Source organism: Acinetobacter wanghuae (assembly GCF_009557235.1).
In the GTDB taxonomy this organism is placed as follows: Bacteria; Pseudomonadota; Gammaproteobacteria; order Pseudomonadales; family Moraxellaceae; genus Acinetobacter; species Acinetobacter wanghuae.
In genome coordinates this window covers 2,190,045-2,305,387 of sequence record NZ_CP045650.1, presented here as the reverse complement: position 1 = coordinate 2,305,387, position 115,343 = coordinate 2,190,045, and the positions used below count along the sequence as shown (strand labels likewise).

The following is a 115,343-nucleotide window of genomic DNA, read 5'->3' as shown; positions in this document are numbered from 1 at the left end:
TCACGTATTTGTTGTTGTTGTTCAGGCGTTAATGTGGCGATGGCGCGCATCGCACCTTTGCTTGGGCGTTTGTAATCGATATTGATGGATTTAATCAAAACAATTGCAGAATCAGGCACATTCATTGCGGTGACAAATCCTGTGGCTGTTTCTGCAAGCAATGCCATTGCACAAGCATGCAGTTGACCAATATGGTTTTGCATGGCTTTGTGATTGGCAATGGTGATTTCAACTTCAGACGCCGTCACATTAATGTAACGAATCTTGGCTGAGCCGACCATCGGGACAACGCGACCAAAGGTTTTACTCAAGACTGTACTTCGAATGCCCTGAGGCAATTTTGAAGTGGCTTTTACCAGTTTGGAAAGTTTATTGGTCTGCGTCATAATCCCTTCTTTAAGATCCTCAATGATCTTAATCTTTAAAGTTATTGAACTGTAAAGGCACGCCAAATTGTTGTTCTTTTAAGAACGCCATAATTTGTTGCAACGTATCGCGCTTTTTGTCAGTCACGCGAATTTTATCCCCTTGAATAGAAGATTGCGCTTTAATGCCGCTTTCTTTAATGGCTTTATTAATTTTTTTCGCGGTATCTGAGTCAAGACCATCTTTCAGTTTGATGATTTGAATCACGTTTTTACCAGAAGCCGTCATTTTTTGTGGATCAAGCGCTTGAATATCGACTTTACGTTTAAAGAAATGATTTTCAAGCATGCTATAGACTTGTTCACACTGGAAATCACTTTCAGTCGAAATTTTAATTTCTTTATTTTTTTCGTTTAACTCGATAGAAACGTCTTGGCCGCGGAAGTCAAAGCGGGTCGCAATCTCTTTTTGCGTGTTTTGAACCGCATGGTTCACTTCAAAAACTTCTAATTCAGAAACAATATCAAAAGAAGGCATGGTTTAGACCTTTACAAATGGAAAGAATATCTGAGATGCTAGGGATGTTTTCTTCATTTGCCAAGTGTTGTTTACATCAAAGGAGTGCACAATGATCCGTAAACAAGAAATTACAACATTTGAGTTCCCAGAAAATGCAATTATCTGGGATGTTCGTGATTCTAGTGCTTATGCTGAAGCACACGTGAAAGGGGCAGTCAATCAGCCCATTAGCGGTCTTTCTGCAGACAGCCTAACTCAGGTGTCAACGGATCAACCCATTTACATTTTATGTGGTGGTGGAAGCAAAGCGCCTCGCGCAGCTGAATTATTAGAGGGTTATGACAGCTCACGCGAATATGTCATTTTGATGGGTGGCACACGTGCTGCACGTGATGCAGGCTTAGCACTTGAACAAGGTGCGTAAGTTAGATTTAAAAAAGCGCCGTAAGGCGCTTTTTTATGGACTAATTATTTTAGACCGCATCGCTTAATCGAGCTAAAGTTGGTCTGAATTTGCTATTCAAAACATTTTTCTTAATCTGTCTTTTTTGAAGGAATAGGACCTTTAAAATAAGGTTTTCTCACACGTACTTTTTTTTGAAAACGTGTGGCACGTAATTTTTTGACCAAGCTCGATGGAAGTGGACACGCTTCACCGAGCATCTGAGCCGCTAAAACTTCAGCACACAGTGGCGCAAACAAAAAACCTTTCGAGCCAAGACCCGCAAAACTATACATTTCTTCATCAGCTTTCATTTGACCCAAAATAGGAAAATAATCCTGACTTAAAGCACGCAGCGATGCTCGACCTTGCCATTCATCAATCGGGGCTAAACCTTCTGCATATTCAGGAAACGCATTGTGGATCAGTGTGTAGTTATGCACATGATCTTCTTCACGTGTTTCGGTATTTTCACTATTCGGGTAAAACGATGCACCCATGATTAGATGCTCAGCATCCAATTGCATCGCATAACCCGCATAGCTATACGCCATATTGGGATCTAATGGATGATGTTGATTATTGAGCCAACTGACTTGTCCGCGCGTGGGTTTAAGAATCGGATAATTTTCAAAAAATTGGGCTGTATCTTTGGCGGTACACATCACGACATGATCAAATTCACCAAGCAGTACGTCATCTTCAAATAGCTGAACTTGATCCTGTTGTATGACCTGAGTAATTTTAGCTTGCTGATAAGTAATATTTTCATGTGCTAAAACCTCCTCACAGAAGACATGAGGCAAGATAGCACCGCCTTGTAACAAGTTTAAACTTGAGTATTCAGTCTTCAGGTTTTGTTGCTCAGCAGGCTGTGTTTTGAATACGCCTTGTGGATAATCATCGGCTAAAGCGAGCAGCTGTTCAGGATCTTTAAGTGCCAATTGATTGATTTGAATGGGGCGAAAGGCTTTAAATTTTGCATAGTGCAGCAGTGCGTATTGCCAAGCCAATGCAATGAGATGCTCACTGGTTTGCTCAATTGGACACAGTTTTGGATTCAGCAAAGCCAAGGGATTGCCAGACCCACCTGCAAGTGGCGCTGTTTGATCGTAAATGGTCACCGAATGCCCACGCTGAGCAAATGCCCACGCACTGCTTAAACCTGCGATTCCTGCGCCAATCACAGCGATTTTTCGTGCTTTCAGTATTGGTTTTCGGTTTGCTACAGCATTTTGTGGCGTGCTCGTGTCAGTGTTGTTATTTTCATGCTCTGTTTCAGTATTCCAAATCGCTTTAAGCATTTGAGATTTACTGCCAAAGCCACGTGGAAGTGAAATATGAATACCGTGCTGCTGTAGTCCACGTTTTAAAACACCAGCCACACTAAATGATGAAAATGTTGTGCCAATGTCGGACAAGCGAACGACCTGACTGAGGACATTGTCTGCCCAAAGATCAGGATTGCAGGAGGGCGCAAAACCATCTAAGAACCATGCATTGACAGCTGCTGTTTTTTCAACATTGGGCAAAATCTCTTGTGCATCACCTAACCATAAATCAATACTAAAACGTTCTTCAGGGAAAGTCAGACGATGCACGCCTGCAAGCGGCAGCGGGTATTGCGATATCAACAGCTCACTAAAGACAGAAAGCTCAGGCCATGCTTTTAATGCACGAGTTAAATCTTGCTTGCTGAGTGGGAATTTCTCCACAGAAATGACATGTAAATGACTCTGATTATCCGCTCGAACCTGTTGCCATAACTGCCATAAAGCCAAGATGTTTAAGCCTGTTCCAAAGCCAGTTTCGCCCACGCAAAAGTATTCAAACGGTTTTAAACTGGCAAGACGTTCACTTAAATCATTGCCATTTAAAAACACATGACGCGTTTCTAATAAACCATTGTCTTTGGAAAAATACACATCACCAAATTGCTTGGATACAGGCACATCAATGCCGTCAATCAACTGCCAATCAAGATCGGCATTTTGAATTGCATGAGACACAACAGGAACAACCTTAAGAACATCGGGAAGGGGAATAGGTTACCACTGACGACGACGTTTGGTATAAACGTAGCTGGCAATTAAAAAACCAAGTAATACACCGACTGCAATCGTAGCAGCGCCGTAGAGAAACATCTGTGCACTGCGTTCACTTTGCAAAACTTGGACTTGCACACCTAAACTGTCATTTTTGAGCTGCAATTCTTGGTTTTGTGACAAAGCCTCTAAGTTGGCTTTTTCAAGTTGTTGTAAGCGTGTGGCTTGATCTTTGACCAAGGCTTTTACTTTCGCATCTTGCAAGGCTTTATTTTTAGCAATTTGTTCCGCTGTTAAGGGCTTATCACTTGCAACGGCAATTTGTCCGTTTGTTGCAGCAACAGGCATGACACCTGATGGTGTTGTTGCTTGAGGTTTTTGGACTGCAACTGCAGGTTGAATACTGGCAGTAGGAGGCGCGTGCTGTGACGTTGCTGCTTCATTGGGTGAGGTGACTTCAACAGCCCAAGCCGCTTGGCTTGATACAATCAGACTGAGAAGACTAGCAAAAACAACACGCATGAGAATTATCCTTTAGGAAATGCTTTATTGAAGGGTTTCACATCAATGTGTGAATACACACCTTCTTTGAGGAAAGGCTCATCTGCCAACCACGCATCAAGTGCTTCACGGCTATCAAAATCAACAATAATCGTGCTGCCATAAAAACCCGCTTTTGGATTGCTTGGGTCTTTTGGCATCGCACCTGCGACAATGAGGCGACCTTCCGCATTTAGCTGCTCTAAACGTGCTAAATGTTGGGGACGAATTGCAAGGCGTTTTTCGACAGTACCTGCTTGATCGGTACAAGTAACGACAAATAATGGCATGGAAGCTCTCAATCGCTGTGTAATTGAATTTATTCAGAAGATTTAAAGTATTTACGCAATACAATAAACTGCACAATGATAAATGAAAACATCACAATCATGTCACCAAATGCGGTGAATTCACCCCAATATTTGCCATCCATCCATAGATAAGCAAAGAAGCAGTGTAAAAATGACATCACCATAAACATAATGGCCCATGCGACATTCAATTTCATCCAACCTTTTTCAGTCAAATTGAAGACTGGACCAAATAAACGCTGAATCAGTGGTTTTCTGTCTTTACTAAACCAAGGCGACAATAAGAATGCACCGGCAAAGACTAAATTGAGGAGTACCGCTTTTAAACGAATGTAAAAATCATCAGAAAGCATTAAGGTGATGCCACCAAAAATGACCGTCATAAACAACACAATCCATTGTTGTTTATCTAAACGGAATTTTTGAATAACAAACAGAGCGCCATAAACAACTAACATGGAAATAATTAGACCTGTGGTTGCCACAAGAATATTATTGTTGTCTACACCACCGGCAGAACCGATCAGTTGTAGCAATGGATGATTGGTATCTTTAGCATCTACAGTTTTATATAAATAAAAGAAAATAATGAGTGGCACAAAGTCTAAAAGTGCTTTCATGTTAGAGTATCTAATTCTGATCAAATAAATGTCATAGTATAGAGATGCACGGCGTAGATTTACATACACATAGCAATATTTCTGATGGAACTTTAACACCGCAGCAATTGGTCGAAGCGGCAGTGGAAAAGTGCGTGCATACTTTGGCATTAACAGACCATGATACGATGGATGGTCTGAAAATTGCACAAGAAGCTGCGCAAAATCATAAGATTAAGATCATTCCTGGGGTTGAGATTTCGAGCCAATGGTCAAGACCTGCCACCAAAAAATCTTATGGTGTGCATATTGTGGCGTTAAATATGCAAAATTTAGCGCCTATAGAAAAAGCATTAGAACAACAAAAAAGAATTCGTGCTGAGCGTTCTAAACAGATTTGTGATTTGCTTGAGCCTTTAATTGGACAAGATATCTATCCTGATGTGTTAGCAAAAGTCGATCAAATGCCTGATCGTATTACCCGTTCACATATTGCTAAAACATTGGTCGAAAAAGGCATTGTGGCAAGACCACAACAAGCGTTTGATAAATATATTAAAGAAGGCAAAAAGGCGTATGTGAAGTTTGATGGTCTTAGCCTTGAAGACACCATCCGAATCATTCACGAAAGTGGCGGTTTCGCCGTATTGGCACATCCAACTCGTTATGATTTATCGGCAACCAATGTTCGTTACCTGATTGAGATTTTTGCAAAATTTGGCGGTGATGCAGTAGAACTACCACCTGCCATTGAGCCTGCCTCAACCCGTCAAATGGTGGATCGCATGATTGCCGAACATGGTTTGAAAGTGTCGGTCGGGAGTGATTTTCATGGTGATTATATGCCGTGGATTCGACTTGGTAATATCCCAAGTTTAAAAGAAGGGCAAGTCGGTATTTGGGAGAGTTTCTAACTTTACTTTTGAAATCAGTTGAATTTATTTTTATGATTTTCGTATGAAAGCCTGAATGCAGCCATGGCATTCAGGTTGTTAATTCTGCCTTATAACAAGTTATGATCTTGTGCTTGAATTGGCGGTGGAGTTGGTTTACCTAAGGTTGAAAGCAATTCGATCTCGATGGTTCGAACCATCGAATCAAGTGGTAAATCATTACTTTGCTTACCAAAAGGCTCTTCAATTTCAGAACTTAAAGCATCTAAACCCAAAAACGTATAGGCCAAAATACCGACCAAGAGCGGGGTGGCTAAACCTAAGGTTGAGCCCAAGCTAAAAGGCAGCATAAAGCAGAAGAAATACACGGTACGATTCAGTAGAACAGAATAAGCAAATGGCAAAGGAGTCGTTGCAATGCGGTCACAACCCGTTTGCACTACACTCAGTTCCGCTACATGCTGATTCATCTGCGTATAAATAATATCTGAAATTTCACCTTCTTTTAGGGCTTGCATCAGCTCCCATTGAATAAGACTCAAGGTATATTGTGGTGCATTCGCTTGTTGATACAACTGGCTAATCGCTTGTGAGGTTAAACCACTGGTTTCCACCAGTTCAGTTGGATTAGCCGTTTGATGACGTAAACGATCACGTAATACATTGGCAAATACAATCACATGTTGAATCACACGTTGACGTCGACCTTGGCTGAGCATACGACAATCACGGTCAAAATGGCGCGAATTGGCAATCAAAATGCCCCACATCTTGCGTGCTTCCCACCAACGGTCATAGCAGGCTGAGTTTTTAAAGCCCAAGAAAATAGACAGCACAACGCCAATCAGCGTGAAACCCACTAAGGGTAATTCAGGGAAATGAAAATAGTCGGTATAGGACAAGCCACCAATGATGGTTGAGAGCAACATCACCACGCCTAAAGGCGGTAAAACCTTAGGCAAAATGGTACCGCGCCATGAAAACAGCAGTTTAAATACATTGGGTTGGTCACGAACGATCATTGATTCTAATCATCATTATTTTCTCACGATCTTCTTGCCTTCACGGGGCTTTGTCAAGGCGTATTCATACTCAAACCTCCACTTTGATGAGTTGATGCTCAGTAAATGAAAAATTATGCTCATGGGCAATAATACAGTGATCAATTAAGCGAATTTCAACCAACTGGCAGGCAGCTTGAATGTGTTGTGTGAGCTGAAGATCGGCTTGAGAGGGTTCAGCTTTCGCAAAAGGATGATTATGCGCAATGACAATGGACGTGGCATGCTGAGCAATGGCATAGCGTAGTAACTGATTGATTGAAATATCACAATGATTGACTGAGCCATAAAACAATTTTTTAAAACTGATTTTTCTTAAATGGGCATCTAAACACAGGACAGCAAACACCTCTTGGGTTTCGCCTAACAGCTCAAAACGTAAATAATCTATTAAGCGCTGGGAATGATTCAATTCAATAACATCTTGTTTTAAATGTTCGGAAATATAACGCCGTCCCAGTTCTTTCACTGCCATGAGTTGGGTATATTTACTCAACCCCATGCCATGAAATTGCCGTAAATCTTCACTTGAAGCATCAAGTAATCTACTTAAATGTCCAAAATGTTGGATTAAAAGACGTGCCAGTTCGACCGCAGAATGTTTTTGTGAGCCTGAACGTAAAAAGATTGCCAATAATTCAGCATCAGAAAGACTTTCTGCACCGTATTGGATGAGGCGTTCGCGTGGCCGTTCTTGTTCCGGCCAATTTTTGATAGAAAAATGCATAGTTATTAGACTTATTTATTATAAATTATGGGGTTTACCACAAGTTGGATGCTTGGGGATGCGATTATTTAATGCTATTGTGAGCGCCACTGCAACAGAAAGGTGACCTGTTCGTGAGCTTCGATCTCAGCGTTATTCCTCATAAAAATATTATTTTAGCCGTAACGGGTGGTATTGCTGCGTATAAAAGTGCAATTCTCGTTCGTCGCTTAAAAGACGCCGGTTTTAATGTGCGTGTGGTCATGACGGATGGTGCTAAAGCCTTTATCACGCCACTGACATTTCAAGCACTTTCAGGCAATCCTGTACACACCGATTTGCTCAATCCCGAAGCTGAAGCAGGCATGGGACATATTGAATTGGCACGTTGGGCTGATTTAGTGTTGGTCGCACCTGCAAGTTGCGATACTTTGGCAAAATTTGCGGCAGGGCTCGCAGATGATTTGCTCAGTACCTTGTACTTGGCAACCAAAGCACCGGTATGGGTGGCACCTGCCATGAATCAACAAATGTGGGCAGCCAAAGCGACTCAACGCAATCTTGCGACATTGATTGAAGATGGTGTACACGTCATTATGCCCGATGCAGGTTCACAAGCCTGTGGTGATGTCGGTTTAGGACGTATGCCTGAACCTGAAGATATCGCACGTCAAGTCACCGAATATTTCCATAAAGCACAACGCGCGATTGCGGAAAAGTTTGGTTTACTCGCGGGTAAAAAAGTCACGATTACTGCGGGTCCAACCCGTGAAGCGATTGATCCTGTGCGATATATTTCCAATCATAGTACGGGTAAAATGGGCTTCTCCTTGGCAGCAGCTTGTTATGCGGTAGGCGCAGAAGTGACCTTAATTGCAGGACCTGTCAGTCTCGATACGCCCAATGGGGTAAAACGTAAAAATGTGGCCTCAGCGATGCAAATGCTCGATGAAAGCATGAAAAAACTCGATGATGGCTGTGATATTTTTATCGCCACTGCTGCTGTAGCCGATTATCGTGTAGCACAAGTGGCTGAGCATAAAATTAAAAAAGCAGGGGATGAGCTCAATGTCGCATTGATCAAAAATCCGGATATTGTGGCGACCATTGCACAGCAAGAAAAGCGTCCATTTATGGTCGGATTTGCAGCAGAGACGCAGAATATTGAAGCTTATGCCGCAGGCAAGTTAGTGGCTAAAAAACTTGATATGATCGCCTGCAATGATGTATCACGTGCCGATATTGGCTTTGCTTCGGATGAAAATGCCATGACCGTGTTCTTTGCTGAGCAATATCAGCTCGATCAACGTGATTTGGAAAAAGCATCAAAGCAAGAAATTGCGCAGCAATTGGTAGAAGCCATTCATGATGCTTTAACCCATGTTGTTCAAAGCGAAGATGATTTCTAATAGCTAGCTTGTTAAAAAGCCCTGAATAATCGGGGCTTTTTTATGTGCGTTTTACCATAAGATTAAAATTGATGACTGTGAGATTCATCGAAATATCATGATGATGACTGTTTTATCGACAGAAAAGTATTTAAAATAAAAAGGCATAATAAAAATAGGTATTCAGTGGCGAATTATATTTGCGCTGATTTAAGGGGGGGGAGACATGATGTATAAAGGTGTTTTATTGCTCTGTATGTTGCTGAGCACCGCATGTAGTTATTTTGTCTCCATTGAGGAATTGGCACAGCATGTTGAACTTCAAATGCAGCGTGAATTTAATGCCAATACTGAGTATAAGAAATATCATTTAATTGTCGAAGATGTCCAAATTACAGAACGAAAAGGCAATGAATTTAAGGCGATTTCCAAACTTAAATATCAGGGTCAACCTTTTGTAATTGATGTAAATATTCAAAAATCCAAAACGGGGTTTAGCTGGCATATTGCGGAAGAAGCGTTTACTTTTATTGATGAAATCGAAATTGAAAAGTATCGCCAACAGCTTGATCGAGAGCTTGAACAAATTATATTGTCTTTAGAGCAAGATGACTTGTCTGCAAAAGCAAGTGTACAACAAGAGAATGTTGCAACTGGTGCGATGGCGCAAGGATCTATAGCTCAACAAGAACAAAAGATGCCAAAGCCAAATTATGATGAAAAACCTTATCCCGTTGGCAACATCAATGCTTACACTCAATAAATAAGATTCGTAAAAAAAGCACCGAATTCGGTGCTTTTTGATTTAAATGTTATTGCGCTTGATTGTCACGAAGATAATCTTCTGTACGTCTCATGGCTTCTTGTATGTTGATTAGCGCATTTTCAACATCTTTTAAGGTTTTGGCATTGCCGCCACTTAACGCTTGACGCCATTTGCGTGCGCCCGGCAAGTTTTGGAATAAACCTAAAATATGACGTGTGATAATTGAAAGTGGCGCACCTTCAGCAACGCGCTGTGCAATATACGGCATCATCTGCTGCATAATGTCAAAGCGATCTGGTGCTTCTAAGTTCCATAGCTGACCGATTTCAGCCAACAAGTAAGGGTTGTGATACGCCTCGCGACCAATCATCACACCATCGACATGTTTTAAATGTTCAAGTGTTTCGGCATAAGTTTTCACACCACCATTGATTTCAATCAACAGTTCAGGGCGATCTTGTTTTAAACGATAAACATCTTCATAACGCAGTGGCGGCACATCACGGTTTTCTTTCGGTGATAAACCTTTTAGCAAGGCAATACGTGCATGCACAATAAAATTATTGCAGCCAGTTTTTGCCACAGTATCAACAAAGTTCAGCATTTCTTCATAAGACTGCATATCATCAATGCCGATACGGTGTTTGACCGTCACCGGAATATCCACCGCGTTTTGCATCTCGCCAATACATTCAGCGACTAATTCAGGCTCTGCCATTAAGCAGGCACCGATTTTATTATTTTGTACGCGATCGCTCGGGCAGCCGACATTGAGATTAACTTCGTTATAGCCCCAATCTTGTGCCATTTTCGTACAAGTCGCTAAATCTTGCGGATTTGAACCACCGAGCTGCAACACAATTGGATGTTCCTCGCCATTGAAGTCTAAATGACGTTTGGCATCGCCATGAATAATGGCACCTGTGGTGACCATTTCGGTATACATAATAACATTTGGATTAAATAAACGGGCGAAATAACGATAATCCTTTGTGGTCCAATCCATCATCGGAGCAACACTAATTCGCGGTTGAAGTTTATGTTCAATGGAATTCAGATCAGTCATTCAAAGTCACGCCTTATGAAGATGGGAGGACAAAAACACAGCACGATATAAAAGTATCGGTCGGTCCGTAAAATTAGGGCGCAATATTAGCATAAAAAATCCAACTCGGATTTTTAGCGCTGCACTGAATGTAGTGCTGCATGATGTTGCCTAGGATCGTGCAATTCAAATCATCAAATTGATAGCAGTTGTAGACAGGCTTTGTGGAAAAGTAAATTTTTAAAATTGAACGCGCTATTCATTGAAGTGCTCTGTTTTACTGCTATAAATAGATTGAAGAATAAACATAAATAACGATGAGGGAGATACGATTGCAACTTTTAGAAGAAATTTTTAAGGAGCAAAAACCTCAATATTCAGCTGATCTAAAGCTGCGTATACAGCGTGCATTCAGTTGGTTTAACAAAGCCAATAGCCTTGATCAGGATCTTGATCTGCAGTTTTTAAGTTTTTGGATTTGCTTGAATGCGCTATATCAGCAAGAAGCAGAACAAACAGATAATGCTCAGTGTTTAAATGCTTTTTTAACCGCCATTGTGATCAAAGATCAATATCGGAAAATTGAGACATTTATTTCAGGACAATATCGGCAGTGCGTTATATCACTGTTAGAAAATAAGTATTTAACCCAAAGCTATTGGGATTACCAAAATAAAATCATTCCTTTAGAGGTGTGTCAGCAGCAATTACAGCAAGATCAATCGAATATTCGAGCTGCTTTTGAACAGCAGAATATAACTCAGATTTTACAGTCATTATTTGCACGTTTTTATATGCTCAATAAGCAAATCATCAATGGCGGCTCAAGCTACCAAAGTGATATGAATCGAAAGCCACTTAATGAAAGTTGTACTTTGCTGAATCGATTGTTGCCTATTTTTATGCTGATTGTATTGGAAAATACCGACATCATCCGTTTTCCTAAACCGTATTATCCCATGCAGCAATTTAGTTAAGCGGAAGTAGAAGGGCTTTGTTTGGCATGAACGTATTGATCGACCAGATTGAATAAAGCAGCAGTTAAAGCCAATGCTAGCCCAAAGTAACAGGTGTAATGCCAACCGCCTAAATGCCATGCATAGACACCTAAGGCAGAACCGCAAGCCCCGCCAATAAAATATAGCGTCATGTAAATAGAATTAATTCGTGATTTAGCATTCGGTCGCAGGCGGAAAATTACATTTTGATTGCAACTGTGGGTCATGGCTAAACCTAAATTAATCAGACCATAACCGCTGACATAACTGAATAATGACACGCTACCAAAATACAGTAATAGCCAACTTCCCGCTAAGATGGAACACCCAATCCAAGAGAGTAATTTGATATAGCCACGATCTGCCCATTTGCCAATGAATTGGGTAGAGAGCGCGCCAAACACGCCTACTAAAGTAACCAGTCCGACCCAAACATCTGACAGTTCAAAGGGTTTTTGAGTCAGTAGTAATGCAATGGTAGAAAACAGCATACTCATGGCAGCAAAGGCACACGCGCCAATCATTGAGCGCAGTACCAAGCGTGGCTCTTGTTGTAGGAGTTGTGCCATGGATTGGAAAATTGCGGCATAGGTGATTTTGAATTTCGGCATGGCTGGCAATTTACCTTTTAGATAAACGCTCAGCGTCAACATTGATATGCCACTTAAGATATAGATGAGTTTCCAATGGAATAAATCGGACAATAAACCTGCAATACTGGTAGACAGTAAAATGCCGACCAATAAGCCGCTCATGAGAAAACCGACGACTTCACCAGTTTTTTCAGGTTTAACCGCCATGGCTGCAAGCGGAATGAGTACCTGAGCCGCCACTGAAAATAGTCCTGCAATAATTGTCCCTAACCATAGCATTTGAATATTGACGGCAAGTGCACAGACAAACAGTCCAACAGCAGCCCCCATCATCAAAAAAGGAATTAATTTCGTTTTATTGAGCATGTCGCCTAAAGGCACAATAAACAATAAGCCGAGTGCATAGGACACTTGCGCAAAGGTCACCGTTAATGCCACTTGTGATTCAGGCACTTGATAATAGTACTGAATACTTGAGATTAAAGGTTGGCAATAATAGTTTGCCCCAGCGCATAAACCGCAGGTCACTGCCATCAACCACAACAAGGGTTTGTTATGACTAATATCAAGGGGAGTCGGCATGGAGATAACCTTATTGAACGCGATTTATTCAGCTTAAGCTGCGAACTATAGGACAAAAATAGTCAGGATTAAAGTAAAGATATTTTGCATTTCAAAGCAAACTGGAGAATAAAACATTTATATTTCACCCTTGAACTGAGGTCATCAACTTAAAGCCTAAAGACTATTCTCTAAAGCGGAAATGTATAGATAAAATCCGACTATTTAAAAAACATGAACTAAAATGGTGCAAAAGTGGTCAGCAAAATCTTGCTTGAACATTTCATTGCTGAATATCAAAAATATTTATTCATGTTTTTTTAAGCAGTAGAAAGTACATAAAAGCAATACATCTTCCACGTATTCTTATCGGGTATGTCAACTCGATTATTGAGAGGAAAATATGAAAGATATGTGCAGACTGCAATTTTATTCAGCAGAAGCTGCGTAAAAGTTAAGACTAAAAATGTATCGCCAAAGAGCGGTCTATATTGTCATTCAGGTCAAGATGAAAATTTACCCGTGATAAAAACCTTTATTCTCGAGTAAAACCAAAAGGTCTAGCTTTGAAATGAGCGGCTAATTTTTCAGTCCAAAATGTCAGAAAGATCAATGTAACAAAATAAGTATAAAGATAAGCAAAATAAGGCAGCTGAATTGTCTTGGATTTTAGAAAAATCTAATGGTGTATTTCAATCTAATCTAAAATTTGCCTTTTTAGAAAGAGATAGATGTGCGCCATTACAGCATTCTTTTTATGAATCATCAGTTCAATATATGGTCATTTATTAAATAAATATTGGGTAGTATTTTAAAAAAGTTTATTTAGAATCCAAAAATTCAACAAAAAACATCCTGAGGGGACGCATCGTTTTTAAGCGATGTTGACTTAAGAATAATTAGCTTGAGGAACGCTCATGCAGATCGGAATTCCAACCGAAACTGTTGTCGGTGAAAATCGCGTCGCTGCGACGCCTGAGACAGTAAAGAAATTGATCAGCGCAGGTCATACTGTGGTTATCGAACGCGGTGCAGGGGTAAAAGCTGCCTATATCGATAGTGCTTATGAACAAGTTGGCGCCAACATTACGGATGATGCCTATACTGGTAGTCAGTTAATTTTGAAAGTTCGCGCACCGCAAGGTTCTGAAATTCAAAAATTAAGCCCAAACTCGACTATTGTGGCAATGTTTGATCCATACCGTAATACTGAACTTGACCAATTCGCGGCACAGAATGTGTCTGCATTTGCACTCGAGCTTTTGCCACGTACGCTATCACGTGCGCAAAACATGGACGTCTTGTCTTCTCAGGCCAACTTAGCAGGCTATAAATCTGTATTGTTGGCGGCAGCAGAATATCAACGTATGTTCCCAATGCTGATGACTGCGGCAGGAACCGTAAAACCTGCACGTGTTGTGATTATGGGTGTCGGTGTTGCGGGCTTACAAGCGATTGCAACCGCAAAACGTTTAGGTGCCATTGTTGAAGCGACCGACTTACGTCCAACTGCGAAAGATCAGGTGGAATCGTTGGGCGGGAAATGGTTAGACGTACCAATGTCTGCCGAAGAACAACAAAAAGCCGCAGATGCTGCAAAGAATGGCTATGGCTGGATGCCGGGTGAAGAATATATCCGTGACCAAGCTGCCATTGTGGATAAAGCCGTATCGAATGCCGATATCGTGATTACCACAGCACTATTGCCGGGTCGTAATGCACCACGTTTAATCCGTTCTGAAACAGTTGCCAAAATGAAACCCGGTTCAGTCATTTTAGATATGGCGGTGGAGTCGGGCGGTAACGTAGAAGGTTCGAAATGCGGTGAAACCGTGGTGACCGATAACGGTGTGAAAATCCTCGGTATTCCTAATATCCCTTCGACCGTTTCGACAGAAGCATCTGCACTTTATGCACGTAATGTTTTCAATTTTGTTGAAACCTTGTTTGATGCAGATAAAAACTTTGTCCTGAATCAAGAAGAAGAAATTCAAAAAGCATTACTCATCACACACGGCGGCCAAGTGCTGTTGAAACGTGGTTAAGGAGAACTGTCATGGTTGAAACGATTACGATTTTTGTTCTTGCCATCTTCGTAGGTTACTACGTGGTTTGGGGGGTAACGCCTGCTTTGCATACGCCGTTGATGGCAGTGACCAACGCATTATCATCGATCATTATTGTCGGTGCGATGATTCAAACCGTGGGTCTGCCACTTGTTGGTGTTGAAGGCAATGTTGATTTCCAAACCATTAATGTGGTGAGTGTACTGGGTGCCATTGCAGTGTTCTTGGCAAGTATTAATATTTTTGGTGGCTTTGCAGTAACTGCACGTATGCTAGAAATGTTTAAACCGAAGCAAAAGAAAAAAGAGGGTTAAGCCATGGATTTCATTCGTGAATATGCAAATTGGTTCTACCTGATTGGTGCCATTCTTTTTATTTTAACGCTTCGTGGTTTGTCTGGTCCGAAAACGGCAATTGCGGGTAATCGTTACGGTATGATCGCCATGGCGATTGCTGTCTTAACCACCTTCTTTGTGGCAGACAGCCCTGTAGTTTGGATGATTGTCGGCGCAATGGTACTTGGTGCGATAGTCGGTATTGCGCGTGCACGTACGGTTCCAATGACACAAATGCCTGAAACGGTTGCACTCATGCACTCGCTTGTGGGTTTGGCTGCGGTCTTAATTGCGGTCGCTGCGATCATTCATAACAATAAACTTGCAGAGTTGGGTCCCGATTTACTTGCAGCAAATGGTGTGAATTTCCATGAAATGAGCAAAGTTCATCTGTTTGAATTGTTCGTCGGCTGTTTCGTGGGTGCAATTACCTTTACTGCATCTGTGTTTGCTTACGGTAAATTGGCAGCAAAGAAATGGGCAAAAACGATTTCGGGTGCATGGGTTAAACCTGTACAAGCCATCATTTTCCTTGCAATGCTTGGCTTCGGTATTCAATTCTTCTTAACCGGTGATATGACTGCATTCTGGGCAATGACAGGTCTTGCACTTGTATTTGGTTGGGTCTGGATTGCACCTGTCGGTGGCGGTGATATGCCGGTTGTGGTATCGCTTCTGAACTCATTCTCAGGTTGGGCAGCAGCAGGTATTGGTTTCACATTAGAAAACAACATGTTGATTGTTGCAGGCTCGCTTGTAGGTTCATCGGGTGCAATTTTGTCTTATATTATGTGTAAAGCAATGAACCGCTCGATCATTAATGTGTTGTTTGGTGGTGCAATGGGCGGTGCAGCTGTTGCAGCAGCAGATGCAGGCGATAAAGCACCACGTAACCATCGTTCAGGTTCTGCCGATGATGCAGGCTTCTTGATGTCAAATGCGGATAGCGTGGTGATTGTGCCGGGTTATGGTATGGCGCAAGGTCGTGCACAAAATGCAGTAAAAGAGTTAGCTAACTTACTGAAAGAGCAGGGCGTAACGGTTCGTTTTGCGATTCACCCTGTGGCAGGTCGTATGCCGGGTCATATGAACGTCTTGCTTGCTGAAGCCGATGTCCCTTATGAAGACATTCTAGAGATGGATGAGATTAACTCTGACTTCCCTGCAACAGATGTGGTACTGGTGATTGGTGCGAATGACGTGGTGAACCCTGCGGCAAAAGATGATCCATCATCTCCAATTTATGGTATGCCGATTTTGGAAGCACATAAAGCACGTACCATTATGGTGATCAAGCGTTCAATGGCAACCGGTTATGCGGGTCTAGACAATGACTTGTTCTATAACGACAAGACCATGATGATCTTTGGTGATGCGAAGAAAGTCGTTGAGGATATGACCAAAGCCATTAATGGTTCAGGTCACTAATTGAAGTCTCGTTCAACCTTTCTTTTAAAAGAAAGGTTAGAGTGACTTAATAAAAAAACCACCTTCGGGTGGTTTTTTTATATCTACTTTTATGTCTCAAAAGAGTTCACTTCTTTGTCAAAATCCTCCATAAAATGCACTTTTGATTCAGCGTGAGTTGCTTTGGTGCACGATCTAAACATAGATTGAATGAGGTTGTTCAAAGCAGCAAGAATTTGCACAAAATACGACATTTCTCGAAGAATCACTTGTGGCATTCTTCTTGCTATCCCTTGCTTTAGATACAGGGGTATTCTATGAAAATAAATAAAGTATTTTGGCTATTGTTGGGTCTAATAAGTTTGCCTGCATATGCAGCAGAACAAGCCGATGTGATTAAAAATATACAAGAAATTCGTGTTTCAATCGACAGTGTTTGGGTGGTGATGGGCGGCATTTTAGTTTTCTTTATGCAGGCGGGTTTTGCACTGGTTGAAAGTGGCTCTGTGCGCAGTAAGAATACCGTGAATGTTTTAATGAAAAATTATATGGATGCTTGTCTTGGTGGCTTAGTCTTTTGGTTGGTGGGCTTTGGTCTCATGTTTGGGGTGAATCATAGCGGTTGGCTCGGCATGTCGCATTTTGCACCCGATCAATTAGCCAGTTGGGACTGGAATTTACTATTTTTCCAAATGATGTTTGCCGCAACAGCTACTACGATTGCGAGTGGAGCAATGGCTGAGCGAATTCATTTCGTTGCCTATGTGGTGAGTGCTGCTTTCGTGAGTGGTTTGATTTATCCCGTATTTGGCAGTTGGGCATGGGGCAGCTTGTTTGAAGGTGAAGGTTGGCTCAAAGCGATGGGCTTTATCGATTTTGCTGGCTCAACGGTGGTGCACTCTATGGGGGGCTGGGTGGCACTTGCCGGTATTATTGTCTTAGGTCCACGCTTAGGACGTTTCGGTCGTCATGGTCAAATACACGCGTTGCCAGGGCATAGTTTGCCGCTCGTGGCATTAGGTGGCTTTATTTTATGGTTAGCTTGGTTTGGTTTTAACGCCGCATCGACAGTTAATGCTGATGTCAGTATTGGTCGAATTGCACTGAATACTCACTTGGCAGCCTGTGCAGCAGCCGTGACTTATATGTTATATGCCTTAGTGCGCCGTAAAGCGATTCTCATTAAAACAACCATTAACGCATCATTAGGTGGTTTGGTCGGCATTACGGCTGGCTGTGCCACTATGAATCCAGTCTATGCCATTTTAACAGGCTCAATCGCAGGGTTAATGGTCAGTGTCTTACCACGAATGCTTGAGAAATGCCGTGTTGATGATGTGGTCGATGCAGTGACTGTTCATGGTTTTTGCGGTGCATGGGGCACGATCGCAGCCGGTATTTTCTTTGAAAGTAATATGTTTAATAGCTCAATCGTTGCTGTTCAAGCCATCGGTGTCGCAGCAGGTTTTGCTTGGGGCTTTGGTGTGGCATTTATTGTGTTTAAGGTGTTACATCTCATACTCGGTGGCCTACGTGTGAGTGCGCAGCATGAACAACGCGGCTTGGATTATACCGAACATGCGGAATTATCTTATCCTGAATTTCAGCGTGATATTACTTTCGATACCGATGAGATTAACAAGCGCCATTGATGTGAGGAGATACCGATGAATGCTGAAGTATTCAATGTGGCGCAGCGCCGTCAAGCAATTCAACGTGGATTAAAACAGTATTTTCAAGGCTCAAGTTTGGAGCGCGTCCTGAATTATTGGGAGCAGGAATATAGCGAAAAACCGGCTTTTGTATTGAATCGTTTTTTAAATGAAATTTGTACCACCGAGGATTTAAAACAGCATCGTAAAGACATGCTCAAACAGGTGATTCATGAGCTGAGTCATCTAGAAAAAGTAGAATTACTGAAAACCGATGAAGATAAAACCTTTGTCGATTCGGATGATTTATATAAAGCTTATGATGATTTTGTGAATCATGTTTTAAATCGTGTGCAAGTCAATGATTTAGATGAATTTACCACGGTGCTTAAGCAACAGTTGCATCGGGATCAACTCTCCAATGCATTACTCAAGCCTTATGACAATACTGCACAAGCATTGATGCAAAGTTTGCCGATGAGTCAAGCCGCAAAAGGTATTACAGCCTTGTATACGGTGTGTTGTGAATTTTATGGTCCACAAAAAAGTGATCATATCTATGCACAAGGCAAGACAGATATGAAACTCAATTATCCTGATCTTGATTTACAGCAATTGCTTTAGCTCTAGGTAGATTTTAGGCATAAAAAAGCGACCCAATCGGTCGCTTTTTTTAATATTCGGTTTTACGCTACAGTATCTGTAGGATTACGCCATAAGCTTTCTAGGTCATAGAATTTACGCGCAGTTGGGAGCATGCAGTGAACAACCACATAACCTAAGTCGATTAAGATCCACTCAGCATCACGTTCACCTTCAATACCAATCGGGCGGAAGCCAGCTTTACGTGCTTCTTCAGCAACGTTATTCGCCAATGATTTGATATGACGAGTTGATGTACCGCTTGCAATGACCATCGCATCAGCAACATTACTGATGGTAGTGACATCGATTTCAACAATTTCTTTTGCTTTTACATCTTCAAGAGCGCTGTGTACGACTTTTAAACAATCTTTTACAGCTTGAGCATGTGAATTCATAGTTTGATCGTGAGAATTAGAAGCGCTGGGCGATGGTTCTAAATTCATGGGGGGTATAATTTCCTAACAATTATGCATGATCTAATATAGCGGTTTTGTCGGTGAAATTCAAATCAAGCCGATATGCGTATTAGTTTCCTTGTGGGAAATAACGATTTTTCCATGCGAAGGATTCGTTGGAATGATTGCTAGGCTTGTATTCAGCGGCAATAAAGCCTGCATAATTACTTTGTGCAAGCCATGTAAAGATATCATTATAATTGATTGCTGCGGTGTTGGGTTCGTGGCGTCCCGGACAGTCGGCAAATTGAATATGACCAATCATTTGAATATTTTCTTGCAGTGCAGCTAAAATATCTTCGCCCATCATGGCCATGTGATAACAATCATATTGCATTTTTAAGGCAGGATGATTGACAGCTTCAAGCATTTCTTGGGCTTGTGCCACATTTTGAATTAAAAAGCGTGGCATATCCTTGCCATTAATCATCTCGAACACGGGCTGAATGTCATAGTCTGCCAACATGGAGCATGCCATTTTCAAATTGCTCGACAAGGTTTCAAGACAAGGCAATAAGTCACTATCGAGCGGTTGTTTTCCTGCCAGAATATTGATGCTCGGTACATTTAAAGCCGAGGCATATTCTATCGCTTGTTGCATGGTCTGATGAAAAGCAATTTCTTGCCCGGGAATACCCGCAATTCCATTGCCGCCTTGCATTAAATCACCTGCAGGAACATTAATCAGACATAAGCTTAAGTCATGTACACGTAATTCATGACGGATTTGATCAATATTGAGTTCATAGGGAAATTGAATTTCCACATGATCAAAGCCATGAGATCGAGCCAAAGCAAAACGCTCAATCAACGGCACTTCGGTAAAAATCATCGACAAATTAACAGCAAGTTTGTGCATGAAGATATCCTTAAAAGAGCGCTTTACTTTTGAACCTGTTGAATGACAGTCGATAAATCTGCTTCAGCATGACCTAACTGTTGATGCGCATTCAGTTGCGATAAGGCTTTTTCTGCAACCGGAATATCGAGCTTTAATGCTGTTGCCAGTTGCAGCGCATTGTTTAAATCTTTTGCTAAGGTTTGCACTTTCCATTGCACCGGTTTAAAAGTGTGAGTGGCCATGCGTGGTGCTAAGATCTGAAATGGTTTCGAGTCGGCAAAGCCACCGGCTAATGCAGGTGCAAGTAAAGTGGTGTCGACACCTGCCAAATCTGCCAGTGCTACTGCTTCAGCAATTAAAGTACTGTTGGCAGCAACGATGAGTTGATTGCAAATTTTAGTGGCTTGACCTGTACCTGTTTCACCCATGCGGGTGACACGTTGTGAAAGCACCTGATAAATCGGGGTCAATGCCTGAATAGTCGTTGCATCGCCGCCTGCAAATACAACCAATGTGCCATCTTCAGCGCCATTCGTGCCACCCGAAACAGGGGAGTCAATCCAAATAGCCTCTTTTGCTTGAGTACGACGGGCTAATTCTTGAGTTTTCTCAACTGAAAGACTCGAGAAATCGACAATCACTTGATCCGCACGAATACCATTTTCAATTTGAGTAAATACGTGCTCTACGGCATGGTCATCAGCTAAACAGCTTAAGATCAGGTCATAGTCAGCAATACGATCGAGATTAACGAGCGTCGCGCCTTGTTGAATGAGGGATTCGCATGCAGTTGCAGTTCGATTCCATACGCTGACTTGAAAACCGGCATTGAGCAAACGTGTGGTCATACGATTGCCCATTAACCCCATACCTAAAAAAGCGATTTTGCTACTCTGATCAAATTGCATGGCTTGACTCAAGTGATACCTAAAATTGAAAGAAATTATTTATATTGGCGTGGTAAAAATTGTACATCAGGATTTTTATCCTTTTTGCGTGCCAATTGACTATTCTTACCAAGTAACAGTTTAAGCTGCCAAATTTTTTCCATACGTAAGGATTTATTTGGACGATGTTCCATCGCGTCTAACACAAATTTAGATGCCATCAGGGCATCGGGTGAACGTTGCAGCATTTCTTCTGCTAAGGCTTGTGCTTTGACCAAAGGCTGTTCATCCACATGGGTCATCAATCCAATGTTATTCGCATAAGTTGCATCAAAAATACGTGCAGTCAGTGTCAGCTCTTTTGCCAAATCTAAACCAATTAAGCCTTTGAGAGAACGGCTTAGCCCCATGTCTGGTACTAAGCCCCAACGACTTTCCATAATCGACATTTGGGTCGTGGGATGAGCAATACGAATATCTGCGGCTAAAGCCAATTGCATGCCGGCACCAAAACAGTAGCCTTCAATGGCTGCAATGACAGGAACAGGCAATTCTTGCCAAATTAAAAAGGCTTTTTGGAAAAGACTTTGCCCCGGACGAATCAGCTCCCAAGCGGCAAATACTCGATTTTTAGGATTGTTTAAGTCGGCTAAATCAATACCGGCACTAAAAACCTGTGCTTCGCCCGTCAAAATGACACAACGAATGCTTTTATCTTTTTTAATCTGATTGGCAATTTTGACCAATTCGCGCAGTAAAGCAAAGCTCATCGCATTACGTTTATCCGGACGATTCAGTGTAACCGTGGCAATACCATTATTTTTATCAAAGCGTACCAATGACATGTGAAAACCCTTCATTTTTATTGCACTGAGCATAGCATGTGCCTAACGGATATTGCATGACAGCCAAGTCACACAGCGCTGTTGTAACCTTTGCAAGTTTTTAGCTATTTTGTTTATTCAAAATCTGCTGCGCTGCCTGTATTACTTGATCAATCACGCTTCGCAGTTCATCTAAACGTTTTACCACTTCAGCAATGAACACATCATCCGCTTTACGACGTTCTTTACGTAAGGTTGAAACGAATTGTTCAAAGCCACCGCTTACTTTTTGCAAAGTGGGTACACCGACATAGCGTGTCGCGCCATAAAGTCGATGTAGTACATGCTCAAGTTGTGGGAAATCTTCAAGTTCAACCAATTGCTGCATTTCGCTGAGTTCGTTGTCAAAACTGTCACAGAGCATACGCAGCAAATCAACCGCTAAATCTTCTTTATTGGCAGCCAGTTGTAAACTCTGTTGCCAATCTAAAATATTGGGATCTAAAGCATCAACAATATTGGCACGATCAAGCACCGGCATTTTTTTAAAGCTTTCGGTAGTCCAATCCGTCAGAATCTGAATAATCTGTTCCATCTGAATTGGTTTGGTCACGTAATCATCCATCCCGACTTGGAGTAACTTTTGTTTTTCATCAGAGAGGGCATGTGCCGTTAAGGCAATAATCGGTAAACGTTTCTGATTGTCGAAGGTTGATTCAAGTGAGCGTAATGCACGTGTGGTATCAATGCCAGACATCACAGGCATTTGAATATCCATAAAGACTAAATCAAATGCAGGCTGAGACTGTTCATAACGATGTTGAATGATCTCGATCGCTTCTTGACCACTGGTGGCTTTGGTGGTTTTAACATTGAGCTCCGCCAAAAGCGCTTCAAGTACAATCAGGTTTGGTAAATGATCATCCACCGCTAAAATATGTAAGCCCTGACCATTAAATTCTTCATGGACTTCCGCTTCATAAATCGGCTGATTACGTAACAGTTGAATCAAGGCACGACGGCTGAGCGGTTGATGCAATGCTAATGCACCATGCTTGCTGAGCATGTCTGGATCAATCGACATTTGGTAACCGTAAACGGCAATATTGCCATGATAACGACTACGAATTTCGGTCAGTAAGGCTTCAGTATCCCCACTGTGATCGACAATCAGCCATGTATTCTCAGTATTTTTTAGATGATTAAGACGACTGAATAAATCTAGAATAGAAGCGGTTTCAGTATGCTGAACCTGATAATTTTCTAAATAATGACGTAAAACATTTGCCGTTGCAGGATGTGCTAAATTCGATACCACGGTTAAGTCATTAAAGTTTGGATGTTCAATGAGCTGTTCATCATCCACATCAAACTGAGCGGTGAACCAGAAAGTTGAGCCTTTTTCAGTCGGTGCACGTTCTTGGTTGTCTTCAAAGCCAATTTGACCATGCATCAGGCTGACCAATTGCTTAGAAATGGCTAAGCCCAAACCTGTACCACCAAATTGACGTGTGACAGAAGTATCGCCTTGCGAGAAAGATTCAAAGAGTTTTTTACGATCTGTACCACTTAAACCAATGCCGCTGTCTTGCACACTAAAATGCAGTAAACACTTGCCAATATCATCATGTTCCATGCGTGCCCGTACGATGATTTCACCATCAGGCGTGAATTTAATCGCATTCGAAATCAAATTGGTCAGAATTTGTTTAAAGCGTAAAGCATCGCCAATCACACATTTAGGAATGCTATCGGCATAATAAAATGCCATATCAATATGCTTTTGTGCTGCGAGTGGCGACAGCATGTCCATCACGTCAAAAATGGCTTCTTCGAGATCAAAAGCGGCGGTTTCGAGCTCTAACTTACCAGCATCAATTTTTGAAAAATCCAGTACATCATTAATCAGTGCCAGCAAATGTGCAGATGATTTACGAATGGTTTGTAGATATAAACTTTGCTCATTACTCAGGTTGCCTTGACGCAAGAGCAGATGAATAAAGCCATCAATGCTATTTAAAGGTGTGCGTAATTCATGAGAAATATTGGCAAGGAAAACGGACTTGGCTTGGTTGGCTGAAATCGCTTGGTCACGTGCTTGACGATAAGTAATGTTCTGCACTTCAAGTGTATCTAAGGTTCGTCTTAAATCGTCTTCTGTCTGTTCAGTATGTTCGCGTAATTCTAAAAAACTAAAATGTAAGCGTTTCACCACATTGGCAATATCGCGTTGTAGTAAGCGCAGTTCACCCGTACTGTTAATGACCATATGCTGATCGAGCGTGTCGGCATTTAAACGTTGCAACTGCATGCGAATTTCATACATCGGTGCAATCCAACGACGTGAATAGAAATTCAAACACAGCAGCAGTAACAGTAAGGTTAATAAACCAGTCGCGACCAATACAATGAGCACGCGATAACGTGCAATCTCTAACGGTTGGTTGTCGAGTTCAATGGCAAGCCAGCCAGGATTTTGGGTGTTTTCGTTGATCCGAATCGCATAGATATGATTGTTGTGATACAAAATAGGACCCACAAAATTGGCTTGGGTCGTCAATGCTGGCCACGGTGCTTGATCTTGAAAGCCAATACTTAAGCGGCTTTTGCCTTTAACATCTAAAATGCCGGCACGCAGTAAATGTTTTTCATTGAGCATATTTTGCATGGCAATACGTGCTTGATCATATTGCCATGGGTAATTTTCCACGATTTGTAAGGCAGATTCAGAAGTACTTTGAAAGCGGGTCAGGATCGCAATCGCCATTTGTTTTTGTTGGGCACGCGCGGCATTTGATGTTTCTGACATCACCAGTATTGCACCCACGCACGCCAAAATCGTAATCGGCACAAAAATAAGTGCAATCAACTGTCCGTAGGCATGATTTAAGTGTAGACGGTTAAACAGCTTTTTGTTGATATTTGACATGATTCAAGCAGCATTTTCTTATGCGTTGCATATTAGCACGCTTTAAATCATCAGTTAAAATTTCATCAATGATTTTCACACATGGGCAAAGATCAGCCACTCCTGCTGTCATACTTATAGTCCAATTCTTGTCAGCCATAAAAATCATTGATGCTTTTGACTGCTATAGTGAAAAGATAAAAAAGATGAATAGTACGTTGTCGTTTTTGAGACTGAGCTAAAGACAGCCGCTATTTCATGGGTTTTAAGAAAAAGCTGGCGCAAATGAGTGCAGTAAAGGGCATTTTTTCATACAATAGCCGCACCTCGATATAGGTGCGAATAATGAGTAATACCAACCCTGATTTTGAACAAGACGAATTTTTATTAGACCACTTTGTTGGCAAAACGCCACTGGTGCGTTTACAGCGTCTCGCAAGTCACACTCAAGCAACAGTTTTAGCAAAACTAGAAGGCAACAACCCTGCAGGTTCAGTGAAAGATCGTCCTGCTTACAACATGATTATGCAAGCGGAAAAGCGCGGGCAGATCAAACAGGGTGACACCTTAATTGAGGCGACAAGCGGAAATACAGGGATTGCATTGGCGATGGTTGCAGCCATGCGCGGCTATAAAATGAAATTGATTATGCCTGCGAGCTCAAGCCAAGAACGTAAAGATGCGATGCGTGCTTATGGTGCTGAATTAATTGAATCTGAAAACATGGAACAAGCGCGCGATATGGCGCAGCAAATGGAAAAAGATGGTATTGGTTTAGTGCTGAATCAGTTTGGTAATCCTGACAATGTTCAAGCACATTATTTGACGACTGGTCCAGAAATTTGGGAACAAACAGGTGGGAAAATCACTCATTTTGTGAGTTCAATGGGCACAACCGGTACGATTATGGGGATTTCAAAATACCTCAAAGAGAAAAACCCAAATATTCAAATTGTCGGTTTACAACCTTCTGAAGGTTCAAACATTGCGGGTATCCGTCGTTGGCCAAAAGAATATTTACCGACGATTTTTGATGCGTCACGTGTCGATCAGATCATGGATATTCCACAAATTGAAGCGGAGAAAACTGCACGTCGTCTTGCACGTCAAGAAGGCATCAGCGCAGGGACATCTTCTGGTGGTGCAGTCTGGGCTTCCATTCAGCTTGCAGAACAACACCCAGATGCTGTCATTGTGTGTATTGTATGTGACCGTGGTGATCGTTACTTGTCTACAGGTTTATTCTCTGTAGAAGATCCTGAATAACCCTTTGAGATAATCTTTATGCGCTTGCCTGTTTTAACCTTCGATATTGAAACACAAACCGATTTAAAATCAGGCGCGCATTTATTCGGTCTTGATTTACCGGATGAGTCGCTGGATCATGCGCTGACCAAATTACGCCGTCAGGAATCAGGTTCAGAGTTCCAACGCTTGCCGCTACATGAAATTGTTTGTATTTCAGGCATGTGGATTGATGAACAAGGTATGAAACTGTTTTCATTTAGTCGAGAACAGCATTCTGAGGCTGACATTTTAAAGAAATTTTTATCGATCTTTGATAAGCGGCATCCTACTTTAGTCAGTTGGAATGGCTCACAATTTGATTTACCCGTCATTTTATATCGTGCCATGTATCATGGCTTATCTGCGCCAAGTTTGTTCGATCAGGGCGAAATTGACACGCAAAAGCGCTATAATAATTACCAGAATCGTTACCACAATCGTCATGTCGATTTAATGGATGCCATGTCCATGTTTAATGGACGTAATTTCCAAAAGTTGGATGATATTGCACATTTGTTGGGCTTCCCCGGCAAACGTGGTGATGGTGGCTATCATGTCCCTGAATATGTCAAACATGGCGAATGGTCGAAATTGACTCGCTATTGTGAAGGGGACGTATTAAATACGTGGCTGATCTATTTACGTTGGTGTTTGCTCAAAGGGCAATTATTAGCTGTTGATCATCAACATTTGATACAGAGCACGATTCAATATTTACAGACTCAACCGCAACATGCGGAATTTTTAGCAGTATGGCGCGCAACATCGCAGCAGACTGACTTTACCCATTTTGATTTTCCCACTCCCACAGATTAGGTTTTCATGAAACATCGAGCACATGCACGTCCAAAGCAGCAGCAACAACCCGAGTATATTTTTCAGGTTGAGTCACTCTCGCATGAAGGACGTGGCATTGCTCACTATGGTTCACATCCTGATCATCCTGTTGAAAAACACGGCAAAAAAGTCTTTATTCGTTATGCCTTACCGGGTGAAACCGTGCGTGCGCGTATTACCAATGTGGTCAAACGCCTAGAAGAAGCCGATAGCTTAGAACTTTTAAGTGAAGCATCTGAAATGCGTGTGAAACCGCTATGCCCGCATTATGGGGTGTGCGGTGGTTGTAGCATGCAACACATCGATGCGGATGCACAAATTGAACTTAAACAAAATGTATTGAAATCTCATTTAGAGCATTTTGCTGGAATTCAGCCTGAAACATGGCTAACACCACTGCGTTCACAACGTGAGGACTATCGTCGTAAAGCTCGGATCGGTGTGCGTTATTTGCCACATAAAGACAAACTTGTCGTTGGTTTCCGCGAGAGTCAATCCAATAAATTAACGTCTATTGATCGTTGCATGATTTTGGATGAGCAGTTTGGCTCAGTTACACGTCTTAAACAATTGATCCAAAGTCTAAATGGTCAGGCGGACATTGGTCATATAGAATTGGCGATGGGTGATCAAGAAATCGCATTATTGGTTCGTGAAACTGCGGAATTATCGGTGGAAGATGTCAACCGGTTACGAGACTTTACGTTAAATAAGGGATGGCAGCTGTATATTCAGGCGGCTGGAAAAGAGAATTTATCTCGTATTGATCATCCTGAACACGCCTCACGACTGCATTATCGTTTAGACGATTTTGATGTCGATTTTGGTTTTAATCCGCTTGATTTTACCCAAGTAAATTCAACGATTAATCCTCAAATGGTGCGTTTGGCATGTGATTTGCTACAGCTACAAGCAGGGGAGCGTGTTTTAGATCTATTTTGTGGATTAGGAAACTTCTCATTGCCTTTGGCGCGCTCAGTTGGTGCAACAGGTCAAGTGGTTGCAGTCGAAGGTAGCGAAGAAATGGTGCAACGCGGCATTGAAAATGCCAAAAACAATGCGATTGCCCATATTTCATTCCACGCCCAAGACTTAACGCAAGATTTTTCGCAACATGCTTGGGCAAATCAAGGTTTTGATGCGATTTTGATTGATCCTCCGCGCTCTGGTGCAGAAGAAATTATGCAATATTTGCCCAAATTTGGTGCAAAAAGAATCGTTTATGTATCATGTAATCCTGCAACGCTTGCAAGAGATGCAGGGCTATTGGTACAACAAGGTTATCGTCTAACTCAAGCGGGTGTGATGGATATGTTTACGCATACTGCACACGTCGAGTCGATTGTCCTGTTCGAAAAAGAAAATCAAATAAACGATTAAAGTAATGATGTATTTAAAAGTAGGAGAAAGGTATGGTCACAGTACGTGAGCAATTGCCTGGGCGACTCACTGAGTTGTCACAGGAGACGACTGTAGAACATGCCGCACAAGCTCATCAAGATCTGACCGAATGGTTAGATCGTGTTCGTGGCATATTAGATAACGCACCTTTAAAGCAACTCGAAGAAGTTGCCCATTTGACCTTGCAACGGGAGCTTGAGTCAACAGTTGACCATCGTTCCAATACCTTCTATACCGGTATTGAAATGGCGGATATTTTGGCACATCTGCATGTTGATGAAGATACTTTATCTGCCGCGATGCTATATCGTTCGGTGCGTGAAGGTGTCATGCCGCTGAGCGAAGTCCTACAAAAATTTGGCGAGAATGTTCATAGCTTGGTGAAAGGCACCTTGGCCATGGGTAAACTTTCCGAGCTGATTGAAAAAAACAAACGCCTCGAAGACCATTTTAATAATAACCAACGTGAGCATTTGTCAGGCATTTATAAAATGCTGATTTCGGTCACCGAAGATGTCCGCGTTGTCTTGATTAAACTGGCTGAACGTACCTATACACTACGTGAACTAACCTCATCATCACGTGAACGTCAGGAACGTGTGGCGCGTGAAATCTTAACCATTTACTCACCACTGGCACATCGTCTCGGTATTGCACAGCTGAAGTGGGAACTAGAAGATTTAGCTTTCCGTTATTTAGCACCTGATCGTTATAAAGAAATTGCTTCATTACTGAATGAAAAGCGCCTTGAACGTGAGCAATATATTCAGTTCGTGATTGAGAAACTGCGTGGTGAATTGGCGGAACACGGCATTGATGCTGAAATAAACGGGCGTGTGAAACACATTTATTCGATTTATCGAAAAATGAAAAGCAAGGACTTGAGCTTCGATCAGCTCTATGACATTCGTGCTTTACGTGTATTGGTTAAAGGCGTGCCCGAGTGTTACCACACCCTAGGCATCGTGCATCAGATTTGGCGTCATATTCCGCATCAGTTTGATGATTACATTACCAATCCGAAAGCCAATGGTTATCGTTCATTGCATACCGCGGTGATTGCAGAAAATAAATCACTTGAAGTACAAATTCGTACCTATAGCATGCATAACGAAGCAGAGCTTGGGGTATGTTCACACTTTAATTATAAGGAAGGTTCAAAAACCACGGATCATTCCTTTAATCATCGTTTGCATTCGCTTCGGGCTGTGCTTGAGCATTATCAAGAACGTAATGATGCCAACACACATAAAGCCGAAGAAGATACAGAAGGCTATGAACAAGTCCCTGACTTTGAAAGCTTTGAAAAAATTTATGTGTTTAGTCGTGATGGTGATATTAAAGAATTACCACGTGGTTCGACCGTACTTGATTTTGCTTATCATGTGCATACCGAAGTCGGCAATAAATGCTATGCCGCGCGTGTCAATCAACGCTATGTACCACTGACGTATACCCTTAAAACGGGTGAACAAGTTGAAATTTTAACCAAGAAAGACCGTGAACCGAATCGTGATTGGTTGGTCAACTCTTTGGGTTATATCAAGACCTCTCGTGCGCGTGACAAATTACGCCATTGGTTCCGTCAACAAGACCGTAGTAAAAATCTTGAAGTGGGGCGTGAAGTTCTCAATAAGGAATTATCACGTTTAGCGATTCATCCAAAATCAATTGATTTGGGTGATTATTGCAACCATTTCAACGTGAAAAGTGGCGAAGATATTCTGATTGGGATTGTAAATGGGGACATTAGTCTGCATGCGCTGATCAATCAGGTAAACCGTCATATGCATTTGGATCAGGATGAGCCTGAACTGGTGCTCAAACCGACATTAAACCCACGTGCCAGTCACACGCTGTCAGCACATGGTATTTTAATTGATGGTTTAGATAACGTTGAATTGCATATTGCACAGTGCTGTCAGCCAGTACATGGTGAATCCATCGCGGGTTATATCACATTGAATCGTGGCGTGAGCATTCATAAAGTGGCATGTCCTGATTATGTACGCATGATTTCACAAGAACCTGAACGTGCAGTTGAAGCCGATTGGGAAATGCAGCCGACGCGTGGTCAAAGTGTACAGATTGTGGTGGAAGCTTATGACCGTCGCGGTCTACTTAAAGACTTAACCCAAGTCATCTTCTCAGATCAAATCAATATTCGTCAGGTGAATACCATTTCAGAATCAGATGGTATTGCCAATATGAAATTATTGATTGAAGTGAAGGGCTTGGCGCAATTGTCGAAACTGCTCGCGCGTTTAGAGCAACAGCCGGGGATTATCAGCGCACGTCGTTTGGTACAAGGCGGCTAAATTTTGCTGTTCAGAAAAAGCCCACAATCAGGTTGTGGGCTTTTTTATTGTGCGTTATAAAATGAAAACGAGCCTAGCCATGAAAAATATAAGATGAGCGCAACCGCAATATTTGAATTAAGACGAGAGAATCTATCCAAAATAATTGATTATTGGATTGCATCTAAACGTTTTGAAACAGGTAAGGCAATGTGTGAGCATTTTGATGTAGAGCCTACTTATATTGCTCAACTGTTAAATAGTAAACGGCAAATTGGCGAAAAGTCTGCACGAGCGTTAGAACAAAAATTAGGGCTAGATCCTTTCAGTTTGGATCAAGAAAAACTTGCAATGGTCGAGGTTCAAGCACAAAAAACCACATGTTTTGATATGCACATTGTTGATGCTGAATTATTTCAGCTCAAGCCACATCATGTTGATTTAGATACCGTTGGGTTTCTTAAGTTAGCGCCATTCCATTATCTTATCTGTATACCAACGACGATCTATCAACCTGTTTTAAGGGCAGGGGATATCCTAATATTAGATCAAAATGCATCTGCAAAAATAAAGGATCGTGTTTGTATTTATTTGAATAATAGCTGTCAGCTTATTTTAGAATATTTGTCAGAAACTGAATTGCTATATGCTTTTCAAAGTTTAGATGCTAAGCGACAGGTCAATTTTCAAAAAACTGATGTGGAGTATATGCATCGTATAGTCGCAATCTTGAGTTTTTAGCAAATTCCAAGCTGCATAAAAAAAGCCCATCGTGTGATGGGCTTTTTTATTGACTCAATGTACAGAAAATTAAGGAATATTATTTTCTTCGTCAAACTCAGGTTTCACTTGTACGATAAAGTCTTGACGGTTCAGACCACGCCACAACGCGAATGCTGTACCAATGTAAATAGAAGAATATGTTCCGACAAACACACCGACAAACATTGCCACAGAGAACCATTTTAGACCATCGCCACCCATGATCATCATCGCCACAACCACAAGTAATAAGGTCATCGAGGTATGAATGGTACGACGTAAGGTTTCAGTCAACGCAATATTGACGATCTCTAAAGGTTCAGCACCGCGAATCTTACGGAAGTTTTCACGAATACGATCCGATACCACGATGTTATCGTTCAATGAGAAACCGATAATCGCAAGCAATGCTGCAAGCACAGTCAGATCAAATGGCCATTGCATGAGTGCAAAAATACCTAATGTCACCACAATATCGTGGAACAATGACAGTACCGCACCCATCGCAAGCTTGAACTCAAAGCGGATGGTGACGTAAACCAACATCAGTAGAAGGGCAAGTGCAACAGCACCAGCAGAACGGACGTAAAGTTCGTTACCAACTTGACCACCGACCACATCGACTTTAGGCACTTCTGCTGCATTATTGGGAAGTTGCACAGCCGCAGTAATATCTTTACTGAGGTTTTCTGCTTCTTCACCTTCTTGCACTGGCATACGAATCATCAGGTCACGGTCAGAACCTAAGGTCTGCACCACGGCATCTTTAAATCCAGCTGCTGAGAGTGCTTTGGTCACATCTTCAGGTTTAACTGGATTGGTGTAGTTCAGCTCGGCGGCAACACCACCGGTAAAGTCTAAACCTAAGTTTAGACCTTTGGTTGCAATAAAGAAGATACTCGCGACCGTTAAGAAAATAGAGAGCAATGCCGCAGGCAAAGCAATTTTCATAAACGGAATCACGCGCTCATCTGGACGGCCGTACTTTTTCGATTCGAGTTGAGTATTTTCAGTCATCAGTGATCTCCTAAATGCTCAACTTTTTCAAGTCACGTTTTTTGCCGTAAATGATTTGTACAATTGCACGTGTTACGGTAATTGCCGTAAACATCGAGCAGATAATACCAATCATCAAAGTCACAGCAAAACCTTTGATCGGACCTGTACCAATCGCGAACAGAATGAATGCCACCAAGAATGTGGTTAAGTTCGAGTCGAAAATGGTGTTATAGGCACGTTCATAACCCGCAACAATCGCTTGTTTTGGCGAAGCACCCCATTTTATTTCCTCTCGTATTCGCTCACAAATCAAGACGTTGGCATCGACTGCCATACCAATGGTAATCACGATACCCGCAATACCCGGAAGGGTGAGGGACGCACCAATCCACGACATGACGGTTAAAATCATCGCCAAGTTAAACACAAGGGCGAAGTTCGCAATTAAACCGAACACACGGAAGAATACGACCATCCAAATCGCCACTAACAAGAAGCCGATTTGAGTAGATAGCACACCTTTGTCGATGTTTTCTTGACCTAAACTTGGGCCAATCACACGTTCTTCAACGAAGTACATTGGCGCAGCTAAAGCACCCGCACGTAACATTAAAGCAAGCTCTGCGGCTTCTTGAGGGGAATCAAGACCAGTAATACGGAAGCTTGAACCCAATACTGCTTGAATAGTTGCCGCATTAATCACGACAGATTCAGTATACGGTGTACGCACTTCAACTTGCGCACCGGTTGCAGGATCTGGCACGTAGCTAATACGTTGTTTGTTCTCAATGAACAACACCGCCATACGTTTACCAACTGCATTACGTGTCGCATCCGACATCATTTTGCCGCCAGCACTGTCAAGCGTAATATTTACTTCAGCACCGCCACCATCTTGGCTAAAGCCCGATGATGCATTTTGAACACGTTCACCCGTTAAGATACGGTTACGGTTTAACAGCAGTGAGCGACCACTGTCTAATGACTCATAAGCGAAGCTTTCAGTACCCGCAGGTAATGTGCCTTTCACTTGACCTGTATATGGGTCAATCGCTTGATCGTTTTGATCTGAGACTAAACGGAATTCAAGGTTCGCAGTACGACCAAGGACACGTTTTGCTTCAGCAGTATCTTGTACGCCCGGTAATTCAACCACAATACGGTTGCTACCTTGGGTTTGTACCAATGCTTCAGCCACACCTAACTCGTTAATACGGTTACGAAGTGTGGTTAAGTTTTGGTTAACGGCATAAGATTCAATTTCTTGCTGACGTACATCGGTATAATTTAAACGTAGCGTAGAACCCGAATCGGTTGCCACAGCTTGTTGAGTAAATTCATTGCCGTTACGACGCAAAAAGTCCATCGCTGCTTTACGGTCATCATTGTTTGCAAACTGCAAAGTAATGGTGTTGTTATTGAGCGATAGGCTATTAAATTTAATATCATTGTCACGCAACTGACGACGTAGATCAGTCGATGATGTTTCTAAGCGTTGAGCAATCGCCTTATTCATATCCACTTCAAGTAAGAAGTGAACACCACCACGTAAATCCAGACCCAGCTTCATTGGTTTTGCACCAATTTTTTGAAGCCATTCAGGTGTTGTTGGTGCAAGGTTTAACGCGACAACGTAATCTTCACCTAAACCGCGACGCAAAGCTTCTTTGGCTTTGAGTTGTGATTCACTTGAATCTACACGTAATAATGCAGCGTTATTGCTAAAGCTATTGTCATGGCTGGCAATCTTTTCAGTTGTTAAAATTTGCTCTGCTTTTTGTACGATGCTTGCATCAATTTGAGTACCAGCTTTGGCACCTGAAATCTGAACAGCAGGTTCATCTGGATACAAACTTGGCAGGGCATATAAAGTACTGATAATCAACACCACGATAATCAGTAGATATTTCCATGCTGGGTAACGCATTTATTTTCTTCTTAAAATGAAAAAGTCGTGCGTGAGCACGACTTCTTTTGATTAAATGTTATTTAAAGTGCCTTCAGGAAGAACTGAGATGACGCTGGCACGTTGAACTTTTACGTCCACACCGCGGCTCAATTCAACCACTGCGAAATCACCTTCAATTTTTGTGATTTTGCCCATCAAACCACCGGCAAAAACAACTTCGCTGCCCACACCCAAGCTTTCAATTAACGCACGATGTTCTTTTGCACGTTTTGCTTGAGGGCGCCAAATCAAGAAATAGAAAATGGCAATAAATACAGCAATCATCAGAATGTTTGCCATCATATTGGGTTGTGCAGCAGCTTCACCTGCAGCATGCGCAGTTGAGATAAATAAGCTCATTATTTTTTCCTAAACTTAAAAAAAACCGGTTATCAACGAGTTGATAATAAATAGACTTGTTCTGCAATTTACCTTGTCTTTTTCTTTAGCGCAAATGCTGAAAGATTAATCTTCAGGACAAGGTGGCACTTCTAGACCACGACGTGCATAAAAATCTTGAACAAATTCGTCAAAAGTACCGTTATCAAGTGCATCACGCATGGCTTCGGTTAAACGAAGGTAATAACGTAAATTGTGAATGGTACCGAGCATTGAACCGAGCATTTCACCGCATTTTTCTAAATGGAACAGATACGAACGAGTGAAATTGGTACAGGTATAGCAATCGCAATGTGGATCAAGTGGACCTTGGTCATGACGATATTGACTGTTACGGATACGCACTAACCCATCAGTCACAAAATAATGACCATTACGTGCATTTCGGGTTGGCATCACGCAGTCAAACATATCGACACCACGGCGCACCGCTTCAACGATATCTTCAGGTTTACCGACACCCATCAAGTAACGTGGTTTATCTTCAGGCATTTTTTTCGGAAGATAATCCAATACCTTGATCATTTCTTCTTTCGGCTCACCGACAGATAAACCACCAATCGCATAACCGTCAAAATCAATTTCTTTTAATCCATTTAAAGATTCATCACGTAAATCTTCGTACATACCACCTTGGATAATACCGAACAAGGCATTACGGTTTTTCAATACGTCATGATGTTGGGTTTTACAACGTTTCGCCCAGCGTAGTGACAATTGCAGTGATTTTTGCGCTTCTTCATGTGTCGCAGGATAAGGCGTACATTCGTCAAAAATCATCACAATGTCAGAGTTCAAGGTGTGCTGAATATCCATTGAGATTTCAGGCGATAAAAACACTTTTGAACCGTCAATTGGCGAGCGGAAGGTCACGCCTTCTTCTTTAATTTTACGCATTGCGCCCAAGCTAAAGACTTGGAAACCGCCTGAATCTGTCAAAATAGGATTATTCCATTTCATGAATTGGTGCAAACCACCATGTTCACGAATAACATCAAGACCCGGACGTAAATATAAATGGAAGGTATTACCGAGAATCACTTGAGATTTAATCTCTTTAATATCACGTGGTAACACGCCTTTTACCGTGCCGTAAGTCCCGACAGGCATGAACATCGGTGTTTCAACCACACCGTGTTCCAAGGTCAGACGACCGCGACGCGCGCGACCAGACTGCGCAAGTTTTTCAAACTTCATAAGAGTTCCACATCAAGGCGAAAAAACAGTTCGCTGATTATTCATGCTAAAACGCGCTATTTTCCTTGATTCTGCGTTTAAACGCTAGCATTGTCACAAACTAACTCAAATTTATCGCATCTCGATTAAATCGGAACGTCGACAGGATTATTATGTCCTGCATGATGAAATTGTTGTAAACGCTGTAGAATTTCATCCTTACTGAGTGCGCAGCTGCCATCGACTTCAAATGCCATAGCAGCAATGTGATGGACTAATTTTTGAATATAAGGATTAGTATCAATAAAATAAGGCTCTAAGGTCAGCAAATAAGCTTGATGTGCGACTTGCAAATAGTCATAAGGCTCAATTTCCACAATCTGCCCAAGATCAACCAGCATATCTTTATCAGTTTGCGAAAGTTTGCTGCGTGCATCGCTCTGCTTCGCATTTTTGTGATTTTTATTAAACAGAAAATGCCTGAGCAGTAAGCTGTCTTTATTTAATTTTTTTGCCGAATGTATTTCAATATCGTCTTGCGTTGGCGCACTTAAGAAAAACACGATACGATTTAAATCCAAATGATGAACCTGCTCAAGTGTATCAATCGCAGCTTTAACATGATTTAGAATAAGATCTAAATGATTGGATTGATTCAAATCATGATTATTGAGCAGAGGATTGCCAAAACTATGTTGGCTTTGAAAGTATGCAAGCAAAATATGACGAAATTGTTTGAGACCATGTTCGGATGAATTGGTACTGCGGTAACGCCATTTTTGTACATTCCAACGATCTTTTTCGGCTAAATACTGGGTTCGATCTTCTTGATCGCTAAAAATACTTTTCTCAGTGGATAGCACTAAATCTTCAACCAATAAAAATTCATCCAACGTCAGGCAACACGCATAGATGTCATCGGCTTGATAATGCTGATACATCTGTAAAAAGGCATTCACCAAAATATTTTTTAAACCATCCATCTGAGTCGGCATCATTTTTTTATTCTTTATCGTGTTTTAAATATTTTTGAGCGTTGAAAGTGCATTCCCCAAATCTTTCAACGCATATTTTTTTAGCGAACGTTTGATTCACATAAATTTATAAGGGTTTTTAAAAATTCGGACGATAGTCAAAACTCTGCGCAGCCTGTTGATCGCGGAAAGGGCGAATGGCTTTTTTCTTTAACAACATATCGTTGATGATGTTATGTGGGAAAATCTGAATCTGATTATTGAACAGTTCAACGTTACGGTTATAAATGGTAATCGCTGCACCGACATTTTCGTTTTGTTCTTCAATTTCATTCATCATTTTCAGATAAATCGTGTCGGCTTTGAGTTCCGGATAGTTTTCAATGACCACATTTAAGCTGCGCATGAGTTCTTGATTAAGACTTTCAATTTTCTGAAGCTGTGACACATCGGCATTATTAAGATTTAAATTAAGAATGTTTTGGCGCAGCTCGGTAACTTTCTCCAGTGTGCCTTTTTCAAAGCTTGAATATTGCTCCACAAGGGGTTGTAAGCCATCTAATATTTTTAACTTTTGACGTTCGTAACTCGCAACATCTGACCATGCGCGAATGGTGGCATTATGATGACGCACAATACGATTTCGCAGCAAAATAATGGCGATAATGACCACAATTGGAATGACGACAAAAATCAAAAATCCCATCAGAAACATCCCTCTCAATTTGAATGATTATTTTAAAAACTGTAATAGTTGCTGTTGTAATTTTTCCAATTCAATTAATTTAAACGTTCTGAGATGTCCACGCAATGTCGAAATATCATTGATATGTTTTTGACGACTTGAGACTTTAAACAAATCGTGGGGTCCTAAATAGCAGAGTAGCTGTTTTTCTGGGTGAAAGAGCAGATCCCCTTGACGATGTTCAAAAAAATCCGCGAGCCTCAGGACAAATCCCGGGCTCATAATTTTTGCCATTTGCAGCGGATCGCTGCCATAAAATTTGAGTTTTTGATTGGTTTGAATGTCGCTGCTATGCCAATCATAGTCATAGGGATAATAAAACTTTTTATTGGATGTACTAATGGCTAAGCCATGAATAGCAACATCAAAGACGAATACGCCCCATAAATCCTTATGGATTTCTTTGATCGTGACACGATCGCCATTTTTGTCATAGGTTTGCAGCTCATCAACATAATGGTATTGAAAGACCATCACTTGATGTTGTTTGCCATCTTCATCTTCCCAAACGGTACTGGCATAACGACTGATGTCATTACTAAGCGAACCGCATTCAAACAAGGGAAAGAGTCGTTTCAGATGCCCAATAAATTGTAAGGAATTGAGCGGAACAGAAATATGCTCGGGTTGCTGCGGAAAATTCAATTGGTATTTATGGGAAAGGGCCGTTTCTTCTAAGTATTCGATGACGTCTTGAAGCGGTTGCTTGGTTTCATAGGTTAAATACGCCCAAAATAGAATAAAAAATCCTAAAGTTGCGTTGCACTGAAACCAAATATTATGCGGTGAAATAATAATTGTCAGGATTTGAACTGTGCCGAATAGGGCTAAAATGAGCGGTAATTTATTATCAAAGCTTAATTGAATGGGTGCATTCCAAGGATGCAAACCATCGAGCAAGGCTTGATGACTTTTGGCTTCACGACCTAAATGCCAAAGCCGAGCGATATTGTGAAAAACCACTTCATTTTTCTGACGACGAATATGAATGGAATGTTTCACCGCATCGATCGGCATAGGCAGCGTCCTTGGCTTATTTCGCTTGATCAATCAGCATGGCATCACCATAACTGAAGAAACGATATTGGCTTGCAACCGCATGTTCATAGGCATTTAAGATGTTGTCACGGTTTGATAATGCAGACACCAGCATCAATAATGTCGATTCAGGCAAATGGAAGTTGGTAATCAAACGATCCACCACTTTGAACTCGTAACCCGGATAGATAAAGATTTGCGTATCACCTGTCCAACCTTTGAGTTCACCGCCATTGGCTTGCGCTGCACTTTCGGTTGCACGGGTTGCTGTGGTACCGACTGCAATGACTTTATTGCCACGTGCTTTAGTGGCTTTAATGAGCGCCATAGATTCATCTGACACCTGACACCATTCACTGTGCATGATGTGATTTTCAATGTCTGTGGTACGAACAGGTAAGAAGGTTCCTGCGCCGACATGCAAGGTCACGAATGTTTTTTGAATGCCTTTTTCTTCAAGCTTTTTCAATAACGCTTCGTCGAAATGCAAACTCGCGGTTGGCGCTGCCACACTTGCGAGTTTGGTTGGATCATTGAACACGGTTTGATAGCGTTCTGTGTCAATATCTTCTGCTTCACGGTTAAAGTAAGGCGGAATAGGCAGCGCGCCGTATTGGTCTAAAACATCTAAAATCGGTTGTGAAAATTCAACAATAAATAAATTCTCAAGACGACCTTGAACTGTGACTTTAACGGCATCTGGACCGATGAACAGTTCAGCACCTGCTTTCGGGGTGTTGCTGGCTTTAATATGACAATGTGCGATAAACGCATCTTGCATACGTTCGACCAAGACTTCAACTGCACCACCTGAAGCACGCTTACCTTTCAGGCGTGCTTTCATGACTTTGGTGTCATTAAGGACCAATAAATCGCCTTCATCCAATAAGTCTAAGATATCGGTAAAGTGATGATCATGATATTGACCATTGGCATCAAGATGAAGCAGGCGAGAAGCACTACGAGTTTCAAGGGGATAGCGAGCAATCAGCTCATCAGGGAGATTAAAGCTAAAATCAGAAAGTTGCATGACGAATTACGATAGAAAAACTGCAACTAGTATAAACTTTTTTCTTTTTTTTGGCGGGAATTGCTTAGTTTTAAATCATAAAATTCATAGTTGTTTTAAAAATAGGCAAATGCAATTATTCTGCGTTGACAAGTTTTTGAAACAGGGTATTATAGCTCCCATCCCGAGGTGGTGAAATTGGTAGACGCGGTGGATTCAAAATCCACTATCAGAGATGATGTGTCGGTTCGAGTCCGACCCTCGGGACCAGTTTCAAAAAACCCCAAGCATATTAAGTCTTGGGGTTTTTTATTGTCTAAAGAAAATGTTTTGCTCTTTTCTGCTTGAAAGTCTATATCTCTATCTCTTCATAAAACGTATAAAAAGTACACTTTCAAGTCGTTCGATTAGACAATTAGACTGCAAATATCTAAAACTCAGTTGTTATTCATAGTGAGAATGTGTTTTGAACAATGAATCGCCTACACTTCAGCGCCGTCTAAAGAATCGTCATATTCAACTCATCGCCATGGGCGGTGCAATTGGTACAGGACTTTTCTTAGGTTCAGCACATATTATCCAATCCGCTGGTCCTTCCATTATTTTGGGCTACTTAATTGGTGGTTTGATTGCATTTCTAATTATGCGCCAATTGGGCGAGATGATTGTGCATGAGCCTGTAACTGGTTCATTTAGTTATTTTGCCTTCAAATATTGGGGTAAATTTCCAGGCTTTCTGACCGGTTGGAATTATTGGGTTTTGTATATTTTGGTCGCCATGACTGAACTGACCGCCATTGGGAAATATATCAACTATTGGTGGCCACAGGTTCCGGCATGGCTGTCGGTATTGGTTTTCTTTGTGGCAGTGACGCTTGCCAATTTAGCCAATGTCAAAATGTATGGTGAATCTGAATTCTGGCTCTCATTGATTAAAGTGATTGCCATTATTTCAATGATTATTTTCGGCATCTATCTGTTAGTCACCGCAGATGTGAATTCGACTGCTTCAATAAGCAACCTGTGGGCGCATGGCGGATTTTTCCCGAATGGCTTTGATGGGCTATTCTATATGCTCGCCTTTATGATGTTTGCTTTTGGCGGCATTGAGCTGATTAGTATGGCGGCAGCGGAAACTGAAAATCCAGATCAAAATATTCCACGTGCAGTCAATCAAACCGTGATTCGGGTGTTCTTATTTTATATCTGCTCACTGGCAGTTTTATTGTCACTCGTTCCTTGGAATCAACTCAGTTTAGGTGATTTAGACCACAGTCCTTTTGTGATGATTTTTAGTCAAATGGGCATCGAATGGGCGGCGCATTTACTAAATTTTATTATTTTAACGGCATCACTTTCGGTATGTAACAGTGGGATGTATGCCAATAGCCGTATGTTGATGGGACTTGCAGAGCAGGGCAATGCACCAAAATTATTTAAGCAAGTGAACAAGCAAGGTACACCTGTTGCTGCGGTATTGTTCTCGGCATTACTCATTTTTAGTTGCGTCATTCTGAATTACTTTGTGCCTGAAAAAGCATTGAGTTATCTGATTTATATCGTGGTTGCAGCTGCGGTGTTAAATTGGATGATGATTAGTTTAATTCATTTGAAATTTAGACAAGCGATAAAAGTGCAAGATATCCGCACCAAGTTTCCTGCCATCTTTGCGCCATTGACCAACTACTTTGTTTTAGCATTTATGTTGATGATTTTATACATTATGTGGACGCAGGGTTTTATGTTGTCGGTGTTGATGTTGCCGGTTTGGATTATCTTGTTGTTTGTGTTGTTTAAAATATCGTCTAAAAATATATAGAGTTTATCAAGACTATTCCCTCTCCTTATAGTAGAGGGTTAGGGAGAGGTTATTAAAAAATACTATCTCTCCTCACTTTTTATTCAAGGGAAGAAAGAGATTCAGTGAATACCGAGTTTGGCTTGGTAATGATGATGAAAAAATTGTTGGGTTATTCAACTGATCTTAAAACTTCAATTCTCATCCGTTCCGCTTTCTTTAGTTTCGCCACCACCAATTCATAAGAGTTGAGCACCAAATCTTCTACCAAAGACTCATCTAGCACATCATCTGCATAGATTGAGATCCAATGCTGCTTATTCATATGCCAACCTGTTCGGATATATGGGTAAATATCTCTCAGCATTGCACCATGATCAGGTGTGACTTTTAAGTTAATTGCTGCTTTGCCTTGTAAATAAAAAGACAGCATAAACACTTTATCCATGACTTTAAACACATCACAACCATCACCAAATGGCTGTGTCATTGTCACTTCAGGCAGTTTCGATGCTGTTGATGATGCGAGTTTATGTAAAGTCATCAGTGATGGATCACTCAAAAAAACTGTGGATAATGCGTAAATTATCCACAGTTTTGAGGTGGGATGTGAATAAATTAAGACGAACAACTCACCATCACTTCAGGTACATCACTTGGCAACGGCGCTAAATCTTCCTTACGTTCAAGTTCAGGCTGTTTGCTAAATGGATTGCTTAGTAAATTAAACAGACGCTCTACTTCTGAAAAGTCATCACGTTCAGCAAGTTCAATCGCTTTTTGCGCCATATGATTACGTAAAATGTACTGTGGATTGGCTTTTGCCATGTCTGCATCCAATGCTTCAACATCTTGAAATTCACGGATGTTTTCATATTGGCTTAAGAAACTTTCAAAAGCACGGCGGTCTAAGCAGTCATCTTTGATTACTTCATAGTCTTTATTTTGCAGACGAATAAAACTTTGCGTGTAATCGAGTTGTTCAGACTGCAAGATTCTTAAAAATGCCATCGCACAATCAAAACTGTCTTTATGGAAACTTGGCAAGCCCATTTTCTGATTTAAACCGAGCTTGTAATACTCTAAGAACGTCGGTTCATAGTGCTCTAAACATACTGCTAAATCTTGTTTCCATTGCTCTTTATTATAGTCATTCGGGCAGAGTGAAATTAATGTATTCAGCCATGTCCATAAGTTCCAATGTCCAATACTCGGTTGGTTTTGATACGTATATCGACCTGAATGATCAGAATGGTTGTTGATCCAATTTGGGCGGAAACGTTCCATAAAGCCGTATGGACCAAAGTCCAAAGTAGAACCTGTAATATTTAAATTATCGGTATTCATGACCCCATGCGCAAAACCAACGAGCTGCCATTTAGAAATCATCACGGCAGTGCGCTGAATGACTTTGGTGGCAAAACTTAAAATCGGTTGCTCGGCATCTAAACATTCAGGGTAATGCCATTCAATACATTTTTGCGTGAACTCCGGCAACAAGTCAGGTTGGAATTGGTTGATCCATTCAAAATGCCCTAAGCGGATATGACAATCAGATGTACGAAGCATCATTGCGCCGGGTTCTAAGGTTTCACGTTGCACGCCTTGAGCCGATGAGGTAAAGCCTACCGAATTGCTTGATGCAACTCCTAAAGCATTTAAAGCATGACCTGCTAAATACTCACGAATGGTAGAACGCAGCACCGCACGACCATCGCCACTGCGCGAGTAACGGGTTTTACCAGCACCTTTTAGATGTAAATCGATGGTGTTGTTATGCTTATCTAGAATTTGTGCAATCAAGAGCCCGCGACCATCACCGAGTTGTCCTGCCCACTGACCAAACTGATGCCCCGCATAGACCATCGCTAAAGGTTCAAATTCGGCAAAGATTTTTTGCCCGCTACAAATCTCCACCCATTGTGCTTTATCGTCTTCTGACCAATTTAGTCCATCAGCAAGCGCGGCATTAAAATGACCTGCTTTGGCACCATGTAGTGGTTTTGGCGTTTGGCGGTCATAGAGACGAGGAGGGAGGCTGTTATAGCGATCGTTAAAATACATGACAGTTCAACTCAGTGCGAATCATCAAACTATAGCAAACTTCGCTTGTGAAAACTGTTGAACATTTTAGGCGTTTAAGAAACAAATAAAGCCCCAAAATCGGAGCTTTATTTTGCAACAAAAATGAAATTAAGCTGCAGTTTTTTTCAGGTTACGGAGCAACTGATTCAGTGTCTCACGATGTTCTGATAAACGCTGTTCAACTTGTTGGAATTCAACTTTAAGTTTTTCATCCATATCGTGAATTTTTTCTGCTACAGCAGCTTTCTTCGCTTGGATTTCTTTCTCTTTCAGTTTGGTCCAATCATTTAAAGTTTGCGTAAAGGCATCGTATTCTTTGGCAATATTACCTTTCACTTGAGCAATATCATCGCTCATATTTAAACCATAAATAATCGCTAGATCTTGCTCGGCATATTTAAACTTCATGGCAAGCTCAGCTTTTTTAATATTAAAGCTTGGAATACGGCGTAAATTTTTTGCCAAACCGAGTTTAGAGCAGGTCCAAATGAGCCATTTTGTTGGGTCATATTGCCACCATTTCACACCGTTACGATAGTCGTATTGGAAGATATGATGATAATTATGATAACCCTCACCCCATGTTGCAATCGCAAGCCAGAAGTTATCACGTGCAGTGTTTTCGTCTGTATATGGACGTGAACCCCACATATGACACAGTGAGTTAATAAAGAAAGTCACGTGATGGCTTAAAATAAGACGAACCAAACCACCAAGTAATAATACGCCACCAATATCGCCGACAGCCCAACCAATTGGCAACAAAATAGCTGCATGTACCGCAATCACAAGTGGCACATAATATTTGTCTTGGAACATAACGACAGGGTCGTTAAGTAAATCGGGTGCATTTTTATAATTAGGCGCTGCTGCAGGATAATCACGAAGCATCCAACCTAAATGTGCATACCAAAAACCATTATTAATTGAATACGGATCTTTCTCGGTATCATCGACATGACGATGATGCGTACGGTGACCCGAACCCCAATACAAGATACTGTTTTGCACTGCAAATGTACCCATAATCATCAGGATGATTTTTAATGGTAAGGTTGCTTCATAAGCACGATGTGCCCAAAGACGATGGTATCCCGCTGTAATACCTAAGCTACTCACGCCAAGTAAAACAAACATACTGATCCAAGCCGCAAGGCTAAAATCATGGTGATACGCATAGAACGGAATCGCAATAATTGCAACAATAGGTAAAAAAACCAAAGCAAAAACAGCGACCCAGTTCACTGGGGCTTGAGGTAGGGGAGCATTCATCTCCAACAGCACTCCTAGACCCTGAAACATTTAATCTAAGGCTTCATCCATCAGGGTTTTCAGGGATAAAGCTCAAGCATATTAGCATGCGTCTATGTGCTTCACTAGCATTATTGCTTAGCTGTATTGTACTTATGAGTAACAGAATAATATGCGCAAATAGGCTAAGTTCTGTATGTAATGAATAGCGTGATTTCCGAGTATTAAGCTGAGGATTTAAAGATGCCTAAAAATAAAAAAATGCATTTTTTCTTTGTGAGTATGATGACCTGTTCTGTCCTTTCTTTATGGGGCTGTCAGTCGAGTTCTAAGCCCTCAAAAGCACAGTATTCAACAGCTGAACGTCCTTTACAGGTCATACGAAGTCAGGATGGTATTCAAAATGTCCGTTTAAAAATTATTGAAATAAACGGACAAAAAGCGAAATTTTTTCAGCAAGAACCTTACCTCGAATTAAGGGCCAGCCATAAGCTGTTAAGTGGACATACTGGCTGTAATCCTGTGATTGGTAAGTACACATTGAATACACAATTGCTCAAAATTGACTTTGATGCGCGTACTGGCCATCAGCGTTGTGATGGCGCGCTGCCGCAAGAGGCCGAACTCATTCAGATCCTCAATGAAATTCAGGCTTATAAGATGCTAGGTAACCGCATTCAATTCTTAAATGCACGGGGTCAGGTCCTATTAATGACTCAAAAATAGTCAGTCACTCTCACTGGGAATTATAAATGGGTCAGCATCATTTTAGGATAATCGGTAATGAGACCTTGAACACCTAAGTCTCGAAGCTCTTTGGCACGTTCAATATCATTGACGGTCCAAACGCTGATCTTTAAATCGGCATTTTGTGTGGCTTTAATGATGTCGGCACTTGCCAATTGATTCATCCAACCCAATTGGCAACAACCAAGTTCAACCGCTTGTTCAATGGCTTGATGTTTGATATCAGTTTCAATCAATAACCCGCGTTTAAACTGCGATTTTTGCTGTTTTAAAGCGTGATGAATTTTAGGGTCAAAACTCGTGATAATGGCACTATGCTCAAAGCCTTTGAGTTGCTGCTCAAGCGCGAGAGTGATTTTCTCGGCTTCTGCTTCATTACTCACCGCTTTGACTTCGACTTCAATATGATCAAAATTTTGAATGACATTGAGAGTTTGGTTTAACAGCGGGGTGGCCTCGACTTTATTCCACGTTGACCAAGCCACAGCATGATTATAATGGTTTAAGTCGTCTCGACTACATTCGTAGAGTGGTTTTGCCTGACCGGTAGTACGTGCAAAATCATCATCATGCATAATGATTAAGGCATTGTCTTTCAGTTGGCGCACATCAAATTCGACCGCACGAATGCCAAGGTCTTGAATATATTGAAAGCCGCCTAAGGTATTTTCAGGTGCTTCGCCACGCGCACCACGATGTCCGATGATCCGCATTAGACGATCACCCGAATTGAACAAGATAAAAGCATGTTGAAGAGGGAAGATGACAGGAGAATGACGATATTCTGCGCCTGAAATACTTTGTTGCAAAGACCGTTGACGCAGAATTTTTCGTGAAACTTAACTCATTTTAGTGGTTTTATTGATCAATGGTCTCATGAATATTTTTTTGCCAAAGCACTTCTGAACCGCCTTCGCTGCGTTGTAAGGTACGTGATGCCACAAATAACCAATCCGATAATCGGTTTAAAAGTTGAAGTGAAGCTGCTTGAATATTTTGATCACGTGCATGTACAGACATTACACTCCGTTCTGCGCGGCGGCAGACTGCACGTGCTTGATGGGCAAGGCTACAGACCATGGTTCCCGCAGGTAAAATAAAGTCTTTCAGCATCGGTAAGCTTTCATTCATACGATCGATGTCATTTTCTAAAAATTCAATCGATACTGGTAAAACAAGATTAAAGCCCGGAATACAGACTTCACCACCTAAATCGAATAACCAATGTTGAATGAGGCTGAGGGATTTATCCCACTTGGCTTTGTCTGCAATGCTACTGATCGCAATCTGAGAGCGAAGTACGCCAATCACGGCATTGAGTTCATCGACATCGCCTAAAGCATCAATACGTAAGTCATCTTTTGGCACGCGTGAACCATCACCGAGACCTGTGGTACCTGAATCGCCTGTGCGGGTATAAATTTTACTTAAACGGTGACCCATATGAGTTCCTTAGTTTTTAAAATGCGAAATATAAAAAGCATCATGCCATAGCCATGACAGGATGCTCAAAAGTATTTATCAGAGCTTAAAATTAATATTTAACTGTGACACCGAGTGAAGCAAGGCGACCGCCGTTGATGTAATACACGCCATCCACACTGCCATCGTAAGCGGCTTTATAGTTCACATCGCCAACGTTTTGAATATTACTAAACAATTTGATGTTGGGATTCACATTCCAATAGCTATGTAAATCTACTGTGGCGTAACCCGGTGTGCTTTGCGTGGTATCCCAATCTTTAGCTTTAGATTTTGCAATCACGGTGGCACTTAAACCATATTGCGCATTTTCAAGACCCGCAGAGATGCTTAGGGTTTGACGTGGACGACGTAATAATTCTGTGTCGGTTTTTTCGTTCGTCGCTTTGACATAGTGATAACTGGTTTTAAAGAAATAATCGTCCTGTGCCCAATGCATAAAGGCTTCAGCACCTTGCATCCGAGCTTTCGATATATTGTCTAAATTCCATGGTGAAACAGCAGCATAATCAATGAGGTTATTGATGTCGGTGCGATAAATCGAAGCACCGAATGACCATGTATTATTGAGTTGTTGGTCAAACCCAATTTCATAAGAAATACTTTCTTCAGGTTTTAAATGGGGATTGGAAGATGAGCCATAGTACAGATCATTTACCGTAGGTGCTTTAAACGCTGTGCCAATATTACTGTAGACACTGAATGTTGGATTGAAGTGATAACGGACGCCTGCTTGTCCAACCTCATGGCTGCCATATTTGTCATGATCTTCTAGGCGGTAACCAATTTGGGTATTCAGGCGATCGCATTGGTATTGGTGTTGAATATAGTAACCTGTGGTATCGAGTTGCTGTGCAAATGAAGACAGAGGCTTGTTGGTTTCGGTTTCCAAGTCTTTATGTGTAACACCGACGTTCACATTTTGTTTACTGCCCAGTTGCTGTTTGAACATCAGCTCATATTCATTGGCGGTATATTCGGTAATTTCAAAACTTTTCAGCTGTTCTAGACGGTCTTTAAATTGTGAAATGCGTGCATCAGCGCGTAGGCTTGGATTCAGCTGTGCATACGCTTTTAAGGTGGTGATATTATTTTCAAACGTATGGGCTTTATTAACATAGCTATCGCTGGCCCAGTCAAAGCCTTGATAGACCGAAGTGCCTTCATTTTCACTATAGTCTAGGCTGAAACCATAATGAGCTTTTTCAAGTCCAACCTTGGCAGAAAAGCCTTTTTGGTCATAATTCGAAGCAATCGCATCTTGATGGTCACTAATCTTGGTGCCATTACTTTCTAAACGCTGACCACGCACTTGGGCAAAGAGGTCATTTTCCGCAAAGTCTGCGCCAATTAAGCTTTTATAAGTGTTGTGCTCACCCACTTCAGCCGTAATAAAGGCAGCTGATTTCTGCGGTGTTTTGGAAATAATTTGCACAACACCACCAATGGCATTGGTGCCATACAAGACGGAAGCAGGACCTTTTAACACTTCAATTTGTTTAATGTCAGTGGTATCGAGAAAGTTTAACGAGGTTGCACCACTCGCTTCATTATTCAGTCGTACGCCATCACGGAGTACTAAAGTGTGGTCTGAATCCGTACCACGCATAAAGATCGAAGTTTGCTGACCATAACCGCCGAGTTGAACGACATTAATTGCAGCTTCAGAACGGAGTAAGTCAGAAAATTGGGCAATCGGTGACTGTTCAATGATTTTCGGTTCAATAATTGAGATGCGTGCTGGTACATCTTTAATGTTTTGTTCAGAACGTGCGGCTGTGACCACAATTGTATCTAAAGAAGCTTTGGCAATTTTTTGTTCAGCAGCGTGAACAGATGAAGTGAAACCCAATGCAAGTGCGATCGCACCGACCAAGGCAGTCGGTTGAAATTGAATAGACATGTAATGCTCCATACATTCACTTCCCCGTGAATGATTGAGTGACAGAACACAACAAGCAGGTATCCGGACTGAAATGTGCACAAACTGGTGCTGAATATCCACCTTCCCATAGTTGCCTACAGTGGTGTAAATCATTTTGATTTATAAAGATAAACGTTTCATTTTACCGTTGCGGGGGCAGTGTTGGATTTGCACCAACTTCCCTAAAGCATGTGCTTAAACTTGTTGCAAGTTGGCGCAAGTATAAAGAGTGGCTTAGGTTTAAACAATCTAGATAGATAAATATGAGTGCGAACTTTACGCAAGCCTAAAAAATTCCTTTACAATGATTTGTCCAATTTTATAGATCGGCTATAACATTGGCAGAGGGTAAGAGTTAAAAAAATATGCGAACGCGTGCCAAAATTTGTGGAATTACACGACGAGAAGACATCCAATCTGTGGTGAATGCCGGTGCAGATGCGATTGGTTTGGTATTTTATCCACCCAGTCCACGCGCTGTGACAGCTGAGCAAGCCGCCGAGCTGATTCAGGCAGTTCCACCTTATGTACAAACGGTTGGGTTATTCGTCAATCATGCACTTGAAGAGATCCAACAGATTTTAAAAACAGCAAAGATTGATATTTTACAATTTCATGGCGATGAAACGCCTGAACAATGTCAAACCATTGCGACAATGCTCGGGCGCCGTTGGTATAAAGCCATTCAAATGAAACCTGATTTAGATGTAGCCACTGAAATTACACGTTTTGCGTCAGCAGGTGCGAGCGCAGTCTTATTAGACGCATGGCATCCTGAACTCAAAGGTGGCACAGGGCACAGCTTTGATTGGACGACATTTCCCAAACTAAATATTCCCTTGATCTTGGCAGGGGGCTTAAACCCTGACAATATCGAGCAGGCAATACTCACCACACAAGCCTATGCTGTGGATGTGAGTGGCGGTGTCGAGTCCGCTAAAGGTATTAAAGACCAACAACTCATCGAACGCTTTATGCAAGGAGTCCTTCGTGGATCAGCAAACTGTTAATCAAAACGATCAAGTGATTGACTATACCCAATACCCCGATGAACGTGGGCATTTCGGTATCCATGGCGGGCGTTTTGTGTCAGAAACTCTGATGGCGGCTCTAGAAGATCTAGAAAAGCTATACTTCCGTATGAAAAATGACGAACAGTTTTTGGCAGAATTCGACCGTGACCTTAGCTTTTATGTCGGTCGTCCAAGTCCACTGTATCATGCTGAACGATGGTCGAAAGAGTTGGGTGGTGCGCAAATTTACTTAAAACGTGAAGACTTAAACCATACGGGTTCTCACAAAGTCAACAACACGATTGGTCAGGCATTGCTTGCTAAGCTTTCAGGTAAAAAACGTATTATTGCTGAAACAGGTGCAGGTCAGCATGGTGTTGCAACTGCAACGATTGCAGCACGTTTAGGGCTTGAATGTGTAGTATTCATGGGCGCAGATGACGTGAAACGTCAAGCCATGAATGTGTATCGTATGCGTTTATTGGGTGCAACGGTTGTGCCAGTGGAAAGTGGCTCTAAAACCTTAAAAGATGCCATGAACGAAGCGATGCGCGATTGGGTGACCAACGTAGATTCAACCTATTACGTGATTGGTACTGTGGCAGGTCCACATCCATATCCGCAATTGGTACGTGATTTTCAATCGATTATTGGTCGCGAAGCGCGTAAACAAATTCAAGAACAAGCGGGTCGTTTACCTGATGCCTTGGTTGCTTGTGTCGGCGGTGGTTCAAATGCGATGGGCTTGTTCTATCCATTCTTAAACGATTCTGATGTGAAAATGTATGGTGTGGAAGCCGCAGGTTACGGTATTGAAACTGGTAAACACTCTGCGCCATTAAACGCAGGTCATGTCGGTGTGTTGCATGGAAACCGCACATATTTGATGTCTGATGAGCAAGGTCAGATTATTGAAACGCATTCAATTTCTGCGGGTCTAGATTATCCGGGTGTGGGTCCTGAACATAGCTTCTTAAAAGATATGGATCGTGTGAAATACGTACCGATCAATGACCAAGAAGCATTGCAAGGTTTCCGTGATTTGACTCAAATTGAAGGGATTATTCCTGCGCTTGAAAGCTCACATGCGATGGCATATGTGACAAAACTTGCGCCAACGATGGATAAAGATCAAATCATCATTGCCACCGTTTCAGGTCGTGGTGATAAAGATTTGATGACTGTTGCACGTATTGATGGCGTGGAAATGGTAGAGATGTAACTTTCTCGAAGTCCTCTCCTATTAGGAGAGGGTTTGGGAGAGGTTAAAAATAAAAATCGCATTCAAGCCATTGGATGCGATTTTTTATTTCCCCCAAAAAGCTAAAATATTTTCCTAAAATTTGAGTTGTGAATCGGTGACATGGATGTCACCTGTGTTTCTGTGATACAGGGAAGTATCATCAGAAATACAAAGTGGTTTTCTTGCGAAGCTACGCTTCTCATTTTGCCGAAACAAAAGTAAGGCATTTTGAAATAGGGATTAATTTTAGCTTCAGGTATAAAAGTATGATTTGCTAGATGATCTTTTACGTTACTTTGGAAAAGCCCAAAGCAACCAAAGGCTTTTTGTTGAGCAGATATTACCTCCCTGTAATACTCTCAACGGCGATATCCATGTCGCCAACACCTATCAAAGAATGGTGATTTATATTTAAAAATACAGTTGCTCGAATCTTTCACCATCTATAAAAAATAACAACAGCGTTTATTCATCCTTTTCAATAGTGGTAAAGGCCATACTTCAAGTATCATCAGGTTTCCTCGCTAACTGCCAAAGGAATCTCAACATGCCTAGTTTATTTATCGTCATGCTCGGTGGTCGCCACGCCCGTGCTAACACAGAAGTGCACGATGTTGTTCTTGCAGTTGGAGAGAGCTTAGAGGAGACCTATCCACAGCTCAAAAATGCATGGTTTGGCGAGCAAAAAGGTTTACATATTGATGCTTGGGCACAAATCAATGGCGTGGAATTTGAAGGCAAAAAATACCAACTACAATTTACTGATGCAGCACCGAATCAAGCTGATGAAAAATTATGGCTGATTAATTTGGGTGGCTATGATGCCCGTGAGTTTGGTGAATTACATCGTTACGTGTTGGTGGTCGCACAAAATGCGATGGTGGCAAAACAGCGCGGTAAAAACTACTTTGCAGCCCATTGGCAAAAACAACATACCGACCGTGTACTTGATGTCGATGACTGTATTGCGATTGATCATGTGCATGGTCGTTATGTGCAATTGGTTGAAGCTGAGTTTGTCGGTAATCATTGGGAAAATTGTTATATTAACATTTGATTTATAACGATATTTTAAGTTAATCGCTTTGGGCGTTTGATTTATATCTGAAATATTGTGATCAAATCCATTTCTTAGGCATAATAGCTTTGAAGAAAAACTTAAAGACTGTCATGGAATGTCATCAATGGATTTGATTCAGGCAAATGGGCAACCACGTTACGGCCGTTTTAAAGAAGTCCCGCAAAGTATTCATTATGGGGCGTATCAGTATAAAACACCTTATGGCGAAGTCTTAAAAGGCTGGCGTAAACATTTAAAATATAAAAAATTTAAGTTCTGTAGTATTCAACATGAACATTACACCATTGGTCTTGCAATCGCAGATATTGCTTGGGCAGGACATAGTTTCGTCTATGTTTATGATCATTTAAGTGGCGATGTGATGGATTGGAATACCATCAATCTATTTGCACGGCATACAGTAGTTGATGAACAACCCCTGTTTAATCATAGCTATTTTCATCATTCGCCCTTTCAAGTCGATATTCAACATGCCAATGGTGTGCGCTATATCAGTGTGAGCAAATATGGTGAAATTCAACTGAGTGCTCGAATTTTTTGTGCTGGCACAGACCCCTTAAGTATGTGTAGTCCAACGGGTATTAATGGTTGGACATATACGCAAAAGCTCACCACTTTGGGTTGTGAAGGTTATTTTGAAAATAAACATGGACAGACTATCCAATTTAACGAGCGTACTTTTGCTTCCTTAGATGACACTTGTGGTTTCTTAAGACCTGAAACAGCTTGGTTTTGGTTGTCCTGTAATTTTTGGGATGCCAAGCAAAATCGTGTCGGAATTAATTTGGCATCGGGCGTCAATGAAAGTTTTGGCAACGAAAATTGTCTCTGGTTCAATGGACAGATGTATGCTTTAGCTGATGTTCTTTTTGAACAGTTAGATGAAAATCAGTGGAAGATTCGATCTTTAGATGAAAAACTAAATCTGACATTAACCACAGGATGGCGCCGTTTTGAAAATCTAAATTTACGTTTGGTCGGAAGTCAGTTTAGCCAATGGCAAGCGAAAATTAGTGGAACGATTCAGCAGGATGATCAAGATATTGTCTTTTCGAATGAATATGGATTATTAGAACAACACTATGCCAAGTGGTAATAAAAAAAGCCTTCAGATGAGAAGGCTTTTTTCGATTCAATCTTTCGCTGCTTGCCAAAAAGCTTCTCCAGCCTGAATTGGATCATTGGTTTCTTCAAGTGTTTTAACCCAAACATCATATTGTGCAATAACAGGATGTTGACTTGGGTGAAAATCGGTTTTAAACCAATCTCGATATTGCTTACTCATGCGCGTTAAGGTGCCATTTTTACCAAAGAACCAAGGCAACCCTTTAATATTCATGTGTAAGCGCTGTAACGGACTAAAGCCATCATATTTCAGCATGACATTGGCGCGATACAGTGTGAAAGCAAACATCAAGACGGTAGTGGTGAGGAGCGTCGACCTTCTTAACCATTCAGGAGTTTTCGCAACGTCTTTCATCACATCAAATGCCACATCGCGGTGTTCCATTTCCTCAATCGCATGCCATGCAAATAATGCTCTCACATAAGGATGCCCATGCCTTAATGTCGATTTATGACCATAAAATGTTTCTGCCATCAGCGCTGTTAAATGTTCAGCCGCAGCTGTCATGGCAATATTGTATTGAGGTGAACGTTTTTCGAGTTCAAATTTAAAAATTTGATTTAAGCGTGCAATAAATTGATTAACAGGCATGCCTTGTTCACGCATCACCTGATTCATTTTTTCATGGGCAATGCCATGTTGCGCTTCTTGACGAATAAAGTCAGCCACGCGTTTTTGTAAATCAGGATCGGTAATCTGGTCGCGAAACAAACGTACACTTTGAATAAAATAGCGTTCGCCGTCAGGAAATGTCAGGCTTAAGGCATCAAACATCCGCGTGATAAATGGATCACCCCCAAACCAATAGCGCGGAATGTCATTCAGTTTAAAATCAAGATTGCTGCGAACCACAGGGTGAATAGGGGTTTTTAGGACTGCATTCATTTTGATTATTCTGTGTGATGGCAATGATAACAGTATCTCCTACAGTCACTGAATTGTTTTGACAGTTACAGCCATTTTTTATACATTTTATGCCAAATAATAACAATAATTTACCGATTCAAGATGCTTAAAAGGGGCGCTGCATGCAAGATGTTTATATCTCAAATGGTTATATTCAATTGTGGGCAAGTTATTTGCGCAGCCAAGGTATAGAACCATTAACGGCTGAGTTTTTGCAGGAGTTTCAACATGAGCTTGGGTCGCGACTTGAGCAATCCTTTGATACTCAAGTGCCACTTGCATTGCTCAATCGCATCATCTTCACGACTCAAAAGCACTTAAACCGACCGCAATTAATTTTTAATATTGTTGACGCGATTCGTCCAGAACATTTCGGGTTGCTAGGCTATATGGCATCAAAAAGCCAAGACCTTGCAGAAATGATTGGCTATATCATGCGTTTTCAGCGCTTAGTGATTGATGGCAATGAATTGGTACCAGTACAACTAAAACAAAGTGCCAATGAAATTGAGCTGTGTTGGGCGTTTTTGGATGAAAAATATAATCTACTCAATGAACTAACCATGGCGGCAATGTTGCAGTTAGCACGTTCAATTCTAGAACACCATCAATTGCTACTCAAGCAGGTCAACTTTGCCCATAAACCTAAAATGGCAGCGAAATATGTGCAGCATTTCTTTGCCGCACCCATATCGTTTGCTCAAGATCATTATGGTTTTATTATTGATGTACACGGTCTAAATCTTAAGTCTGAACAACCAGACCCGATGTTATTGCAATTGCTCTTACAACAAGCAGAGCAAGCGATTTCCGATAAGGCTCAGATTGAGTCGACTCTACAGCGTGCGCAGAAACACATTGCGGAACATCTTAGAAACAAACAAAAAGTCATGAAAATTAAACAATTGGCGGATGTGTTAAATCTGTCTATGCGCACATTACAGCGGCAGTTGAATGATGAAGGCACTTCTTTTAAAAAATTGTTAGAACATGAGCGTATCAAACGTTGTGATGCATTGTTAGCGCAAAATATGTCATTGAGCACTATTGCACAGCAACTTGATTATTCGGATCAATCTGCCTTAGCACGAGCTTATAAAGCTGCGACAGGACAGACCCTTTTAAGTCGGAAAAGACAACTGAATCAGCCATAAAAAAGCGACCGATTTGGTCGCTTTTTTCATTTTATTTATGCATGTACATTTTTGATTTTTGGAAACCTAAAGGCAATCGCAAGTACAGCAAAAATTGCTAAAATCCAACAATAATAGACACCTCCAATCAGTTCAACTGGAGAAAGCTGCGCGATTGAACATGCAAGTAATAACTGTGCGCCATAGGGGATTAAGCCTTGGACGACACAAGAGAAAATGTCCATCAGTGCCGCAGCACGTTTTGGATCGACGCCGTATTCCTTTGCGACCTCTCGTGCCATATCCCCAGACAAAATAATTGCAACTGTATTATTGGCAACGAATAGATTTGAAAAGACCACCAATATACTAATGCCAATTTCACCTGCGCGTTGACGCCCCACTTTAAATAAGCGTGTCATGGCATAAATACGTTCAATGAGCCAACGTAAGCCACCTTCATGTTGCATGATGGCTGACAAGCCGCCTAAGAACATGGATAGTAACGCCACTTCAAACATACCCACAAAGCCATCATAAATCGCATTATTAAGTTTGAGTAAGTCAAATTCAGATGTGGCAACTAAACCAAAAATTCCAGATAAAATCACACCAATGCTGAGAACTGCAAGGACATGCAAGCGGCTAAATGCCAAGACAAACACTGCCAAATACGGCAATACCAATAAACCATTAAAATCTTTATATTCCACAGCATTCGATGCACCGCTACCCAGAATATAAATTAAAATTGTAATCACAGATGCTGGCACTGCAATCCATACATTGACTCTGAATTTGTCACGTAATTGCACTTTTTGACTGGTGGTGGCTGCAATAGTGGTATCGGAAATCATCGATAAATTATCACCGAACATTGATCCTCCCACGACAGCACCAATAGCAGCGACAACACTAATCTCAGTGACTTCAGAAAAGCCAAAAGCAATGGGCGCACATGCCGCAATGGTGCCCATCGAGGTGCCCATTGCTGTCGCAATAAAGGCTGAAATGACAAATAACATCGGAAGCACAAATGCGGGTGGAATAATCGATAAGCCGAGTTGTACGGTGGCATCGACACTGCCAATGGCGGAACTTACACTGGCAAAGGCACCGGCAAGCATGAACACCATAAACATCAAAATTAAATTTGGATGACTAGCACCTTTAAGGAATGCTTCAATACCGTCATTGAGTTTGCCGCGATACACTAATGCAGCCAAGATAATCGCAGGCAATGCGGCAACAGGGGCTTTGATTTGATAGAACGCCATTTCTGTTCCAATCAAAGTGTGATAGATTCCGCTACCTAAAAAAATGGTTAAAAAAACAATGAGGGGGAGCAGTGCAATGGCGCGCGCATGCACTGTGCCTTCAGATTCAGTCTGCATAGGAGATAAAAAAATAGGAGAATAGGCGTAGTATAAAGCAGGTTTTGCTATTTCATAAAATAATAAGTAAATAAGCTAAGACAGCCATTTTTAACATTTTTTTAACGATAAAAATAAGTTTTTCTAAATATTCACTATTTTATGAATTACCGAAAATAGGCATCTTTGATCATTGTTAAAAAAATCAAAATATTCGTAAATATAGTCTTTCGGGTTGTTCTGAAATCTACGCACAGGAAATCAAATCACTTTACGCTATGTTGTGTACTGTTCAATGCACAAAAAATAGCGTTACAATGCGGAGTCTTGTATTTTTTACATAGTCAATGCCTCAAGTTTGAAACACGTTAAGGAACGCACAACCCTATGTCACGTTTAGCTACTCGATTTGGTCAACTTAAATCTCAACAGCGTAAAGCTTTAGTTTCTTATGTGATGGCGGGTGATCCACATCCTGAGGTAACTGTACCGTTACTTCATCAAATGGTGGATGCGGGTGTAGACGTGATTGAGTTAGGTCTTCCTTTTTCAGACCCAATGGCAGATGGTCCAGTCATTGCTTTAGCGGCAGAACGCGCTTTAGCAGGCGGAACCAACACTTTTGATGCCTTAAATATGGTGAAAGAATTTCGTTTAAAAGACAGCGAAACACCAGTGGTATTGATGGGATATTTAAATCCTGTTGAAGTGATTGGCTATGAAAAATTTGTGGCATATGCCAACGAATGCGGTGTGGATGGTGTGCTTTTGGTGGATCTACCGCCTGAAGAAGCAGATGATTTGAAAGTTGTATTACAACAATACGATATGGATCAAATTTTCTTACTTGCACCCACTTCAACCGATGCACGTATTCAACATGTGGTAAAACAAGCCAGTGGCTTTATTTATTATGTGTCATTGAAAGGTGTCACAGGCGCAGCAACTTTAGATGTATCTGAAGCGGCTGCCCGCATTGAAAAGATTAAAGCTGTGACCAATGTTCCTGTGGGCGTAGGTTTTGGTATTAGTGATGCTGCATCTGCGAAAGCGATGGGTGTTGCTGCCGATGCCGTTATTGTGGGAAGTGCATTTGTGAAGCAATTTGCAACGCTCACACCAGAACAAGCTGTTGTCGAAACAGTGAATAAAGTCAAGGAGCTTCGAGCCGCGCTCGATGAGTTAGTATGAGTCAACCAGTCAAATCAGGCAAAATTCTGAGCCCATCGACCCCATGGACTGAACGTCATGTTCCCGGGATTCATATGCCAGATGAGCAAACGACACTTAAAGCGACATTTACCGAGCCGACCATTGAGTGCCCAGAATGTCATGCTTTGGTGACGCGTACTGCAATGTCGTTTAACGCCTATGTTTGTCCACAATGTGATGAACATTTGCGTATGAAAGCCCGTGACCGTTTAAATTGGTTCTTTGACCAAGTGCAAACAGAAATGGGTCAAGAATTCGTTGCTAAAGATCCGTTGAAATTTGTTGATAGCAAAGCCTATCCAGATCGTATGGCGGAAGCGCAAAAGAAAACCGGCGAAACAGAAGCTTTGGTCGTGATGCAAGGTTTGCTCAAAGGCGTACCAATGATTGCGACAGCATTTGAATTCGACTTTATGGGCGGTTCAATGGGTACAGTGGTCGGTGACCGTTTTGTCCAAGCTGCTGAACGTGCGATTGAATTGCAACAACCGCTGATTTGTTTTGCTGCCTCTGGTGGTGCACGTATGCAAGAAGGCATGTTGTCTTTAATGCAAATGGCACGTACTTCTGCGGCAATTCAACGTTTAAAAGAAGCAGGTTTACCTTATGTCGTGGTCCTGACCCATCCTGTATATGGTGGTGTAACTGCATCTTTAGCGATGCTCGGTGACGTACATTTGGCTGAGCCAAAAGCGATGATCGGTTTTGCGGGTAAACGTGTGATTGAACAAACTGTACGCGAAAAATTGGAAGAACCATTCCAACGTGCTGAATATTTGCTTGATCATGGTGTGATCGACCAAATTGTTCATCGTCACGCATTACGTGATACAGTTTATCGTATTGTCGCGAAATTGATGAATTTGCCTTGAACACAGCACCACTAGCAACTGATTCACTTGATACATGGCTCGATTATTGGAGCCATGTTCACGTTACGGGTATTGATTTAGGTTTGGAACGGGTAATTCCTGTAGCTGAAAAGCTCGGTGTTGTCCGTCCAAATGCTAAAGTACTGACGGTTGCCGGTACCAATGGTAAAGGCTCAACCACAACGACTTTGGCTGCCATTTTAAATGCGCAAGGTTTTAAAGTCGGGCTTTATCAATCTCCGCATGTCTATCGCTTTAATGAACGTGTGAAATTGCGCGGCATTGAAGTTGAAGATCAGTTCTTGATTGATGCTTTTGTGCAAGTTGATCAAGCACGTCGCGAATGCGATCTCAGCTTATCTTTCTTTGAAGCCACCACACTTGCAGCCTTTGTTATTTTTAAAAATGAACAATGTGATGTTTGGGTGCTCGAAGTTGGTCTCGGTGGTCGCTTAGATGTGGTTAATGTGGTTGATCCTAATGTCGCAGTCATCACCAATATCGGACTCGATCATACTGATTGGCTTGGCGATACCATCGAGAAAATTGCTTTTGAAAAAGCAGGCATCATACGACCGAATATTCCAGTCGTGTTTGGTGGGCAACAAGATATTCCGCAAGCTATTTTAAATAAAGCAGCTGAAAATAATGCGCCGTTGTATGCAATCAATCGTGATTATTTTTATGTAGCAAATGCAGATGGACAATCTTGGAACTTTGCATCATCAGGGACAACCTTAACCTTCCCAACAGGCAGTTTGGCGCTCGATAATATTTCAACCGCAGTGGCTGCTATTTTGTTAAGTGGGCTAAGCGTTGAACAAGAGGCGATTGCGCAAGGGATTCGATCTGCAAAATTACCCGGTCGATTTGAAGTCCGTCAAATTCACAATAAAACTGTGATTTTTGATGCGGGACATAATCCACACGGGGTCGAATTTTTATTAAAACAATTGCGTTATTATTTAAATCACAATAAACAATATACTGAAGTGCAATGCGTTTTTTCAATGTTGGCAGATAAAGATATAAAATCTGTCGTTGAGCTGTTGAAAGATCACATTGGAATGTGGAGAATTGCACAGTTAGAAGTGGCTCGTGCGGCAGACATCACGGTTTTGGATCAAGCTTTGGCAGGCCAAACGGTACAGCACTTCGATAACATCAAATTAGCTTTTAAATCAGCGCTCGATGAAACGAATAATAATCAGCTGATTTTGGTATGTGGATCATTTCATACTTTAGAAGCGGTATGGGAGTATTTGGAAGAATGTCAATGAATAACAAACAACGCTGGATGGGTGGCGTAGTTTTACTCGGTGGTGGTGTGTTGTTGGCAGCATTGCTTCTTAAAGGGAAGGATGAAATTGATGTTCAGCATCAACAATTTCCGGATTCTTCTGAGCAAGTGGACAGTGCTGAAGATCATCCCAATTCGAAGTTAAATTCATTAACCGTAGATGTGGCGACTGAAAAACGTTTATTGGAACAGCAACGTCGTGACCGTGAAAAATCGGTTGCAGAACAAGAAGCACGTGCGGCGGAATTTTTGGCGATGCAGCAACAAGCAGAAGCTGATGCTGCACGTAAAGCTGCAGAAGAATATGCTGCTTTAAATGCACATCGTTTAGGACAGCAAAGTTCAGATAATATTCCGCCTGAATTAGTTGAAGATGAAAAAACCAAACAAAAGCGTTTAGCTGAAGATAAAGCCGCGGCTCAAAAGAAATTAGAGCAGCAAAAAGCTGAACAACAAAAAGCACATGCATCTACAGATACAGCTAAAAAAGAGGCTGAGCAAAAAGCGGCTTTAGCCAAGAAAAAAGCGGAAGAGCAAAAGGCGGCTGAAGAGAAACGTAAAGCAGCAGAAAAGTTAAAAGCGGCAGAAGCACAGAAAGCTGCGGATAAAAAAGCGGCTGAACATAAGGCAGAAGAAAAGCGTAAAGCTGACGAAAAGCACAAAGCAGAAGAAGCGAAGAAAAAAGCCGAAGCTGAAAAAGCGCGTAAGTTGCTTGAAGGCGATGATGCAAAACAGTGGATGGTGCAAGTGGCACTGGCTGCTAATGAAGCCAATGCTGATGCCATTGCAGCGAAACTTCGTGCTAAAGGCTACAAAGTCACCAAGAGTCCAACTTCAAAAGGGGTACGGATTATGGTGGGTCCTTCTAAAAATCGTGAAGCAGCTGATGCAACACGCAAAAAGATTGCTAGTGATGCAAGCCTTAATATGAAATCTGCGTGGGTGAACGAATGGGTGCCTTTAGATAAACGTAATTAAAGCTTAATGCATATCGTGTGACACCAAAGATGGATTCGAGAGTTGATCTCGAATCCATTTTACATTTTCAGGGGTAAAGAGATTTTCGATATTGCCCCAAATACGGTGAAAACCGTAACCACCATGTTTCATTTCTTGTAATGCCTGATCAATCGACCAATGTTCAAAAATAATGCGATACATTGCCACGCTTGCACCTGTTCGGTCTGAACCATGATAACAATGTAATAGCACACGTTGATTGTGCTGTTGAGCGCTCTGAATCTCCCGCATCACCTTAAGTAAATCATCTCGATCTAATGCCCATGTATGAATAGGAATATGCCGAAGTTTTAGATTTTCGGCTGCCAAAATTTTACTGTCTTTATCACGAGAACGTAGATTGATCACTACAGCAATTTCGTGCTGTTGTAATAAGGGTTTGAGTTCATGGTTGGGTTGTTCACTTCTAAACACTGAGTCACTTATTTTATAAAAATTATGGGTTTCATGAATCAGCTGTCCCCAATGTTCAGGTCGTTCATGCTCAGGTAAATCAGGCGTGCGAACGCAGCCTTGCAATGAAAGCGATAATACACAGAGGAGAAGAGGAAATACTTTCATAAAATATTTTTATTGTTATGGAGGTTTTTAGTCTAACCAATCATCTGACTTCATAAAGTAATAAAGTGTTTCAGATTTAGATTCTCCATCTGCACTTAAACTTGGCTCGTCAGATCAACTTTGACGCAGATGAAGGGGGATGGAGCAAGGCTTTGCCTGTCTTGCGAATACTTAAAGCAGTGCTTTTTTATATGAACTGCGCACTTCGTTTGCCTTGCGGCAAATTAAGGTAATGTTTTACCTATCCTTGCTAGCCATAGCATAGCTATGGCTCTTGCGCTCCCATGTAGCAACATTTGATTTTATCCTCACATTCACAGCATAGCTGTGAATCTTGCGCAAGGGCAGAGCGGTGCTCTGCTTATCCTTGCTCAGGCTGTGGCGTGAGACGTAAATAAGGAGCGACTGCCTTATAGCCTTTAGGGAAGCGTTGTTTGATTTCGTCCTCATCTTTCAGCGACGGCACAATCACTACATCATCGCCATGTTGCCAGTTGGCAGGCGTAGCGACTTTGTGATTGTCCGTCAATTGCAATAAATCAATCACACGTAAAATTTCATGGAAGTTACGGCCTGTTGATGCGGGATACGTAATAATCAGGCGGATTTTTTTATTCGGGTCGATAATTACCAAAGAACGAACCGTTAAGGTCTCGCTTGCATTCGGATGAATGAAATCATACAGTGTGGATACTTTACGATCTTGATCCGCAATAATCGGAAAATTAACTGTCGTGTCTTGGGTCTCATTAATATCTTTGATCCAACCCTGATGGGATTCAACATCATCTACAGATAAAGCAATTGCTTTTACTTCACGTTTTTCAAATTTATCTTTCAGCTTTGCAGTAAAACCAAGTTCAGTTGTGCAGACGGGTGTGTAATCCGCTGGATGGGAAAATAGAATACCCCAACTGTCACCTAAGAACTCATGGAATCGAATTTCACCTTCACTCGATTGCTGAACAAAGTCGGGTGCGATATCGCCTAAACGTAAACTCATTGTATTGCCTCATCTTTTATGATTATTTATCAATTTTTGCTGTATTTCGAGATTGAATATGACCGATTTTTTTTATGATGAAAAAAATAGTGTTTTTATCTTTCTTTATGAATAAAAAAGCTAAAATAGGAAAAATTTGCTGCAAAATTATAAAAATCCCAAGCTTCGGCGACTATGTTGTCTGTATAAAATTTGATACATTAGCCTGCCTTAGATTTTGCGCGCTAGAAGTCGCGATTAGATTTTTTACGGTGTTTTCGCGCAAAACCCTTGTACTTCAAATTTCTAGCACCATAATAACCACTAAGAATTTATATTCATTTTGACAAGCAAGTTTTAGAGAGTCTATACATGTTGGCAAGTCTGATCGGAGGAATCTTCGGTACTAAAAATGAGCGCGAACTCAAACGCATGCGTAAAATCGTTGATAAGATTAATGCGCTCGAGCCGACGATATCAGTCCTTAGCGATGCAGACCTATCTGCAAAAACTGAAGAATTCAAACAACGATATAATAAAGGCGAAAGCTTAGATAAGTTATTACCCGAAGCGTTTGCGGTCTGCCGTGAAGCAGCAAAACGTGTCATGGGCATGCGTCATTATGATGTTCAGTTGATCGGTGGTATTACCTTACATGAAGGTAAAATTGCAGAAATGCGTACCGGTGAAGGTAAAACCCTCATGGGTACTTTGGCGTGTTATCTGAATGCTCTCAGTGGTGAAGGCGTTCACGTGATTACGGTGAATGATTACTTGGCACAACGTGATGCTGAGTTAAACCGTCCATTATTCGAATTTCTAGGCTTAAGCATCGGGGTGATTTACTCGATGCAAGATCCAACTGAAAAATCACAAGCGTATCGTGCAGATATTACTTACGGTACCAACAACGAATTTGGTTTCGATTATCTACGTGACAACATGGTGTTCTCACTTGCTGAGAAAAAACAACGTGGTCTTGTATACACCATTATCGATGAGGTCGATTCGATCCTGATTGATGAAGCACGTACGCCATTGATTATTTCTGGTCAAAGTGAAGATTCATCGCAGTTGTATGCGGCCATTAATACCATTCCACCAAAATTGCACGCGCAAAAAGAAGAAAAAGTGCCAGATGGTGGTCATTTCTGGATTGATGAAAAACAACGTTCAGTTGAAATCTCCGAAGCAGGTTTTGAGTTTGTTGAAAACGAACTGATTGCAATGGGTTTGTTAGCGGAAGGCGAAAGTCTCTATTCAGCATCAAACCTGAATCTTGTGCATCATGTAACTGCAGCCATTCGCGCACATTATTTATATCAACGCAACGTGCATTACATCATTCACGAAGGTGAAGTGATTATTGTCGATGAAAATACCGGTCGTACCATGCCGGGTCGTCGTTGGTCTGAAGGTTTGCATCAAGCCGTTGAAGCGAAAGAAGGTTTGGATATTCAACCTGAAAACCAAACGCTTGCAACCACAACATTCCAGAACTATTTCCGTCTTTATAAAAAGCTCTCAGGTATGACCGGTACAGCCGATACTGAAGCTGCGGAAATGAAGGAAATTTACGGTTTAGACGTTGTATTGATTCCAACCCATCGTCCGATGGTGCGTAATGACCATGACGATTTGATCTATTTAAATCGTGAAGGCAAGTACAACGCGATTATTCAAGAAATTGAACGTGTCCATGCCGCGGGTGTTGCGCCAATTTTGATTGGTACAGCCACCATTGAAGCATCTGAAATTCTATCAGATAAGCTCAAAGCTGCTGGTATTCAGCATGAAGTGTTAAATGCAAAACAACACGAACGTGAAGCCGATATTATCGCGCAAGCGGGCGCACCACGTGCTGTGACCATTGCCACCAACATGGCAGGTCGTGGTACAGATATTCTTTTGGGGGGTAACTGGAAATCGTTACTTGCCAAAATTGAAAATCCAACGCCTGAAGATGAAGTACGTTTGAAATCAGAATGGGATGCCAACCACGAAGCAGTATTGGCTTCAGGTGGTTTACACATTATTGGTTCTGAACGTCATGAATCACGTCGTATTGATAACCAATTACGTGGTCGTGCGGGTCGTCAAGGTGACCCAGGTGTGTCGCGTTTCTATTTGTCACTTGAAGATGACTTGATGCGGATCTTCGCGGGTGATCGTATTGTCTCTATGATGCGTGCGATGGGCTTGAAAGAAGATGAAGCCATTGAGCATAAAATGGTGTCGCGTTCGATTGAAAATGCGCAGCGCAAAGTAGAAGCGCGTAACTTCGATATTCGTAAGAACTTATTAAAATACGATGACGTAAATAACGAACAGCGTAAGATTATCTATTCACAGCGTGATGAAATCTTAGCTGAAAGTACCTTGCAAGATTATATTGAAGAAATGATTCGCGAAGTCATGCAAGGCATGATCGCAACTTATATTCCACCTGAGTCTATCCATGACCAATGGGATATTGCTGGTCTTGAGCAAGCATTGCGCGAAGACTTAAATGTTGAGCTTCCGATTGCCCAATGGTTAGAAGAAGATCGTCGTTTAGATGAAGAAGCCTTGGTTCGTCGTATTAGCGATGAAATCCTTGCGCGTTATCAATCACGTCGTGAACAAATGGGTCCTGAGTCGGCAGCAAGTCTTGAACGTCACTTTATGTTGAATTCACTCGATCGCCATTGGAAAGAACATTTGGCAGCGATGGATTACTTGCGTCAAGGTATTCATTTACGTGGCTATGCACAAAAAAATCCTGAGCAAGAATACAAAAAAGAAGCGTATAACTTGTTTGTAAATATGCTTGCAGTGATTAAATCTGATGTGGTGATGGATTTATCTCGTATTCATGTACCAACACCTGAAGAGCTTCTCGAAATGGAAGCACAACAACAAGCGCAAGCCGAAGCGATGCGTTTACAGTTGTCACATTCTGAGTTTGATGGTTTGGCGGAAGATGAGTCAAATGCGATAGATGCAGAGCAAAATGCAAATGCGGCATCTGTTGCACCTGTATTTGAAGTGCCTGCAAGCCGTAATGCGCCATGTCCATGTGGTTCAGGTCTAAAATACAAGCAATGTCACGGTAAAATTTAACTGATGTTGTAAAAACAGAGCCAATTGGCTCTGTTTTTTTATGTGAACAGCAAAGCGAATTCAGCATAACTATTTGCAGTAAAGTGCTTTAAGTGGTATTTAATGGCAGATAGATTACCGAGAAACGGAATACATAATGAAAACAGTATTAAAACCTTTTATGATCGCGCTATTGGCGATTCCGGCATGGGCGCAAGCGGCAGAAACCACGACTGTTGAGAAAGTTCAACAAGCGATTGGTCCAACCACTGCCCCTGTTGTTGTTGATCCAAACGGTCAAGTGACCGTACAAAGTCCACGTACCGGCATTAAATACACTTTTGCTAATCCAAACCGACCAATTGTGCTGCAAACTGCGGCAGTTGTCGCAGCCAATGCTGTGAATGCAGACCGAATTGTGGCATCGAATCCTGCCTTGTCACCTGCAAGCCAACAGCAAGCGAAACAAGCATTGCTGAATCAAGCAAGCGAATTGGCAAAAAACTGATCGAGTTCACTTTAAAAGACCAGTCTCTATGACTGGTTTTTTATTGCAAAAAAATAAGAATAAATAGTGGTAGAGTTCTGGCTTTAGCTCGATTTTTTGCCTCAGATCATCTAAGCTGTATTTTTCATAAACTTCAATATTGGACAATTCAAAATGGCAGTTGGTGACGTATCTATGCCACAGATGCATGTGGTGAAAGGGGTTAAAATTGGTTCGGCTGAAGCGTATGTGCGCTATCAGAACCGACGTGACCTCGTGATTTTCGAACTGGCTGAAGGCTCCAATGTTGCAGGTGTATTTACCCAAAATGCATTCTGTGCAGCACCCGTACATTTATCTAAAGCGCATTTAAAAGTAGGCAATCCACGTTACCTTGTGATTAATACAGGTAATGCCAATGCGGGCACAGGTCCAACAGGTATGGCAAATGCAGAAGCAACATGCGCCGCTTTAGCTGAAATTGCAGGTGTACAAGCAGCAGAAGTTTTACCATTTTCGACGGGTGTGATTGGTGAGCAGTTACCGATTGAACGTTTGGTGAAAGGTTTACAACCTGCATTAGATAGCTTGCGTGATGATGCTTGGGTGGATGCTGCAACCGGCATTATGACGACAGATACCACACCAAAAGGTGCATCAGAGCAATTTGAACTCGATGGTGTGACATACACCATGACTGGTATTTCAAAAGGTGCGGGCATGATTCGTCCGAACATGGCGACTATGTTGGGTTATGTCGCAACGGATGCGCCAATTAGTCGTGAGTTGGTGCAACAGCTCCTCAGCGAAACTGTGAATGTATCGTTTAACCGAATTACCATTGATGGTGATACATCAACAAATGACTCATGTATTTTTATTGCAACAGGTCAAGCCGGTGGTGCTGAAATCACATCAATTGAAGATCCACGCTATGCTGTGATTTTAGATGTACTGACTCGTACCATGAAACGCCTTGCACAATTGATCGTACGTGATGGAGAGGGTGCAACTAAATTCATTACTGTTGCAGTAGAAGGTGGGAATAACACCCAAGAATGTTGTGATATTGCCTATAGCATTGCGCATTCGCCGTTAGTAAAAACCGCAATCTTTGCCTCTGATCCAAACTGGGGTCGTATTTTGGCAGCGATTGGTTATGCAGGTGTACCAAACTTAGACGTTGCAAAAATTCAAGTTTGGTTAGATGATGTACAAATCTGTAAAGATGGCGGTGCAGCAGCAGACTATACGGAAGAAGCTGGCGCACGCGTGATGGCACAAGCCGAGATGATGATTCGTGTCGATCTTGGTCGTGGTGAAGCAAAAGATACAGTCTATACCTGTGACTTATCTTATGACTACGTCAAGATTAATGCAGATTATCGCTCATAATTTAGATTGAAATAAAAGCCTCCGTTGTGGGGCTTTTTTTATAACTGTAATTTTTTAATGATTGGTCAAAAACGATCAGTATGTAGGGTAAACGTTTGTTGATACGAACGTATAGGGAAGAGTAGAACGTGTTATGAATGATGCGACCAATTTAATCGCCAATGAAGCCAAATCGATTGTACAGGCGCATTTAGATCGTTTAAGCGATCCGAAAAACCATCAAATGACAGTGCAAGCCAAACAAGAGAAGTTTGCTCAAATCAAGGCAGAGCTCGAAAAGCGCGATGCAGTCTTGGTGGCGCATTATTATTGTGATCCTGAAGTACAGGAGTTGGCAGAACTGACAGGTGGTTGTGTGTCGGACTCTTTAGAGATGGCACGTTTTGGTCGCGATCATCCAGCATCTACCTTGGTGGTGGCAGGGGTCAAGTTTATGGGCGAAACCTCAAAAATTTTATCACCCAATAAAACTGTGTTGATGCCAACCTTAGAAGCGACGTGTTCACTCGATTTGGGTTGTCCTGTGGAGGAATTTACCAAGTTCTGCGATGCGCATCCTGATCACACTGTGGTGGTCTATGCCAATACCTCAGCAGCAGTGAAAGCACGTGCCGATTGGGTAGTGACATCAAGCTGTGCGGTAGAGATTATTGAATATCTTGATAGCTTGGGTGAAAAAATCATTTGGGCACCCGATCAGCACTTAGGTCGCTATATTCAACAAAAAACTGGTGCAGATATGCTGCTTTGGGATGGTGCTTGTATTGTGCATGAAGAATTTCGTTCGCGCGGTATTGCCAATATGAAAGCGATCTATCCAAATGCAGCAGTCTTGGTACATCCTGAATCACCGATGTCAGTGGTTGAGATTGCCGATGCAGTCGGTAGTACCTCGCAACTTATTCAGGCTGCACAAACATTGCCGAATCAAGAACTGATTGTGGCAACGGATCGTGGTATTTTCTACAAAATGCAGCAGGCCGTGCCAAATAAGACCTTAATTGAAGCGCCAACAGCTGGAGAAGGAGCGACATGTCGCTCTTGTGCTCACTGTCCATGGATGGCAATGAATGAACTTGATGGGATTTTGCAGGTTTTAGAGCAGGGTGATCAAGAAATATTCGTCGATCCAGCCTTGGCACAACGTGCAAAATTACCTTTAGATCGCATGCTGGACTTCAGTGCGCAATTAAAACGTTAAATTTTGTATAAAAAATATCTGAAATGCATGATTAATATACACTTGATGCAGTTTTTAGGTTTTTTTTAAATATAGGTGTTGACGTCTTAGGGCGTCACGCCTAGAATGCACACCGTACCGAACGAACACTTCGATACGAAAAGCTGAGATGAATCGGAGCATAGCACAGCCTGGTAGTGCACCTGGTTTGGGACCAGGGGGTCGTAGGTTCGAATCCTACTGCTCCGACCAATTCTTCAAGGCCGGTGGTGATTTTCATCAGTTAAGCGCTTGTAGCTCAGTTGGATAGAGCATCCGCCTTCTAAGCGGATGGTCACAGGTTCGAATCCTGTCAGGCGCGCCATTAGGTCGTTTGATGAAATAGAATCTAGTTTGTACAATGGTGGATGTAGCTCAGTTGGTAGAGCCCCGGATTGTGATTCCGGTTGTCGTGGGTTCGAATCCCATCATTCACCCCAATTCGGAGCATAGCACAGCCTGGTAGTGCACCTGGTTTGGGACCAGGGGGTCGTAGGTTCGAATCCTACTGCTCCGACCATCTTCTCAAAGATGGTCGAGATAAAAGATACCGCGTAAGCGGTTTTTTTATGCCTAAAATTTAATAAAACAATTCTTATTATCCGCTTTCTTCTCTTCTCATTTAAAACAAGTGATCTTCAAAATATTGCGGATTGAAAATCGCCCAATGCCTACCCGATGCTTTTGCTTGATACATGGCTTCATCTGCTTGGTGTAGTAGCTCATCTAAATTTTTCGCATGATAGGCGTAGCTTGCGCCAATACTAAAAGTAAAATAAATAGGCTGATCATCAACCACTAAAGGTTCGTAGCAGCTTTCTATCAGTTTTTGACAGAAATTTTTGAGTTGTTGGGTATCTTTCACTGTTTTAAGCACTACGGCAAATTCATCTCCGCCTAGGCGCGCAATAAATGCATCTTTTGGTAAATTTCTTTTTAAACGCTGTGTGGTTTCAATGAGGACTGCATCCCCCATTTGATGTCCATAAGTATCATTAATGGCTTTAAACTTATTGTTATCGATATATAGCAAAACCAAGTAGTGATTCAGATTTTGATTGAGTTCCCGATTAATGAATTGTTGAAAATAATGTCGATTAGGGATTTGGGTCAAAACATCGTGATGTGCTTGATAATTGAGTTGATCGTTATGTTCATTTAGATTTTGTTTGGTGCTTTCAAATTTTTCGATCAAAGTGTTGAAGGTTGTATTAAAAATTTGAAACTCACGAATATAAGTGAAAGGTGCGCGTTGCCATTTTTCGGTCTGAGTAAAGGTGTGAATGCCATGAATGAGGGGTTTGGTGTTGGCTTCAAGAAATTTTCGAGTTTTATAAAGATAGAAAAATAAAAAAATAGGAATAAAAGTGAGCGTCACTATAAAACTGCTAAGTAAAAGCCAGTAATAAAATAAATAATTTTTACTGCGTAATTGAACTTCAAGTGAAACAGCGGGTTTCGCATCATAAAGATCGATATGAATCCCATCTTTAAAAAATACGAAATTCACCATGTTCTCAAAAGACTGGGGTGGGGTGGTTGTGGTTTGGATATTGATAAGTTGATGTGATGGATCGTACTGAATAATAGAAAGCGCAAAGTCATGTTCAATGACAGGTTTTAACGTTTGGCTATAATCTTGGTTATTTGTTGGTTTGTTGCTTGAGGATAAAGCCCATTCAATTTGTTGTTGAATATTGTGGGTGATTAGCGTTTTTAAGATATAGCAGGCACACCCTAAAAAAATGAGACAGGTTAACAGGGTGATCGTGAATGCCACCTTGAGTTGTGCTTGATTAAAAAGTCTTATAAGAGACACTGTTTTTTGCGGATTCTTCATGAATAGTCTTCTATAGGCGACTTTATTTTTTCTTGATGAAAATGGTGATGTACTTAAAGTGAGTTATTTTTTAATAAGATAAGTGTTATTTCTAACAATATAATTTAAAAAAAAGTGCAGAGCGTTAAATTTTGTATGTGCAAAACATGCGTGTTTATATGAAAAAGAAGAAGGAATTGTTTTGAATAAAAGGAAATTTAGGAGAATACAACATAAATATTGCTTCAATAACAACCAAAAGAAGAGAAAAAGTAGGTTTTTGGTTCAATAAATAAGCGGACGATAGAAAAGATTGAAAATAGGGGTTGTGTTGGGTGTGAAATGCTGTAGAATGCACATCCATCGGCAGTGATGAAGATTAAAACTTCTGATAAAACAATGGCTTAGCACAAGATGTTAAGAATTGATTTTAGAAAGAAAGTTTAAAATAATTTGAATTACTGATTGACACTAGATAAATCTAGTGTAATATAGCCGACCTAGCTTGCTGGTGACGAACCAACAAGAAGATCATTAAGAGATTATGAAGAACAACTTGTGTGGATTTTTACTGATTGATTGATCGAAATTATTTTCATTGATTGATGGTAGAAATTACTCGAAGTTTATTTGAGAAATATTTGTCAGAAAATTGATGAGCCAAGATTGGTAGCCTTTAAGCTACTACTGATTTTAAACTGAAGAGTTTGATCATGGCTCAGATTGAACGCTGGCGGCAGGCTTAACACATGCAAGTCGAGCGGATGAAAGTAGCTTGCTACTGGATTCAGCGGCGGACGGGTGAGTAATACTTAGGAATCTGCCCATTAATGGGGGACAACAGTTGGAAACGACTGCTAATACCGCATACGCCCTACGGGGGAAAGCAGGGGATCTTCGGACCTTGCGTTAATGGATGAGCCTAAGTCAGATTAGCTAGTTGGTGGGGTAAAGGCCTACCAAGGCGACGATCTGTAGCGGGTCTGAGAGGATGATCCGCCACACTGGGACTGAGACACGGCCCAGACTCCTACGGGAGGCAGCAGTGGGGAATATTGGACAATGGGGGGAACCCTGATCCAGCCATGCCGCGTGTGTGAAGAAGGCCTTTTGGTTGTAAAGCACTTTAAGCGAGGAGGAGGCGCCCTAGACTAATACTCTAGGTGCGTGGACGTTACTCGCAGAATAAGCACCGGCTAACTCTGTGCCAGCAGCCGCGGTAATACAGAGGGTGCGAGCGTTAATCGGATTTACTGGGCGTAAAGCGTGCGTAGGTGGCCAATTAAGTCAAATGTGAAATCCCTGAGCTTAACTTAGGAATTGCATTCGATACTGGTTGGCTAGAGTATGGGAGAGGATGGTAGAATTCCAGGTGTAGCGGTGAAATGCGTAGAGATCTGGAGGAATACCGATGGCGAAGGCAGCCATCTGGCCTAATACTGACACTGAGGCACGAAAGCATGGGGAGCAAACAGGATTAGATACCCTGGTAGTCCATGCCGTAAACGATGTCTACTAGCCGTTGGGGTCTTTGAGACTTTAGTGGCGCAGCTAACGCGATAAGTAGACCGCCTGGGGAGTACGGTCGCAAGACTAAAACTCAAATGAATTGACGGGGGCCCGCACAAGCGGTGGAGCATGTGGTTTAATTCGATGCAACGCGAAGAACCTTACCTGGTCTTGACATAGTAAGAACTTTCCAGAGATGGATTGGTGCCTTCGGGAGCTTACATACAGGTGCTGCATGGCTGTCGTCAGCTCGTGTCGTGAGATGTTGGGTTAAGTCCCGCAACGAGCGCAACCCTTTTCCTTATTTGCCAGCGGGTTAAGCCGGGAACTTTAAGGATACTGCCAGTGACAAACTGGAGGAAGGCGGGGACGACGTCAAGTCATCATGGCCCTTACGACCAGGGCTACACACGTGCTACAATGGTCGGTACAAAGGGTTGCTACCTAGCGATAGGATGCTAATCTCAAAAAGCCGATCGTAGTCCGGATTGGAGTCTGCAACTCGACTCCATGAAGTCGGAATCGCTAGTAATCGCGGATCAGAATGCCGCGGTGAATACGTTCCCGGGCCTTGTACACACCGCCCGTCACACCATGGGAGTTTGTTGCACCAGAAGTAGCTAGCCTAACTTAATTGAGGGCGGTTACCACGGTGTGGCCGACGACTGGGGTGAAGTCGTAACAAGGTAGCCGTAGGGGAACCTGCGGCTGGATCACCTCCTTAACGAAAGATTGACGATTGGTAAGAATCCACAACAAGTTGTTCTTCATACGATGTACCTGAGGGTCTGTAGCTCAGTTGGTTAGAGCACACGCTTGATAAGCGTGGGGTCACAAGTTCAAGTCTTGTCAGACCCACCACTACTGACGAAGCAAGCAATTGCAGAGTAAGACAGAGAATCAGAATACATTGATCTAAATGATAAGCTGGGGACTTAGCTTAGTTGGTAGAGCGCCTGCTTTGCACGCAGGAGGTCAACGGTTCGACTCCGTTAGTCTCCACCAAATTTCAAGACAAGAAAAGCATGCTTTTCCTTGAAATTTAGGCAAGAAGCTACGCTTCGCGCAGTATGTGATCATACGGTGCTGAGGTTGATTAGTCCTTGAGCTATCAAGTGTTTAGATCCTAGAGATTAACAAGTATAAGCGTTATGATACGCGCACTTGGTAATCTCTGTGATTTATCACAGTTGCTACGATCCGATGAGGACGTAGATAATCATTAACAGAATATTTGAGTTGAAATAAATTGTTTAAGGCTCATTTCAAGTAAGCAATTACGAGGAATGAGAAACTAGCGATTAACTGAATCAAGCGTTTTGGTATATGATTTTGATTGAAGCTGTACAGTGATTAAATTCACAGTACTTCGAACTGTATGTTGAAGGTGCTCCTTGTAGGTACCGTCGACTGTTTGGGGTTGTATAGTCAAGTAATTAAGTGCATGTGGTGGATGCCTTGGCAGTCAGAGGCGATGAAAGACGTAATAGCCTGCGAAAAGCTCCGGGGAGGCGGCAAATATCCTGTGATCCGGAGATGTCTGAATGGGGAAACCCACTTACCATAAGGTAGGTATTGCATGATGAATACATAGTCATGCAAGGCGAACGAGGGGAAGTGAAACATCTCAGTACCCTTAGGAAAAGAAATCAATTGAGATTCCCTTAGTAGCGGCGAGCGAACGGGGATCAGCCCATTAAGTTACATAAGCTTTAGTGGAACGCTCTGGGAAGTGCGAACGTAGAGGGTGATATTCCCGTACACGAAAGGGCTTATGTAATGATGACGAGTAGGGCGAGGCACGTGAAACCTTGTCTGAATATGGGGGGACCATCCTCCAAGGCTAAATACTCCTGACTGACCGATAGTGAACCAGTACCGTGAGGGAAAGGCGAAAAGAACCCCTGTGAGGGGAGTGAAATAGATCCTGAAACCGCATGCATACAAGCAGTGGGAGCCGGCATTGTGTCCGGTGACTGCGTACCTTTTGTATAATGGGTCAGCGACTTACATTCAGTAGCAAGGTTAACCGAATAGGGGAGCCGTAGAGAAATCGAGTCTTAATAGGGCGTTTAGTTGCTGGGTGTAGACCCGAAACCGGGTGATCTATCCATGAGCAGGTTGAAGGTTGGGTAACACTAACTGGAGGACCGAACCCACTGTCGTTGAAAAGCCAGGGGATGACTTGTGGATAGGGGTGAAAGGCTAATCAAACTCGGTGATAGCTGGTTCTCCCCGAAAGCTATTTAGGTAGCGCCTCGGACGAATACCATTGGGGGTAGAGCACTGTTTCGGCTAGGGGGTCATCCCGACTTACCAAACCGATGCAAACTCCGAATACCAATGAGTACTATCCGGGAGACAGACTGCGGGTGCTAACGTCCGTAGTCAAGAGGAAAACAATCCAGACCGCCAGCTAAGGCCCCAAAATTATAGTTAAGTGGGAAACGATGTGGGAAGGCATAGACAGCTAGGAGGTTGGCTTAGAAGCAGCCACCCTTTAAAGAAAGCGTAATAGCTCACTAGTCGAGTCGGCCTGCGCGGAAGATGTAACGGGGCTAAAACTATATGCCGAAGCTGCGGATTTGCAATTTATTGCAAGTGGTAGGGGAGCGTTCTGTAAGCCGATGAAGGTGGATTGAGAAGTCTGCTGGAGGTATCAGAAGTGCGAATGCTGACGTGAGTAACGACAAAACGAGTGAAAAACTCGTTCGCTGAAAGACCAAGGGTTCCAGTCCAACGTTAATCGGGGCTGGGTGAGTCGACCCCTAAGGCGAGGCCGAGAGGCGTAGTCGATGGGAAATTGGTTAATATTCCAATACTTCTGTGTAATGCGATGAGAGGACGGAGAAGGTTAAGTCAGCCTGGCGTTGGTTGTCCAGGTGAAAGACAGTAGGCATGCATCTTAGGCAAATCCGGGGTGCTCTATGCTGAGAGTTGATAGCAAGCTGTACTTGTACAGCGAAGTGGCTGATACCATACTTCCAGGAAAAGTCTCTAAGCTTCAGTTACACAGGAATCGTACCCGAAACCGACACAGGTGGTCAGGTCGAGTAGACCAAAGCGCTTGAGAGAACTCTGCTGAAGGAACTAGGCAAAATGGTACCGTAACTTCGGGAGAAGGTACGCTGTCGACGGTGACGGAATTTACTTCCTGAGCGGTTGACAGCCACAGAAACCAGGCCCCTGCAACTGTTTATTAAAAACATAGCACTCTGCAAACACGAAAGTGGACGTATAGGGTGTGATGCCTGCCCGGTGCTGGAAGGTTAATTGATGTGGTTAGCGCAAGCGAAGCTATTGATCGAAGCCCCAGTAAACGGCGGCCGTAACTATAACGGTCCTAAGGTAGCGAAATTCCTTGTCGGGTAAGTTCCGACCTGCACGAATGGCATAATGATGGGGGCGCTGTCTCCAGCAGAGACTCAGTGAAATCGAATTCGCCGTGAAGATGCGGTGTACCCGCGGCTAGACGGAAAGACCCCGTGAACCTTTACTGCAGCTTGACATTGAACTTTGATCTTACTTGTGTAGGATAGGTGGGAGGCTTTGAAGTCGTGACGCTAGTTGCGATGGAGCCAATCTTGAAATACCACCCTGGTAATATTGAGGTTCTAACTCTGCTCCATAATCTGGAGCGAGGACCATGTCTGGTGGGTAGTTTGACTGGGGCGGTCCTCCTAAAGAGTAACGGAGGAGTACGAAGGTGCGCTCAGCGTGGTCGGAAATCACGCGTAGAGTATAAAGGCAAAAGCGCGCTTAACTGCGAGACCCACAAGTCGAGCAGGTACGAAAGTAGGTCTTAGTGATCCGGTGGTTCTGTATGGAAGGGCCATCGCTCAACGGATAAAAGGTACTCTGGGGATAACAGGCTGATACCGCCCAAGAGTTCATATCGACGGCGGTGTTTGGCACCTCGATGTCGGCTCATCTCATCCTGGGGCTGAAGCAGGTCCCAAGGGTATGGCTGTTCGCCATTTAAAGAGGTACGCGAGCTGGGTTTAGAACGTCGTGAGACAGTTCGGTCCCTATCTACCGTGGGCGTTGGAAATTTGAGAGGATCTGCTCCTAGTACGAGAGGACCAGAGTGGACGAACCTCTGGTGTACCGGTTGTGACGCCAGTCGCATCGCCGGGTAGCTATGTTCGGAAGGGATAACCGCTGAAAGCATCTAAGCGGGAAGCCTACCTCAAGATAAGATTTCCCAAGGACTTTATGTCCTCTAAAGAGCCGTTGAAGACTACGACGTTGATAGGTTGGATGTGGAAGTGCAGTGATGTATGAAGCTGACCAATACTAATTGCTCGTGAGGCTTGACTATACAACACCCAAACAGTTGGTGTTGTAGTCGAAATCACTACAAAACAACTTGATTTAGTTTGAAAGCTAAGTAAAATTAAACAACACATCGATACTCAAATATCTCTGTTAATAACTCTTTTGACCAAAGCTAGGCATGCGAAAGCAACTAAGACCATAGCGAGTAATCATAAACAGTTGTGCTGGCGACAATAGCAAGAGTGAACCACCTGATCCCTTCCCGAACTCAGAAGTGAAACCTCTTAGCGCTGATGGTAGTGTGGGATTACCCATGTGAGAGTAAGTCATCGCCAGCTCATTAATTCAAAACCCCCTCAATCAAAAGATTGAGGGGGTTTTTCTTTGTGGGGAAGAAAGTTTTTTATATTTTATTTAACCCGAATCCTGTTTAAGCCGATGACTCCATAATTTGAATTGTTGGCTTATTTTTATGGATCAATTGATATGCACACAAGGACGCGTAAATCCCTCCTAGAAATCCATGAACACTGCGTGCTTTGCTTGTCACTAAATTGTACTGACCTTTCAATAAACTGAATAAAGTCTCTATCTTATTACGCTGTTTTAAGTGATATTTATCTGACTCAGAAAGTTGTGTAGCCTGCATATTTTTTCGATGATAGGTAATTAAATCAATGCCTTGCTCTTTTAATCTAATCTTCAGTTCTTGACTAATATAGCCACGATCTCCATACAACTTTGCTTCCACCTCTTTAACGAGTCTCTCAACCATTTTTATGTCAGCAACATGTCCATTCGATAAAGCAGAACAAGCAATTTCACCAAATTGGTTCATTGCAATGTGCAATTTACAGCCATAAAACCAGCCCATTGAACTTTTACCACGAGATGCAATTTTAGCTAAAGATTTATGGCGTTGAATACGTTGATTTTTACAAACTGGCAGAGTTGTTGAATCAATCCATAAATATTGTGTACCTTGGTCTTTCATCAGCACCACATGTAAAGCGTGTAGAGCCAATTGGTGCATATTGATCAGATGAATCATCCTTTGATAGCAAGGCAAATACTTAAATAAATGGTTTTTATCTTCTTTTAACCAAATGAAAAATGCTTTGAAATTATTGAAATGAGAACATTTGTACCAAATAGCGATAAAACAGATTTCTGAAATGGTTAAATGAGCAGTTCTGATTCTTAAGGAACGATTACTTTGCTTAAGAAAATTCCAGTAGGTTGCTTCAAATTTAAGAAAGAAATCATCAATTAAGCAAAATAATTCGGTACTATTAAACATCGGGACTAGAGTTTTAAGTTTTGTGTGGTAACTCAACTGATGGCTCTAGTCCTTCTATTTTTCAAGTTAATTTCTTATCCGCGATTCGGGTTATTTAACTTATTTATCCGCAGCAGCAATGGTTTGTGTTGCACTCTTAAGCGCATAAAGTGCTTGTCCAAGTAGAATGTCTTTTTCCGTTAAGGCGACAATAATCATCGGATGCTTGGGTGCGGGAACAGCAGTTAAAATAGCTTTCCCATTTTCAGCATCTAAGGTAATAGATTGGCATCCAGTAAGGTGAATTTCACTGGTAAAGGCAGACACCATCGCTAATATTGAGCTACTTACAGCAGCAAGCTTACTGTTGTTATAGTTATCTTTTTTGTGAATAGTTGCGAGTTCAAATCCATCGGTAGAGCAGACCATCACATAATAAATGCCGCGAACATTGGATATTACATCATGGATCTCACGTTTTGCACATTGTACTAATTCCTCTGGTGCTTTACGTTTTTCTTGAAAGTTAAACATCATCAAACATCCTTAAGTTGTAATATCGTGGTTTACTTCTACCGAGGTAATGAGCGCTTCTAAAAGTAATAAAACATCTTCTTTTTTACGGGCATCGATAAAAAATAGGGGAGAGTAAAGATCTTGGCTAATCAGCCATTCTTTATAGATATTTGTAGAACGTTCACTGCTTAAATCCGTATGTGTAATGCCAATTGCAATGTTATCGGTATAGTTTTGGAAAACCTCTAAATAGTTTTCTAGCTCCTGAATGGGATTGTCAATATGATGATCAATTAAGACAATTGCGCCAATCGCACCTTTACAAATGACCGGCCAAATAAAATCAAAACGACTTTGCCCTGGTGTGCCGTATAAGCCAATTTTAACACCATCATCTAAGGTCACTTCCCCGTAGTCGATACCAACCGTGGTTTCCATCTTAGTATGGCTATTTTGATCTGTATTCAGGGCTTCTGTAGAGAGCACAGGAATTTCTGATAAAGAGCGAATCGCTTCTGTTTTTCCTGCACCCATCGTACCTGCAAATACAATCTTATATTCTTGTAAAATCATTTGTATCTACCTTTAATTAGAAACCAAATTTGCTGCGTATTTTGCCAAAGAAACTTTTAATAAAGTTTTGTTGTTCAGTTTTTTCAGCTTTTTCGGGCGGGGTATAGTGTTTATCCCAAACATTGATTTTTTCAAGATTACCTGCTGCCATATTTGCAGCGATGAATCGTCGAATCATAAGCATCGGAATATCATGCTGTTCTGCAATTTTTGACATTTTTGCACCCTGTATGAAGCATGCAGACATTTGGAATATTTTTTTTCGATTGATCGAATCATCGGGTTTGGGCCAAAACAAAATTTTATAATGACCATCTTCAGGTGCAATTTGATAAAAATCACTCGAATTCCAAAATAAATTCCATAACCAATCTTGTAAGATAACACTCTCTTTACGCGATACTTTTAATAAGTCATTGGTAGATGCTAGATCATAGTTAAAACTGAAATCTGTGTGTTTAATTGGGTGATTTGGATTAAGCCAAACAAGATTTTTGGAGGGCTTAATTACTGCGATAGAGCCATTATCATCAGATAGATGTAACTTCGCATTCGAGTCACGCTTAGACATATCTTTGAAATAACTTTCGGTATACGTATGATTGGCTGGGAGTTTGCTGTTCATGACTGGAACAATATCGATGTCTTCAACAGGCTTTTGATTGGATTGCAGGATATGATGATCAACCCAACGGTTTAGCTCATAAGTGTCTTGCAGTGGTAAATATAAGGTGTTGTTTGAAACTTTGCCTGAGCGTTCAAGATCTTTGGCAATTTTAAGCCATGGGAAATGTTTGGTATTGAGTATGCGTTGAATACCTTCGGTTTCAAAAAAATGCTCATGAATAAATAAGCAATCTAAATTGATATCCGAAGCTGTTTTCCACTGTATATTAATATGCTGCGGTAATATATTACTAATCTTATGTTTTAATTCATCAGAGTCATGGATGCTTAAACCTGCAATTCCTATATTAATATATTGCTTAGTCATATTAACTCTCTATTCACTTGCTATTATTTTTTTGCAATATACAGCGAAATAACATGCCCTCTACATGATTTATATAAAGGGCATTGGTTTAAAAATTAATTGAAATCTAAACCTTTTTCAAATGCTTTTAATTCATGACGTGCCATTGCAAGATTGGCTTTAGAACGATCCAATACTAGGTATAAAAACACATTTTCATTTTTTTCGAGCGGACGAATTAAATGGTATGCTTTACCCAGAGTAATCAGAATATCGACAATATGGTCGTTCAGGTTAAGGGAGTTTGCCACGCGGCGCTTTGCACGAACAACCTCGGTATTACCTGCAGCTGCAAGCTCTAAATCAAGATCACCGCCCCCTTGGGTTGCTAGTGCCAAACCACTTTCACCGTCGACAAGAGCGGCGGCGTAGAAACCATCAATACTTGTTAGTGAATCCAAAGATACTTTAGCCATAATTATTGCTCTCTCTGTTATAAGTTCTAGATATGGAATATTTATTTTTTCTAAGGAGTAATCAGCGTTTTTGCTACTCAAATTTATTATAGGATTGGCACAATAAATTGCAATTAAATTAATTTCACCCCATTTTAAACGTTCTATATTTTTATTTTCTATGAAGTTGAGGGGATTTAAATGTGTGATGAACTTTGCTTTTTAGTGATTATATTGTGGACATGCATTGATATTTTGAAGTGATTTTTTAGAAAAACTCATATGTAAAAAAATGTAATTAGTTAAATTTAAGCTGTTGTTTTTACATAAAAATAATGGTTTTAACAAAAAAATACAATGAGTTTTAAAAATAAAGATTATTGTAGATTAACTTTGTCATAAAAAAACCAGCACTTTGGCTGGTTCTTTTAAAATCAAACAATAATATTTCATGCAAAAATATTGCACATTGCGCAAGCAAGAACCCATAAAATTACAAGTGCAACCACAGGTTCTACAACTTTTGACCAAGTTGGTGTTGTGGTGACTGGGCTAACATCTTCATCGATATGCTGATTTTGGCTGACCATTTGGTTGAACTCCTTCATTGATTGCTCTAATGATAGCGTGTCTTGAATGATGGGTTTAGAACCAATCAGCTCTGTTAGCATATTTGTTGACCAAACCCAATCATCTGCCTGACCAGATAAGTGCTCAATCTGCCCTAACAATAATTCTTGAATACTATTTTGATTATGTCCACCCGTATCATGTAGTTGTTTTAACTCAAGCAACTGCAATTGAAGGAAGGCTGAAATGGTCGTTTCAAGCTCTACTCGATTCAAACTAGATTGGTTTTTAGAAGATGTACTTAAATGGCGTGCTAATTCTTCTACATAAAGCGGATCGTGATGCACGATCTCGTGATAAAGCTTAGATGAATTACTTTTCCACTCACTAATCAGTTTCCCTAAAGTTAAGGCATTAATCTCAGAAATTTGATCACGGCGTTCTTGTTTTGAATATGTGCTTAGAAGCTCAGGCTTTTGAGTCTCTATCTGTTCAACAAAATATTGTACTAAATCAAAAGCCATGCATTTACTCCATATTTTAATCTAATAATCTTAAAGTTGGTTTTTTCTTTGGTTGTTCAGTTTGTTCTTCAATGGTTGATTTTAAATCATCTGCTTCGATTTGTGTATTTTCATATTCACTTGCATCAAAGAATAAACCTTGACCGTTTTCTTTGGCATATAAGCCAATAATAGCAGGCATAGGCACATAAATATCACGTGATACACCACCAAAGCGCGCAGAGAAGGTAATGGCTTCATTACTAATCTGTAAGGCGTGTACGGCATGCGGCACAATGTTTAGTACAATCTGACCGTCTTGAATAAATTGCTCAGGCACCATGGTGTATTTAACAGTCGCATCGACCAGTAGATAAGGCGTCATGCTGTTATCACAAATCCATTCATAAATAGCGCGAGCCATATAAGGGCGAGTCGGCGTTAAATTAAATTCTTGTTCAGACATGGGGTTTCTCTACTGTTTCGGTAATAAAGTTTGAAAGCGATTTTTTTCGTGCAAAGTCATAGATTTGGCGAATGCAGGACGGCTAAAAATACGCTGACAATATAAATGAAATGGACGACATTGTTGCTGCGGCAATGTGATTCCCATACTGTCTAAGCGTATGAAAATAGGGGCAAGCATACAATCTAAAATACTAAAATGTTCCGACATAAAATATGGGAAATGTTGGAATAATGGCGTGAGTGAGATCAGGATATCTTTAAGTTGCTTTTGTGCCTGACGTTTTTGTTGTTCATCTAATGTGTCGCTATGGCGCAGCATCACATCTGCCAATTTGAGCCAGTCATTCTCAAAGCGCCAAATATATTGGCGTTGTTCGGAGCGTGGCATAGGTGCATCGGCATAGAGTTTATTTTGACGATAACGATCATCTATATATTCAGAAATAATGCTGGTATTGAAGAGTTTAAGTTCATTTTCAATCAGCATTGGCAATTGGTTATACGGGTTAAGACTTGCCAAATCTTCATCGTCCTCATCTACGATGATCAGGTTATATTTTATTTGTTTCTCTGAAAGAACGTAGCGAATCCAATGAGAACGAAAGTCATCGGCGTGGCTATAGAGTGTAATGCCTTGAATTTGAGGTGTTTCGACAGACATATTCCGACGCAATAACAAGTGAATAAGATAGGATACTAAAAATCAACTGAAAAAGCACGGTTTGCTGGGCGATGATCAAAATGCTGAATGAAAACAATAAGGAGAATTCAAGATGTTGATGCAGGTTTTTTTATTTATGCTGTTGGTCGTCGTGGGCTACTTAAATTATTATTTAACCAAGACATATTGGTGTCATGAAGGGCATGGAGTTAATCAATCCAAAAACAATAAACTAGAAACGATAAAATAATAACCTTATAAAAAAAGCCTTGGAAAATTCCAAGGCTTTTTTGTCCGATTCGGTAAACGAATTAACGTTTAGAGAATTGAGGACGTTTACGTGCTTTACGTAAACCAAGTTTCTTACGTTCAACTTCACGAGCATCACGAGTAACGAAACCAGCTTGACGAAGAGCAGACTTAAGTGTCTCATCAGAAGCGATCAATGCACGAGTAATACCGTGACGGATTGCGCCTGCTTGACCACCGATACCACCACCAGCAACAGTGATGTAAAGGTCATACTTGTTAGTTGCTTCAAGAAGCTCAAGTGGTTGGTTAACAACCATACGAGCAGTCTCACGACCGAAGTATTGTTCTAAAGAACGGTTGTTGATTACGAGTTTACCAGTACCTGCTGATAGGAAAACACGTGCAGTTGCGGTCTTACGGCGACCTGTACCATAATTAGTAGCCATGTGCTGTATCCCTTAGATGTCCAAAACTTGTGGCTGTTGAGCTGCGTGTGGATGCTCAGTACCAGCGTACACTTTCATTTTTTTGATCATTGCGTAACCAAGAGGACCTTTTGGTAACATACCTTTAACAGCTTTTTCTAAAACTGTTTCAGGTTTATGCGCGATTAACTTTTCAAAGTTAGTTTCGCGAATACCACCAGGGAAACCAGTATGGCGATAGTATTTCTTATCGTGAGCTTTTTTACCAGTCACAGTAATTTCTTCAGCGTTAATAACAACGATGTAATCGCCAGTGTCAACGTGAGGAGTATAAGAAGTTTTGTGCTTACCGCGTAAACGACGAGCGATTTCAGTCGCAAGGCGACCTAAAGTTTTGCCAGAAGCATCAACAACGTACCAATCGTGTTGAACCTCAGCTGGCTTAGCGCTGAGAGTTTTCATTAAACCACTACCTATTATAGTTGGTTTGGACTATGGAATCTGTCCAAACTAAAGGAGACGCGATTCTAAACGAAGTCACTTAGAATCACAAATGAAAATTGGAATTTCAAGCGCTGTATTGTACATAAAAATAGCATTTAAATAAAGGATAAATTGCCTGTAGGGTGCGAATTCATACCGATATTTATGATCTCGTTTAAATTGAGCAATTTAGCTGAATTTATTCAGAGCAAATTTCGTGACTACAACATATCAATCAGGAACGCGGTATAATTCATGCAGCTTTGGCGTATTGAGAAATAAGAATGTTGCCTTTATATGTGACCAGTGGTGAACCTGCCGGCATTGGTCCTGATATTTGTTTAAGTCTTGCAAGCCGTATTGATGAACGTCCAATTGTCGTTCTCGCAGATATCAAAATGCTGGCACAACGCGCTCAAAGCTTAAATGTAGAGATCGACCTGATTGAGTATCAAGGTCAAACGGCATCTTCAGCCCAAGGGCAGTTGTATGTCGAACATGTGCCTTTACATGAATCGGTCATACTCGGTGAGCTCAATGCGCACAATGCAGCTTACGTGTTAGAACAACTGCGCCGCTCTGCTGATTACGCGATGTCGGGTAAAAGTGTGGGGGTGGCGACTGCGCCCGTACAAAAATCGGTGATTAATGATGCGGGGATTCATTTCAGTGGTCACACCGAATATTACCAAGAGTTTGCGGGTGTTGATCGTGTCGTCATGATGCTAGCGACTAAAACCTTAAGAGTCGCTTTAGCCACCACACATCTACCATTGCGTGCTGTCGCAGATGCCATTACCCCTGAACGTTTGCATCAAGTCATTGATATTTTAATTCACGATTTAAAATCGAAATTTAAAATTGAGCATCCGCATATTTTAGTTTGTGGTCTAAATCCACATGCAGGTGAGGGGGGGTATTTGGGTATGGAAGAAATCGAAGTGATTAATCCTGTGCTTGAAACTTATCGTGCCCAAGGTGTGAACATGAGTTTAAGCCTACCTGCAGATACTTTATTTACTCCTGAGAACCTAAAAGATGCTGATGCAGTTTTAGCGATGTATCACGATCAGGGTTTACCTGTGTTAAAATCGCAAGGATTTGGTGAAGCCATCAATATTACTTTGGGCTTGCCGTTTATTCGTACATCTGTCGATCATGGCACAGCACTCTCCCTCGCAGGTACAGGTCTTGCGAAAAGCTCAAGCTTGCATGTGGCTGTGGATTTAGCGCTTGATTTAGCGCGTCATTGATCTTGTCTTATTTACACGTTGGAAATGTCTATGTATCAAATTAATGCCTTAAACCCAAAAGATGAGGGGCATCAGGCTCGTAAACGATTTGGTCAAAACTTCTTACATGACCAACGTGTCATTGCCAAAATTGTACGCTCAGTGAATCCGCGTCCGGGTCAAAATATTTTAGAGATCGGACCGGGTTTGGCGGCTTTAACTTCACCCCTTATTGGTGAATGTGATGCATTGACAGTAGTTGAGCTTGACCGTGACTTAGCTGCGGGCTTACCCGGTCGTGTGCCACATCCAGAACGTTTGACGATTATTGAAGCGGATGCATTACGCTTTGATTATTCAACTTTATTTGAAGAAGGTCGTCCGTTACGCGTCGTTGGGAACTTACCGTATAACATCTCAACACCTTTGCTTTTCCATCTCTTGGAATTTGGTGGCAAAGTGAAAGACATGCACTTCATGCTACAAAAAGAAGTGGTGGATCGTATTACGGCTGTGCCAAATACCAAAGAATATGGTCGCTTATCGGTGATGATTCAATACTTCTGTAAACCGACATTCTTATTTGAAGTACCACCGGGTTCGTTTAATCCACCGCCGAAAGTCACTTCTGCCGTATTTCGTTTAGAGCCTTATGACGTTAAACCGATTGTGGCGAAAAATGAAAAAGCCTTGGCACGTTTGGTATCGCATGTATTTACCCAACGCCGTAAAACCTTGCGTAATAGCTTAAAAGGCATGCTCGTTGAAGATGGTTTCGAAAATGCAGGTGTTGATCCAATGGCGCGCCCAGAAACATTGACCCTTGCTCAATTTGTGGCTTTAGCGGATCAAATGGTAGGTTAAGCATGACACGTGCAACGCGATACAATTATGTGATTGGTGATGTTCAAGGCTGTTTTGAAGCACTCAAAGCATTACTGAAAAAGATTCAATTTGATGCAGACCAAGACTTTATTTGGTTCGCAGGGGATTTGGTTGCACGCGGTGAAAACTCACTGGGTACAATTCGATTCATTAAAAAATTGGTCGAAAGCGGTGTTGCTGCAACAGTTTTGGGAAATCATGATCTCAATTTGTTAGCTTGTGCGCGTGGCATAAAAGAAGTTAAAGACAAAGATCAAACCCGCGATGTGATTGATGCGATTGATTCAGATGATTTGATTGATTGGTTGCGTAAACAACCTTTGTGTTTATTTCCGAATGAACAGACGGTGTTGACCCATGCGGGTATTCCAAGCCATTGGACTGTTGAGCAAACCACTGCCTTGGCTCAGGAAGTTGAGGCAGTCATTGCCCATGATGACTTTGATATAGTAGATGACTTTTTAAAAGACATGTACGGCAAAGAACCAACGCTTTGGTCAGATGATTTAACAGGCAATGCACGCTTACGTTGTATTACCAATTACCTGACCCGTATGCGTTTAACCGATGCTGATGGTCGTTTAGAGTTTAGCTTTAAAGATTCGTTAGATGAGCCAATGCCTGAAGGTTTTCAACCGTGGTTTGACTTTGATTCAACAGCTGCGAAGACCCATCAAATTGTTTTTGGTCATTGGGCAGCATTGCAAGGCAAGACGGTGTCAAATAACATTCAAAATGTCGATGGTGGCTGCGTTTGGGGCAATCAACTCATGGCATATCGTTTAGAAGATCAAAGCATGTTTGCTGTTGATAATCCGATTTTATAAAAAGATAGAATCAAAAAAAGCCACGTTTTACGTGGCTTTTTGTTTTTTTAAGTATGGGTATTAATCTTGGCGAATCCAAGTTTGGCTACGACCCAGCGCAGATACACCGATATAACCACGTAAAGTTAAGCGTTTACCATTTGCCGCAAGGCGCACTTTAGCATCGTAAATTTTGCCTGCAAGTGGATCAATCACTTTGCCTTTTTCATAGTTATTGGTGCCTTCCACATGTTTTAAACCGGTCAATACATCCATGCCTAAAATAGGTTGATTGGTGTACGGGGCAGGGCAACCATTACAGCTTTTTTGGGGTGTATAACCTGGACGTGGGGTCACTTTTACGATCTTGCCAATAAATTGATCTTTACTGTCTTTTCGAATTTCAATGACTGCTTTTGATGAACCAGTTTTATCATCAATTTGTAGCCAAGTCCCTGTTAAATCTTGAGCAAAGGCAGAAGCGCTCATCATTGCCCCAGCAAATATAAGACTTAATTTAAGTGTTTTCATTATATTTATTTCCTTTTAATAGAATGAATGAGATCCAACTTTTGACACTAAAAACGAGTTTGATCGAATCCAAGTTTGTGTTCGACCAATGGCTGAAATCCCGAGATAACCGCGAAGTGTCAAACGTTTTCCGTTGGTTGAAATACGCCCTTTTAAATCGTAAATTTTACCTGTCAATGGGTCTAAAACACGACCATGACCATAATTGTCTGGCGTTGTCTGCTTTAAACCTTTAAAGACTTCCAAGCCTAAAATGGGCTGATTGGTATACGGTTCTGGGCATTTGAAGCATGTTTCACGTGGGGTATATCCTTGGCGTGGAGTAACCTTGGTGATATTACCGACATAGCTGCCATCATTGAGTTGTTTAATCTCAATTAAGGCTTTTGGTGAACCTGTTTTATCATCAATTTGTTGCCAAGTTCCCGTTAAATTTTGAGCAAAACTTATCGAACTCATGAAAAGCATTGTAACAAAGATTGAATATATTTTAATCATTATAAAATTTCATCCTGACACGCTCAAGCAAATATCCATTTGCGTAATTTCATGTTAAGTAGGATTGTGAAATTAATCAATATCTATTGTTAAAATAAAGATAAAGAATATTATTTAATCGATATAAAGATAAAATTGTGAGATAAATAGTATTACTGTTTAAATCTGTTTAATACTTCATGTTCTTATAGAACATTGTATTTATTATAAAAATAAAATAATATGGTTGAATAATAGACACTTGAATGATACGAAATACAGCGTTTAAGCATGTTATTGATCAATAGACGAAATGTGAAAATGAATCATCCTATAATTGAAGTGGTACCGCTGACTGATTAGTTTTTTTTAAAGAAAATGATTTTTTAGCTCAATATAAAATGCCAAAAATACATATGTATCCTCTACATATTCAAATTTGGTTACATTTTCTGTAACCAAATTCTATAAGCAGCATAAGTTTAATTTTCAAACAAAACAAATCGTTTATTTGATTCACTAGTCACATTTTTTGTAGAAACAAAATAAAAGTCGGTAGCCAGATCGCGGTAAATACAGCATTCACTGCCATCCCAAATGCAGCGTAACGACCTGCAATACTGCCGCGTTGCCAAGCTTGCGCCGTTCCAATCGCATGTGCTGCAAGACCTAAGGCTAATCCTGCGGCACGTTCGTCATTGATTCGACGTAAGATGAAAGGCGAAAACGCAGCGCCAATCACACCTGATAAAATCACAATCAGAATCGCCATGCTAATTGGGGCATCGAGTAAGGTCGCAATATTAATTGCAATGGGGGTGGTCACAGCACGTGTGGCAAACGCCATAATATCAGCAGATGACATGTGTAAGAGATAGGCAAGTCCCATCGGTAAAGCGACCGCACTGAGACTGGCAAAGACCAAAATTCCCAAAATCCCTTTCAGTGGTAAATCATCATAACGCATTGCTGCTAGAGGAATAGCGAGTGCGACAGTTACATAACCAAGCAAATGATTAAATAACGGATTGACTTCAGCCATATAGTCATCATAAGGAACGCCAAGCGCAAACAGCAAAGCCAAAATAATGAACATACTAAAGACAATCACAGGGATTTGCGGTACATAACGATTGCAGGGTTTTGCCAAAAGATATGCGATTAAGGTAATTAAAAATCCATATAAAATTGCGAACATTTTTAATTCCTTATAACCAACGTTTTGCCATTTTGGCGTAAATCCACAACGGAATGAGCGTGCTGACACAAAGCACCACTAAAAAGACTGGAATTTTATGCCCCATATGCACCAACATCATCAGCGCACCTGCACTAATCGGTAAAAAAGCAAAAGCACTTTCTTTCATGATTTTATTGTTGGTATCAATTAAGCGCAGTGGAATTTTGCCAAAGCGTCGCCACAGGAATAACACAGCCAATAAACTGAGTAAGCCCACTAAATTGCCCAATTCAGGATGATTCAGTTGGGTCATACTCCAAACAGCGCCTTCACGAAAGGCAATAATTAAAATCAGTGTGCCAATCCATGCTGGCCAGTCGATGTGTTTGATCCAATTCATTCTTTTATCTATTAATTGTGGATTTATCCAGTATTGCCAATCTAACCTTTGATTTCGAATTCTTCAAGAGGGCGTTGAAATTGATTGGCTTGTTCACCTAAAATTTCATGCAAGGGCAAATGTGCTTGTTTTAACAATTGCTCTAACTTTTGCGGTGCAATATTGACGGATAAAAGCAAATTGCCTTGCTCATCATAATGTTCAGATTGAATCACATTAAGTGAATATAATTGATTCCGTAATTTGCCATGTGATGCATTCAGTTTTAATTCAAAACGTTGAATATTGCCCATCAGCGATTCATGCACCGCTTTACGCAATAAATCTAAACCTTGACCACTATGTGCCGAAACATAGACGCGTTCTGGTTGATTCGGTGCAGCATAGATAATTTTGGCATCTTCATTGCTGCTGTCAATTTTGTTATAGACCCGAAGCACAGGTACATCCACACCAATTTCTTTCAAGACTTTTTCAACGGCATCAATCTGTTCTAGCATGTCAGGGCTACTTGAATCGATCACATGTAAAAGCAAGGTAGCTTCCAATGTTTCTTCAAGGGTCGCCTTAAAAGACTCCACCAAAGAATGCGATAAATTACGAACGAAACCAACGGTATCTGCCAACACCACAGTACCGATGCCATCCCATTCCAAACGACGTAAGGTTGGATCAAGCGTTGCGAAGAGCTGATTCGCTGCATAGACATCGCTGTTCGCAAGAATATTAAATAGGGTTGACTTACCCGCATTGGTATAACCCACCAATGAGACGGTCGGTACAGCCGCTTTTTGACGTGCAACACGCCCTTGAATACGGGTTTGGCGAACTTTATCAATACGAGCTTTGAGTTGTCCCATACGCACACGTAGTAAGCGTCGATCGGTTTCAAGCACGGTTTCACCCGGACCACGTAAACCAATCCCGCCTTTTTGGCTGTCTAAATTGCCACGGCTACGAATTAAACGTGATGATAAATGCTGTAACTGTGCCAATTCGACTTGCAATTTACCTTCATAAGTTCGTGCACGTAAGGCGAAAATATCCAAAATAAGTTCAGTACGATCAATCACACGACACTTCATGACTTGTTCAAGATTACGGACTTGAGCAGGACTCAGGGAGTGATCGAAAATTACCAAACTAATGTCTGATGCTTCGACCAAAAGTGCAATTTCTTCTGCCTTGCCTGAACCAATAAAGTATTTGGCATCGGGTTTAACACGCGGCACATTCAAGTGTTCAATTACATCTGCGCCAGCAGAGGTTGCCAAAAGGTGAAATTCATCAGCATCAAGATCTTCTAACATTTGTACGGTCACACTGACGAGAATGACGCGTTCTATCGCTTTATGCTGTTCAATATTTTCCACTCAGGCAAATCTCCACTGTTAAAGGTCTAGTGTAGTGCAAAAGGCAAGCAGCAGGTAGCATTGATCTGTTGTACTTCGTTTTAAATTCGAACGATAAACATTGCTGAAAGCGCAAGCATAGCGCGGCTTAAATTAGGCGTAGTATCAAAATGAAATGGGGTTTTTGCTGCATGGTTATTTCTGCAAGCGAAGAATATGTCTTGTGTCATTGTATTTATAAATCGCGTCGCACGGTTTTTATTATCAATGCAACTTGAAAGCGAAGCGTATAGAATAAATTGCATACATGGACGTCAACTCATATTCATATTGCTTAGTGACTTTTTATGAAGCCAATTGTAGAACAACAGCCTACGAATATTCGTGGACTGCAAAAATTTGTCTTATACACCCGTAAAACCTGTGCAATGATCGCTGCAATTGCTCAGGGTTTTTATTTGGTTTATCGTCATCGCTTATATAAAGATCCGAATAATTCGCAAAACACCCGCTATGTGCAATATTTTTGTAGGCAGCTGTGTAAGGTCTTTAATATTGAAGTACAAGTGCATGGCAATATTCCACGTGAAACAGCTTTATGGGTGGGCAATCATGTATCTTGGTTGGATGTTGCGGTGTTTGGTTCAGGGGCGCGGGTGTTCTTTTTGGCCAAAGCTGAAATTGAACAATGGCCTTTATTGGGTAAGTTGGCTAAAGGTGGCGGCACTTTATTTATTAAGCGTGGTTCGGGCGACTCTTTAAGAATTCGTGAACAAATCACGGGCTTTTTAAAGCAAGATATTCCGGTGTTATTTTTCCCTGAAGCGACAACTTCGGACGGACGCTCTATTAAAAAAGTGCATGGGCGTATTTTGGGCGCAGCCATTGAAGCAGGGAAGCCTGTACAGATTTGCTTGATTTGCTATGTGAATCAAGCGGGTGAACTTGATTTAGTGGCACCCTTTATTGATGACATCAGCTTTGCAGCCCATGTGAAAAACGTTTTAGAGATGCCAAAAGTGACTGCGCACTTATTGGCGTTGCCTGCGATTGACGTCACCGGGCATACGGTTGAAACGCTGACGCCGTTGGTGCAAGAAAAAATGTTATCGGGCTTAAAAGAGCTACAATTGAAGGTACTCAAAAAGCCGCATTAAGCGGCTTGGTTTCAACAGCAAAGAGAGCCTTACATAAAGCCTTCAATCGGCAGCCATGCAATGACTTTCATCGCTGCCTTTTCATACCATTTCATTTTGGGTTCGCTAGGGTAGGTTTTAATTTCATCATTGGCTTTTTTGATTTTCCAATTAATGGATTTGTTGGCATCTAAAACCAATTTATAGGCAAACTTACTTAAATTTTGATCCATGGTTTGATGCACCGTACGCGCCAATGCAGGACTATTCAGTAACACACCAATTTCGCTATTTAAATAAGCCGAACGTGGATCAAAATTAAATGAGCCGATAAACACTTGTTTTTCATCAATCGCCATCAGTTTGGCATGTAGGCTTGAACGACTTAAACCCTTCATGCTGACTTTGGCTTTTTCAGCAATTTCTTGGGTGTTTTCGTTTAAATTTTTGGCTTCGGGCGCTGCCAAGAACTCATAAAGCTGTACGTTGTTTTCCAAGAGACGCTGACGATACTTGGCATAAAAAGCATGTACTAACGGAACGTCATTGGCATTATAAGAATTGGTTAACACTCGAACCTGAACATTATCTTTTGCAACATCGATTAAGCGATCTGCGCCACTTTTTTCAGGCACAAAATAAGCTGAAACGATATCAATGCTGTGTTCGGGTTTCTCCAATAATTGCAATAACTGGAAGTTTAGATGTTCTTCTTTCTTGGCTTTGGATTTAATTTTGCTCGGTGAATCCTTGACGACTTCAGCTTCAACCCAATCGAGCTGAATATTTTGATCTAGCCATTTATTGAAGTTTTGTGAACGATTGGCTAAATCTAAATAATTTTGCACACTCGCTTCATGATTATATTGTTCTAATTGTGATTTAAGGCTGTCGAAGCGTAGGCTGTAATGTTGCGGATTGACAATCGTTTTGACTTGATAGGCGTATTCATCATTCCAATATTCATCAAAGGAATGAATAATTTCATCGGACGCAGCACCGACCAATAACACATCAACATCTGAAAATTGATAATTATCGCTGACATTGTAATATTGATTGCTCATATTACGACCGCCAATCAACGCGATTTGATTGTCGGCAATAAAACTCTTGTTATGCATGCGCCGATTAATGCGTTTTAAGTTCAGCACCATATCCATCGGACGATACTTTCTAAAACGGTAAGGATTATAAAGCTTTACATCGATATTTTGATGTTGGTCGAGCGCAAGGTAAATCCCTTCCATTTTTTTGGCATTGTTATCGTCAATTAAGAGCCGCACATGGACACCGCGATCAGCAGCTTGAATAATGGCATGCAGTGCCATTGCCCCAATTTTGTCGTTATCCCAAATGTAATATTGTAAATCTAAACTTTTTTCTGCTTTATGAATGAGTTGAATCCGAGCAGCTAGGGCTTCGAGTGGGTCGTATAGAACGTGATAACCGGTTAAGCCAATATTTTGCTGACGTAATGGTTCAATGATTTTAGATAACGAGGTGTGTGACGTGTCACGTTCAAAGGCATTTTGAGTTTGCTGTTCAACTTGTTTAGGTAGCGTGCTGCACGCAGGCACAGCTAAAACTAAACTTAAACTCAATAAAATAGAGGCTTTAGCACGTTTATGTGACGTGGGCGCTGAAGTCTCATCAGCATTTGAACAATGAGCAGAAGCCATAGAACTCTTGGAATCGAAAATAAGGTTTGAGTATAAGTGTCAGCTATGAAAAGATAAATACAGAAACGATATTTGACTTAGCTTTGAGGGCTTTTATGACTTCCACCACCACGCTTGTGTATCTGTTCTGGGCTTTATTCGCGTTGCTCGCGATTTGGGCCATCGCACAGGCATGGAAAAGTCAGGCCAATACTGCGACGATTCATCCGTTTAAAGCAGTCGTCCATTTGCTCGCTTATTATCTGTCATATTTACTCATTCCTTTGTTTGTATTTAGTTTAATCGCAGGTTTCATTGGCTATTATTCATGGCATGAGGCGTTATTTATTTTCCTCATTACGGGTGTAATGATATATGCACGTTTTATTGAACCGCATCGGATTCAAGTGCAGCATACGCAATATCAAATCAATCCTGATCAAGCACTGTCCAAGCCCGTTAAAATTGCTTTAATTGCCGATTTACATATCGGTTTATTTTCTGGGCGTGAAAAACAACTTAAACTGATTGTTGAAAAACTGAATCAGCAAGCGCCAGACTTGGTGGTAGTGGCAGGGGATTGGACCTATGAACCTGAAAATAAATTGGTGCAAGAACTCGCTGTATTAAAGGAAATTCAAGCGCCTGTATATTCAGTCAATGGTAATCATGATGAACAATATCCAGGTCCACCGATTCAAGCCTTATTAAAAGAAGCATTAATTCAAAATCATGTGATGGATATTGAAGGACAAGTGGTCGATTTTGAGGAATTTCGTTTACTCGGCATTGGTGATTTATGGGCAGGTAAAGCCGATATGCGCTTTATGCCAGATTTGCCGCAAGATAAACCTTGGGTCATTTTATCGCATAACCCAGATACCGTAGATATGGTGCCGAAATTACCGCTGCGTCCTTTAATGCTGTCAGGGCATACCCATGGTGGGCAAGTTGAATTGCCTTGGCTGACCAATTATGTCATGAAGAAAGTTTCTATTTTAGGACATAAAAAGGGACTGTATCAGCATGAACATGCCGATGTATTTGTGACGGTTGGTACAGGCATGGTCGGTGTGCCATTCCGTTTTAGAGTACCACCGACCATTGATATCATTGAATTGATTTAACCATGATTGCCTGAAAGTCTATTTAAATAGTGAAATCAATAAAGCCAGTAGGATCACACCAATACTGCCTACAATTAACATCTGTTTGCGATTTGGCATCGCAGCCTTTTCAATAAGATGATTGATTCTATTGCTAGGTTCATGCGTGAGCTCCATAGGGCTGATCGATTCATGTGTCGCTTCAATCGCAACAGTGGGCGATTGAAAGGTTTCTAGCCCTTCCGGAATGTGATGCAGCTGCTCATGCTGAATTTGCATGACCTGTTCTCGGTCATGGACAATGGCATCAATCACGCGTAAGGCTTGAATTTCATTCAATGGTGTCTGATCTGCAATATAATTGATTGCATCTAACTTTTGTTCATTGTCGACTAAATCAATAATGTCGCTCAGTTGTTCAGGTTTTATTTTTAAAATAAGATGCTGCATTTTTTATTCCTTTCTTATTCTTCATTTCAATTTATTATTCATGATGTCCTTATGCAGATATAGCTATTTTTTGTTTCAACTTTTTGTTTTTAGACATGAAAAAAGCCAACGTAGACACGTTGGCTTTCATTAATGCGATCAAACCATCAAATTTGATTGTTTACATCATCATGTTTTGTTTCACGAATGAGCAAGAAGGCAATCAGTGAAAGGATAGATGCCGCTGTGAGGTAATAACCTACCGCGTATAAACCATAGTTTGTTGCAAGTTTTGTTGCAATCACAGGTGCAAATGACGCGCCGAAAATACCAGCTAAGTTAAAGGTCAAAGCAGAACCTGTGTAACGTACAGAAGTCGGGAAGATTTCAGATAAGACTGTACCAATCGGACCATAGGTTAAGCCCATGATGGCAAGACCAATACAAAGGAATAAGAACACCACCAAGGTATTGCCCGATTCCAACATATCTGCAAAGAACAAACCGAAGATTGCAGACACAATACACACGCCAATTGAGGTTGCTTTACGACCGAATTTCTCAGCAAATACAGCTGAAAGTGGAATAAATGCAGCAAAGCAGAGTGTTGCAACCAACTGTAATTCTAGGAATTCAGCACGGCTGTAACCTAGTTTCGTGGTTCCCCAGTTTAATGCAAATACCGTAGTGAGGTAGAACACAACGAAGGTACAAATCGCTGCAATCGTACCAAGGATCAACATACGAGAATGTTTTTTAAATACTTCAATGAACGGTACGTTTACTTCTTTTTGTTTCTTCAATACATTTTGGAATGCTGGTGTTTCATGAAGTTTTAAGCGAATCCATAAACCCATGATCACAAGCAATGCACTTGAAATAAACGGAATACGCCAGCCCCATGTCATGAATGCTTCTTCAGTCATGCATGCGCCAAGTATTAAGAATGAACCTGTTGCAAGAATGAAGCCGATAGGCGCGCCCAATTGTGGGAACATACCGTACCAAGCACGTTTACCTTCTGGTGCATTCTCAGTTGCCAATAATACCGCACCTGACCATTCACCACCTAAGCCCAAACCTTGCCCCAAACGACACAGTGCAAGCATGAGTGGCGCTGCAATGCCGACTTGAGCATAAGTTGGCAGTAAACCAATACAAACTGTAGAAATCCCCATAGTCAATAAAGCCGCGACCAGTGTGGCTTTACGTCCAATTCGGTCGCCTAAATGACCAAATAATGCAGCACCAATCGGGCGCGCAATAAAGGCAATTGCAAATGTTGCAAGCGATTGAATCGTCGCTGTAGTTGGATCTGTGCTTGCTGGGAAGAACAAATGCGGGAAAATAATCACAGCCGCAGTGGCATAGATATAGAAATCGAAGAATTCGATTGTTGTTCCTACTAGACTTGCAGTAAGAACGCGAAATTTTGAATTTTGTGCTGGTTGAGCAGCAGAACTTGAAGACGCCATGAGTGACCTTACACTTACTAAAAATAAAAAAGCTTAGTTTTAAAAGCGTAATCTTTTTAAAAAAGGCGTAATTTTTTAAAAAAACAACTGCAATCTACTCAATTCAACGTGCTCAGGGTCACTGAAATGAAGAATGAGATGATTAAATCACGTAAAGATAGATGGACAGAAAATGTGATCCTGCGCCTATCAATACAAAAATGTGCCAGATAGCGTGGGTATATCTTACGCTTTTTAAAGCATAAAACAATGCACCAATAGTATAAGCTAAACCGCCAATGATAAGAAAGGTCAAAGCTTGAGCAGAAAGATATTTCTGCATATCATCAATGACTAACAGCGCTAACCAACCCATTGCCAGATAAGCAAAGAGCGAAAGTTTCTGAAAACGATGGATGAAAATGAACTTGAATAGTGTACCAAGAATCGCAATCACCCAAAGTGAAATTAATAAATAATGGGCTTTCGCCGTTGGAATCGCGATGGCTAAAAATGGGGTATAGGTGCCTGCGATTAAATAGTAAATTGCCGTGTGATCTAATTTTTTATAAAGATAACGACGATCGGCTGTGGTTGCCATGTGATAGAGCATTGAGCATGAAAAGAGGAAAATCATGCTCAAGGCATAGACCCACAAACCAAACCATTGCCCAGAGCTTAAATAAGAACCTTTAATAATCAATAAAATACCACCAATGACAGATAAACCCGCACCAATGCCGTGGCTGATGTAATTCATACATTCTTCACGTTGATCGTAATCTTGGAGCAGTGGGGTGTTTGGCATTGTGGTCATTCTTATTTAAATATACACCTGTATAGTAATTCAATTTTGCATTTAGCGTAAGAAGATTTAAACTGACAGGGCAATTCATTTTAGGTTTTTTTTATGTCCCTTTCGGCGAGTCTCTCCATTCAAGAACAGCAATTCTTAGATACCTTTTGGCAAGCCATTGAAACAGATCAATTTGATCGAATGATCTTGAGTCAATACAAAGGTGAACTTGAGCATTTACAGAAAATGACCTTGCGAGTCATTTCACTCAATGAGCAAAAAGTATTGAGCTGTGTATATCGTTATAGCACCCAAGATGTCACCAAAAATTATGCATTGAACGAAGCGGTTGAGCAGGTCACTCATCTTTTAGGTGATTGTAAACAAGCCAATTTATGGACAGGCACAGAAGAACTACAACTGAAAAAAAATAAGAAAAAAGCCATGCTGACGCGTAGTCAGTTAAAAGCAACCACCACCAAAGTCGTTCAAGCAGAACAGGGGCACGATCGAGTGAAGCAACGCTATGTCGATCAAGACAGCGTGTTCTTACAGCATTTAGGTATTACCGATGCAAAAGCACAGATTATTCCGAGCATGGCACGTAAATGGAAACAGATTAATAAATTTGTGGAAATTTTCTCAGGGGCTTTAAAACAAATTCCTGAGCAAGCATCAGGTTTGCGTGTGGTCGATTTTGGTTCAGGCAAAGGCTATTTAACCTGTGCACTTTATGACTACATGCAAAAACATGCTCAAAAGCCTTATGTGACAGGCGTTGAATTAAATCCGAAAATGGTGGATTTCTGTCAGAACGTTGCAGATCAATCGCAGTTTGATCAATTAGATTTTTTCCAAGGTGATGTACGCACTTATGCGCCTGAACGTTTAGATGTGATGATAGCCTTACATGCTTGCGATGTTGCAACGGACTTTGCCATTCACACAGGGATACGTTTAAACGCACAGATGATTATGTGTGCGCCATGCTGTCATAAAGAATTGCGTCCGCAGCTTCAAGCCCCGAAAGTCCTCGCACCGATGCTGCAATTTGGTATTCATGCAGGTCAACAAGCAGAAATGCTCACGGATACAATTCGTGCTTTACTGTTAAAAGCGTATGGCTATGAAACCAAGGTATTCGAGTTTGTCGCACTCGAACACACTAGTAAAAACAAAATGATCTTGGCGACAAAACGTAAAGATTATGCAGCACCCGATCAAGCGGTATTGGCACAGATTCAAGCACTAAAAGAGATGTATGGTATTCAAAAACATTCGCTGGAATTGTTATTGAATGATCAGTGGGATCAACAAGATATTGGATGTAAGTGCTAATGCTTGCTGCTTTCAAGATATGTTCAGGTACATGGAATGAATTGTCTCATGATGCCAAAGCCATTCGTGAATCTGTATTTATTCAAGAACAGCATATTGCACCCGAAGATGAATGGGATGAACTCGATGCAGTATCCATTCATTTTGTGGTCTATGAGTATGATCAAGCGATTGCTACCGCTCGCTTATTAGAAAATCACAGTATTGGTCGAGTTGCCGTGTTAGAGACACATCGCGGTTTAAAGATCGGACAACAATTGATGCAAGCCGTCATTGATTATGCCAAGCATGAACAACGACCTTTTTTAAAGCTTCCCTCACAAGTGCATGCCATCGGGTTTTATCAAGCCTTAGGATTTAAACAGCAAGGGGAATCATATTTGGATTGTGGTATTCCACATATGGATATGTACATGGCGTTGCAATAAAAATTTATCCTTCAAAAACAAAAAAGCGAGATTCTAAATCTCGCTTTTTTTATTCTCATTTGAATTAATGACCATGATCCGCAGTTTGCTCATGGTTCATATTGTCCATATGCGCATGTTCTTCTGCATTCATCTCATGTGCTTCAGCAGTTTCAGATGCAACATTTTCAGTTTGTGCGGCACGTGCAGCTTTATCTGCTTGTGCTTTTGCTAAGGCTTCTTCAGACATTGCAGGTGCATTTTTAAAGGCATGTTGCTGCGTGTTTTGTTTATTTTGCTGACTCGGCATGTAATCAGGTTCATTCGTGACAGCTAAATAGAAAAAGCCTAAGAAGAAGGCACTTAAAATGAAAGAAATGACTAAGGCTTTCCAACCCCAAGGTGATTTCTCTGGAGAAGCTTCGTTAGACATAAACGTGTACCTGACTAGATCAAAAGAATCGAATGACACGTTATTTTATAACATAAATCGCTTTAAAAGCCGAATTTCATTGCACTGTTTTATATCTAGCTAAAAAAATAAGGAGCGACTGAGCGCTCCTGATTTGGTCTGTCATGGAGTGACTTAATTAAGCAATCGGTGTTTGATCATGTGCAGCCTTGATTAATAAATCAGGTGCTTTAAAACGTGCGCCATATTTGCTTTCGAGGACGTGTGCACGGGCTGCCGCTTTAGCCAGTCCATATTGATTCAAGAATTGAATCGCACCACCTGTCCACGCAGGGAAACCAATACCAAAGATTGAACCAATATTGCCATCATTCACTGATGTTAAAACGCCTTCTTCTAGGCAACGCAAAGTATCCAAAGCTTGAACAAACAGGAATCGATCTATCATTTCCTGCTCAGTAATAGTATTGGCTTTCGTCCAATGACTTAAACCTGACCATAACTGCTTTTTAGCGCCTTCTGGATAGTCATAAAAACCAGCGCCTACTGCTTTACCTTTACGTCCGAACTCATGAATCATGCTGTGAATCACATCATCTGCATCTGATTTTGGACGTTCTTTGCCTTCAGCTTGAAGGGCCTTGCGGGTTTCAGTAGCCACATGTTCAGACAGCGTTAAAGAGACTTCATCTTGAATAGCGAGCGGTCCGACAGGCATACCTGCTTTCAATGCTGCCATTTCGATCTTGGCAGGATGAACACCTTCCGCAAGCAAACGTAAACCTTCTTGTATAAATGTGCCGAAGACACGACTAGTAAAGAAACCACGACTATCATTTACCACAATCGGTGTTTTACCTATCTGCTGCACGTAGTCATAAGCCTTTGCTAAGGTTTCACTTGAGGTGTTCTGACCTTTGATAATTTCCACCAATTGCATTTTATCGACAGGACTAAAGAAATGTAGTCCAATAAAATTGGCTTGATTCTTCGATGCTTGTGCTAAACCTGAAATAGGTAAGGTTGAGGTATTGGAGGCAAAAATACCATTTTCAGTCAGATAACGTTCTGCTTCTTGGGTAACTTTGGCTTTAAGCTCATGGTTTTCAAAAACCGCCTCAATGATGAGATCACAACCCTGTAAATCTGTTGCATCCGCTGTGGCTTGAATATTTGCTAAAATTTGATCGCGTTTTTCAGGGTTTAATCGACCTTGACTGACTTTCTTATCAAGAAGCTTTTGGCTATAGGCTTTACCTTTTTCAGCAGCTTCAATAGATACATCTTTCAACACGACACAGATGCCTTTGGATGCGCTCACATAGGCAATTCCTGCACCCATCATACCTGCACCTAATATTCCTACTTTTTGCGCTTGCCATTTTGCAATGTCTTTGGGGCGGCTAGCACCTGATTTAATCGCATTTAGCCCATGCCAGAATGTGCTAATCATATTTTTAGAGACTTGACCTGTCGCAAGATAAGTAAAGTAACGTGATTCAATGGTCAGTGCTGTATCCATATCGACTTGCGCGCTTTCAACAGCCGCTGCCATGATTGCTTCAGGGGCAGGGTAACAGCCTTTGGTTTTATCACGCAGCATGGCAGGTGCAATCGCGAGCATCTGAGCAACAGCAGGCGTAGATGGTGATCCACCCGGAATTTTGTAACCTTTGACATCAAAGGGTTGTACCGATTTTGGATTGGCTTTAATCCAAGCAATCGCTTTATTTAAAAGCTCATCAATGGAATCTGCGGTGTCGTGAATTAAGCCTAAAGATTTAGCTTTTTCAACTCCAAATTGCTTGCCTTCCATCAAGAGAGGAAAGGCATTTTGCAGACCAAGCAGGCGAACCATACGTACAATGCCACCACCACCCGGAAGCAAACCTAAAGTCACTTCAGGCAATCCAAATTTGGTTTTTGCATCATTAAGTGCAATACGATGATGACAACCCAGTGCGAGTTCCCAACCGCCGCCTAACGCTGTTCCGTTTAGTGCAGCAACGACAGGGATACCTCGCGTTTCGATATAACGTAGATTGGCTTTCAAGTCTTCAATCATTTGAAAGAATTCAGTCGCAGTATCAGGCTTGGCTTGAATCAGCTCATCTAGATCACCGCCTGCAAAAAAAGTTTTTTTATTAGAGCTGAAAATGATACCTGTCACCGCATCGTCCGCTTTCAGTTTTTTAACGGTTTCACTCAGTGCTTGACGAAAATCGGCATTCATCGTGTTCGCAGACTGATTTGGAGAATCTAGCGTTAAAATGACAATATTGTCGGCATTTTTTTCAAATTGAATTGCGCTCATGGGAATCTCCTTATACCAACTCAATAATGGTTGCGATGCCCATACCGCCACCGACACATAATGTTGCCAAACCGCGTTTTTTACCTTGACGTTCTAATTCATCGAGCAGTGTGCCTAAAATCATGGCACCTGTGGCACCGAGTGGATGACCCATTGCAATGGCACCGCCATTGACATTGACTTTGGTAGGATCAACTTTGAGTTCTGTAATAAAGCGCATGACCACCGCAGCAAAGGCTTCATTGACTTCAAATAGGTCAATATCTTCAATGGTCAGTCCCGCTTTTTCTAATGCTTTACGTGCCGCAGGGGCAGGACCTGTCAGCATGATGGTCGGGTCAGAACCCACAAGCGCCGTCGCTAAGACTTTAGCGCGTGGTTTTAAATTTTGTTCTTTGACGGCTTTTTCTGATGCTAGTAAAACCACCGCAGCACCATCGACAATCCCTGATGAATTTCCTGCATGATGCACATGATTGACCTGACCCACTTCAGGATATTTTTGTAAGGCAATTGCATCAAAGCCCATTTGCCCCATCATGGCAAAGCTCGGATTGAGTTTAGCTAAACCTTCTGCGGTCGTCGTTGGCTTAATAAATTCATCTTTATCTAAAATGACGACGCCTGCTTTATCTTTTACAGGAATCACGGATTGATTAAAGTAGCCATTGGCTTGCGCTGCTGCGGCTTTTCTTTGCGAATCGGCTGCAAATGCATCAACATCTGTTCGTGTATAGCCATCAATGGTGGCAATTAAGTCTGCGCCAATCCCTTGTGGAATAAAGTCACATGCCATATTGGTTTCAGGGTCGAGTGCCCAAGGACCACCATCGCTGCCCATCGGTACACGTGACATACTTTCAACGCCACCAGCAACGACTAAATCTTCCCAACCTGAACGTACTTTCTGCGCGGCTAAGTTCACGGCTTCTAGACCCGATGCACAAAAGCGGTTGATTTGAACACCTGCGACATCATTGTCCCAACCTGCGGCAATCGCAGCTGTCTTTGCAATATCAGCGCCTTGATCGCCAATAGGTGTTACGCAGCCAAGCACAATGTCATCGACTTTGGCAGTGTCAAATTCATGCCGTGCTTGGAGTTCATTGAGTAAGCCCGTCAAGAGTGAAATAGGTTTCACTTGGTGTAAAGATCCGTCTTTTTTGCCTTTGCCACGCGGCGTGCGAATGGCATCAATAATATAGGCTTCGCTCATCGCTTTATCCTTATTGTCAGTTTTTTAAAAATCCTTGTTAGTATTGAGTGTAATGATTAATTTGTGATGTGCAATGACGAGAACGGCTCAGATCATTTGGTGATTTTTGCCAATAAAAAAGCCCAAGTTTTGAGGCTTGGGCAGGAGGAGAGGAGAACTCTAAATTAATGATAACCGTGCAGTTGACGGTATAAACCTGGGGTAACTCCCGTCCATTTTTTAAAGGCACGGTGGAAGGTACTGGTTTCACTAAAGCCCACTTGCTGCGCGACATCTTCTAAGGTTAAAGATGGATTGAGCAATAAGTGAATGGCAGCATCACGACGCAGGGCATCCTTCACCCCTTGATAACTCTTACCTTCAGCCGCTAAGCGACGACGTAAGGTTTGCGGAGATAAATACAGCATTGATGCCACATCATTCAATGTTGGCATTTCTTCGCCAATTTGGCTCTTCAACACGTCACGAATACGTGAGGTGAGTGAGTTGGTATTTTTAAATTTAACCAGAAGTTGTGCAGGTGCAGCTTTTAAGAACTCTTCTAAGGTTTCTTCATTTTGACGGATCGGTAAATCGAGATAATCCGCAGCAAATGTGATTTCAGTGCGAGGAGCATCGAATTGCATGACAGGTGCGAAGAACAGCGCATCGTATTCGTCAGCATGATTCGGGCGCGGGTAGCTAAAATGGACACGTTCCAATGGTAAACGACGCTCAATCAACCAAGATGCCAAACCATGCCAAATCATTAACATGCTTTCAGTAATGAAGTGATCAGGATCCATGGTGGCAGGAATTTGTGGAACCAAACGTGCTTCGTGCTTATCACGTTCTAAAGTGACAGCCCAATCATCACCAAACAGTTTATAGAACTGCGATGAAAGCTCTAAAGCATCCCCCAAAGTTTTGGCATGAATAATCAGCTGACACATGATGGCGAATGTACCAAGACGGCGCGGTTGTTTGTCAAAGCCGACATGTTCGTCTTGTGTCACCATCCATAACATTTTGATGAAACGGGTATATTGTTCAGGAGAAATACGAGCTTTTGGCTGATGCAGAAGCTCAGCTTCAATACCCACATGAGACAATAAAGTGTCGACATCCATGCCGAGACGTTTTACGCCAGATAAAGCTGCGTTGACGAAATGGATACTGATCGTATCGCGGCTCACGTTTAACCCTTCAGTCTCTTTAATGTTCACTGATATTTGACCTAATTGACTAAAAATAACAAAGCAATGGCAATATACAAAATTACATTTGCCATTTGTGACATCTTAAATTGCCGAAATGATCAAGGTAAATGGCTGAACATGACATTGTATTCCATCATTTATATTTCTATTATGAATAAAAAATCAACATAATTAGAGTAAATACTCCAATGAATTATGCTTTAAATGGCTTGAAAGTATTAGATTTTTCTACACTTTTACCTGGACCCTTTGCCAGCATGTATTTGGCAGATTTAGGGGCAACGGTTGTGCATATTGAATCACTGACACGTCCAGACTTGTTGCGATTAATGCCACCTTATGCTTATGGACAGGCAGTTTCGCATAATTATTTGAACAGAAATAAACAATCGGTCGTATTGGATTTAAAAAATCCAACTAATGTTGAATTGGTGAAATCCAAAATTCAAGACTATGACATCGTGATTGAGCAATTCCGACCGAATGTGATGAAAAGGCTCGGTTTGGATTATGCGACTTTAGCGAAAATTAATCCGCGTTTGATTTATTGCTCAATTACGGGCTATGGACAAACAGGTCTATATAAAGATAAAGCAGGCCATGATATTAATTATTTGGCTTTATCGGGTATTGCCGGGCATAGCGGTCGAGTCGGCGAGCGACCGCCTGCATTAGGGATTCAAATTGCCGATGTTGCGGGTGGTTCGATGCATGCCATTATTGCAATCTTGGCTGCGGTCATTGAGCGCCAAAAAAGTGGGCTTGGACAATATATTGATATTTCCATGACCGATTGTGCTGTCCCTTTAAATAATATGGCAGCAGCGGCAAGTTTGGCTGCCAATGAACACGCAACGCCTGAATCAGGACATTTAAATGGCGGCACATTCTATGATTATTATGAAACTTTAGATGGGCGTTATCTATCGATTGGCAGTTTAGAGCCGCAATTCTTATCTGCATTGGCACAAATTTTAGAACTTCCGCTATTAATAGAAAAAGGCTTATCTTTTGATAAGCATGATCGACAAGACATTAAACAAGCCATTCAAGACAAAATTAAAACACGGACTTTAAATGCATGGCAGGACATTTTCCAAGATCAAGATGTCTGCGTTGAACCTGTCCTTCAACTTCAAGAAGCCCTTGCATCTGATTTGGCCAAGCAGCGGGGTTGGGTGGTTGATATTCCACGTCGGAAAACAAGTGATGAAACTGAGCGGCAACTTGCCTGTCCAATTAAATTTTCACGCTCAGAAATTCGTTATGACTATATAGGGCAAGCCCTCGGCGAATCCGAAAATTGGTAGGCAGCACATCGGCATTGATGCAAAGTTTGCTTGAAATAGAAAGAAAAATGATTTATGAATAAAAGTGCTAAGGATTTAAAAAATAAATCATTATTATTAAAATGGAACAAATACAGGCTCAATGGTTGATATCAATGAATAAAGGCATGGCTTATCAATAAAATCGCTATGAAATATGTAAAAAAAGCATTTTATTGATAGTTTTAATATCGCTATCCTTGCCCACGATATAATAGAACTTACTAGCTGTACGCCATGTATTTATATACTGATTTCGATCAGCAACTGATCAATGAACGTGTTGCACAGTTCCGTGACCAAACGGAACGTTATTTAGCCGGTAAATTGACGGAAGATGAATACCGTCCACTGCGCCTTCAAAATGGTCTTTACGTACAGCGTTATGCACCGATGTTACGTGTTGCTGTTCCGTATGGTTTGATGCATTCCAAGCAGCTTCGTAAAATTGCTGAACTTGCGAAAGCGTATGACCGTGGCTATGCCCATGTGTCGACCCGTCAAAACATTCAGTTTAACTGGCCTGCGCTAGAAAATGTTCCTGATATGTTGGCTGAATTGGCTTCTGTACAAATGCATGCCATTCAAACTTCGGGTAACTGTATTCGTAATACCACGACTGACCAATATGCGGGTGTAGTCGCAGGTGAAATTGCGGATCCACGTCCAACCTGTGAATTGATTCGTCAGTGGTCAACCTTCCATCCTGAATTTGCCTTCTTACCACGTAAATTTAAGATCGCAGTATCTGCACTTGAAGATATTGACCGTGCTGCAACAGCATTCCACGATATTGGTGTATATATTGTGCGTAATGCAGCGGGTGAGATGGGCTACAAAATTAAAGTGGGTGGTGGTCTCGGTCGTACCCCAATTATTGGTAGCTTTATCCGTGAGTTCTTACCACGTGAAGATTTGATCGCTTATTTGGAAGCTGTCCTTCGTGTCTATAACTTGCATGGTCGTCGCGATAACAAATATAAAGCACGTATCAAAATTTTAGTGAAAGCTTTAACACCTGCAGTATTTGCTGAAAAAGTTGAAGCTGAATTTGCACATACCGTTAAAACGTTGAAAATTGACGCGGCAACTTTGGCAAAAATGGATGAGAACTTCACGCCATTTGATTACCAAGATTATGCGGATGAAGACTTCACTGAATTGTTTGCCCAATATCCAAAATTCAAACAATGGTTCAACATTAATACCAATGCACATAAAGTGAAAGGCTATCGTATTGTCACGATTTCACTGAAACGTGCTGGCGTTGCACCAGGTGATGTGACCACTGAAGAAATGAACTTGATTGCAGATCTTGCAGATCAATACACCTTCGGTGAGCTGCGTACCACACACGAGCAAAACATTGCGCTTGTCGATGTACCGCAAAAAGATTTGTTTGCTGTATGGCAAACCCTTGAAGCCAATAACTTGGCGCGCGCACATATTGGTTTCTTAACCGATATCATTTGCTGCCCAGGCGGTGACTTCTGTTCATTGGCAAATGCGAAATCAATTCCAATTTCAGAAGCAATTTCACGCCGTTTTGATGATCTCGATACCATTTACCACCTAGGTAAGTTGGACTTGAACATCTCAGGTTGTATGAATGCGTGTGGTCACCACCATGTGGGTAACATCGGTATTCTTGGCGTAGATAAAAAAGGCGCTGAGTTCTACCAAATTACCCTTGGTGGTAATGCAGACCATGATGCATCAATTGGTGACATCTTAGGCCCATCATTTGCAGCTGACCGTATTCCGGACGTGGTTGAGGAAATTCTCAATACCTATCTTGACCTGCGTCAGGAAGGCGAAGAATTTATCGATACCTATCGCCGTGTTGGCATTCAACCCTTTAAGGAGCGTGCATATGCTTAATACCGCACTACAAGTGCTCTCTAAAGATGGCACGATTGCAGACAATACTTACCAAATTATTGGTGAAGATGGCGTATTACCACAAGGTGATGTAGTTCTAACGGTTGAGCAGCTCGATCAAATTGCCAATGTTTCAGGCAAAAAAGCATTGTACTTAACCGTTGATGCTTCACCTGAAACAAATGAATTCCCACTTGATCAGTTCGATGCAATTTTCATTGAGTTTGCAGGCTTTAACGATGGTCGTGGTTATTCATTTGCAGCACTCCTTCGTCGTCAAGGTTTCCAAGGTGAACTACGTGCGACAGGTGATGTGTTTAAAGACGTATTGAACTATATGAAGCGTTCAGGATTCGATACTTTTGTGGTTAAAGAAGGTAAAGATATTACTGAGGCGGCAGCTGGATTAGGTGACTTTACCCATCCATACCAAGCGTCGACTGCAGTACCAAAACCAAATTATCAAACAGGTGCTTAATCTGTTGAAATAAAAAAGCCTCCAAATGGAGGCTTTTTTATTTCGCCATTTTTGTACAAGTCTCCCTTTTTAAAAGGGAGATTTAGAGGGATTATTTTAGGCTAATCTCCCCAAACCCCTCTTTGAAAAAGAGGGGCTTAAATGCTTAAATTAACTCAATCGCTACAGCAGTTGCTTCACCACCACCAATACACAGTGCAGCAATACCACGTTTGCCGCCTGTACGTTTTAGCGCATGAATCAAGGTCAAGATAATACGTGAGCCTGTAGAACCGACAGGATGACCGAGCGCACATGCACCACCGTTGATATTCACTTTTTCAGCATCTAATTTAAATTCATCCATTGGGCACATGGTTACCATGGCAAAGGCTTCATTGATTTCCCAAAGATCAACTTCTTGCGCATTCCAACCTGTTTGATTTAGGACTTTTTGAATTGCACCCACTGGAGCAATAGTGAACTCAGATGGATGTTGTGAATTAGACGCATAAGCCACAATTTTAGCCAAAGGATTTAAACCTTTTGCTGCAGCATTATCCCTTGAAGTTAATACAAGTGCAGATGCGCCATCCGAAATTGAACTTGCGTTCGCCGCAGTAATCGTACCGTCTTTTGCAAATGCAGGACGCAGCGTTGGAATTTTATCAATGTTGGCATTGAAGGGTTGTTCATCTTTATCGACAACCACGTCACCTTTACGGGTTTTGACCGTCACAGGCACGATCTCATCAGCAAAGTAACCTTCATTCACCGCAGTTTGTGCACGTTTTAATGAGCGGATCGCGAAGTCGTCCATTTGTTCGCGGGTATAACCTTTGCTGTTTGCCATATCTTGGGCAAAAGAACCCATGAGGCGACCTGTTTCGGCATCTTCAAGACCGTCTAAGAACATATGATCTTTAATTTCACCGTGACCCATACGGAAACCACCACGTGCTTTAGGAAGCACATACGGTGCATTGGTCATCGATTCCATACCACCCGCAACCACGATGGATGCCGAACCTGCTTTAATCATATCCGCGGCTTGCATCACCGCCTTCATACCTGAACCACACAGTTTGTTAATGGTCACAGCACCTGTTGAATCAGGTAAGCCTGCTTGACGCATCGCTTGACGAGCAGGACCTTGTTTCAAACCAGCAGGAAGAACACACCCCATAATGACTTCTTCAATATCTGTCGGTTGCAACCCTGCGCGAGCAATCGCTTCTTTAATAGAAGCTGCACCTAGTTCTGGTGCGGTGACTGATGAAAGGCTACCCTGAAAGCCACCCATCGCTGTACGAGCTCCATTGACAATTACGATGTCAGTCATTGTTATATCTCCGTATGCATTTTAGTCAAATTTTTAGCTTTAGCAGTATATTTGAAAATGTACAGGATGAAAGCCTAAATATCAGACTTATTGGTTTGCTTAACAGTTTGTCAGTGGCTCTACACGTGTATGTCCCATCTTACTTAAGAAAATACGTTGACTATGTTTAGGTTCATAAGCGCAATAATAAAAGCTCCCATTAGAACCAATGGGGAGCGCAGTTTGCGATTGATAAGTAATACTTTGGATGCTTAATGCACCGCGCCACTCTAACTCACCATATTTTAAATTCAGCTGCTCGATATGCATCAATTGTTCATTTGGATCGAGTTGGCGATTACGATTCGTGTCTACAAAGATGAGGAACCCAGACTTCCACTGATTGGGCTGGCATTGTGCAAAAGATTGACTAGGGCAAATGACGATATTTTGTCTTAACATCGCTGCTTGAGCACGAGAATAGGTGGCTGCAGCTTTAATTCGCTTATGAATATGATTCGCTTCAAGGGTGGCAAAATACCGATGAAAATAAGGCACAGCAATAGATGCAATAATGGCAAGGACTGCAATACACACAATCAGTTCCACAAAAGTGAAAGCCTTTATAAACTTTATATACATATAGTTACCTGATTAATATATTATTTTTTTTAGGATAATGTTATTTATAATGCGGTTTTGAGATGCTTTTTTATTCAATGTAATAATTTATTACATATTCTGATCGAAAGCTGCTAAAATTATTGGTAAGGACAATAAGTTATTCACAACAAAAAATTGAGTAAAAATTTACCGAATTACAACGGAAATTGTAAGTAATTTTGTCAATAATTTACTTGATTAGATTTATCAAGCACTTGGAAAAAAATCAAAGTGTTTGTATGATTTCGTGTGAATAGCTTGAGAATAAAACTGGGGTATTCAAAAATCTATCTCAGATAGAGCCGATTTATGGCTTAAGCTTGAACAACAATTGTTATCTCTGGAGGATAAATCCATGAAAATGAGTCGTATTGCTTTAGCAATGCTCGTAGCTGCTCCTTTAGCCGCTGCAAACGCAGGCGTAACTGTAACTCCACTATTAGTGGGTTATACTTTCCAAGACACTAAGCACAACAATAGCTTTGAAGATCATTTGTATAAAGCTGATGCTGAATTACAAGATGATTTATTCGTTGGTGCGGCACTTGGTGTTGAATTGACTCCATGGTTAGGTTTTGAAGCTGAATATACACAAGTTAAAGGTGATATCGAAAGTGATGTTGCTAACTTTGGTGAATATAAACAAACTCAAATCAATGGTAACTTCTATGCTACCTCTGATTTGATCACTAAAAACTACGATAGCAAAGTTAAGCCATACGTACTTTTAGGTGCTGGTCATTATAAATATGACTACGATGGTGCATTTGGTCTTAAAGATGACGAAGGTACTTTGGGTAACGCAGGTCTAGGTGCTTTCTGGCGCTTAAATGATGCTTTGTCTCTACGTACTGAAGCTCGTGCAACTTATAACATCGATGAAGATTTCTGGAACTACACAGCTTTAGCTGGTCTTAACGTAGTTCTTGGTGGTCACTTGAAACCAGCTGCTCCTGTAGTTGAAGTTGCTCCTGTAGCGCCAATCGCGCCAGTTGCTCCAGCGCCACAAGAGTTGACTGAAGACCTTAACATGGAACTTCGTGTATTCTTTGATACAAACAAATCAAACATCAAAGATCAATACAAACCAGAAATCGCTAAAGTTGCTGAGAAGTTAGTTGAATATCCAAACGCTACTGCTCGCATCGAAGGTCACACAGATAACACAGGTCCACGTGCGCTAAACGAACGTTTATCACTTGCTCGTGCTAACTCTGTTAAAACTTCACTTGTAAACGAATACAACGTTGATGCATCTCGTTTGTCTACTCAAGGTTTCGCTTGGGATCAACCGATTGCTGACAACAACACTAAAGAAGGTCGTGCTATGAACCGTCGCGTATTCGCTACGATTTCTGGTAGCCGTACTGTACTAGTTGAAGGTCAAGAAGCTGCTCAATAATTTATTATTGAACACTGATTGAAAAAAGCGACTCAATTGAGTCGCTTTTTTTATGCTGGAAATTTCTCTAAGATAGGCAGAATTAATCATTAGAGTAATAAACATGGCAACAGATATTCCACAAGAGCTACAGGAATTAGAAGCCAATAGCGGAATTTTTGCGATATGGATGGTATTTCATCATTATGGTATCGATTTAGAGATTTCTGATTTAGCTCAGTTGTGTCGCCATGACCCTGATGCAGGTACATCAACCATTGCGCTATGTGTTGCGCTGCAAAAATTAGGTCTAGATGTTGTCTTTTCAACGGATTTTGATTCACATTTGCAAGACAATGAAGTTCATTTTTATGCTGAGGCAAAACAGCTAAACATTCCCATTCAACCTGCGATAAGCTATTCACAGATTCAGCATGCAGTTGAGCAAGGGCAGTTTGTGATTGTCTATTACGATACATTAGAAGGTGTAGGTAATCATTCCTTAATCTACGGTATAGATGATGAGCAGATTGAATTCTTTGATAGTTTTGAAGCGATGCCAAAGTCGGTCTTTGAACAGCAACGTCAAGTTGAAGGTATTTGCCGGCAAGCGATTTTAATTGATGATCGTACCTTTGTGGTACGCGCGCAGTAATAATGGCGTAAGCATTTTGAAAATAAAAAAGCAGTCTTATGACTGCTTTTTTATTTTTTAGAATGAATGTATTAAATTACTCGCGATCAATCTTCATCGGCTGTACGTCCATCTCTTGATAAGGAACAAACTTGGTTTTGTATTTCCATTTATAGCCAAACCAAATCGCTAGGAATAGTGGAATACTAATATATGTAGAGAGTACGCCCATCCATTGTCCAGCAATCACATCTTGGTAGTTTTGACCGAGCACCACGATGGCACAAAGAATAAAGGCAAACCAAGGTGCGAAGGGGAAGAATTTGGCTTTATAAGCCAAATCATTCAATTGATAGCCTTGCGCTAAGTAGCCTTTGCGGAAACGATAGTGCGAAATTGCAATGCCAAGCCACACAATAAAGCCACACATCCCTGACATATTCAGTAGCCAGTTAAACACTTCCTGTTCGCCAAGGAACGTGGTTAAGAAGCATAGCGCCGCAATGGCAGTCGTTGCATAAAGTGCATTCATCGGCACGCCACGTGGATCAAGACGCCCAAAGAGTCGCGGTGCACTACCTTTACGCGCCATATCAAATAGCATACGCGTTGATGAATACATGCCCGAATTACCCGCTGATAAAATCGCGGTGAGAATAACGGCATTCATTAAGCTCGCAGCAAAAGCAAATCCTGCTTTTTCATAGAGCAATGTAAACGGTGAAAGCGCAATGTCTTCACTTGTAGCCGCTTGTAAAAGACGGGGGTCATTGTAAGCAATCAAAGTACCGATAATGAAGATACATACGATATAGAAGAGTAGAATTCGCCAGAAGATTTGCTTAATCGCCACGGGAATGGTCTTCTGTGGATCTTTAGATTCGCCCGCAGCAACACCGACCATTTCTGTGCCTTGGAAAGAGAATCCGGCAATCATAGCGACACCAATGAGGGCTTGGAAACCACCTACAAATGGCGCATCACCGACACTCCAATTGGCAAATGCGTGCGCACCCGGTGTCAGCATGATATCCACAATCATCCATATACCAATGATGATAAATGCGATGATGGCAATGACTTTAACCAGTGAGAAGAAAAATTCAGATTCCCCAAAGCCTTTCACGGTGAGGGCATTAATCCCGAAAATTACAGCAAGGAAGATGGCACTCCAGTAAAAACCAGGAACATCTGGGAACCAGAATTTCATAATGAACTGTACAGCAACCAACTCAAAGGCAACGGTAATTGCCCAGTTGTACCAGTAGTTCCAGCCAAGTGCGAAACCAAAGCCCCGCTCAACATATTTGGTGCCGTAGGTAAAGAATGCACCTGAGGTTGGGTTGTGTGTTGCAAGCTCACCAAGACTGGTCATGAGGAAGTAAATCATAATCCCAATCAAGACATAAGCCAGTAACGCACCACCTGGACCCGCGTTTGCAATGGTAGCACCCGAGGCCAAGAATAAACCTGTACCAATTGAGCCACCAATCGCAATCATGTTGAGATGGCGAGCACCGAGCTTACGCTGCAGTTGCGCGGGTTGTTGTGTTTCGCTCATCTTTATTCCTTCACATTTTTTTGCGTGCTGGCGAAGAGCACTTTAAAGCCTTGTTGATCTGCTTTTACCGTACAACGACCAAAGTTTTGTTCGATCAAAGTTGGATAATTCAAGAAACGATTGGCAACAATCCACAGTTCGCCACCCGATTTTAAATGACGACGTGATGTTTTACACAATGTTTCACTGGCATTGTAATCAGTTTCGATGCCCATATGGAATGGGGGATTACTGACAATGGCATGTAAGAACAATGGGGCATCAGCAATCCCTGTCACGGCTTTGATTTCAATCTGTTCAGGAGTGAGCTGATTTTCTTCAAACGTCATTTGCGTTGATGCTAAAGCAAAGGCATCAACATCCATCGCGAAAATACGATTTTTCGGATTGAGTTTTGCCAAATAAGCACTGATCACCCCAGCACCACAACCGAAGTCCGCAATTTTACCCGATGTCACTTGAGACAAATAAGGTAATAACGTTGCAGTCCCAATATCCAAACGATTTTGACTGAATACACCGGGAAGGGCACAAATCTTTAATTCACCATTTGGTGTTTCGACAGTATAACGCTGCGCCCAATCTTTTAGCGCTTTTTTCGCAATGGTTGCATCTAATGTCATTTGCCACAGTTGACAATGACGCGCACTGTCTAACTTTAAACTTTGACCAAATGGCAATAATTGTTTTGCAGCACGTTCGATGCCGCCTTTCTTTTCACCCACCAAGAAGACAGAGGCGCCTTTTGCCAAATGACTTGCCACATTGTGCAGCAAGTAATTCAGCATTTCTTTTGATTTAGGTACAAAAATAACAGCTTGGTCAAATTCACCTTCAGGGAATTCAACACCAAAATGAACATTGGCTTGTTGAGACTGGAAATATTGTAAGTCGTTAAAATTCCATGTCCACACAGACGGATCAATGTTGTCTTCTAAATGACTTAAGAGGTCATCTGTGGGTGCATTGATAAACAACACACGACCCGATAAATAATTGTATTGTCGAATCAGAACTTCGCTTTGAGGAACCATTTTTATCTCTCCATTGCAAAAACACTGTCCAAGCAATGCCCGAACAGTGTTTTAGGGAAATGAAATTACTTCTTCGCTTCAGGAAGAACGATATTCAAAATAAGGGCAGCAATACCACCGGTGGCAACACCAGAGCTAAAGATATTACGGAATAATTCTGGAAGATGTTCCAAAATTTGTGGCACTTGAGCAACGCCTAAACCCAATGCCAAAGAGATGGCAATAATGAGTAGGGCACGGCGGTCAAGATGTACACCTGACAAGATGTTAATGCCTGATGCAGCGACTGCACCGAACATCACCATAACAGCACCACCAAGCACGGCTTGAGGCACGGCTTGAATCACACCAGCAACCACAGGCATCAAGCCTAAAATCACCAACAATGCCGAAATCCAAATACCCACATAACGACTTGCAACACCGGTCAATTGAATGACACCATTATTTTGTGCAAACACTGAACTTGGGAAAGTATTGAAAATACCAGCAAGGAATGAATTGGCACCATTTACCAATACACCACCTTTAATACGTTGCATCCATGTTTGACCATCTACCGGTTGATTCGATAGCTTAGAAGTCGCAGTAATATCACCAATCGCTTCTAAAGATGTCACTAAGTAGATAAATGCCATTGGAATAAATAAGCTCCATGAGAAGCTAAGACCAAAATGCATCGGAGTTGGAATTTGTACGATCGCTGCTTCGTTTAAACCCGAAAAGTCTAAATGCCCCATGAAACCAGCAAGAATATAACCACATAGTAAAGCAATTAAAATCGCAGAGCTTTTTACCCAAGTTACACGCACACGATTTAAAATAATAATCAGGGCTAAAACAGTACATGACATGATGAGGTTGTCGGCATTGGCGAAAGTTTTATCGCCCATGGCTTGATAACCACCGCCCATTGAAATAAGACCTTCCTTAATGAGCGTCAAACCAATGAGGAGCACAACAATGCCTGTC

Annotated in this window: 105 protein-coding genes, 7 tRNA genes, 3 rRNA genes and 1 riboswitch (2 of these 116 cut by a window edge); of the genes, 52 read left to right on the top strand and 63 right to left on the bottom strand. The window is 41.5% G+C overall.

Annotation, left to right across the window (positions count from 1 at the left end):
* Positions 1-386, bottom strand: partial view of a DUF4442 domain-containing protein gene (locus GFH30_RS10920; protein WP_153372569.1) — the 5' portion only. 118 nt of this gene lie to the left of the window's left edge; 386 of the gene's 504 nt are visible here — the first part of the coding sequence; it begins with the start codon at positions 384-386; the stop codon falls past the left edge of the window.
* A gap of 28 nt (positions 387-414) precedes the next feature.
* Entirely contained in the window at positions 415-903 is a 489-nt protein-coding gene (locus GFH30_RS10915) for a YajQ family cyclic di-GMP-binding protein (RefSeq protein ID WP_153372567.1), read from the bottom strand.
* Positions 904-994: 91 nt separating this feature from the next.
* Here GFH30_RS10915 and GFH30_RS10910 point away from each other — a divergent pair, with 91 nt between their 5' ends.
* Positions 995-1,309 carry a rhodanese-like domain-containing protein gene (locus GFH30_RS10910; RefSeq protein ID WP_153372565.1) on the top strand — a complete coding sequence of 105 codons (315 nt, stop codon included), beginning with the start codon at positions 995-997 and terminating at the stop codon, positions 1,307-1,309.
* 110 nt (positions 1,310-1,419) lie between these two features.
* On the opposite strand, the gene mnmC is transcribed toward GFH30_RS10910, so the two are convergent.
* From mnmC to GFH30_RS10890, 4 genes are read right to left on the bottom strand one after another with little or no spacing between them, the layout of a single operon-like run.
* Positions 1,420-3,336 carry an FAD-dependent 5-carboxymethylaminomethyl-2-thiouridine(34) oxidoreductase MnmC gene (mnmC, locus tag GFH30_RS10905; RefSeq protein WP_153372563.1) on the bottom strand — a complete coding sequence of 639 codons (1,917 nt, stop codon included), beginning with the start codon at positions 3,334-3,336 and terminating at the stop codon, positions 1,420-1,422.
* A 39-nt stretch (positions 3,337-3,375) separates the two neighbouring features.
* A complete protein-coding gene (locus tag GFH30_RS10900; RefSeq protein WP_153372561.1) occupies positions 3,376-3,894 on the bottom strand; it encodes a hypothetical protein in 519 nt (172 codons plus the stop codon).
* A gap of 5 nt (positions 3,895-3,899) precedes the next feature.
* Complete coding sequence (locus tag GFH30_RS10895; RefSeq protein WP_153372559.1) at positions 3,900-4,202, bottom strand: YciI family protein; 303 nt, start codon at positions 4,200-4,202, stop codon at positions 3,900-3,902.
* Between the two features lie 29 nt (positions 4,203-4,231).
* A complete protein-coding gene (locus GFH30_RS10890) occupies positions 4,232-4,843 on the bottom strand; it encodes a septation protein IspZ (protein WP_153372557.1) in 612 nt (203 codons plus the stop codon).
* Between the two features lie 44 nt (positions 4,844-4,887).
* Here GFH30_RS10890 and GFH30_RS10885 point away from each other — a divergent pair, with 44 nt between their 5' ends.
* Positions 4,888-5,736 carry a PHP domain-containing protein gene (locus GFH30_RS10885; RefSeq protein ID WP_153372555.1) on the top strand — a complete coding sequence of 283 codons (849 nt, stop codon included), beginning with the start codon at positions 4,888-4,890 and terminating at the stop codon, positions 5,734-5,736.
* Positions 5,737-5,825: 89 nt separating this feature from the next.
* Here the strand turns inward: GFH30_RS10885 and GFH30_RS10880 are convergent, their stop codons facing one another.
* Positions 5,826-6,737 (bottom strand): bestrophin family protein, encoded by a 912-nt coding sequence (locus GFH30_RS10880; protein WP_153372553.1) that lies wholly within the window; start codon positions 6,735-6,737, stop codon positions 5,826-5,828.
* 70 nt (positions 6,738-6,807) lie between these two features.
* On the bottom strand, positions 6,808-7,503 hold the full coding sequence (radC, locus tag GFH30_RS10875) for a RadC family protein (RefSeq protein ID WP_153372551.1): 696 nt from the start codon (positions 7,501-7,503) through the stop codon (positions 6,808-6,810).
* Positions 7,504-7,616: 113 nt separating this feature from the next.
* On the opposite strand from radC, the gene coaBC reads away from it, so the two are divergent.
* A complete protein-coding gene (gene coaBC, locus GFH30_RS10870) occupies positions 7,617-8,891 on the top strand; it encodes a bifunctional phosphopantothenoylcysteine decarboxylase/phosphopantothenate--cysteine ligase CoaBC (protein WP_153372549.1) in 1,275 nt (424 codons plus the stop codon).
* 205 nt (positions 8,892-9,096) lie between these two features.
* Positions 9,097-9,633, top strand: a complete 537-nt coding sequence (locus GFH30_RS10865) for a hypothetical protein (protein WP_227551495.1) — start codon at positions 9,097-9,099, stop codon at positions 9,631-9,633.
* A gap of 49 nt (positions 9,634-9,682) precedes the next feature.
* On the opposite strand, the gene dusA is transcribed toward GFH30_RS10865, so the two are convergent.
* Entirely contained in the window at positions 9,683-10,702 is a 1,020-nt protein-coding gene (gene dusA / locus GFH30_RS10860; RefSeq protein ID WP_153372547.1) for a tRNA dihydrouridine(20/20a) synthase DusA, read from the bottom strand.
* 311 nt (positions 10,703-11,013) lie between these two features.
* Here dusA and GFH30_RS10855 point away from each other — a divergent pair, with 311 nt between their 5' ends.
* The gene (locus tag GFH30_RS10855) at positions 11,014-11,658 is read left to right on the top strand and encodes a HEPN domain-containing protein (protein ID WP_153372545.1); all 645 of its coding nucleotides are present in this window, start codon (positions 11,014-11,016) and stop codon (positions 11,656-11,658) included.
* On the opposite strand, the gene GFH30_RS10850 is transcribed toward GFH30_RS10855, so the two are convergent.
* Entirely contained in the window at positions 11,655-12,854 is a 1,200-nt protein-coding gene (locus GFH30_RS10850; protein WP_153372543.1) for an MFS transporter, read from the bottom strand. The two genes, GFH30_RS10855 and GFH30_RS10850, sit on opposite strands and share 4 nt — an antisense overlap.
* A gap of 896 nt (positions 12,855-13,750) precedes the next feature.
* On the opposite strand from GFH30_RS10850, the gene GFH30_RS10845 reads away from it, so the two are divergent.
* The 5 genes from GFH30_RS10845 to GFH30_RS10825 all read left to right on the top strand — a co-directional run bounded on the left by GFH30_RS10845 (position 13,751) and on the right by GFH30_RS10825 (position 18,917).
* Positions 13,751-14,878, top strand: coding sequence for a Re/Si-specific NAD(P)(+) transhydrogenase subunit alpha (locus GFH30_RS10845; RefSeq protein WP_153372541.1), 1,128 nt, complete (start codon positions 13,751-13,753; stop codon positions 14,876-14,878).
* An 11-nt stretch (positions 14,879-14,889) separates the two neighbouring features.
* Positions 14,890-15,213: a proton-translocating transhydrogenase family protein gene (locus GFH30_RS10840; RefSeq protein WP_153372539.1), complete on the top strand. Its 324-nt coding sequence runs from the start codon at positions 14,890-14,892 to the stop codon at positions 15,211-15,213.
* A gap of 3 nt (positions 15,214-15,216) precedes the next feature.
* Positions 15,217-16,662 carry an NAD(P)(+) transhydrogenase (Re/Si-specific) subunit beta gene (locus GFH30_RS10835; RefSeq protein ID WP_153372537.1) on the top strand — a complete coding sequence of 482 codons (1,446 nt, stop codon included), beginning with the start codon at positions 15,217-15,219 and terminating at the stop codon, positions 16,660-16,662.
* A gap of 296 nt (positions 16,663-16,958) precedes the next feature.
* Positions 16,959-18,293 (top strand): ammonium transporter, encoded by a 1,335-nt coding sequence (locus GFH30_RS10830; protein ID WP_153372535.1) that lies wholly within the window; start codon positions 16,959-16,961, stop codon positions 18,291-18,293.
* Positions 18,294-18,308: 15 nt separating this feature from the next.
* Positions 18,309-18,917, top strand: coding sequence for a hypothetical protein (locus tag GFH30_RS10825; protein ID WP_153372533.1), 609 nt, complete (start codon positions 18,309-18,311; stop codon positions 18,915-18,917).
* Positions 18,918-18,979: 62 nt separating this feature from the next.
* Here the strand turns inward: GFH30_RS10825 and rsfS are convergent, their stop codons facing one another.
* From rsfS to GFH30_RS10795, 6 genes are all read right to left on the bottom strand, one after another.
* Entirely contained in the window at positions 18,980-19,381 is a 402-nt protein-coding gene (gene rsfS / locus GFH30_RS10820) for a ribosome silencing factor (RefSeq protein ID WP_153372531.1), read from the bottom strand.
* Between the two features lie 82 nt (positions 19,382-19,463).
* Positions 19,464-20,252 carry a hydroxypyruvate isomerase family protein gene (locus tag GFH30_RS10815; RefSeq protein ID WP_153372529.1) on the bottom strand — a complete coding sequence of 263 codons (789 nt, stop codon included), beginning with the start codon at positions 20,250-20,252 and terminating at the stop codon, positions 19,464-19,466.
* Between the two features lie 23 nt (positions 20,253-20,275).
* Positions 20,276-21,142, bottom strand: coding sequence for an NAD(P)-dependent oxidoreductase (locus GFH30_RS10810; protein ID WP_153372527.1), 867 nt, complete (start codon positions 21,140-21,142; stop codon positions 20,276-20,278).
* Between the two features lie 35 nt (positions 21,143-21,177).
* Positions 21,178-21,966 (bottom strand): crotonase/enoyl-CoA hydratase family protein, encoded by a 789-nt coding sequence (locus tag GFH30_RS10805; RefSeq protein ID WP_153372525.1) that lies wholly within the window; start codon positions 21,964-21,966, stop codon positions 21,178-21,180.
* A 100-nt stretch (positions 21,967-22,066) separates the two neighbouring features.
* Positions 22,067-24,874, bottom strand: a complete 2,808-nt coding sequence (locus GFH30_RS10800) for a GacS-like sensor histidine kinase (protein WP_153372523.1) — start codon at positions 24,872-24,874, stop codon at positions 22,067-22,069.
* Complete coding sequence (locus GFH30_RS10795) at positions 24,846-25,013, bottom strand: hypothetical protein (protein WP_153372521.1); 168 nt, start codon at positions 25,011-25,013, stop codon at positions 24,846-24,848. The genes GFH30_RS10800 and GFH30_RS10795 overlap by 29 nt, the downstream gene beginning before the upstream one ends.
* Before the next feature lie 185 nt (positions 25,014-25,198).
* Between GFH30_RS10795 and cysM the strand changes: the two genes are divergently transcribed.
* From cysM to GFH30_RS10770, 5 genes are all read left to right on the top strand, one after another.
* Complete coding sequence (gene cysM / locus GFH30_RS10790) at positions 25,199-26,119, top strand: cysteine synthase CysM (protein ID WP_153372519.1); 921 nt, start codon at positions 25,199-25,201, stop codon at positions 26,117-26,119.
* 18 nt (positions 26,120-26,137) lie between these two features.
* Positions 26,138-26,956: a 3'-5' exonuclease gene (locus GFH30_RS10785; protein WP_153372517.1), complete on the top strand. Its 819-nt coding sequence runs from the start codon at positions 26,138-26,140 to the stop codon at positions 26,954-26,956.
* 6 nt (positions 26,957-26,962) lie between these two features.
* Positions 26,963-28,357 (top strand): 23S rRNA (uracil(1939)-C(5))-methyltransferase RlmD, encoded by a 1,395-nt coding sequence (gene rlmD / locus GFH30_RS10780; protein WP_153372515.1) that lies wholly within the window; start codon positions 26,963-26,965, stop codon positions 28,355-28,357.
* Positions 28,358-28,389: 32 nt separating this feature from the next.
* The gene (locus GFH30_RS10775; RefSeq protein ID WP_153372513.1) at positions 28,390-30,696 is read left to right on the top strand and encodes a RelA/SpoT family protein; all 2,307 of its coding nucleotides are present in this window, start codon (positions 28,390-28,392) and stop codon (positions 30,694-30,696) included.
* Positions 30,697-30,789: 93 nt separating this feature from the next.
* The gene (locus GFH30_RS10770; protein WP_153372511.1) at positions 30,790-31,416 is read left to right on the top strand and encodes a hypothetical protein; all 627 of its coding nucleotides are present in this window, start codon (positions 30,790-30,792) and stop codon (positions 31,414-31,416) included.
* 69 nt (positions 31,417-31,485) lie between these two features.
* Here GFH30_RS10770 and secF read toward each other — a convergent pair whose 3' ends face one another.
* From secF to queA, 8 genes are all read right to left on the bottom strand, one after another.
* Positions 31,486-32,457, bottom strand: a complete 972-nt coding sequence (gene secF, locus GFH30_RS10765) for a protein translocase subunit SecF (protein WP_171501051.1) — start codon at positions 32,455-32,457, stop codon at positions 31,486-31,488.
* 7 nt (positions 32,458-32,464) lie between these two features.
* Positions 32,465-34,363, bottom strand: a complete 1,899-nt coding sequence (gene secD, locus GFH30_RS10760; protein ID WP_153372507.1) for a protein translocase subunit SecD — start codon at positions 34,361-34,363, stop codon at positions 32,465-32,467.
* 51 nt (positions 34,364-34,414) lie between these two features.
* Positions 34,415-34,744, bottom strand: a complete 330-nt coding sequence (gene yajC, locus GFH30_RS10755; protein ID WP_153372505.1) for a preprotein translocase subunit YajC — start codon at positions 34,742-34,744, stop codon at positions 34,415-34,417.
* 105 nt (positions 34,745-34,849) lie between these two features.
* The gene (tgt, locus tag GFH30_RS10750; protein ID WP_153372503.1) at positions 34,850-35,980 is read right to left on the bottom strand and encodes a tRNA guanosine(34) transglycosylase Tgt; all 1,131 of its coding nucleotides are present in this window, start codon (positions 35,978-35,980) and stop codon (positions 34,850-34,852) included.
* A 125-nt stretch (positions 35,981-36,105) separates the two neighbouring features.
* Positions 36,106-36,954, bottom strand: coding sequence for a DUF4303 domain-containing protein (locus GFH30_RS10745; RefSeq protein WP_153373451.1), 849 nt, complete (start codon positions 36,952-36,954; stop codon positions 36,106-36,108).
* 118 nt (positions 36,955-37,072) lie between these two features.
* Entirely contained in the window at positions 37,073-37,639 is a 567-nt protein-coding gene (locus GFH30_RS10740; RefSeq protein ID WP_153372501.1) for a LemA family protein, read from the bottom strand.
* Between the two features lie 27 nt (positions 37,640-37,666).
* Positions 37,667-38,695, bottom strand: coding sequence for a hypothetical protein (locus GFH30_RS10735; protein ID WP_153372499.1), 1,029 nt, complete (start codon positions 38,693-38,695; stop codon positions 37,667-37,669).
* Positions 38,696-38,711: 16 nt separating this feature from the next.
* On the bottom strand, positions 38,712-39,746 hold the full coding sequence (gene queA, locus GFH30_RS10730) for a tRNA preQ1(34) S-adenosylmethionine ribosyltransferase-isomerase QueA (protein WP_153372497.1): 1,035 nt from the start codon (positions 39,744-39,746) through the stop codon (positions 38,712-38,714).
* A 162-nt stretch (positions 39,747-39,908) separates the two neighbouring features.
* On the opposite strand from queA, the gene GFH30_RS10725 reads away from it, so the two are divergent.
* Both GFH30_RS10725 and GFH30_RS10720 read left to right on the top strand, forming a co-directional pair.
* Positions 39,909-39,995: transfer RNA gene (locus GFH30_RS10725), tRNA-Leu, on the top strand.
* A gap of 196 nt (positions 39,996-40,191) precedes the next feature.
* Entirely contained in the window at positions 40,192-41,544 is a 1,353-nt protein-coding gene (locus GFH30_RS10720) for an amino acid permease (RefSeq protein ID WP_153372495.1), read from the top strand.
* Positions 41,545-41,695: 151 nt separating this feature from the next.
* Here GFH30_RS10720 and GFH30_RS10715 read toward each other — a convergent pair whose 3' ends face one another.
* From GFH30_RS10715 to GFH30_RS10705, 3 genes are all read right to left on the bottom strand, one after another.
* Positions 41,696-42,067, bottom strand: coding sequence for an MmcQ/YjbR family DNA-binding protein (locus GFH30_RS10715; protein ID WP_153372493.1), 372 nt, complete (start codon positions 42,065-42,067; stop codon positions 41,696-41,698).
* Positions 42,068-42,141: 74 nt separating this feature from the next.
* Complete coding sequence (locus tag GFH30_RS10710; RefSeq protein WP_153372491.1) at positions 42,142-43,587, bottom strand: protein adenylyltransferase SelO; 1,446 nt, start codon at positions 43,585-43,587, stop codon at positions 42,142-42,144.
* Between the two features lie 129 nt (positions 43,588-43,716).
* Positions 43,717-44,880, bottom strand: coding sequence for a fatty acid desaturase (locus GFH30_RS10705; RefSeq protein ID WP_153372489.1), 1,164 nt, complete (start codon positions 44,878-44,880; stop codon positions 43,717-43,719).
* A 222-nt stretch (positions 44,881-45,102) separates the two neighbouring features.
* Here GFH30_RS10705 and GFH30_RS10700 point away from each other — a divergent pair, with 222 nt between their 5' ends.
* Positions 45,103-45,585: an META domain-containing protein gene (locus GFH30_RS10700; protein ID WP_153372487.1), complete on the top strand. Its 483-nt coding sequence runs from the start codon at positions 45,103-45,105 to the stop codon at positions 45,583-45,585.
* A gap of 20 nt (positions 45,586-45,605) precedes the next feature.
* Here GFH30_RS10700 and GFH30_RS10695 read toward each other — a convergent pair whose 3' ends face one another.
* The 3 genes from GFH30_RS10695 to GFH30_RS10685 all read right to left on the bottom strand — a co-directional run bounded on the left by GFH30_RS10695 (position 45,606) and on the right by GFH30_RS10685 (position 48,991).
* Complete coding sequence (locus GFH30_RS10695; RefSeq protein WP_153373449.1) at positions 45,606-46,319, bottom strand: glycerophosphodiester phosphodiesterase; 714 nt, start codon at positions 46,317-46,319, stop codon at positions 45,606-45,608.
* Between the two features lie 145 nt (positions 46,320-46,464).
* Positions 46,465-47,049, bottom strand: a complete 585-nt coding sequence (locus GFH30_RS10690; protein ID WP_153372485.1) for a cob(I)yrinic acid a,c-diamide adenosyltransferase — start codon at positions 47,047-47,049, stop codon at positions 46,465-46,467.
* Between the two features lie 91 nt (positions 47,050-47,140).
* Positions 47,141-48,991: a TonB-dependent receptor plug domain-containing protein gene (locus GFH30_RS10685; RefSeq protein ID WP_153372483.1), complete on the bottom strand. Its 1,851-nt coding sequence runs from the start codon at positions 48,989-48,991 to the stop codon at positions 47,141-47,143.
* A 37-nt stretch (positions 48,992-49,028) separates the two neighbouring features.
* Positions 49,029-49,232: riboswitch (cobalamin riboswitch) on the bottom strand.
* A 145-nt stretch (positions 49,233-49,377) separates the two neighbouring features.
* On the opposite strand from GFH30_RS10685, the gene GFH30_RS10680 reads away from it, so the two are divergent.
* From GFH30_RS10680 to GFH30_RS10665, 4 genes are all read left to right on the top strand, one after another.
* Positions 49,378-50,022: a phosphoribosylanthranilate isomerase gene (locus GFH30_RS10680; protein WP_153372481.1), complete on the top strand. Its 645-nt coding sequence runs from the start codon at positions 49,378-49,380 to the stop codon at positions 50,020-50,022.
* Positions 50,003-51,247, top strand: a complete 1,245-nt coding sequence (gene trpB / locus GFH30_RS10675) for a tryptophan synthase subunit beta (protein WP_153372479.1) — start codon at positions 50,003-50,005, stop codon at positions 51,245-51,247. The genes GFH30_RS10680 and trpB overlap by 20 nt, the downstream gene beginning before the upstream one ends.
* A 568-nt stretch (positions 51,248-51,815) precedes the next feature.
* A complete protein-coding gene (locus GFH30_RS10670; RefSeq protein WP_153372477.1) occupies positions 51,816-52,325 on the top strand; it encodes a DUF1543 domain-containing protein in 510 nt (169 codons plus the stop codon).
* Between the two features lie 127 nt (positions 52,326-52,452).
* Positions 52,453-53,445, top strand: a complete 993-nt coding sequence (locus GFH30_RS10665; protein WP_153372475.1) for a DUF2804 domain-containing protein — start codon at positions 52,453-52,455, stop codon at positions 53,443-53,445.
* A 36-nt stretch (positions 53,446-53,481) separates the two neighbouring features.
* Here GFH30_RS10665 and GFH30_RS10660 read toward each other — a convergent pair whose 3' ends face one another.
* Entirely contained in the window at positions 53,482-54,360 is an 879-nt protein-coding gene (locus GFH30_RS10660; RefSeq protein WP_153372473.1) for a metal-dependent hydrolase, read from the bottom strand.
* 143 nt (positions 54,361-54,503) lie between these two features.
* Between GFH30_RS10660 and GFH30_RS10655 the strand changes: the two genes are divergently transcribed.
* A complete protein-coding gene (locus GFH30_RS10655; protein WP_153372471.1) occupies positions 54,504-55,535 on the top strand; it encodes an AraC family transcriptional regulator in 1,032 nt (343 codons plus the stop codon).
* Positions 55,536-55,570: 35 nt separating this feature from the next.
* Here GFH30_RS10655 and GFH30_RS10650 read toward each other — a convergent pair whose 3' ends face one another.
* Positions 55,571-56,908: a Na+/H+ antiporter NhaC family protein gene (locus tag GFH30_RS10650; protein WP_153372469.1), complete on the bottom strand. Its 1,338-nt coding sequence runs from the start codon at positions 56,906-56,908 to the stop codon at positions 55,571-55,573.
* Between the two features lie 366 nt (positions 56,909-57,274).
* Here GFH30_RS10650 and trpA point away from each other — a divergent pair, with 366 nt between their 5' ends.
* From trpA to GFH30_RS10630, 4 genes are read left to right on the top strand one after another with little or no spacing between them, the layout of a single operon-like run.
* Entirely contained in the window at positions 57,275-58,078 is an 804-nt protein-coding gene (gene trpA / locus GFH30_RS10645) for a tryptophan synthase subunit alpha (protein ID WP_153372467.1), read from the top strand.
* Positions 58,075-58,971 (top strand): acetyl-CoA carboxylase, carboxyltransferase subunit beta, encoded by an 897-nt coding sequence (gene accD / locus GFH30_RS10640; RefSeq protein WP_153372465.1) that lies wholly within the window; start codon positions 58,075-58,077, stop codon positions 58,969-58,971. The genes trpA and accD overlap by 4 nt, the downstream gene beginning before the upstream one ends.
* Positions 58,968-60,251 carry a bifunctional tetrahydrofolate synthase/dihydrofolate synthase gene (gene folC, locus GFH30_RS10635; RefSeq protein WP_153372463.1) on the top strand — a complete coding sequence of 428 codons (1,284 nt, stop codon included), beginning with the start codon at positions 58,968-58,970 and terminating at the stop codon, positions 60,249-60,251. The genes accD and folC overlap by 4 nt, the downstream gene beginning before the upstream one ends.
* Positions 60,242-61,249, top strand: a complete 1,008-nt coding sequence (locus GFH30_RS10630; RefSeq protein WP_406565731.1) for an SPOR domain-containing protein — start codon at positions 60,242-60,244, stop codon at positions 61,247-61,249. Before folC ends, GFH30_RS10630 begins: the two co-directional genes overlap by 10 nt.
* Before the next feature lie 3 nt (positions 61,250-61,252).
* Here the strand turns inward: GFH30_RS10630 and GFH30_RS10625 are convergent, their stop codons facing one another.
* Positions 61,253-61,852, bottom strand: a complete 600-nt coding sequence (locus tag GFH30_RS10625; protein ID WP_153372459.1) for a dual specificity protein phosphatase family protein — start codon at positions 61,850-61,852, stop codon at positions 61,253-61,255.
* 361 nt (positions 61,853-62,213) lie between these two features.
* Positions 62,214-62,855: a peroxiredoxin gene (locus tag GFH30_RS10620; RefSeq protein WP_153372457.1), complete on the bottom strand. Its 642-nt coding sequence runs from the start codon at positions 62,853-62,855 to the stop codon at positions 62,214-62,216.
* A gap of 351 nt (positions 62,856-63,206) precedes the next feature.
* On the opposite strand from GFH30_RS10620, the gene secA reads away from it, so the two are divergent.
* The 8 genes from secA to GFH30_RS10580 all read left to right on the top strand — a co-directional run bounded on the left by secA (position 63,207) and on the right by GFH30_RS10580 (position 69,536).
* Positions 63,207-65,936, top strand: a complete 2,730-nt coding sequence (gene secA, locus GFH30_RS10615) for a preprotein translocase subunit SecA (protein WP_153372455.1) — start codon at positions 63,207-63,209, stop codon at positions 65,934-65,936.
* A gap of 136 nt (positions 65,937-66,072) precedes the next feature.
* On the top strand, positions 66,073-66,423 hold the full coding sequence (locus GFH30_RS10610; RefSeq protein WP_153372454.1) for a hypothetical protein: 351 nt from the start codon (positions 66,073-66,075) through the stop codon (positions 66,421-66,423).
* A 153-nt stretch (positions 66,424-66,576) separates the two neighbouring features.
* Complete coding sequence (gene argJ / locus GFH30_RS10605) at positions 66,577-67,797, top strand: bifunctional glutamate N-acetyltransferase/amino-acid acetyltransferase ArgJ (protein ID WP_153372451.1); 1,221 nt, start codon at positions 66,577-66,579, stop codon at positions 67,795-67,797.
* Between the two features lie 133 nt (positions 67,798-67,930).
* Entirely contained in the window at positions 67,931-68,998 is a 1,068-nt protein-coding gene (gene nadA, locus GFH30_RS10600) for a quinolinate synthase NadA (RefSeq protein ID WP_153372449.1), read from the top strand.
* A gap of 154 nt (positions 68,999-69,152) precedes the next feature.
* Positions 69,153-69,229: transfer RNA gene (locus tag GFH30_RS10595), tRNA-Pro, on the top strand.
* 35 nt (positions 69,230-69,264) lie between these two features.
* A tRNA-Arg gene (locus tag GFH30_RS10590) sits at positions 69,265-69,341 on the top strand.
* 39 nt (positions 69,342-69,380) lie between these two features.
* Positions 69,381-69,456: transfer RNA gene (locus GFH30_RS10585), tRNA-His, on the top strand.
* Between the two features lie 3 nt (positions 69,457-69,459).
* Positions 69,460-69,536: transfer RNA gene (locus GFH30_RS10580), tRNA-Pro, on the top strand.
* A gap of 102 nt (positions 69,537-69,638) precedes the next feature.
* Here the strand turns inward: GFH30_RS10580 and GFH30_RS10575 are convergent.
* Complete coding sequence (locus tag GFH30_RS10575; RefSeq protein ID WP_153372447.1) at positions 69,639-70,856, bottom strand: GGDEF domain-containing protein; 1,218 nt, start codon at positions 70,854-70,856, stop codon at positions 69,639-69,641.
* A 674-nt stretch (positions 70,857-71,530) separates the two neighbouring features.
* Between GFH30_RS10575 and GFH30_RS10570 the strand changes: the two genes are divergently transcribed.
* The 5 genes from GFH30_RS10570 to rrf all read left to right on the top strand — a co-directional run bounded on the left by GFH30_RS10570 (position 71,531) and on the right by rrf (position 76,960).
* Positions 71,531-73,068: ribosomal RNA gene (locus tag GFH30_RS10570) — 16S ribosomal RNA — on the top strand.
* Positions 73,069-73,128: 60 nt separating this feature from the next.
* Positions 73,129-73,205, top strand: a tRNA-Ile gene (locus GFH30_RS10565).
* A gap of 68 nt (positions 73,206-73,273) precedes the next feature.
* Positions 73,274-73,349, top strand: a tRNA-Ala gene (locus GFH30_RS10560).
* Between the two features lie 421 nt (positions 73,350-73,770).
* Positions 73,771-76,665 (top strand): 23S ribosomal RNA (locus tag GFH30_RS10555).
* 180 nt (positions 76,666-76,845) lie between these two features.
* Positions 76,846-76,960: ribosomal RNA gene (rrf, locus tag GFH30_RS10550) — 5S ribosomal RNA — on the top strand.
* The 16S, 23S and 5S rRNA genes sit together here with 2 tRNA genes alongside, the layout of an rRNA operon.
* 92 nt (positions 76,961-77,052) lie before the next feature.
* On the opposite strand, the gene GFH30_RS10545 is transcribed toward rrf, so the two are convergent.
* The 10 genes from GFH30_RS10545 to rplM all read right to left on the bottom strand — a co-directional run bounded on the left by GFH30_RS10545 (position 77,053) and on the right by rplM (position 83,759).
* Entirely contained in the window at positions 77,053-77,922 is an 870-nt protein-coding gene (locus GFH30_RS10545) for an IS982 family transposase (RefSeq protein ID WP_153370362.1), read from the bottom strand.
* A gap of 99 nt (positions 77,923-78,021) precedes the next feature.
* Entirely contained in the window at positions 78,022-78,435 is a 414-nt protein-coding gene (locus GFH30_RS10540; RefSeq protein ID WP_153373447.1) for a roadblock/LC7 domain-containing protein, read from the bottom strand.
* A 12-nt stretch (positions 78,436-78,447) separates the two neighbouring features.
* Positions 78,448-78,990, bottom strand: a complete 543-nt coding sequence (locus GFH30_RS10535) for a GTP-binding protein (RefSeq protein WP_153372445.1) — start codon at positions 78,988-78,990, stop codon at positions 78,448-78,450.
* A 16-nt stretch (positions 78,991-79,006) separates the two neighbouring features.
* On the bottom strand, positions 79,007-79,984 hold the full coding sequence (locus GFH30_RS10530) for a hypothetical protein (protein WP_153372443.1): 978 nt from the start codon (positions 79,982-79,984) through the stop codon (positions 79,007-79,009).
* 95 nt (positions 79,985-80,079) lie between these two features.
* Positions 80,080-80,439 (bottom strand): roadblock/LC7 domain-containing protein, encoded by a 360-nt coding sequence (locus GFH30_RS10525; protein ID WP_153372441.1) that lies wholly within the window; start codon positions 80,437-80,439, stop codon positions 80,080-80,082.
* A 428-nt stretch (positions 80,440-80,867) separates the two neighbouring features.
* Positions 80,868-81,512 carry a hypothetical protein gene (locus GFH30_RS10520; protein WP_153372439.1) on the bottom strand — a complete coding sequence of 215 codons (645 nt, stop codon included), beginning with the start codon at positions 81,510-81,512 and terminating at the stop codon, positions 80,868-80,870.
* 16 nt (positions 81,513-81,528) lie between these two features.
* Positions 81,529-81,957 carry a ClpXP protease specificity-enhancing factor gene (locus GFH30_RS10515; RefSeq protein WP_153372437.1) on the bottom strand — a complete coding sequence of 143 codons (429 nt, stop codon included), beginning with the start codon at positions 81,955-81,957 and terminating at the stop codon, positions 81,529-81,531.
* A 9-nt stretch (positions 81,958-81,966) separates the two neighbouring features.
* Positions 81,967-82,620 carry a glutathione S-transferase N-terminal domain-containing protein gene (locus GFH30_RS10510; protein WP_153372435.1) on the bottom strand — a complete coding sequence of 218 codons (654 nt, stop codon included), beginning with the start codon at positions 82,618-82,620 and terminating at the stop codon, positions 81,967-81,969.
* A gap of 311 nt (positions 82,621-82,931) precedes the next feature.
* Positions 82,932-83,318: a 30S ribosomal protein S9 gene (rpsI, locus tag GFH30_RS10505; protein ID WP_152875554.1), complete on the bottom strand. Its 387-nt coding sequence runs from the start codon at positions 83,316-83,318 to the stop codon at positions 82,932-82,934.
* Between the two features lie 12 nt (positions 83,319-83,330).
* Positions 83,331-83,759: a 50S ribosomal protein L13 gene (gene rplM, locus GFH30_RS10500; protein WP_153372433.1), complete on the bottom strand. Its 429-nt coding sequence runs from the start codon at positions 83,757-83,759 to the stop codon at positions 83,331-83,333.
* A gap of 305 nt (positions 83,760-84,064) precedes the next feature.
* Between rplM and pdxA the strand changes: the two genes are divergently transcribed.
* The 3 genes from pdxA to GFH30_RS10485 are packed head-to-tail and all read left to right on the top strand — an operon-like array spanning position 84,065 to position 86,724.
* Complete coding sequence (gene pdxA / locus GFH30_RS10495; RefSeq protein WP_153372431.1) at positions 84,065-85,033, top strand: 4-hydroxythreonine-4-phosphate dehydrogenase PdxA; 969 nt, start codon at positions 84,065-84,067, stop codon at positions 85,031-85,033.
* 30 nt (positions 85,034-85,063) lie between these two features.
* On the top strand, positions 85,064-85,876 hold the full coding sequence (rsmA, locus tag GFH30_RS10490) for a 16S rRNA (adenine(1518)-N(6)/adenine(1519)-N(6))-dimethyltransferase RsmA (RefSeq protein ID WP_153372429.1): 813 nt from the start codon (positions 85,064-85,066) through the stop codon (positions 85,874-85,876).
* 2 nt (positions 85,877-85,878) lie between these two features.
* Positions 85,879-86,724 (top strand): symmetrical bis(5'-nucleosyl)-tetraphosphatase, encoded by an 846-nt coding sequence (locus tag GFH30_RS10485; protein ID WP_153372427.1) that lies wholly within the window; start codon positions 85,879-85,881, stop codon positions 86,722-86,724.
* Positions 86,725-86,784: 60 nt separating this feature from the next.
* On the opposite strand, the gene GFH30_RS10480 is transcribed toward GFH30_RS10485, so the two are convergent.
* From GFH30_RS10480 to hflX, 5 genes are all read right to left on the bottom strand, one after another.
* A complete protein-coding gene (locus tag GFH30_RS10480) occupies positions 86,785-87,234 on the bottom strand; it encodes a DUF2147 domain-containing protein (RefSeq protein ID WP_153372425.1) in 450 nt (149 codons plus the stop codon).
* A 15-nt stretch (positions 87,235-87,249) separates the two neighbouring features.
* Entirely contained in the window at positions 87,250-87,732 is a 483-nt protein-coding gene (locus tag GFH30_RS10475; RefSeq protein WP_153372423.1) for a DUF2147 domain-containing protein, read from the bottom strand.
* 502 nt (positions 87,733-88,234) lie between these two features.
* Positions 88,235-88,909 (bottom strand): LrgB family protein, encoded by a 675-nt coding sequence (locus tag GFH30_RS10470; protein WP_153372421.1) that lies wholly within the window; start codon positions 88,907-88,909, stop codon positions 88,235-88,237.
* Between the two features lie 10 nt (positions 88,910-88,919).
* Positions 88,920-89,291 (bottom strand): hypothetical protein, encoded by a 372-nt coding sequence (locus GFH30_RS10465; RefSeq protein WP_153372419.1) that lies wholly within the window; start codon positions 89,289-89,291, stop codon positions 88,920-88,922.
* 41 nt (positions 89,292-89,332) lie between these two features.
* Positions 89,333-90,664, bottom strand: coding sequence for a ribosome rescue GTPase HflX (gene hflX / locus GFH30_RS10460; protein ID WP_153372417.1), 1,332 nt, complete (start codon positions 90,662-90,664; stop codon positions 89,333-89,335).
* 326 nt (positions 90,665-90,990) lie between these two features.
* On the opposite strand from hflX, the gene GFH30_RS10455 reads away from it, so the two are divergent.
* On the top strand, positions 90,991-91,800 hold the full coding sequence (locus tag GFH30_RS10455; RefSeq protein ID WP_153372416.1) for a lysophospholipid acyltransferase family protein: 810 nt from the start codon (positions 90,991-90,993) through the stop codon (positions 91,798-91,800).
* A 29-nt stretch (positions 91,801-91,829) separates the two neighbouring features.
* Here the strand turns inward: GFH30_RS10455 and GFH30_RS10450 are convergent, their stop codons facing one another.
* A complete protein-coding gene (locus tag GFH30_RS10450) occupies positions 91,830-93,461 on the bottom strand; it encodes a phospholipase D-like domain-containing protein (RefSeq protein WP_153372414.1) in 1,632 nt (543 codons plus the stop codon).
* Positions 93,462-93,556: 95 nt separating this feature from the next.
* On the opposite strand from GFH30_RS10450, the gene GFH30_RS10445 reads away from it, so the two are divergent.
* A complete protein-coding gene (locus GFH30_RS10445; protein WP_153372412.1) occupies positions 93,557-94,567 on the top strand; it encodes a metallophosphoesterase in 1,011 nt (336 codons plus the stop codon).
* Positions 94,568-94,585: 18 nt separating this feature from the next.
* Here the strand turns inward: GFH30_RS10445 and GFH30_RS10440 are convergent, their stop codons facing one another.
* From GFH30_RS10440 to trhA, 3 genes are all read right to left on the bottom strand, one after another.
* The gene (locus GFH30_RS10440) at positions 94,586-94,996 is read right to left on the bottom strand and encodes a hypothetical protein (RefSeq protein WP_153372410.1); all 411 of its coding nucleotides are present in this window, start codon (positions 94,994-94,996) and stop codon (positions 94,586-94,588) included.
* Between the two features lie 146 nt (positions 94,997-95,142).
* Positions 95,143-96,450 (bottom strand): MFS transporter, encoded by a 1,308-nt coding sequence (locus tag GFH30_RS10435; protein ID WP_153372408.1) that lies wholly within the window; start codon positions 96,448-96,450, stop codon positions 95,143-95,145.
* 142 nt (positions 96,451-96,592) lie between these two features.
* The gene (trhA, locus tag GFH30_RS10430; protein ID WP_153372406.1) at positions 96,593-97,237 is read right to left on the bottom strand and encodes a PAQR family membrane homeostasis protein TrhA; all 645 of its coding nucleotides are present in this window, start codon (positions 97,235-97,237) and stop codon (positions 96,593-96,595) included.
* Positions 97,238-97,339: 102 nt separating this feature from the next.
* On the opposite strand from trhA, the gene GFH30_RS10425 reads away from it, so the two are divergent.
* Both GFH30_RS10425 and GFH30_RS10420 read left to right on the top strand, forming a co-directional pair.
* Positions 97,340-98,563 (top strand): class I SAM-dependent methyltransferase, encoded by a 1,224-nt coding sequence (locus GFH30_RS10425; protein ID WP_153372404.1) that lies wholly within the window; start codon positions 97,340-97,342, stop codon positions 98,561-98,563.
* Positions 98,563-98,991 (top strand): GNAT family N-acetyltransferase, encoded by a 429-nt coding sequence (locus GFH30_RS10420; RefSeq protein WP_153372402.1) that lies wholly within the window; start codon positions 98,563-98,565, stop codon positions 98,989-98,991. The genes GFH30_RS10425 and GFH30_RS10420 overlap by 1 nt, the downstream gene beginning before the upstream one ends.
* A gap of 64 nt (positions 98,992-99,055) precedes the next feature.
* Here the strand turns inward: GFH30_RS10420 and GFH30_RS10415 are convergent, their stop codons facing one another.
* The 4 genes from GFH30_RS10415 to GFH30_RS10400 form a co-directional block, all read right to left on the bottom strand.
* Positions 99,056-99,403 (bottom strand): hypothetical protein, encoded by a 348-nt coding sequence (locus GFH30_RS10415; protein WP_153372400.1) that lies wholly within the window; start codon positions 99,401-99,403, stop codon positions 99,056-99,058.
* Between the two features lie 157 nt (positions 99,404-99,560).
* On the bottom strand, positions 99,561-101,696 hold the full coding sequence (locus GFH30_RS10410) for a 3-hydroxyacyl-CoA dehydrogenase NAD-binding domain-containing protein (RefSeq protein ID WP_153372398.1): 2,136 nt from the start codon (positions 101,694-101,696) through the stop codon (positions 99,561-99,563).
* 10 nt (positions 101,697-101,706) lie between these two features.
* Positions 101,707-102,912 (bottom strand): acetyl-CoA C-acetyltransferase, encoded by a 1,206-nt coding sequence (locus GFH30_RS10405; RefSeq protein WP_153372396.1) that lies wholly within the window; start codon positions 102,910-102,912, stop codon positions 101,707-101,709.
* A gap of 164 nt (positions 102,913-103,076) precedes the next feature.
* Positions 103,077-104,087 carry an AraC family transcriptional regulator gene (locus tag GFH30_RS10400; protein WP_153373445.1) on the bottom strand — a complete coding sequence of 337 codons (1,011 nt, stop codon included), beginning with the start codon at positions 104,085-104,087 and terminating at the stop codon, positions 103,077-103,079.
* A 212-nt stretch (positions 104,088-104,299) separates the two neighbouring features.
* Here GFH30_RS10400 and GFH30_RS10395 point away from each other — a divergent pair, with 212 nt between their 5' ends.
* From GFH30_RS10395 to GFH30_RS10385, 3 genes are all read left to right on the top strand, one after another.
* Positions 104,300-105,421, top strand: coding sequence for a CaiB/BaiF CoA transferase family protein (locus GFH30_RS10395; RefSeq protein ID WP_153372394.1), 1,122 nt, complete (start codon positions 104,300-104,302; stop codon positions 105,419-105,421).
* 255 nt (positions 105,422-105,676) lie between these two features.
* Positions 105,677-107,320, top strand: coding sequence for a nitrite/sulfite reductase (locus tag GFH30_RS10390; protein ID WP_153372392.1), 1,644 nt, complete (start codon positions 105,677-105,679; stop codon positions 107,318-107,320).
* A complete protein-coding gene (locus GFH30_RS10385) occupies positions 107,313-107,798 on the top strand; it encodes a DUF934 domain-containing protein (protein WP_153372390.1) in 486 nt (161 codons plus the stop codon). Before GFH30_RS10390 ends, GFH30_RS10385 begins: the two co-directional genes overlap by 8 nt.
* Positions 107,799-107,943: 145 nt before the next feature.
* Here GFH30_RS10385 and GFH30_RS10380 read toward each other — a convergent pair whose 3' ends face one another.
* Entirely contained in the window at positions 107,944-109,119 is a 1,176-nt protein-coding gene (locus GFH30_RS10380) for a thiolase family protein (RefSeq protein ID WP_153372388.1), read from the bottom strand.
* Positions 109,120-109,218: 99 nt separating this feature from the next.
* Positions 109,219-109,740 carry a GspH/FimT family pseudopilin gene (locus GFH30_RS10375; protein WP_153372386.1) on the bottom strand — a complete coding sequence of 174 codons (522 nt, stop codon included), beginning with the start codon at positions 109,738-109,740 and terminating at the stop codon, positions 109,219-109,221.
* A 376-nt stretch (positions 109,741-110,116) separates the two neighbouring features.
* On the opposite strand from GFH30_RS10375, the gene omp38 reads away from it, so the two are divergent.
* Positions 110,117-111,163, top strand: a complete 1,047-nt coding sequence (omp38, locus tag GFH30_RS10370; RefSeq protein ID WP_153372384.1) for an outer membrane protein Omp38 — start codon at positions 110,117-110,119, stop codon at positions 111,161-111,163.
* Positions 111,164-111,266: 103 nt separating this feature from the next.
* Positions 111,267-111,797, top strand: coding sequence for a cysteine peptidase family C39 domain-containing protein (locus tag GFH30_RS10365; protein ID WP_153372382.1), 531 nt, complete (start codon positions 111,267-111,269; stop codon positions 111,795-111,797).
* A 76-nt stretch (positions 111,798-111,873) separates the two neighbouring features.
* Here GFH30_RS10365 and GFH30_RS10360 read toward each other — a convergent pair whose 3' ends face one another.
* The 3 genes from GFH30_RS10360 to GFH30_RS10350 form a co-directional block, all read right to left on the bottom strand.
* Positions 111,874-113,337, bottom strand: a complete 1,464-nt coding sequence (locus GFH30_RS10360) for an amino acid permease (protein WP_153372380.1) — start codon at positions 113,335-113,337, stop codon at positions 111,874-111,876.
* Positions 113,338-113,339: 2 nt separating this feature from the next.
* Positions 113,340-114,371 carry a methyltransferase gene (locus tag GFH30_RS10355; protein WP_153372378.1) on the bottom strand — a complete coding sequence of 344 codons (1,032 nt, stop codon included), beginning with the start codon at positions 114,369-114,371 and terminating at the stop codon, positions 113,340-113,342.
* 65 nt (positions 114,372-114,436) lie between these two features.
* On the bottom strand, positions 114,437-115,343 hold the 3' portion of the coding sequence (locus GFH30_RS10350) for a uracil-xanthine permease family protein (protein ID WP_153372376.1). 464 nt of this gene lie beyond the right edge of the window; 907 of the gene's 1,371 nt are visible here — the last part of the coding sequence; its start codon lies beyond the right edge, outside the window — the gene reads right to left on this strand; its stop codon occupies positions 114,437-114,439.

What these genes read in the sequence shown, in the direction of transcription:
- GFH30_RS10810 (WP_153372527.1), bottom strand. Translation starts at nt 21,142, where the DNA reads ATGCAATTTGATCAGAGTAGCAAAATCGCTTTTTTAGGTATGGGGTTA.
- trhA (WP_153372406.1), bottom strand. Translation starts at nt 97,237, where the DNA reads ATGCCAAACACCCCACTGCTCCAAGATTACGATCAACGTGAAGAATGT.
- GFH30_RS10805 (WP_153372525.1), bottom strand. Translation starts at nt 21,966, where the DNA reads ATGTCATTGGTACGCTTTGATAAAAATAATGGTATTGCCACGGTTACA.
- GFH30_RS10700 (WP_153372487.1), top strand. Translation starts at nt 45,103, where the DNA reads ATGCCTAAAAATAAAAAAATGCATTTTTTCTTTGTGAGTATGATGACC.
- GFH30_RS10830 (WP_153372535.1), top strand. Translation starts at nt 16,959, where the DNA reads ATGAAAATAAATAAAGTATTTTGGCTATTGTTGGGTCTAATAAGTTTG.
- GFH30_RS10445 (WP_153372412.1), top strand. Translation starts at nt 93,557, where the DNA reads ATGACTTCCACCACCACGCTTGTGTATCTGTTCTGGGCTTTATTCGCG.
- GFH30_RS10390 (WP_153372392.1), top strand. Translation starts at nt 105,677, where the DNA reads ATGTATTTATATACTGATTTCGATCAGCAACTGATCAATGAACGTGTT.
- GFH30_RS10665 (WP_153372475.1), top strand. Translation starts at nt 52,453, where the DNA reads ATGGATTTGATTCAGGCAAATGGGCAACCACGTTACGGCCGTTTTAAA.
- GFH30_RS10510 (WP_153372435.1), bottom strand. Translation starts at nt 82,620, where the DNA reads ATGTCTGTCGAAACACCTCAAATTCAAGGCATTACACTCTATAGCCAC.
- GFH30_RS10850 (WP_153372543.1), bottom strand. Translation starts at nt 12,854, where the DNA reads ATGCCGACTCCCCTTGATATTAGTCATAACAAACCCTTGTTGTGGTTG.
- GFH30_RS10655 (WP_153372471.1), top strand. Translation starts at nt 54,504, where the DNA reads ATGCAAGATGTTTATATCTCAAATGGTTATATTCAATTGTGGGCAAGT.
- GFH30_RS10660 (WP_153372473.1), bottom strand. Translation starts at nt 54,360, where the DNA reads ATGAATGCAGTCCTAAAAACCCCTATTCACCCTGTGGTTCGCAGCAAT.
- GFH30_RS10685 (WP_153372483.1), bottom strand. Translation starts at nt 48,991, where the DNA reads ATGTCTATTCAATTTCAACCGACTGCCTTGGTCGGTGCGATCGCACTT.
- GFH30_RS10420 (WP_153372402.1), top strand. Translation starts at nt 98,563, where the DNA reads ATGCTTGCTGCTTTCAAGATATGTTCAGGTACATGGAATGAATTGTCT.
- secA (WP_153372455.1), top strand. Translation starts at nt 63,207, where the DNA reads ATGTTGGCAAGTCTGATCGGAGGAATCTTCGGTACTAAAAATGAGCGC.
- GFH30_RS10740 (WP_153372501.1), bottom strand. Translation starts at nt 37,639, where the DNA reads ATGGGATTTTTGATTTTTGTCGTCATTCCAATTGTGGTCATTATCGCC.
- yajC (WP_153372505.1), bottom strand. Translation starts at nt 34,744, where the DNA reads ATGAGCTTATTTATCTCAACTGCGCATGCTGCAGGTGAAGCTGCTGCA.
- GFH30_RS10355 (WP_153372378.1), bottom strand. Translation starts at nt 114,371, where the DNA reads ATGGTTCCTCAAAGCGAAGTTCTGATTCGACAATACAATTATTTATCG.
- GFH30_RS10895 (WP_153372559.1), bottom strand. Translation starts at nt 4,202, where the DNA reads ATGCCATTATTTGTCGTTACTTGTACCGATCAAGCAGGTACTGTCGAA.
- GFH30_RS10900 (WP_153372561.1), bottom strand. Translation starts at nt 3,894, where the DNA reads ATGCGTGTTGTTTTTGCTAGTCTTCTCAGTCTGATTGTATCAAGCCAA.
- GFH30_RS10735 (WP_153372499.1), bottom strand. Translation starts at nt 38,695, where the DNA reads ATGCCGATCGATGCGGTGAAACATTCCATTCATATTCGTCGTCAGAAA.
- GFH30_RS10715 (WP_153372493.1), bottom strand. Translation starts at nt 42,067, where the DNA reads ATGACTTTACATAAACTCGCATCATCAACAGCATCGAAACTGCCTGAA.
- GFH30_RS10695 (WP_153373449.1), bottom strand. Translation starts at nt 46,319, where the DNA reads ATGCGGATCATCGGACATCGTGGTGCGCGTGGCGAAGCACCTGAAAAT.
- GFH30_RS10710 (WP_153372491.1), bottom strand. Translation starts at nt 43,587, where the DNA reads ATGTATTTTAACGATCGCTATAACAGCCTCCCTCCTCGTCTCTATGAC.
- GFH30_RS10620 (WP_153372457.1), bottom strand. Translation starts at nt 62,855, where the DNA reads ATGAGTTTACGTTTAGGCGATATCGCACCCGACTTTGTTCAGCAATCG.
- dusA (WP_153372547.1), bottom strand. Translation starts at nt 10,702, where the DNA reads ATGACTGATCTGAATTCCATTGAACATAAACTTCAACCGCGAATTAGT.
- GFH30_RS10540 (WP_153373447.1), bottom strand. Translation starts at nt 78,435, where the DNA reads ATGTTTAACTTTCAAGAAAAACGTAAAGCACCAGAGGAATTAGTACAA.
- GFH30_RS10705 (WP_153372489.1), bottom strand. Translation starts at nt 44,880, where the DNA reads ATGAATGCTCCCCTACCTCAAGCCCCAGTGAACTGGGTCGCTGTTTTT.
- GFH30_RS10415 (WP_153372400.1), bottom strand. Translation starts at nt 99,403, where the DNA reads ATGTCTAACGAAGCTTCTCCAGAGAAATCACCTTGGGGTTGGAAAGCC.
- rsmA (WP_153372429.1), top strand. Translation starts at nt 85,064, where the DNA reads ATGTATCAAATTAATGCCTTAAACCCAAAAGATGAGGGGCATCAGGCT.
- GFH30_RS10610 (WP_153372454.1), top strand. Translation starts at nt 66,073, where the DNA reads ATGAAAACAGTATTAAAACCTTTTATGATCGCGCTATTGGCGATTCCG.
- GFH30_RS10455 (WP_153372416.1), top strand. Translation starts at nt 90,991, where the DNA reads ATGAAGCCAATTGTAGAACAACAGCCTACGAATATTCGTGGACTGCAA.
- GFH30_RS10690 (WP_153372485.1), bottom strand. Translation starts at nt 47,049, where the DNA reads ATGGGTCACCGTTTAAGTAAAATTTATACCCGCACAGGCGATTCAGGT.
- GFH30_RS10485 (WP_153372427.1), top strand. Translation starts at nt 85,879, where the DNA reads ATGACACGTGCAACGCGATACAATTATGTGATTGGTGATGTTCAAGGC.
- GFH30_RS10530 (WP_153372443.1), bottom strand. Translation starts at nt 79,984, where the DNA reads ATGACTAAGCAATATATTAATATAGGAATTGCAGGTTTAAGCATCCAT.
- nadA (WP_153372449.1), top strand. Translation starts at nt 67,931, where the DNA reads ATGAATGATGCGACCAATTTAATCGCCAATGAAGCCAAATCGATTGTA.
- GFH30_RS10385 (WP_153372390.1), top strand. Translation starts at nt 107,313, where the DNA reads ATGCTTAATACCGCACTACAAGTGCTCTCTAAAGATGGCACGATTGCA.
- GFH30_RS10775 (WP_153372513.1), top strand. Translation starts at nt 28,390, where the DNA reads ATGGTCACAGTACGTGAGCAATTGCCTGGGCGACTCACTGAGTTGTCA.
- GFH30_RS10405 (WP_153372396.1), bottom strand. Translation starts at nt 102,912, where the DNA reads ATGAGCGAAGCCTATATTATTGATGCCATTCGCACGCCGCGTGGCAAA.
- radC (WP_153372551.1), bottom strand. Translation starts at nt 7,503, where the DNA reads ATGCATTTTTCTATCAAAAATTGGCCGGAACAAGAACGGCCACGCGAA.
- GFH30_RS10450 (WP_153372414.1), bottom strand. Translation starts at nt 93,461, where the DNA reads ATGGCTTCTGCTCATTGTTCAAATGCTGATGAGACTTCAGCGCCCACG.
- GFH30_RS10865 (WP_227551495.1), top strand. Translation starts at nt 9,097, where the DNA reads ATGATGTATAAAGGTGTTTTATTGCTCTGTATGTTGCTGAGCACCGCA.
- GFH30_RS10785 (WP_153372517.1), top strand. Translation starts at nt 26,138, where the DNA reads ATGCGCTTGCCTGTTTTAACCTTCGATATTGAAACACAAACCGATTTA.
- GFH30_RS10480 (WP_153372425.1), bottom strand. Translation starts at nt 87,234, where the DNA reads ATGAAAACACTTAAATTAAGTCTTATATTTGCTGGGGCAATGATGAGC.
- GFH30_RS10360 (WP_153372380.1), bottom strand. Translation starts at nt 113,337, where the DNA reads ATGAGCGAAACACAACAACCCGCGCAACTGCAGCGTAAGCTCGGTGCT.
- GFH30_RS10440 (WP_153372410.1), bottom strand. Translation starts at nt 94,996, where the DNA reads ATGCAGCATCTTATTTTAAAAATAAAACCTGAACAACTGAGCGACATT.
- GFH30_RS10630 (WP_406565731.1), top strand. Translation starts at nt 60,242, where the DNA reads ATGTCAATGAATAACAAACAACGCTGGATGGGTGGCGTAGTTTTACTC.
- GFH30_RS10815 (WP_153372529.1), bottom strand. Translation starts at nt 20,252, where the DNA reads ATGCACAAACTTGCTGTTAATTTGTCGATGATTTTTACCGAAGTGCCG.
- GFH30_RS10835 (WP_153372537.1), top strand. Translation starts at nt 15,217, where the DNA reads ATGGATTTCATTCGTGAATATGCAAATTGGTTCTACCTGATTGGTGCC.
- GFH30_RS10410 (WP_153372398.1), bottom strand. Translation starts at nt 101,696, where the DNA reads ATGAGCGCAATTCAATTTGAAAAAAATGCCGACAATATTGTCATTTTA.
- GFH30_RS10745 (WP_153373451.1), bottom strand. Translation starts at nt 36,954, where the DNA reads ATGCCGACTCAGATGGATGGTTTAAAAAATATTTTGGTGAATGCCTTT.
- GFH30_RS10770 (WP_153372511.1), top strand. Translation starts at nt 30,790, where the DNA reads ATGAGCGCAACCGCAATATTTGAATTAAGACGAGAGAATCTATCCAAA.
- GFH30_RS10520 (WP_153372439.1), bottom strand. Translation starts at nt 81,512, where the DNA reads ATGGCTTTTGATTTAGTACAATATTTTGTTGAACAGATAGAGACTCAA.
- GFH30_RS10915 (WP_153372567.1), bottom strand. Translation starts at nt 903, where the DNA reads ATGCCTTCTTTTGATATTGTTTCTGAATTAGAAGTTTTTGAAGTGAAC.
- GFH30_RS10515 (WP_153372437.1), bottom strand. Translation starts at nt 81,957, where the DNA reads ATGTCTGAACAAGAATTTAATTTAACGCCGACTCGCCCTTATATGGCT.
- tgt (WP_153372503.1), bottom strand. Translation starts at nt 35,980, where the DNA reads ATGAAGTTTGAAAAACTTGCGCAGTCTGGTCGCGCGCGTCGCGGTCGT.
- GFH30_RS10375 (WP_153372386.1), bottom strand. Translation starts at nt 109,740, where the DNA reads ATGTATATAAAGTTTATAAAGGCTTTCACTTTTGTGGAACTGATTGTG.
- GFH30_RS10475 (WP_153372423.1), bottom strand. Translation starts at nt 87,732, where the DNA reads ATGATTAAAATATATTCAATCTTTGTTACAATGCTTTTCATGAGTTCG.
- rsfS (WP_153372531.1), bottom strand. Translation starts at nt 19,381, where the DNA reads ATGAATTTAGAACCATCGCCCAGCGCTTCTAATTCTCACGATCAAACT.
- GFH30_RS10395 (WP_153372394.1), top strand. Translation starts at nt 104,300, where the DNA reads ATGAATTATGCTTTAAATGGCTTGAAAGTATTAGATTTTTCTACACTT.
- GFH30_RS10670 (WP_153372477.1), top strand. Translation starts at nt 51,816, where the DNA reads ATGCCTAGTTTATTTATCGTCATGCTCGGTGGTCGCCACGCCCGTGCT.
- GFH30_RS10365 (WP_153372382.1), top strand. Translation starts at nt 111,267, where the DNA reads ATGGCAACAGATATTCCACAAGAGCTACAGGAATTAGAAGCCAATAGC.
- GFH30_RS10650 (WP_153372469.1), bottom strand. Translation starts at nt 56,908, where the DNA reads ATGCAGACTGAATCTGAAGGCACAGTGCATGCGCGCGCCATTGCACTG.
- GFH30_RS10535 (WP_153372445.1), bottom strand. Translation starts at nt 78,990, where the DNA reads ATGATTTTACAAGAATATAAGATTGTATTTGCAGGTACGATGGGTGCA.
- GFH30_RS10795 (WP_153372521.1), bottom strand. Translation starts at nt 25,013, where the DNA reads ATGGCTGACAAGAATTGGACTATAAGTATGACAGCAGGAGTGGCTGAT.
- GFH30_RS10425 (WP_153372404.1), top strand. Translation starts at nt 97,340, where the DNA reads ATGTCCCTTTCGGCGAGTCTCTCCATTCAAGAACAGCAATTCTTAGAT.
- GFH30_RS10910 (WP_153372565.1), top strand. Translation starts at nt 995, where the DNA reads ATGATCCGTAAACAAGAAATTACAACATTTGAGTTCCCAGAAAATGCA.
- queA (WP_153372497.1), bottom strand. Translation starts at nt 39,746, where the DNA reads ATGCAACTTTCTGATTTTAGCTTTAATCTCCCTGATGAGCTGATTGCT.
- GFH30_RS10890 (WP_153372557.1), bottom strand. Translation starts at nt 4,843, where the DNA reads ATGAAAGCACTTTTAGACTTTGTGCCACTCATTATTTTCTTTTATTTA.
- argJ (WP_153372451.1), top strand. Translation starts at nt 66,577, where the DNA reads ATGGCAGTTGGTGACGTATCTATGCCACAGATGCATGTGGTGAAAGGG.
- rlmD (WP_153372515.1), top strand. Translation starts at nt 26,963, where the DNA reads ATGAAACATCGAGCACATGCACGTCCAAAGCAGCAGCAACAACCCGAG.
- GFH30_RS10470 (WP_153372421.1), bottom strand. Translation starts at nt 88,909, where the DNA reads ATGTTCGCAATTTTATATGGATTTTTAATTACCTTAATCGCATATCTT.
- GFH30_RS10845 (WP_153372541.1), top strand. Translation starts at nt 13,751, where the DNA reads ATGCAGATCGGAATTCCAACCGAAACTGTTGTCGGTGAAAATCGCGTC.
- GFH30_RS10525 (WP_153372441.1), bottom strand. Translation starts at nt 80,439, where the DNA reads ATGGCTAAAGTATCTTTGGATTCACTAACAAGTATTGATGGTTTCTAC.
- GFH30_RS10545 (WP_153370362.1), bottom strand. Translation starts at nt 77,922, where the DNA reads ATGTTTAATAGTACCGAATTATTTTGCTTAATTGATGATTTCTTTCTT.
- rplM (WP_153372433.1), bottom strand. Translation starts at nt 83,759, where the DNA reads ATGAAAACTCTCAGCGCTAAGCCAGCTGAGGTTCAACACGATTGGTAC.
- GFH30_RS10625 (WP_153372459.1), bottom strand. Translation starts at nt 61,852, where the DNA reads ATGAAAGTATTTCCTCTTCTCCTCTGTGTATTATCGCTTTCATTGCAA.
- GFH30_RS10885 (WP_153372555.1), top strand. Translation starts at nt 4,888, where the DNA reads ATGCACGGCGTAGATTTACATACACATAGCAATATTTCTGATGGAACT.
- GFH30_RS10800 (WP_153372523.1), bottom strand. Translation starts at nt 24,874, where the DNA reads ATGTCAAATATCAACAAAAAGCTGTTTAACCGTCTACACTTAAATCAT.
- rpsI (WP_152875554.1), bottom strand. Translation starts at nt 83,318, where the DNA reads ATGGCTACTAATTATGGTACAGGTCGCCGTAAGACCGCAACTGCACGT.
- omp38 (WP_153372384.1), top strand. Translation starts at nt 110,117, where the DNA reads ATGAAAATGAGTCGTATTGCTTTAGCAATGCTCGTAGCTGCTCCTTTA.
- cysM (WP_153372519.1), top strand. Translation starts at nt 25,199, where the DNA reads ATGAGTAATACCAACCCTGATTTTGAACAAGACGAATTTTTATTAGAC.
- accD (WP_153372465.1), top strand. Translation starts at nt 58,075, where the DNA reads ATGAGTCAACCAGTCAAATCAGGCAAAATTCTGAGCCCATCGACCCCA.
- secD (WP_153372507.1), bottom strand. Translation starts at nt 34,363, where the DNA reads ATGCGTTACCCAGCATGGAAATATCTACTGATTATCGTGGTGTTGATT.
- GFH30_RS10380 (WP_153372388.1), bottom strand. Translation starts at nt 109,119, where the DNA reads ATGACTGACATCGTAATTGTCAATGGAGCTCGTACAGCGATGGGTGGC.
- GFH30_RS10465 (WP_153372419.1), bottom strand. Translation starts at nt 89,291, where the DNA reads ATGAATTGGATCAAACACATCGACTGGCCAGCATGGATTGGCACACTG.
- GFH30_RS10575 (WP_153372447.1), bottom strand. Translation starts at nt 70,856, where the DNA reads ATGAAGAATCCGCAAAAAACAGTGTCTCTTATAAGACTTTTTAATCAA.
- GFH30_RS10435 (WP_153372408.1), bottom strand. Translation starts at nt 96,450, where the DNA reads ATGGCGTCTTCAAGTTCTGCTGCTCAACCAGCACAAAATTCAAAATTT.
- GFH30_RS10825 (WP_153372533.1), top strand. Translation starts at nt 18,309, where the DNA reads ATGAATGCTGAAGTATTCAATGTGGCGCAGCGCCGTCAAGCAATTCAA.
- pdxA (WP_153372431.1), top strand. Translation starts at nt 84,065, where the DNA reads ATGTTGCCTTTATATGTGACCAGTGGTGAACCTGCCGGCATTGGTCCT.
- trpA (WP_153372467.1), top strand. Translation starts at nt 57,275, where the DNA reads ATGTCACGTTTAGCTACTCGATTTGGTCAACTTAAATCTCAACAGCGT.
- GFH30_RS10680 (WP_153372481.1), top strand. Translation starts at nt 49,378, where the DNA reads ATGCGAACGCGTGCCAAAATTTGTGGAATTACACGACGAGAAGACATC.
- GFH30_RS10880 (WP_153372553.1), bottom strand. Translation starts at nt 6,737, where the DNA reads ATGATCGTTCGTGACCAACCCAATGTATTTAAACTGCTGTTTTCATGG.
- GFH30_RS10840 (WP_153372539.1), top strand. Translation starts at nt 14,890, where the DNA reads ATGGTTGAAACGATTACGATTTTTGTTCTTGCCATCTTCGTAGGTTAC.